The organism is Pedobacter zeaxanthinifaciens, from assembly GCF_003313335.1.
GTDB lineage: Bacteria > Bacteroidota > Bacteroidia > Sphingobacteriales > Sphingobacteriaceae > Pedobacter > Pedobacter zeaxanthinifaciens.
Genome location: NZ_QMHP01000002.1, coordinates 230,685 through 346,027 on the forward strand (window position 1 = coordinate 230,685; position 115,343 = coordinate 346,027).

Genomic DNA, 115,343 nt, shown 5'->3' on the forward strand with positions numbered 1-115,343 from the left:
GTTTTTCCATTCCGGTAAACGCATTCATCCTATGAAAACCGAACATTACGCCGTCATCCACACTTGTTTGGTTAAAAAACTCATTAGGCAAGGTAAAGGCGGTTTCCGGAGCATTCCATGTGGTAGTAAGCATATAATGCTTGCCATATAAAGAACCACCAGTGCCATAATTGACGTCTGGGTTTTCAATTTTTCTACCATCGCTGTAATAAATTCCTTTTCGGTGTCCGGCGGTAAAAACAGTATCAATGTACTGCTTAAATTTATAGGGGATACCAAACCACCAAACTGGTGTATGGTAAATGATTACATCTGCCCAAACAAATTTTTCTACTTCCTCCAGTAAATCATAAGTTTGGTTAATATCAGTGTATTTCAATTCGAAACCATTTGTTTCAGTAAAGAAATCTTTATCCCAGTTGCTAATGGTTTGATTAAATTTTCCTCCCGAGTGGGCGAAATGCTGACCGCCATTAATTACAAATATCTTTTCCATATACTTTCAAAAATCTGATACAAAATTCTGAAAGCAGCAGGTTTTTCACCTGTGATTTGGGTCACAAAAATAGATTTGTATTTAGTGCTGGGTTATTTAAAATTCCTGCCATCATGAAACGCTTTTTCGCCCATTGTAGCTGGAATGTTTCTGGTTTTTGCTCCGTGCAGTTGTTGCAATAAGCCATTGTAGTTGTGGCAGCGTTGCACTACAATATGCACTACTTCGCCTTCGCGTTGCACTTTTCCTTCTACCATTAATAGCTTGGCTCCTAAAATTTCTTTCCTAAAATCATTGAATAATTTTGGATAAACCACCAAATTGGCTACGCCTGTTTCATCTTCAATGGTGATAAAACAAATACCACTTGCTGTTCCGGGTCTTTGTCTTACTAAAATTAAACCAGCTACTTTCAAGCGTTGACCATCTTTAAATTGATTGGCATCCTTAGTGCTCAAAATATGCAGCGCTTCTAATTGGTTGCGTATAAAACTCACAGGATGTGCTTTTAACGACAAGCCCGTATGAGCATAATCATGCACTACATGTTCTGATTTTGGCATCAGAGGCAATTCAATTTGTGCCTCGTAGCTGCTATTATCGGCCTTGCCCTCAAACAGCGCAATTGGCCTATCGTGTAGCGCACTAATTTGCCAAAGCGCACTGCGCCTATCCATACCCATGCTCCTAAAAGCATCGGCATCGGCTAGTTTTTCTAAAGTGCTTTGGGCAATGCCAATATCTCTCAGCTTTGCTAAACTTTGGTAGCCATTCTCCCGATGAGCAACCAACAAGTTCATTTCTGGCTCTGACAAGCCTTTTGCCTGTCTGAAACCGAGTCTGATGGCATAAAATTCGCCAACTTTATCCTCCAATATGTTATCCCATTCTGAATAATTTACATCAATAGGTAATACCGTTACGCCGTGGTTTTTGGCATCAATTACAATTTGTGCTGGTTGGTAAAATCCCATTGGCATGCTGTTGAGTAGGGCAGCAGCAAATACATCGGGGTAAAAACATTTCAAATAGCAAGAAACATACACCAGTAAAGCGAAACTGGCCGCATGACTTTCGGGGAAACCATAGCCGCCAAAACCTTCAATTTGTTTAAAAAGGCGTAAAGCAAATTCTGGTTCATAACCTCTCTGATGCATGCCATCTAGCAGCTTTTTCTTGAAATCGGTAACCTTGCCAACTGCTTTAAAAGTCGCCATACTTCTTCTCAGTTCATCAGCCTCTGTAGGTGTAAAGCCGGCGGCAACAATGGCTACTTCCATGGCCTGCTCCTGAAAAAGTGGTACCCCATAGGTTTTCCCCAAAATATCTTTCAATTCATCCTTAGGGAAATAAGGTGTCTCTTCGCCGTTTCTTCTTTTCAAATAAGGATGTACCATGTTGCCCTGTATTGGTCCGGGCCTTACAATGGCTACTTCAATTACTAAATCATAAAATGTTCTTGGTTTTAGGCGAGGCAACATTGACATTTGCGCCCTGCTTTCAATTTGGAAAACACCTAAAGTATCAGCTTTGCTGATCATTTCATATACCTTCGGATTTTCTTGAGGTACATTGGCTAAAGTATAAGCTTTATGGTAGTGCTTTTGAGTTAAAGCAAATGCTTTGCGTATGCAAGTGAGCATTCCCAGGGCCAGTACATCCACCTTTAAAAAGCCCAATGCTTCAATATCGTCCTTGTTCCACTCAATGCAAGTACGGTTTTCCATGCGGGCGTTAAGTGTAGGGCATAGGTCGGTAAGTTTGCCCTGGGTAATGATGAAACCACCGGTGTGCTGGCCCAACTGCCTAGGGAAACCAACCATTTGCATCGTGAGTTCCAAGGTTTTTTTCAGCAGGGGATCATCGGGATTAAGTCCATAAGCAATCAGCCGCTCACGGTCAAAACCATCTTCGTAATGGCTGCCTACCGTGGCAGATAAAATATTCAAAGTGTCTACCGATAAACCCATGGCCTTGCCCACATCACGTACTGCGCCTTTGCTGTGCAGTTGGGTTACGGTGGCCACAATAGCTGCTCTGTCACGTCCGTACTTGTCATAAATGTACTGCATCACTTCTTCCCGGCGTTCGTGTTCAAAATCCACATCAATATCAGGGGGTTCGTTACGGGCATCAGACATGAAACGGGCAAAAAGCAAGTTGATTTCCATGGGGTCTACCGAGGTAATACCCAAACAATAGCAAATTACCGAATTGGCTGCAGAGCCTCTGCCTTGACATAAAATATCACGACTGCGAGCAAAACGAACAAAATCATGTACAGTTAAAAAGTAGGAAGCATAATTTTTCCGACCTACAAAATCTAACTCATAGTGAAGGCTATTGGTTACTTTTTCAGGAATGCCATTAGGGAATTTTTCCTTAGCACCTTGCCACGTTAAGTAAACCAATTCTTCCTGTGGTGTTCTGCCTTCGCTGGTCAGCTCTTCTGGATATACATACTTTAATTCATCTAGCGAAAACTGGCATTTTTCAGCAATAATGCTGGTGTTTTCAATAGCTTGTGGATACAGCCTAAACAGCCGGTGCATTTCCTCAATAGGCTTAAGATGGCGTTCGGCATTTTCATGTAATTTGTAGCCAGCAGTGTAAATGGTGCATTTTTCTCTCACACAAGTGAGGATATCTTGTAGCTGCCTTCGCTCTTTTTCGTGGTAGTGCACATTGTTGGTTGCTACCAAAGGGATTTGTAGTTGCTTGCTTAGCTGTGCTAATTGATGCATGCGTTTTTGATCCAAGCCGGTATAAGTTCGGTTAATAGCGAGGTACAAGTTTGCCTTTAAAACCTTTTTGTAGTGCTGTAGCTGTGTTTTAAAATCAGCTTCGAAATCAAAGTTGGGTGTCAGCTTTTTGGGAGCTATCGCGATAAATAGGATGTCTTCTTGATGTGCCCAAACGTCTTCCTGATATAAGTGGCATTTCCCTTTTTCGGCCCTGCTGTTGCCTAAGCTTAGCAAAGCCGATAAATTACTGTAACCATTTTTATTGATGGGGTAAGCTAAAAGCGATGGTCCATCCAACAGGTCAAGTCGGCAGGCCGGAATTAGCTTGATATTAGGATATTTTCTGGCTACAACATGTGCCCTTACAATGCCTGCCAAGGTATTTCTATCGGTAATTGCAATTTTAGCATAGCCTAATTGTGCCGCTTTTTGTACCAGTTCTTCTGGATGCGAGGCTCCTCTTAAAAAGCTGAAATTGCTGGTGACCTGTAATTCTGTATAAAGCATAGGCTTAAGCAAAAAATCCGTGAATAAACCATTGTGCAGGTACTTTGCTATCGTAGTGGCCTAACCTAAATAACCAATAGCGCTGCCCTTTTTCATCTTCTACGCAGTAATAATCCCTATGTTTACCATCATTGGTCCACCATTCTTGTTCAATACGCTCAGGTCCGTCAGCTTTAATAATACGGTGTATTTGCCCTTTGTAGGTAAAGTTCATGGGCGGATAATCGGGGATGGGAGCTGTAACCTTTATAGTTTCAGGCTGATTTAATAGTACCGTTGGCCTAGGTTTGTGTACAGGCCAATCGGTTTGCGGTTGTAGTGTCAAATCGGCCACTGCCTTAATGCTGTTTTCAGGCCAGTGGTGTTCTTGGGGTAAATATCGCCTTATGGCATTTTTGCCTGCTTTAATGCTGATCCTGTCAAGCAGTTCAGCAATTTCTGTAAAATTGGTATGTGTATTGGTATGCCACAGTGCTTCCTGATGTTGGGTTAAAGGCTCTACTTTTAATACCTCCATTACAAAAAGTTCGATGCCCAAATCAGGTTCAATTTGCTTAATTTTAAGTTCGAATAATTTAAAAAGATGCTTGATATGGATGGAAGGCTGGTTAGTGCCAATTTTAATTTGCTGTAATTTGCCATCAAGGCGATAGGCGTTAAGTGTAGCATTTCGTATTCCCAAACCTTCTTGTTTTAAGCGTTCGCAAATGATCTCCAATAAATTTTCAATGGCAATTTCAATGCCTTTAGCGGTTTGTATGGGCTCTAGGCATTGCAGTCTTTCCCTATACGGGTTAGGCTCTTCAATAGCATTAAAAGCTTCTTGTTGTTGTCCCATTGCTTGCCCCATACGCAGGTTAAGCTCATTTCCAAATCGCCTGCGTAATGTAGTGGGAGCTATGTGTGCAAAACTAGCGATGTGGTGAAAACCCAATTTTGATAGGCGCTGTAAAATGGGGTCTTGCAAGCGCAATGCCTTAGGTGGTAAGTTGAGCAAGGCTTGCATTTGTTGTCCTGAGGCTGCAATTTGCTGTGTGCTAAAATGTGAAAGCGCCCAGGCGGCACCAATAGTATCAGCAATAGCAATATGGAAATGGTATTCTTTTTCCAGTCGCGAGCTAATTTCCTCCAAATATAATGCTTCATTTTTCCATAAATGTGTGCATCCCGAAACATCCAAAAATAAACCATCTGGTTCATCTAATGCCACGCTTGGACTATACCTAATGAACCACTCTGCGAGTTTTTTTAGCAGTTTTTGCTGGCGCTGAGGCTGGTGTTTAAAAGCTTGTAGTGCTGGAAATGTAATCCGGGCATCAGCTAAGGGCATGTTTGGTCGTAAGCCTAATTTTTTAGCTTCGTGACTTACATTTACAATCATTTGCTTGTTGCGTTCATGTGCCACTAAAGCATAGGCTTGTGTTTTTAGCTCTTTTTGCTTAATTGCCATCTGGTCACAAACCAAATGTGGGAACCATATAGAAACATATCGCTTTTTCATGAGCCAATGGCTTGTGATAAAAATGGTGCTGAGTTGTTTTGCTCGTTAACATAAAACTGTTGGTTGCGCCAAGCTACTGTAAAATTTGCGGTGCTACCATTGCGTACTTTTAGCAGTTCTACTTGCCAATTAGCAAAACCTACTCCTGGAATATTTTCTGTGTTTTCGCTTGCTTGTGGTGTAATTTTCCAACGGGCAGCACAAGCGGTAGCGGTAATGTTTTCAGGTTGTGTGCGTAAAATAAAACCCGTTACCTTGCTTTTTTCAACGGTGAGTTGCAAGCGTTGAGATTGTGCAAAATTAATTCCTTCTACTTCGCTAATTACGCCACTTAAGCTTTTGCATTTCAAAGCTTCTTCAGTAGCCCATAAAATATCTTTAGGTTTTACTAGGTTAATGAAAATAATATGATGTGGCGGAATGCCGAAAAAAGTTAAGCCAGGAGTAAATAATTGTTTTTGCTTGCCGATCCATACGTAAATGCCATTTTGTTGTTGCAGTTTAGATAGTAGCCCGAAAATGAAAGCACTGGTACATGCCGTGTTTTCGGGTGCTGTACTTATAAATTCATGTATGGTTCCTGTAGGGAAAACCTGGTTAGGGAAATGTTGTTCAATAGGAGCAAACCCTATTTTTGAATTTTGCTGTTTGGAGTTGGTTTTGAAGCCTTCCAAATCCAAAATTTGTCGCTGTAGGCGTTGTATGATGAGTTTTTGGGCTAATTTTTCCATCTTTAAATACTAAAATATTTAGTAAAATTAGTAAAAATTTTAGTATTTTGATATTTTGGATTATGCTTTTTTCAGTTTTTAAAATCACTATAGTATAAAAGTGTGAGTCATAGATCCATGAATAATGCTATAGTTAATTTTAGCCCCTGAAAATTCACCTATTTAGAGTTTTGTCATCACATCTTCAAAAAAACTTAGAACAATTTCAAAACCTCGCTGTTTAGATATTAAAATCAGATCAATTAACAATTTACTTACTTAAACATCAAAGGTTATGGGAAATTTATTATACGTAATTGCAGTGATATTAGTAATCATTTGGGCAATTAGTTTTTTAGGAGGTTATTACACTGGCGGTATTATTCACGCTTTACTTGTAATTGCAATTGTGGCTATCTTATTAAGAGTAATTAGAGGGGCTGCGTAAAAAGAAAATTTGTAGTTAGTTAATAAATGGAGCTCGATAGGTTTAGGTCGCCTATCGGGCTTTTTTTATATTGGTGGGATGCTGTGCTCAACACTGGCTATTTTCTGAGAAACTGTTTAAATTTCAGTTAAACTTTTTTACTTGTCAGTCTGAGCTTGTCTTGTTAAAAAATGTTTCGACAAGCTCAACATAACACCTGTATGTTAATCAACAGAAATTTAAACAGTTTCTGATTATTTTAAAATAAATCATCTAGCTGTTGCAATTTTAAAAATATCGCTTTATATTTGCACCTCTTATTAAAAACTCTAGTTAAGATATTATATAGTTATGAAAAGAACATTCCAACCTTCGCAAAGAAAGAGAAGAAACAAACATGGCTTCCGCGAAAGAATGGCTACAGCAAACGGTAGAAGAGTTTTAGCTTCTCGCCGTTCAAAAGGAAGAAAAAGATTGACAGTTTCTGACGAGCGTCGTCATAAAGCATAATTTTTGATTGCCACCTTTTAGGTGAAGGCAGATCAATTCACTTTCTGCAGTTTAGCAATCAAAAAAAATGAATAAATTTTTTAAAGAAGAGCGTTTATGTAGCAAAAAGTCGTTAGACTTGCTATTCAAAAAAGGCTCTTCTTTTTTATTATATCCTTACAGGGCTACTTTTTTATTCGATGCCCAGCCAAGTCGGTTTCCTGCACAAGTGGTAATTAACGTAGCTAAAAAACGTTATAAGCGTGCTCATGATCGTAATTTGATTAAACGCCGTACCCGTGAAGCCTATCGTTTGCAAAAGCAATCCATGTTATACGAAAAACTGGAAGGTAACAATAAATTGTTGCTTTTGGGCTTGCAGTATGTAGGCAAGGAAATCCATTCCTATTCTTTTTTGGAAAAAAAACTGGGCCAAGTGCTTCAAAAATTGTTGACGCAAATTCATCATGAAAATAGTTAAACTTTTATTTTCTTGGTTGTTTTTGGGCATCATTAAGTTGTACCAAATCTTACTTTCGCCGCTGCTAGGGGCCAGTTGCAGGTATACACCAACTTGCTCGCAATACGGGGTTGAGGCTATTAAAAAACACGGTCCGTTCAAAGGCGGATGGTTAACACTCAAACGTATTGGCCGTTGCCATCCTTGGGGAGGACATGGGCATGATCCTGTACCATGATTAGGTGTCAGGTATTAGGTGTCAGGTGTCAGGTGTCAGTGGTTAGGTGTCAGGTATTGGTGGTTGGATGCAATTTTACATTCATTCAATTTCAATTAACCATTAACCATTAACCATTAACCATTAATAATTAACAATTAGCCAATATCCGATTAATCAATATTCGACGTATATTTGCGGCTAATGGGAACGATACTTCAGATAGAAACAGCAACATCAGTTTGTTCGGTGGCTTTGTCAGTAGATGGAAAAACAATTGCGATAAAAGAAGAGAAAGCGCAAAATATCCATGCCTCTAGCTTAACGTTATTTATTGAGGAAGTCATAAAATCAGCCGGTATTAATTATGCTGATTTAGATGCTATTGCAGTAAGCAAAGGCCCAGGCTCGTATACAGGCCTGCGTATTGGAGTTTCAACAGCAAAGGGCTTGTGTTTTGCTTTGGATAAACCGCTAATTGCTATTAACACCCTAAAAATGATGGCAAGTGGTTACCTAGATCAGCATCCAAACTTTGGCGGTTTAATTTGCCCAATGATTGATGCCCGTAGGATGGAAGTTTTTACCGCCGTTTTTGACCACGATTTAGCAGAAGTGCAACATACACACGCAAAAATTATTGACGAAAAAAGTTTTGCCCCTGAACTGCAAAACCATTTTGTTGCCTTTATTGGTGATGGTGCTGAAAAATGCAGAACTACTTTAGATCATCCAAATGGGCATTTTTATAGCCAGAATTTTAATAGTGCCGCACTGATGAGCGAGCTTGCATTTGAGTGCTACCTGTCAAAATCTTTTGAAGATGTAGCCTATTTTGAGCCTTTTTACTTGAAAGATTTTGTACTTACTACACCCAAAAAGAAAGTATAGTTTTATAAGGTTAGCGAAATATAGAGTAAGCTCATTATAAGCTTTAAACCTTATTTCTTTTTCTTGAAAATGCCGAAAATTTTGCTGAAAAAGCTTTTGCGGTCTTTGTCGTCAATGCCAGGCATCCAGCTCATATTCATTGGGTGCTCTACTACATAACCTATTTTAAAAGCCATTCCCAAATAAACCGAGCCTCGGTTGTAGCCTGTTTCAACCGCCGTGTTATTGTTGATAATGTCTTTGCTAGCGTAATAAGTTTGTATTAAATCGTTGGTTCCCAAAAACATTTCAAAATTTGGGGTTTGATACATGCCCTGTATTCCTAACCTGAAATTTTTATCGGTGTTGTAACTGGGAATTGCACTAAAGGAGATATTCCCCGTTTTAATTGTATTTACAAAAGCAGCTTCTCCAAACTTGTCGAATATATTTTTTGTGATGATGAGGTTAGGTGTATATGGTCCAAACGTTTTTGAAATCAAGAAATCAGCTCTGCTGTTAATGGGAGTGATGAAACGCTTACGTTCGGTGTTTTCTTTGGCCAAGCTCTCCAGGGTCCTTTGTAGTTTTGCGTCTTGCTGCTCATTTGCGTTGCCCACTAGCTGTACATTGGTTTTGTCGATATCGAAATATCCGGTGTAAGAAGTTTTTCCCCACCTGATGAAGCCTAAATCCTTTAAATTAGCCATTAAAAAGATGCCTGATTTAGTAGTGTAAGTAGTACCTAAACTAATTGCAGCGCCAAAGTTTCTGAAGGGCAAAGTGTTTTTGAAATTGAAAACTCCTTCTTCCGGATAGTTTAAACGATACGTGGCGGCCATGGCAATATCCATGCTGTTGTTTTGTCCGCTTATGCTTACCGATGATTTATTTGCGTTAAATTCTGCATATCCAATTCCACTTAGCAAGCTTACCTTGGTGCCTAGCGCCCAGCGTTTGTTATAATTTTCTCTATAAGTGAAGCTAATTTGATGATAAGATTGTAGGCGGCCGTTATTGTTGAAAATATTAATTTTAGGTATGGTGACAAACTTGCTAAAGGTATCATAAAAAAGACCTTTGCTAATGTTCTCGTCGTAGTCAATGGTGGTTTCAGATTTTATTTGCCAAGAAAATCCCATCTCACTATGAAATTTATGGTATTTAAATAACCTGATATTCATCAAATAGATATTTACATTTTCACGCAGCGTTTGAGGATTTTCAAATTCGCCAACACGATTTTGGCTGTAGCCCTGTTTTATTAAATTTCTAATGGCTAAGTTGGAGTTGCCCTTACTCAAGCTGCTGATATCTAAATAAGGGATTAAAAAATTGGAAGCAAACTGTCGCGAAGAATCTAACACAAAAGATTTTTGAGCTGGATTTTCAAATGAATCAAACAGTGTTTTGGTATTGAAAAGCGCATATTGTTGCGAGTAGGCACTAAATGAACTAATGATCAAGATTAGTGTAACAAGGCGTGCTCTCATAAACGCAATTATTAAATTAATATTTCAGGCTATCTATTGTATTTGTTGTTTGGTTTTTAAGCAATAATACGTTGCTCAAAAATTTGCCATTGTCTGCAGATAGCTGATAACCAAAGGCATTGTAGTCCTTAACGCCGTTTTTCGACTGATATTGTTTGTAGTACGGCGCCCTTAAATTTTTGCTGAAAATATCGCTGCTGTTATCTCTATTGATATAAAAAGCGATGGTGGCCGAGCTAGAAATTTGATCCTTAAAGTAAGTGTAATCGTTGGTTGAAACCAATAACTTGTTGCCGCGGTAGCTGTTTAAAAACACCTGCAGCGTGCTTGCATAATTAGCCACTACAAAGTGATTGTCGATGATGGTGAAAAATGGGCGTTCAAATTTTTTGAAAGGTTCACCAAAAAAGTTCCCCAATAAATGTGGTTCTTTAAAAATCCTAATTTCTGGAGCGTATTCAGTACTTAAATCTAATAAAAACTGTTCTAGCTTATCACCATTTTTAATATCAACTACGCCAATTTTCTCTCCGGTTTTAAGTTGTAAAACTGCCAGTTGTTTGTTAAAGTAAACTGGAAAGCTCTGCTCAATCTTAATGCGGTACTGCTCGTTAATTTCTTGATGCTGCTTGTTGATTTTATCTTCTTCTTTATTTTCTTTCTGAAGATTTTTTAACGCTTTGCTCCATTTTTCGTAATCTTCTATTGTAAACAAAGTATAGTTGGCAGTTTGTTCAGGAAAGCACTGGTCTATACTCACTTTTTGCTCTTTTTGATCAGCAAATAGCTTAAAGAAATTGGTTTCGCTGTTTACTTCGGTATAGCCATTAAGTAATAGCTTGTCGCTGCCAAAGTTGTAGCTCAATGCAGCATAGGCATTCTGTTTGTTGAATAAACTGAGCTCGCCGGTTAACGTCGAATTAAGGATGTTTTTTAATAGCGAAGGTAGCTGTCCATAGTTAACGTAGATGTTGGCAAGTGTGTTTTTGGCAAATCTGCTGTTCTTCTTAATGTAATCTGCAAAATCGCTTTCAGTGTTTTTAGCAGCGTTAATTTGCGTTATGCCCTGCTTTGAGTTTGAAATGAAGATCGCTTGGTTTTTCAAGCTAAGGTAGCATTTAGCGGTGTCTCCAAATTTTAACTCATAATAATTGCCCTCTTTTTTGATTTCGGCCTTCAGGTTTTTAAGGCTAGCTTCATTAACATCCATATTTTGAAGCTGCACCGCTATCGCAAAATCAACTGTATTATTTTGCCCAGGTAAAAACCCAAGAATCACTTTTTTGCCTTCTATCCAGTTATTTATACCACTGTTGTCTACTATTGCTGATTTTAAAGTTTTAAGCAATTGGCTTTTTTCGGTTCCTAATAGTTCGGTAGTAACTTCTTGTTTACTTAAAATATCATAAAAACCTTTATCGTTTTCGAAGGTGAAAATTACAGGAGCGCTATTAACAACGGTGTAAAGTGCATGGTCGTTGTTGTTGCTATCTTTCATTAAGGTGGAAAAATAAAGATAGGCCATGCCTGCTACGCCAAGGATCAATAATGCTAATGTGATATAGATTTTTCTCATAACTAAACTCATGCAAATTTAATTTAATTTTGCTATTACAGAGATTGTGGAGCCATTTTGTTAATTTAGCGACATATATTGCCGCTTTACTATGAACAAAAGAATAATTTTAACTGCCGCTGTTTTTGGAGCTTTAGCTGTTATTTTTGGTGCATTTGGCGCCCACGGTTTAAAAAATATACTATCATCCTATCAATTAGATATTTGGCAAAAAGGCGTTGATTATCAGTTTTATCACACCTTTGCTATCCTTTATCTTTCCACCTTTGCTCGTTACAAAAACAAACTAATAGGGTTATCGTTCTTGTTTTTTTGTTTAGGTATTTTCCTGTTTTCGGGATCGCTTTATCTCCTGGCGGTTAAGGATGCCTATCACCTAAACTTTGCAAGTTATTTAGGCCCAATTACACCTATTGGCGGTTTATTCTTCATTTTGGGGTGGGTATTTCTTTTTTTAGCCGCTTTTAGAGATAAATAATGCAGTTTTTAGCATCGGATTTTACAGAAAGAGAAACCTTATTTGTAGAGGTAGTTTTGCCATTATCGTTGGCTATCAACTATACCTACAGGGTGCCTTTTGAATTAAACGAAGCCATCGCTATCGGAAAACGTGTGGTGGTACAGTTTGGTAAGCATAAAATTTATACTGCCTTAGTAAAAAGTATCGGTAAAAATCCTCCCGAGCATTACCAAGCAAAATATATTATTGATGTTGTAGATGAACATCCGGTAGTTAATCCAAAGCAATTTGAGTTTTGGGACTGGATAACCTCTTATTACCTGTGCAACGAAGGCGATGTAATGTCGGCCGCTTTGCCTACTGGTTTAAAGCTCGCTAGCGAAACTGTACTTTTATTGAAAGAAGAATTGCCTAGTGAGTTGCAGTTAACTGAAAAGGAACAACTGATTTTTGAAGTGCTGCAAAAACAACATCGCATTAGTATAGATGAGGTTGCAGGATTACTTGGGCAAAAAACCGTTTATCCGCTAGTCAATTCGCTAATAGCGAAAGAAGTAATTGTTGCCGCTGAGGAAGTAGTAGATAAGTATAAACCTTTGTTGAAACCTTTCGTTAGGCTAAACGAATTTTATAGGGAAGATGAAAATTTAAGGCAACTGTTTTCGCAATTGGAAAAGGCACCAAAACAACTGGATGCACTTTTAGCTTACCTAAAATTGAGCAGGGGAACTGGTTTTATTTCGCGGACACAGCTTGTTGAAGAAAGCGGGAGCGGCCAGTCATCACTTAAAAGCTTGATTGATAAAGGAGTTTTTGACTTGGAAATGAGATCGGTAAGCAGGTTAAGTGATGATGGCGAAGTGTTTGATGCTAATTTCAAATTAAGCGAGCAACAAGAAAGGGCTTTAAACGAAATCAAACAGCTGTTTGTAGCAAAAGATGTGGTATTGCTACATGGAGTAACCGCATCGGGAAAAACACAGCTCTATATCAAACTGATAGAAGATGCCATTGCCAAAGGGGGGCAGGTGCTGTTTTTATTGCCAGAAATTGCCCTAACTACGCAAATTGTAGAAAGGCTCAAATTTTATTTTGGGAATAAGATTGGCGTTTATCATTCTAAATTTAATGATAATGAGCGGGTTGAAATATGGAATAAGGTATCAAGCGGAGCTTATCAAATTGTATTAGGAGCCCGTTCGGCAGTGTTATTGCCTTTTGTGCAATTGAATTTAGTAGTAGTTGATGAAGAACACGAAAATTCTTACAAGCAATACGATCCAGCACCACGTTACCAAGCTAGGGATGCAGCTATATTTTTAGCTCATTTGCATAAAGCTAAAGTGGTGCTAGGTTCGGCAACGCCATCGTTAGAAAGCTACTATAATGCTAAAACCGATAAGTATGGATTGGTGGAATTGAGTGAGCGTTTTGGTGGCGTACAACTTCCAATGCAACAGGTGGTAAGTATTGCAGAAGAAACCAAGAGAAAGAAAATGACTTCGTATTTTACGAGTGTTTTGATAGATGATATTGTGGAAGCGTTAGAGAAGAAGGAGCAGATCATCCTTTTTCAAAACCGTAGGGGATATGCCACTATTCTGTTGTGCGCTACCTGCGGCTATGCGCCTAAATGCGTCAACTGCGATGTAAGTTTAACGTATCACAAATCCAGTGGAAAGCTGCATTGCCATTATTGTGGTTATTACCAAAGCAGTATTAATGTTTGCCCTGCTTGTGGTTCAGTACATGTGGAGCAAAAGGGCTTTGGTACGGAGCGTATTGAGGAGGAACTGAGTTTACTTTTTCCGGACGCGAAAATTGCCCGTTTGGATTTGGATAGCACCCGTTCTAAAAATGGGATGCAACAAATCATCAGAGATTTTCAGGAGAAAAAAGCTGATATCCTTATTGGTACGCAGATGGTGGCTAAAGGTCTGGATTTTGAAAATGTAAGCTTAATTGGTGTAATCAATGCAGATACCTTGCTCAACTATCCTGATTTTAGGGCTTTTGAAAGAAGTTATCAGCTGTTGGCACAGGTTGCTGGTAGGGCAGGCCGCCGAGATAAACAGGGCAAGGTTTGTATTCAGGCTTACGCCGATGACCACCGCATTATACAGCAGGTAGTTAATAATGATTACGAGCAAATGTATGCTGATGAACTAGAAGAGCGTCGTCAGTTTAATTATCCTCCGTTCTCAAGGTTGATTTTCATTAATGTGAAGCACAAGGATGCCGATGTGCTTAATTTAGCAGCGCAAACGCTAGCCGCAAATTTAAGAGGCCAATTAGGGAAGCGTGTATTAGGGCCTGAGCAACCGCTGGTTTCTAGGGTCAGAAATTACTATATCAAGCAAATTATCCTTAAGATAGAAAGAACTGCGGCCATACAAAAAGTAAAGACAGTATTGGTTGATACCATTAGAGATTTCAATTCGCAAAAAGATTTTAGGAGCGTTATTACGCAGATAGACGTAGATCCATATTAGTTTTTGCGCACTAAATGTAACTGTAAGCCCACTGATACCGGGTTAAGCAGCGCTTCGAATTTGTAGTATTTTGCAAATGTTCTAGTTTCTGCTGCATCTCCCAAAACGGTTTCCTGACGTTCGTAAAAGTAAAAGAAGTCCAAACTCGATTCGGTAAATAAACTAAGCTGTTTGCTGATATTTACTTTCAATCCTAAAACTGGAGTAACTGTTCCGCCATTTTTAGAGGTAATCAATGAATATGGTTTTTTTAAGCTGCTGCTGTTAACTTGTTTCACCGTTCCTTTAAAGCTTGTAGATCTAAATCCGAAGTCTGTTGCGAAGTATGGTTGTATAATCGAGTAGTTGAAGTTTTTCTCAAAACCTATTTTAACCGAAAAATCATTCAAATTGCCTACTGCCGATTCGCAAGTTTCACATTGGTTGTTAAACGAATAATCTCTTTTGTAAAGGTAATAGCCGCTAATTCTAAAAGCCATTTGATTGTCGTTCAATTTCAACATGCCACCGCTTAACCATACGTTGGTAAAGTCATCTGTATTGGTTTGTTGCGCTATTTTTGGCAACTGCATTAAGCTATATCCTCTAATACCAATACTATAATTGTAGTTGCCTTCAACTTGAGCAAAAACATTAGCGTTAAATAATAATATTGCGATAACAAGTAAAAATCTATTCATGCATATGGTATTGATGTGGCAAAAATATAAAATATTTGATAGCATAATGCTTTTAGTGATAATACTATAACTATTTATTCTTTAAAGTTATAATCAATAACACAGTTGAATAGTTATTGTGTTGGTAAATTTTAGTAATTATCATTTGGTTAAATACCTATTTTAAGCCTATTTTTGACGGAAATGGCTTATAAGTTTGTAGATAATTATCGGGAAAAAGGTGCAAGAAAAAAACTTGTAGAAACTTTAAAGGAGCGGGGCATTTCTGATGCCAAAGTGTTGAGGGCAATAGGTAAAGTGCCACGTCATTTTTTCTTTGATGAAACTTTTTGGAATCAGGCCTACCGAGATATTGCTTTTCCAATTGGCGATGGGCAAACCATTTCGCAGCCTTATACCGTAGCGTATCAAACTGAGCTTTTGCACATACAAAAAGGCGATAAGGTGCTTGAAATTGGTACTGGCTCGGGGTATCAAACTTGTGTGTTAATGGAGCTTGGTGCCGAGGTGTTCACCATCGAGCGCCAGGAGAATTTATACAGCAGGACGATCAAAGTGCTGCCTGGGATGGGATATCATGCCCATTTTTTTCTAGGAGATGGTTCAAAGGGCATTGCCGAACATGCGCCCTATCATAAAATTATTGTAACTGCTGGTGCACCATTTGTACCAGAAATTTTATTGAAGCAGCTCAAAATTGGCGGTATTTTGGTAATCCCAGTAGGAGATGAAAAATCCCAAAAAATGATTACCGTAATTAGGGTGAGCGAAAACGAGTACGATAGGATAGAACTTGATACCTTTAGGTTTGTTCCGCTAGTTGGCGATCAGGCTTGGTAGTTTATAGTGATCAGGAATCAGGGGTCAGGAATTAGGAATCAGGAATCAGGGGTCAGGAATCAGGGGTCAGTTTTCGGTTAAGTTGCTAGTAACGCCCTAAACCCTTTAATACTGACTACTGACTACTGACTACTGACTACTGACTACTGACTACTGACTACTGACCACTAACCACTAACCACTAACCACTAAAACCTTAAGGATACAACAAATACTTCTTCCTCATTTCTTTGTATTTGCTTAAGCCAGGTTCCCAGCTAGCTCTAATTTCGGCTTCGCTTTTACCATCAATAACTTGCTGCCTAAAATCGGCTACGCCAATTAATTTTTCAATTGTTCCCATTTCTTTACTTAGTTTGGTGTTAAAGAAATCTTCTTTTTTGGGCGATTTTTGATAAAGTTCAATCAGCCATTGGATGTTGATTTGACGTGTCTTTCTAAAAATCGACGTATCGTAATTTCTAAGGTCAATTCCGTAGCAAACCTCATCTTTAAATATTGGTGTTTCGGCCATTCCTTTAATGCCAGTAGGCGTAAACGAAAAGCTATAAATGCCCTTGTAGTACGGTGCGCCTAACACTGTGAAAGGAAATTGGGTGCCTCTACCATGATTTACGTAAACGCCTTCAAACAAACAAGTGCTTGGGTATAGCAGAATAGATTGTGGCGTATTTAAGTTTGGTGATGGATTTACAGGCAACTCATAAGGCATGTCATGGTTATAGTTGGCATTTTTAACAATGGTGATTTTGCATTTCAACCCGTCTTTTAACCAGCCTTCGCCATTAAGCATTTGAGCATATTCACCTACTGTTAAGCCGTGTGCTACGGGAATAGGTTGCATTCCAATTCCAGATTTAAATTTCGGATCCAAAATTGGCCCGTCAATCACAAAACCATTTGGATTTGGTCTGTCAAAAATCATCACTTCCTTGCCGTTTGCAGCGCAAGCTTCCATTACGCGTTGTAACGTGTTAATGTAAGTGTAAAAACGTACGCCCACATCTTGAATGTCAAAAATCATCACATCAATATCGGCAAGGTTTTCTTTACTTGGTGTGCTTTGTTTGCCATATAATGATACTACTTTGATGCCCGTTTTGGCATCTACTTCATTATCTACATGTACACCAGCGCTGGCGTTGCCTCTAAAGCCATGTTCTGGTCCAAATATTTTTACTATTTTAACGCCCAGTTTCAACAAACTGTCAACCGTGGTTGTTTTTCCAATTACTGATGTAGGATTAACGACCATCCCTACACGTTTTCCTTTTAGCATTGGAAGGTATAGGGCAGTTTGTTCAGCACCTGTTTTAAATGCTATGTTGCTTTGTTTTGAACTGACGGTTGTTTTTGATTTCTGCGTTTTTTTGCTGTTTTGTCCGCAGGCGGTGAAAGTAAAAACAATTAGGAAGATTTTTAAAAATAGGGTTGATTTGTTCATTATCAGGTTTTTTTGATATTAATGGACTAATACAGTTTTGAATTAGCACTTTTGCTAAGTTACAATTTATTGCAAAAAGTTGAATGTAGAATATTTTATATCTAATAGAATCTCTTTAAAAGCCGAAAGGACTTTTTCAAAGCTGATTGTTCGCATCGCCATTATTGGTGTAATGCTAAGCCTATCGGTCATGATTTTGTCGTTGGCAATCATCAGGGGGTTTAAAACCGAAATACAAGATAAAGTCCGCGGATTTGTCGGGGATATTCAAATTTTTAGGTACGATTTAAATGGATCTTTCGAAAAATCACCTTTCATACCGAATGATACCACAATAAATAACCTCAAAAGAAATAAGCAATTAGTAGCTTTTTATCCTTTTGCAACCAAGCCTGCTATTATTGTAGCAAATGGTCAGGTTGAGGGTGTGAATTATAAAGGGGTAGATAAAACTTATGATTGGGCCTATCTGAAAAAGCATTTGATAAGTGGTAAAGTAATTGACTTTACTGACAGCACAAAAGCGGCGCAACAAATTTTGATTCCGGAATATATTGCCAAAAGATTAATGCTCAAAATAGGGGATAGCTTTGTGATGCATTTTGTCCAAAATCCTCCTCGGAAAAGAAAGCTCACAATAGTTGGTATCTACAGTATTGGGATTGAAAATTTAGATAAAACCTTTGTAATAGGCGATCTTTCTCTAATTAGAAGATTAAATAATTGGCAGCCACAGGAAACGGGCGGTATAGAGGTTAAAATTAAAGATTTCAACCAATTGAAAACGGTTGCTGACGAAGTTTATAACGGTTTGGAATTGAAACTTCGATCTCGATCTGTTGAGGAGAGTACGCCTGAAATTTTTACTTGGCTTTTGCTGCTAGATGTGAATACGCAAGTTTTAATTATCCTTATGCTGATAGTTGGCGTAATTAACATGGTAACAGCGCTGCTCATCATGATATTAGAGAGAACCAATATGATTGGTATGTTAAAGGCTATGGGCATGCGTAACTGGAGTATGATGAAAATTTTCCTTTATAACGCCATGTATTTGGTAGGCATAGGTTTGGTTTTAGGGAACCTGCTTGGTTTGGGAATCTGTTATTTTCAACAGTATACGCACTTATTTAAGCTTCAGCAAAGCAACTACTATTTGGATTATGTGCCAATAGAAGTGCATTTTTCTGACGTTCTGCTGCTCAATTTGGCTACTATACTTATTTGTACACTCGTATTAATTTTACCTTCTATGTTGGTAAGTAGGATTAGTCCGTTAAAAGCGATAAGATTTAAATAGTACCTTAAGGCGTTAATTTCTTTGCTCGTTAATCAGTTGCTGTAAAACACCGAATTTTAAATCATAAGTGGAGAGTTTAATTTGCTTTAACTGTAAAGCGCTGAGTACATAATCAGTAATCATAGTGGCCATTACAATCATATCAACTCTTAATGGAATTAAATTTGGAATTTGAGTACGTTCTAAATGACTAGATGCTATTAGCTGCGATGCAAGTGAATGATATGCTGTCTTATCGATAGTTGCTGTAGCAATATTGCTGATGTTTAAATCTGGCTGTAAAATGGCAGCGTAGGTTTCGAAAGCTCCTGCCGAACCTATTAAAGTTTCTGCACCGAATTGTTCTCCATAGTTAAGTAATTCTCCTAAAGTATCAGCTAAATGAGCGTTTATTTTCGCTTGGTCGGCAACTTGGATAGGGTCCGACTTGAAGAATTTTTGCATTAACCGGGCTGCACCAATATCAAAACTTCTTTTCCAGTTTAAGCCATTTTCATCACAAAATATAAATTCGGTACTGCCACCACCAATATCCATGATCAATGATTTCCCGTTTATTGCTCCGCTATATTTCACCCCGAGATAAATCAATTGGGCTTCTTGTTCACCATCAATCACGTCTATCTCTATTCCGGTATTTAATTTCACCTGTTGGATAAACGACTGGCCATTTGAAGCACTCCTTACACCAGAAGTAGCCACAGCACGTAACTTGTCAATATCGTATTCGTTAAGCTTTGCCTTGAAATCAGCCAAACAAGCTAAGCCTCTTTCAAAAGCAGCTGGAATAATCTTGTTTTCTTTGGTGATATCTTCACCCAATTTAACGGGCTGATTAGCTTTGTAAAGGATTTTCATCTCACCGTTTAGCGTTTCCGCAATGATAAGGTGAAAAGTATTTGTGCCTAAATCAATGGCTGCAATTTTCATTAGCGATTATTTATTTTCCTAATTAGGATGAATTTTAGCCAACGTTACAAGTTGCAGTATGCAATACCTTAAAGTTACAAGAATTAGCAATAAAGCATAATTCATTTGCCTTTTGATGTAAAGCATTTGCTAAGTCTTTTTGCGCTGGATTATCAATGGTCACCACAGGGTGCAAATGCACTTCTACAAATCTACCGCTACCTTTTTCGTCAGTTTCTAAAGTACCTGTCGCATTATCGTTATAAGTTAAAACATTTATTTGATGTAAACCGCACACGTAAAGATACGACATCATGTGGCAAGACATTAAGCTGCTCAAAAGCAAATCCTCTGGGTTATGTAAACTTGGATCGCCTTTAAAAGCTTTGGCGGCCGACACATGTAAGTCTGATTTGCCCTCAAAGCTAATTGTATGATTTTTTATATATCGTTTTACGGAATGCTTATCGCTTTGCCAATTAAGCACCGATTTGAATAAATGGGTAAGTCGCATTTAATTGATCGCTATACAGAAGATGTTCAAGAAGTTTTCCAGCTCCGAGTGATAGCACGTAAAAAAAGACTTACAAAGTTTTTGAAACTTCGTAAGTCTTTAATGGAAGCTTTTGAATCTTCGCTTCTTAATTATTATAAGTAAACCATTTGAACATTTCTTTGAAAGTGGTTTTCTTTCCGTACATCAAAATACCAACGCGGTAAATACGTCCGGCAATCCATACGGTAGCAATAAAGCCGCCAACTAATACGGCCATAGACAAAGCTAACTCCCAAGCAGGAACGCCATACGGAATACGCACTACCATGGCAATTGGTGATGTAAATGGAATTACCGAAAGCCAAAAAGCGGTACTGCCATAAGGGTCGTTAGTCACTACGCTTAATGATAGGGCGTAACCTAACAGCAATGGCAACATCACCGGCATCATAAATTGCTGTGTTTCAGTTTCGCTATCCACTGCCGAGCCAATTGCGGCATAAAGTGCGCTGTAAAACAGGTATCCGCCAAGGAAAAAGAAAATAAATACGGCAACAATTTTAGTGACATCTAAGCCAGCCAAACTTTTTTGAATATCGCCGATAGGCCCTACAGGTGCAGCGGTTACGGTAGTTTGTCCGCTGGTAATTTGACTTTGAGCTTGTGTTGAAGCGGCAATTTCCTTCACTTGATCTTTGCTTACAAAAACGCTTACAGCTACGGTGCTGATGGTTAAAGTTAATACGATCCACAGCATAAATTGTGTTAGCCCCACCAAAGCAATTCCAATGATTTTGCCCATCATCAACTGAAAAGGTTTTACGGAAGAAATCATCACCTCGATAATACGGCTTGTTTTTTCTTCGATTACCCCACGCATTACCTGGATGCCATACATCATGATGAACATGAACATGAGGATACCTGCGGTGAAGGCGATGAACGTACTTGCGCCTGCACTTGATTCTTCTTCAGCTCCAGTATCTGCTATTTTCTTGTTAGAAATATCTACTTCGGTTTTCAGTTTGTCCAAATCGCTTTGCGAAATACCCGACTGCTTCAATTTTTGGGTTTTGATCAGTTCTTCAATATCTCCAGAAATACGCTTGTTTAACGACATGCCGGCCTGTTTAGCGCCAAAAAGTTCTACGCCTTCAGGCTGCTCCAAACTAAATTCAGGTAAGTATAAAATGTAGTCGTAATCAGATTTTTTCAGCGCTTTTTTAGCCTCATCTAAACTGCTATCTAAATAAGTATAAGTGATGTTCTTATCTGTTTGCAGTTTTTCGGTAAGGGTTTTGTTATTGCTAACCACAGCAACATTATCGTGGGTGTCTTTTATTCCTTTATAGGTAAAATAGCCCATTAAGCCATAAACTCCGGCAATAAGTAAGGGCGTTAAAAAAGTCATGATGATGAAACTTTTTTTCTTTACTCGAGACAGGTATTCTCTTTGGATGATTAGTAAAATTTTATTCATGGTTTTGCCCTTTCACTTTTTCAATAAATATATCGTTCATGGTTGGTATCACTTCATCTAAACGGTGAATACTCACGTGTGGAAGTAATTGTGCCAATGCTTCATTTGCAGTTCTGTTATCCTTCAACTGCAATTTTGCTACGGTTTGGTTTTTTACTCGTTCTACTTGCTTCACTTCATAAATTTCATTGGAAGTGATAGGGTAGTCGCCCTCAAAATTAATCCAATAGGTATTGCTGCGGTAGCTCGCTTTGATGTCTTCCACAGCGCCATCTAAAATTTTATGTGATTTGTTGATGAGTGCAATATTGTCGCAAAGTTCCTCAACGCTTTCCATTCTGTGCGTGGAGAAAATAAAGGTTGCACCATTGTTATTCAACTCCAAAATTTCCTGTTTAATGATGTCGGCATTCACCGGGTCAAATCCAGAAAATGGTTCATCTAGGATAATCAATTCAGGTTGGTGCAAAACAGTGGCCACAAACTGCACCTTTTGTTGCATACCTTTACTCAAATCCTCAACTTTTTTGTTCCACCAGTCTTTCATTTCCAGCTTCTCAAACCAGTATCTAATTCGTTTGGTTGCTTCGGCACTATGCAGTCCTTTTAATTTAGAAAGATAAAGCACCTGCTCGCCAATTTCCATTTTTTTGTACAAACCACGTTCTTCCGGCAGATAACCAATTTGAGAAATATGTTTAGGACTTAGTCGTTCGCCATTGAAAAATACTTCGCCGCTATCGGGCGCTGTAATTTGTGTAATAATCCTAATGAGGGAAGTTTTACCGGCACCATTTGGCCCCAATAAACCGAAGATTTTTCCTTTCTCCACTTCCAAGCTCACATCATCTAAGGCTCGGTGGGTGGCATACTGCTTTACAATATTTTTTGCGCTTAACATATGTGTTGTTTAGTTTCTGTTAATTAGATGTCAAAAATGCTATTTTGTTACTTAAAAAGGGTGTTTACAGAAATATATTTTTTTGTTTGAATACTATAAGTTATTAAATTCGTTTCTATAACAAAATAGTTACAAATAGTTTGCTGATCCCGCTGATTATCGATACATCTTACAATTTTATCGATGCTCGTTTTAATTTTTGATTTACACAAAACTACCTTAATAATTAAACTTTAAAATCATGGATAGAAAAGAATTCTTATCACTAATGGGAGCAAGCGCAGCAACTATTATGTTTGCTGGTTGTTTAGCTGGCTGCAAAAAAAGCAGCGATTCCTCATCAACGGATGGCCCTTCAAACGTAGATTTTACGCTTGATTTAAGCCAGTCTGCTAATGCTGCACTCAACAATAATGGCGGCTACGTGTATCACGGCGGAGTTATTGTAGCACGCACTTCTACTGGCAGTTTCGTTGCGGTATCGCAAACCTGTACACACGAAAGTTATAATGTGGTTTTCCAATCGGCCAATAACAGGTTTTACTGCGCCAACCACGGCGCTACGTTTTCAACTGCTGGTGCGGTAACTAATGGGCCGGCAAGTAAAGCATTGAAACAATACAATACCGCCTTAACAGGAACTAGTTTACGCGTTTACTCTTAATTAATAGTCACTATGAAACTTCTTTTGAGTTTTTTACTGATCATTGGGCTGGCTCCGGTGGCAAAATGGCAAACAGATTTAGATGTGGCAAAGCAAAATGCCAAACAGGAAAATAAGTTGATACTGGTGAATTTTGCGGGTTCTGATTGGTGCGGCCCTTGTATCAGGCTAAAGGAGGAAGTTTTTGATACACAAGCGTTCGTAGATTATGCCGATAAAAATTTGGTTTTGCTTAGGGCGGATTTTCCTAGGTTAAAGAAAAATAAATTGCCGGCAGATCAAGTGAAAAAAAATGAAGAGTTGGCAGATGTTTACAATAAAGATGGCCAGTTCCCTTTAACGGTTTTGATTGACGCGAATGGTAAGGTAGTAAAAAAATGGATTGGCTTTCAGGATCAGGGTGTAGATAAATTTATTGCAGAAATAAATGATGCTGTTAAAGGAAAGTAAGTTGGGCGAACAGGATAAAGTGCACACCGAAGTAGTAAAATTGATGGGAAACCGTTTTGAATTTACTACTGCAAGTGTACCTGAAGCTGTTGCCGAGGTAGCTATCGCAAAAGCTATTGCCGAAGTACAGCGAATAGAACGCCTGTTTACGACGTTTAGTGCTGATAGCCAAGTGAACCAAATTAACGCTAACGCTGGTGTAAAACCTGTGAAAGTGGATGGTGAGGTTTTGGCACTGATACAACGCTCCTTACGCATAGCTGAACTTACCGATGGCGCATTTGACATCACTTACGGAGGTTTGGATAAAAACCTTTGGAATTTCAATCAGCAAATGACCCAATTACCAGATAAAGAAACGGCAAAAAATGCGGTAGCAAATATCAATTATCGCAACGTAATTATAAATGAGGCCGATAGCACTGTTTACCTTAAAAATGAAGGCATGCGCATTGGATTTGGTGGCATTGGCAAGGGTTATGCGGCCGACAGGGCAAAGGCAGTGATGTTAGCTAATGGAATTAATAACGGAATCATTAACGCTGCCGGCGATTTGATTACTTGGGGTACACAACCAACGGGTAAATCGTGGACAGCGGGTATAGCGGATCCGTTTTTTAAAGATAAACCTTTTTCATGGTTAGATATCAGCAATATGGCTATTGCAACTTCTGGAACTTATGAAAAATTTGCAATGATTGATGGTAAAAAATATTCGCATACCATTGACCCAAAAACAGGTTACCCAACAAGTGGCATTGCCAGCGTAACTATGATTTGCCCTATTGCTGAATTGGCTGATGCAATGACCACACCCGTAATGGTGATGGGCGTTGAAGTGGGCTTAAATTTAATCAACCAAATGAAAAACATGGCCTGTATCATTATCGATGAGCAAGGCAAAATACACACCAGCAAAAATATTTCACTCAGATGAAAAAACTATCTATCATTGCTGCTATCTCTCTATTGGGGATGGCGCTAACTAGCTGCTCAGCGGTTAAGTCCTATCAAAAGGCGAAGCTTAACGATGCTGATATGGAGCTTTCAGCCAGACAGGCACAAAAATTCGAACAAAATTTCCAACTTTATCGCGAGGGTTCTTCTGGTGCCAATGGAGGCAAAAGCGGTGGTGGTTGTGGTTGTAACTAAACAAATTTACTGACATGAAAAAGTTTATCCCATTGGTGGTTGTGGCCATGCATTTTGCACTGGCTGCAAGTTTTGCGCAAACAAAGGTCGACACCTCCGCTTATCGATCAAGAAAGTTAAAAGTAGATGAAGTAAATTTAGTATCGGGTTATTACCAGCAAGATGGAAACAATTCAGCGGTAACTGGTGGGGTAGGTACAGAGCATCTTACGGATTTAGCTAATACGATTAATATTAAATTGTCACGTTACGGCCGAAATCCTAACATCAAACATCATTTTGGTTTTGAATTGGGGGTAGATACCTATACCTCTGCATCATCTGATAAAATAGATCCAAGTACCATTTCTTCTGCATCTTCTTCTGATGTAAGAATTTACCCATCACTTTCTTGGGGTATTGAAAATGAAGCGAAAAGAACCAGGTTTGACATTACGGCATCTGCATCTACAGAATATGATTACCAATCTTTCGGTGGTGCCATCGGTTTTACTAAAAGTTCTGCAGATAAAAATTTAGAGTTTAATATCAAAGCACAAGCTTTTTTAGATACTTGGAAAGTGATTTTGCCCATTGAGTTGCGAAACTCTCCACAGGATAATCACCAAAGCAGTCCCAGGAATTCGTTTAGTGTTTTTATGTCTTTGAGCAAAATCATCAATAAGAATTTTCAAATGGTATTTGCCACTGAACCGGGATATCAAGAGGGGCTTTTAGCTACAAAGTACCAGCGAGTTTATTTTACTGATAATACACTTAAATCTGAAAATTTACCTGGTAGTCGATATAAGCTACCCCTTAGTGTGAGAGCTAATTATTTCTTTGGCGACAAGTTTATTGTGCGTTCGTTCTATCGTTTTTATACCGATAATTGGGGCATTCGTGGGCATAGCGCTGAACTTGAACTACCAATAAAAATTACACCGTTTTTCTCGCTTAGTCCGTTTTATAGGTTTTATGCGCAAAATCAATCGCAGTATTTTGCACCATTTAGGCAGCATACTTTAGCGCAAACTTATTTTACAAGCGATTACGATTTATCAAAATTTGATAGCAACTTTTTTGGGGCGGGTTTAAGGTTTGCTCCACCTAAAGGAATTTTCAATGTAAGCAGAATTAAAACTGCCGAAATTAGATACGGCTATTATAAGCGAACTAACGGCTTAAATGCCAATATTTTGAGCCTAGCGGTAGGCTTTAAGTAAATATAAAACACCTGAAATAGCGCATAGCTGTTTCAGGTGTTTTTTTGCTTGTTATTTTTTACCAAACAATCTCTTAAAGTAATCAATTACCGAAGTTTTTTGCTTTTTTGGGTTTTCGGGACCAATTAAAAAACCGTATGGCTGTAAATTTGGATGATGATCGCAGATGATTTTTACCATTCCTATTAATGGTATAGCGAGTATCATGCCGGCAATTCCCCAAATCATCTCCCCTAAAACAATAGCCATAATGGTAAAAAGCGGGTTGATATTTACCTGTTCGCCAACTACCAAAGGCTCCAAAATGTAGGTTTGGATGAACTGCACTACAAAATAAGTGAGCAGTACCCAAATAATTTTATTGTTACCATTCCCTTGCGCTACCACAGCCAAAACCGTAATGCTTGTTCCGGTTAAATTTCCTACAAAGGGGATGATTTCAAGCAAGCCGCATAGCACCGCAAAGAAAATTGCATTTTCTACGCCAACTAGGCTAAAGCCAATACCATACATCACCCATAGTAAACCAATCATTGCGGCTAGTCCGCTCAGGTATTTTTGTGAAACCTTTCCTGCCTTATGTACTACCAAGTCGGTTTCTGCTTTTTCATCTCTAGCCACTAACTTTAGGATGAATTTTTTGATGTGCGTCCTGTAAAGTAAAAACAAGTACATGTACACTAAAACTAGCACTGCATTTACCGCTAGGCTCATTATTGAGGAAGCAAATACAAGCAACATACTTCCGGCTCCTTCCCCTTGTCCGCTAATGATTTCCTTTTGCTGTTTCTTATCGATGCCTACCGTTTGATTGATCCAATCTCTCAAATTATTGAATAAAGCATAAAGCCTTGATTTCATTTCATCAATGTTTTCTGCCAAGCTTGAAAGTTGTATGGAAAGCAATAATGCTATTAAACCAATACAAAATACAAATATTAACATGCAAAGGAGAGCGGAAACTGCCCGACTGATATTTTTACTTTCGAAATAGTTACATAACCTGATAAAAAGCATTGCCAGCACAGCTGATAATACCACAGGGATTAAAAACGGACCTGCAAAGTAAAGGCCAGCAAAGCCAAATGAAAATAGCAGTAATACGTAAACGCTTTGTTGAAGTTTTTCCATCAGCAAGATAACATCAAATAATGTAATAATGTTCTAGCGATGCAGATGCAATAGTTCCTTTAGCTCTTTTGCATTTTGTATGGCGCTTGATCCCCAAGTATTGTTGAAGTAAACGAAGACTTGCTTGCTTGTAGATGGAATTTGGGCGATAAATTGTTGAATTGCATCGATGCTATATTTAGATTTATAAAGCACAGGGTTGCCGTGGAAGCGGTAATAAACTGTTTGAAGGTTCGCAATTAGCTCAATAGGCAGGTTTTTAGGATGGTCCTGCCCTGAAAATACAATTCCGGCTTTAGTGAGTTGCTGGTAGATATGGTCATCCCACCACGAAGCATGTCTAAATTCAACCACGGGTTGCGGGATTTTTTGAAGTAGGTTTACAAGTAGTTCCAACCTTTCTTCTGTATAGCTAAATAGCGGTGGAAATTGAAATAGGATGCAGGCCAGTTTTTCTTTAATGGCATTATTGCTAATCTCAACAAATTGATTTAAGTCGTCGGTGCAGTTTTTTAATTGCTTGTAATGTGTAATTAGCCTGGGTGCTTTTAATGTAAAAAGGAAATCCTCAGGGCTATCGTTATACCATTTACCTAACGATTTTTCAGTAGGCATTTTGTAAAAGGTAGCATTGATTTCTATCGTATTGAAATTTTCGCAGTAAAACTTGAACCAGTCTTTCTGCGGCAGTCCCGTTGGATAGAATATTTCTTTCCATTCTCTATAGTAGAAACCAGAACATCCAATACGCCATTCCATGCTATTTTAACAGTTGATTAACGGTTTAGTTTGTTGGTTTTTTTAGTACTTCGGAATGGTTTAGCGCTAACTCATTTTCTCTTTTTTACGGAGAGGGTTAGGGAGACGATGAGCAAACCTGAGCTTTATCGAAAGCATGCCTAGCTATAAAAGCTCTATGCCGCGGGGCATCTTCTTTATCCTTGATGATAAAGAAGCAACCTGAGCTTCAGCGAAAGCATGCCTACCTATAAAAATCACAACAACATAGGCATAACATCAAGGCTTGCACCTTTTCTTGGATTAAGCTACCAAATATCCTGATGGCGCAAGAAAAAGGCGTTTTCCATTCTGTTGCCTTTCGCTCACGCTGCATTCTTGCTTGATACCGCAAGGTTAGGGTTTGTGCAATGGCTATTTTGGTGCTTACTCCGTCGAAAACCTGCTATGCCATTTTAGTGCTTAGGAATGGTCTGTTCTAATAATGTCTTCCTGCAATGTCGTTGCTATTTTGTCATCTCGAGTTTATCGAGAGATCTAGTTTTCACTTATCAATACGTCTACACAGGTTATACGGCATGGCGTCTTAATGATTGTTGATGAGAGAGAAAAGCAAGTAAATCAAATTTTTATGTAATCATAAAATAGTATTCTCATAGTACTCTATCCCTACTTGAACCCTACCTTTGATATACCTTTGACCTAGGCGATTAATTTAGCATCCTAATGACCGCAAATTTTTAATAAGTAGTTTTGGGATGTCAAATTAATTTGTTGAAATTAGTATATGTGCCAGAAGTGATTTTAGTATTGCAGCTTTTCACCGATATTAAGAATAATCTCTACCATTTGTAAAATTCGAAGCCTTCATTTATATTGCGTTATCTAAATCTATCTAAGCTCGATCCTGCCCGTTAAAATTCTAACATTTTACATTAAAGTTTCGCAAAGCCGATGGTATTTAGGTAGATATGCGTAATAGAGTTGCGTTTATTTGAGAGTTATATGCCATTTTACTGAACGACTGTAAACAGAGGAAATGAAACAACTAATTAACATATTGACAATCTTACTTTCTTGTATCATTACAGTTTCTTGTGAACAGACGATAAAAAGTGAAAAAGTAAACAAAACCGAAAAAAAAATAGTTGAAAATAATTACTCAAAAATTATTTCTGACTCAACTAACAAACTGACTAATAAAATTGAAAAATTTGAAGTTCAATATAGAGTTTGGGGTTGTGCTTGTCCACAATGGATAAAAACCAAAGACACGATTAAACAAAATGAGGAAAAAACAAAATATATTGACTTTCATTTTTATCTTCAACCAGCTGATAAGTCATTAGAATTACCAATTTATTTTGACGCTTTTAGACATTTTGTAAAAGTTGAGGGACAATTTTATGAAAATAAAGATTATCCACAAGGAACAATAGAAATGGAAGAACCAATGCCAAAAGCAAAAGTTTTTAGATACACAAAATATGAAATAATTGACAATCCAAACTTTAAACCTGAAAGTAAAATTGAAACTTTGACATTGACATATAACGCAATTTCTTGCACTTGTGCACAATGGAGCGAAAAAAAATATGCTGACAATCCTGAAAAGCGAGTTTATTATTGGTTAGAACCAGCAAATGACAAATTGATTAAAGCTGACGAATTGTTTAACGGTGAGAATTTACCAATAATAATAAAAGTAACAGGTCAAATTATTACAGAAAAAGGATTTCCTAAAAGAAGATTAGTAAAAGTCGGTGAAGATAAAGCAGGAAAAGTATTTAGATACACAAAAATTGAAATTATTAAAAAATAAAAGAAAAAAAACGGCATATAACAAGGTATTGCCAAAAGCGGGGCTGAAGTACTAAACCCAACATTTGTGCATTTAAAAAACTTTTGTACTCTAGCCGAGTGGAAGTGCATTTAAAACCCCGCCTTCGGCAATACCGAAACCGTTAGCATGCATTTTGAAAAATGCCTGTATATAACACGGGTTTTACATAATCGGGCTGACGTGAAAACATATAACGTCTTTACCGCTGATGAATTAAAAGATAAATTGCACCACATTACAAAACACAACTTATAATAATACGAAATTCCAAACTACTACTGAAAAATATGAAAAACCACTATACTATGAAAAGACCGCTATTGACAACATTTTTAGTTATATTTTGTTTAATTCAATCATTTGGACAAATCAGCTTTGGCCTTAAAGCTGGACTTAATCTCGGTGATATAAAAAATATTGGTTTGACAGATCATAGCACAAGGCTAGGGTTAAATGGTGGACTATTTACGGAAATAGAAATTAGTGAAAAATTTATTACCCGACAGGAACTTCTCTATTCAATCAAAGGGTGTAAATTTCCGTCAACAGAATTTAATGGCGGTGGAACTTTAAGTCTTAATTATTTTTCTATTCCACTTTTAGGAGGATTTCGTCCTAACGACAAATTTACAATTCTATTGGGTCCTGAATTTGGTTTTCTGATGAGCGCAAATTCAAAGTTTGACGGGAGTAACCATGACGTATCAAAGAACTTTAGAAAATTTGATTTGGCAATGAACTTAGGATCGTCTTTCAACCTCAAAAATGGTTTGGGTTTTGAGCTCCGTTATAGTCACGGGTTCGAAAAGTTAGTTGATGTTTCCATCACAGATCAATCTGGTAATGAGATTGGAAATGACAAGGTAGGCAGTAATAGAGTTTTTCAAATAGGAGTGTTTTACAAGTTAATTAAAAGTAGAAAACCCTAACTCTTTAGGTTTTACTTTGCGAATAACAAACAGAAACCAAATTAATGTCTGCATTCGGAGAATTTATTATCTATATTGTTTATTTTACGCTTGGCTTCGCTTGTATAATATCTATGAACGAATAGGTATCTAACTTGTTATACACACATTAAACCAAAATACAAATGACGCTTAGAATGAAACACATCATTTTTGATGAATAAATAACCTTTGACTATAGAAAAGCCCAAAAAATATTTAGTATGCTACTCTTAATTAACGCCATGTCAACCACATCGGTAAGCCAAAGACAGTATTTAATTCATATGAAAAAGTTCACCATTTTATTGTTTTTCATGTTTACGCTTCTAATGAATATTACAGCCTGCCGAAAAAAGTACAAACCTCAGAATAGGAACCCTCATTTCCGTAAGCAGTTTGTACAGGCTTTGAAATTACAGCTTGTGAACATAGATAGTGCTTATCGGTACGGTGATACAAAAATTTTTAACGATACCATTATAGGGATTGACGTGTCTAAGACCAAGGGCTCACGTGTTCAAAATCCAGATAAAGCTATCTATTTTATACAGTCGTTGAAAGGAAATATGAAAAAGATGGAATATCGTGCCGATATTACTGTGCCTGTTGAACTTGATGCCCTACGCAACGGTAATATCTATTTTGGCGCTTATGGGAACAGTTATGCGATGAGCATTGGTAAAGATGGACTAAAAGAATATTTTAAAAATATCAGGATACGCTTTTTTATGCCAACAAGGTAATGTTGTACAAGAACAATGCTGTTATAGTAAGTATGAACGGTGTATTTTTATTTGATCTTGGTAGCCAAAAACTTTTGAGAAAATACAAGTATAAAGACGAAATAGGAAACTTTGGTGCTTTTATAGACGGTGATGACCTGTTTTTTAACGAAGTAATAACCAAGATTATGCCCGATAGCTCTCAAAAAGAAACACTAATATTAAACCGTATGGATTTAAAGGATTTGACCTATAAGTGGAAAGCTAAAATATCCGGTTCCTACGTATCTCATTTTAACGATGATAAATTTTTGCTGTACGGAAAGAAGTGCTACACAGTAGCCAGAAACAATGGTAAAATTACCGAAATTTCTAACCGAAAAATGATCTTCAAAAAGGATAGTGTATATGGCATACGGTATGTACACACACTAGACACTACCCTTCACAAAGAAGGGTATGAACTTGTAAACCCGGGATTTGTAGTCTTAGATTCTTTAAATAAGGAGCTGTATTCTTTTAAGAATTGCCGTTATATGACTGAGCGTGGAGAGTTTATCATCTTACGGACAAATGATAATCTTTATTACCTTTTAGTAAACAAACGAAGTGGTAAAATCTCGCATAAGATTAATAATAATGATTCTCGGGAAGACAAAATTAAATTTTTAGGCAAGTATATTTTAATTGACGGTATCTACTTATATAAATAGAGTTATGGCAAATACATATTATCCAGCACTTTCGAGCATTTTATCGGTAGATTATCTACCTGAGGAACTCAATTTTATATCAAGTAATTTAAATGAATTGCTCAACAACGTGCATTTTAAGGATCTTATGGTAGAAAAACCACTCTAGTGCAACGGTACTTGTGTTCAATTGTTATATAGGCCCAAGCGGACGCTTGCGCCATAGGGGGTAGAGTATTAATTTATGGATGGAATAAAATTTTTTGAGTTTCTTAAAACGGGAAATAACCTAAACGGTGTCATACTTAATGATCCGAAGGATAAAATATCCGAGCTTTTAGGCGAACCAATTGAACTAATAGGTGATAGGGAATGTGGTTTTTTTCAGTATAAGAATGGCGTTAGAATTGGTTATTTCGGTAATGAAATCGATGAGTTGGCAATAAGTTTTGTGGGTCGAGGGGATATTTTTTATAGTGTCAAATTAGATAATACTTATGAAATAACAAATCATACACAAATTCATGAGTTTATATTTTTTTTAAACAATAATAATTTAAGCTGGAAAAGTTTTGACGAGAAGAGTAAAATGGCTTTTAGTATTATTCTTAAAAGTGGAGTTTATGTAGTTTTTGATTTGGAAACAGGTTGCTTATATAAGATAGGTAAATCGAGACTTTAACGCACTCCTAAAGCAAGTGTTTACTTTGTAGAGCTCACTTTGTTCGGTTAGCGTAGCGGTGCTTGTGCTTAATTGTCATATAGGGCCCAAATGGACACTTGTGCCAGAGCGGTTAGCTCAATAATTAAAGGATTGGGCTAGATGATGCCATTTGTAGCGATATCTACTTTGCCAACGTATAGGTGCTATACTCAAAATAGAATTATGAAGAAGTTTTTATTTGCCCTAACCTTTATTTTTGCCATTAATTTAGCCTGCAAAAAAATTGACGACCCCAATCCAATATGTGCCTGTTCGCCTGTGCAGTTGCCAACCTTAACCTTAGTATTGAAAAATGCTAACCAATTGGATTTATTGAATCCTAACAATCAGGGAGCTTACTTGTCAAAGGATATTAAACTCTTTTATTTAGATGCCGCTCAGGCGGAAAAGAACGTAAATTTTTACCTAAGAACACCATTTTCTTATGGTAGCAAGATGTTTAACTTTTATCAATTGCATTCTTCGGATATTTTAAAAATGGCTGCTGAAAATAGTACACAAGTTTTTACGCTGCAAGTAGGTGCCAAGCAATTCAAGCTAAAAATAACGCTAGATGATAAATTGAAATATAAAGTTAACCAACTATGGGTTAATGATGTATCGGTGCCTATGGAAACGGGAGAGGTGAGCTCTTTCGTGCCAAATATGTTTTACATCAGCACTCAATAAAAAAAGTCCCGAATAATTCGGGACTTTTCAACTAGTAAATAATTAATTAGTAAAACCTCTAAACTAATTAATTCCATCCGCCACCTAACGCTTGATAAATTTTTACCATCGCATTAAGTTGCTGTTTCTTTGTTTCTATCAACTCCAGTTTAGCTTCTAAAGCATCTCGTTGAGTCATCAACACCTCTAAATAGTCGGCCCTCGCCGATTTAAATAGGTCATTTGATATATTGATAGATTGGTTAAGTGCTTGCACCTGTTTATCTTTTAAATCGTAAGTTTTTTTCAGATTACCAATGCTAGCCATTTGATTAGCCACTTCTATGTACGCATTTAAAATAGTTCTTTCATATTGATAAACTGCTTGTGTTTGCTTGGCGTTGGCTGCGAAATAGCTTGCTTTAATAGCGTTCTTGTTAATTAAGGGCGCAGCAATATCGCCCGCTATCGAATACAGCATAGATTCTGGAAATTTAACTAGGTAGGAAGGGTTAAAGGCTTGAAAACCTAAGGCACCAGTAATACCAAACGAAGGATAAAACTGTGCTTTAGCCGCTTTAACATCTAACTTCGAAGCAATTAAATCCAGCTCCGCTTGTTTAATATCTGGTCGGTTAGCCAACAACTGTGAAGGAATGCCCACAGGAAACTGATCCGCTACACTATCAAAACTGTTTACATTTCTAGCAATATGCTGCGGATATCTTCCTAGTAGAAAGTTGATCTTGTTTTCGGTTTCAGTAATTTGTTGCGCAATTTGATATTCCAAGCTTTTTGAACTTAGCACCTCGGCCTCAAATTTACGCACAGCTAATTCTGTTACCCTGGCCGCTTCCTTTTGTAGCTTCACTACTTCCAAGGCATTGCTTTGCAATGCTATGTTTTTGCGGACCATTGCCAATTGATTATCCAATGCCAAAAGTTCGTAGTAAGAGTTTGCAATTTCTGCTACCAAGTTAGTTACAACAAAGTTTTTGCCTTCAACTGATGACAGGTAACGAGTGTAAGCGGCTTTCTTAGCATTACGTAATTTGTGCCAAACATCAACTTCCCAATTAGCATACAGTCCCGCCATAAAATCGGGTACGGGATCTGGCATTTCTTTTCCAGGTTCTATTTCAGTGGTGGCATCACCTGCTCCCTGGCTAGTGTACCGTCCTACTTTTTCAAGTCCAGCGCCTGCTCTTATACCAACTGAAGGCAGCAATTCACCTTTTCTTGCCCTAACTTCACTTCTAGCTATTTCAATTTCCTGTAGGGTGATATTTAACTCCTGATTATTTTGCAAAGCAGTATCAATCAGGTTAGTCAGATATTGATCTTTAAAATAGTCTTTCCATTTAATTGCTGCCAAGTTAGTAGTATCGCTTCCACTATTGGCATAAGTATTGGGTGTGCTTTTGTTCTCGTTTTTTTGAACAATGGCTGGTATTTTACAGCTTGAATATGCCATGTATAACAGTGCAAATCCCCATATTTTATATTGATTTCTTTTATACATTGCCTTCAATTTCTTCGGTTAACGGATGTTCTTCTTCAATTTTAATCAGTTTGCGTTTGCTGGCGATGGTACCGAACACATAATACAGCCCTGGGATGATAATTACACCAAATACAGTTCCAAGGAGCATACCTCCAGCAGCTGCTGAACCAATTGTTCTGTTGCCAATTGCACCGGGACCAGTGGCAAAAACTAAAGGAATTAAACCTGCGATGAACGCAAATGAGGTCATTAAAATAGGGCGGAACCTTACCACTGCACCTTCCATGGCGGCAGCAAGTATTGTTTTTCCTTCCGCATGTTTTAGGGAGGCAAATTCCACAATTAATACGGCATTTTTACCCAATAAACCAATGAGCATTACCATAGATACTTGGGCGTAGATGTTATTTTCTAATCCAAACAACTTAAGGAAAAGGAAAGCGCCGAAGATACCCACCGGCAATGAAAATATTACCGCCAAAGGTAAGATGAAACTTTCGTACTGTGCAGAAAGCACCAAATAAACGAAACCTAAACAGATGATAAAAATGTAAACAGCTTCATTGCCTCTACTGCTTTCATCTTTGGAGATACCTGCCCAGTCGATACCGTAACCCCTTGGCAAGGTTTTCTTAGCCACCTCTTCTACAGCTTTTAGCGCTTCGCCAGAGCTGTAGCCATTTGCTGCTGATCCGTTTACTTCGGCAGAGTTGTACATGTTATGGCGAGTAATTTCCGACAAGCCATATACTTTTTGCATGGTCATGAATGCCGAGAAAGGCACCATTTCATCCTTTTCGTTTTTAACGTAAAGTTTCATCACATCTGCAGGTAAGGCCCTGTATTGTGGTAACGATTGAACAATTACCTTGTACTGTCTACCGAATTTGATGAAGTTGGTTTCATAGTTACTACCAATTAAATCAGATAAAGTTTCCAATGCTTTTTCAGGAGTAACACCTTTTTGCTGTGCTTTATCGTTATCAATATTTAACATGTATTGCGGGAAACTGGCGCTGTAGAAAGTAAATACCGATTGCAGCTCAGGGCGTTTGTTCAATTCCTTAACAAAGTCCTTGCTCACTTTTTCCATCTCTACATAGTTGTTCCTACCTGCTTTATCCAATAAACGAAGCTCGAAACCTCCAGCTGCACCATAGCCTGGCACCGCAGGTGGTTGGAAAAACTCCACCATAGCACCTGGAATATCTTTCGATTTTTCTTCCAGTTCTTTGATGATATCCTGTGCACTATTTTTACGATCTTTCCAATCTTTTAGGTTGATTAGACAGGTACCCGAGTTGGATCCAGTTCCTTCGGTAAGCACCTCGTATCCGGCTAATGCCGAAACAGATTTTACCCCTTCAATTTCCTCGCAAATTTTTTCCAACCTTTCTGAAATTTGGTTGGTTCTTTCCAAAGTTGATCCTGGAGGCGTTTGAATAATCGCATAAATCATCCCTTGGTCTTCATTAGGAATAAAACCAGATGGAACTGAACTGCTTAAAAAATAAGTAGCTACGCAGAAAATACCAAGCACACCAAATATCGCTACACGGCGAGTAACCACCTTCGTCATTACTTTTTGGTAACGGCCAGTTAATCTGTAAAACCAGTTGTTAAATGCATTTAATCCTTTATCAATAATTGATTTTTTATGTTGATGATTAGCACTATGTTTCTTCAACATAATGGCACATAAAGCTGGTGTTAAAGTTAAGGCTACAATACCGGATAGGATAATTGACGTAGCCATGGTGATGGAGAACTGGCGGTAAAAAACACCAACAGGACCCGACATAAATGCCACTGGAATGAATACCGAAGCCATCAAAAAGGTAATTGCCACAATAGCACCACCAATTTCGCTAATAGCTAACTGCGTTGCTTTCAATACAGACAATCGCTTATCAGCTTCCATCTTGGCGTGGACGGCCTCAATTACCACAATGGCATCATCAACCACAATGCCAATAGCAAGTACCAAAGCAAATAACGTGATAAGGTTTAGCGTAATGCCGAAAAACTGCATGAATACGAATGAACCGATCAGCGATACAGGAACAGCAATTGCTGGAATTAAGGTAGAACGCCAATCGCCAAGGAAGATGAAAACTACCAAGCCTACCAAAATGAAAGCTTCCACCAAGGTATGTACTACTTTTTCGATAGAGGCATCTAAGAATTTGGATACGTCGTAGCTGATCTCATAATCCATGCCTTTAGGGAAAGAAGTCGCTTTGATTTCTTCCATCCGCTTCTTTACATCTTCAATTACTTGTTGTGCATTACTGCCATAAGATTGCTTTAATACAATAGCCGCTGAAGGTTTACCATTGATGTGCGAATACAAATCGTACATGGAACTGCCAAATTCTACATCGGCAACATCTTTTAAACGTAGGATTTCGCCGTTCGCACTTGCTCTTAGGATGATATTACGGTAGCCATCTTCGTTGGTAAAACGCCCTGGGTATTTCAATACATACTCGAACGATTCGGAACGTTTACCCGAACTTTCACCGGTTTTACCTGGTGATGCCTCTAAACTTTGGTTGTTTAATGCTTCCAATACTTCCTCTGAAGAGATTTTGTAGGTCAGCATTTTATCGGGCTTTAACCAAATACGCATTGCATATTCGCGGTTACCCAAAATGTCGGCAAAGCCTACGCCATCCACACGTTTTAGCTCTGGTAGTAAGTTAATATCCGCATAGTTGTACAAGAAATTTTCGTTCATGTGCGGATCTTTACTGAACACGTTAACATACATTAGCATGTTAGGCTGTTCACGACTAATCTTTATCCCTTCTCTAATTACCAAAGGAGGAAGCTTATTAGTAACAGCAGCAACACGATTTTGTACGTTTAAGGTAGCTTGGTCTGGGTTGGTACCTAAGTTAAATACGATTTGGATAGAACACTCGCCATCATTACCAGCATCCGAAGTCATATATTTCATTCCCGGAATACCGTTAAGGGCTCTTTCCAGTGGAATTACTACGGCTTTAATTAAAAGTTCATTGTTGGCACCTGGATATTCGGCTACTACGTTTACCATAGGAGGCGATATATTAGGAAGTTGAGTTACGGGTAGGCCAATAAGTGCCAATACCCCTATGAATACGATAACCAGCGATATCACTATCGACAACACTGGTCGTTTGATAAATTTGCTAAACATAATTTTTAAGGAAAATGGCTACTACTCTGCTTTTAATTGTAATTGGCTTAGCGCTTGTTTAGGTTCAATAAACTTGAAGTTGATTTTTTCATCGTCCTTCACTTTTTGAACGCCGTCAAACACAATTTTTTCGCCTTGTTGTAGGCCACTTGCAACTACGTAAAGGTCCGGAAGCTCACCACCAATTTTAATTTCCTTGGATTTAGCAACGCCTTTGCTGTCAATTACAAAAACATAAGTTTTATCCTGCAATTCGTAAGTAGCTTTTTGAGGGATGATTAATGCATTTTTCAAAGGAATAACCATTTGTACCTTTCCTGTTTCCCCATGGCGCAACAACTGATTTGGATTTGGGAATTTTGCTCTAAAAGCGATGTTTCCCGTTTCAGAATCGAATTCGCCTTCAATGGTTTCTACTTCGCCTTTGCTTCCCAAGGTTTCGCCATTGGCTAAAATGAGGCTAACGTTGGTGTTATTTTTAGATTTTGATTGCTGAAAATTAAGATACTCAGGCTCTGAAACATTAAAGTAAGCAAACATTTGACTATTGTCTGAAAGTGTGGTCAGCAACTCACCTTCATCAATTAAACTTCCTAGTTTTTTTGGTAGGCGGTCAATTTTGCCATCAAAAGGCGCTCTAATTTCAGTAAAAGATAGATGAAGCTTAGCTAATGACTCTTCGGCTTTTGCTTGAGCTAATTTGGCTTTGGCCATTGCCAGTTCATTTGGAGCTACTACATTTTTATCGGCCAATAATTTGGTGTTAGCTAATTCAATTTCCGACGCCTTTACCTCAGCCTGTGCTTTAAGCACTTCAGCTTCGTACATTTTAGGCATAATTTTGAAAAGTAACTGTCCTGCTTTTACGTTTTGGCCTTCATCTACGTAAATATTTTGCAAAAATCCTTTTTCTTGAGCCCTAATTTCGATGTTACGGACAGAGCGGATTTGCGATACGTATTCTTTAGTGAAAGAGGTGTCCAGCGTTAACGGACTTGTGGCAGTGTAGTTGGTTTTTTCTTCTTTTTCTTCTTCTTTTTTACCGGAGCAACTGCAATAAAATAGGACGGAGGCACATACACCTACGAGCATTAGATTTTTCTTCATTGTGTTATTATTATTTACCTAGTTGTTAAAAATTAAAGAAAACTTACTATTGAGATTTTGCAGTGGTTTTCTTTGTTGCGGTCAAAAATAATTTCACAACCATGAAGTTTTAATGAAGAAAAATGAACCTAATCTTCATAAATGGAGAAATAAATAAAAAATGTTGATTGTATTACTAAAGTGTATGAAAAAATGAGTTCGAAATACCTTAAAAACAAAAAAATCCCGCATTAAGCGGGATTTTTATCATTCGAAATATTCTTTCATCTTATCGAAAAAGCTTTTGTCGCTTTTGCCGGGCTGCGGCTTAAAGTTTGCCGACTCCCTCAGTTTTTCCAATAAGGCTCTTTCTTCACTATTTAATGCCTTTGGTGTCCAAATATTGACGTGTATAATTTGATCACCGCGGTGGTATGAGTTTACCTCTGGAATGCCTTTGCCTTTTAAACGGAGTAGTTTTCCACTTTGAGTACCAGGTTCAATTTTAATTTTCGCTTTACCGTCAATGGTTGGTACCTCTACGCTTGCGCCAAGTGCAGCATCAGGAATGCTTACATGTAAATCGTAAACCACGTTGTTTCCTTCACGTTTTAATGTTTCGTGAGGAACTTCTTCAATCAAAATAATTAAATCGCCGGGAATACCACCGTTAGGGGCAGCATTACCTTTGCCAGCCATGCTCAATTGCATACCTTCGCTTACACCCGCAGGGATATTGATTGAGATGGTTTCTTCGCCTCTAACCGTGCCATCGCCGTGGCAAACGTTACATTTAGAAGTAATTTGTTGGCCACTACCATGGCAGGTTGGACAAGTTGCCGTAGTTTGCATTTGTCCTAAAATAGTATTAGTGACCCTACGTACCGAACCGCTACCACCACAAGTTTTACATGTGCTTACCGAACCTTTATCTTTTGCGCCACTGCCATCACAAGTTTTACAAACTACTTGTTTGTTCACTTTGATTTTTTTCTCAGCACCGTTGGCAATCTCATCAAGTGTTAGCTTTACTTTGATACGGAGATTTGATCCTTTAGCTACCCTACGGCCGCCTCTTGATTGTCCGCCGCCGCCAAAAAAACTATCAAACGGACTGCCGCCGCCACCAAAAATATCTCCAAACTGACTGAAGATATCTTCCATGTTCATGCCGCCACCGCCATAGCCGCCGCTAGCTGCTCCGCCTACACCTGCATGTCCAAATTGATCATAGCGCTGTTTTTTTTCAGGGCTACTTAACACCTCATAGGCTTCGGCAGCTTCCTTAAATTTGTCTTCAGCAGATTTATCATCAGGATTTTTATCCGGGTGATATTTGATTGCCAACTTACGGTAAGCCTTTTTTATCTCTTCCGCCGATGCGCTTTTGGAAACGCCAAGCACGTCGTAATAATCTCTTTTGCTCATTTTATATAATGCGATAATAAGTGAATTAGCGAATTAGCTAATTTTCACATTATCAAATTTTATGCTCCTACTACTACTTTCGCAAAACGCACTACTTTGTCGTTAAGCGTGTAACCTTTTTCTAACTCATCAATTACTTTTCCTTTTTGTTCTTCCGTTGGAGAAGGAATCTGAGTAATTGCTTCGTGAATATCTGTGTTGAACTCCGTATTGATGCTTTGAATTTCTTTTAAACCTTTCTGAGTTAAAATGCTTTTCAATTTAGTTTGCACCAATACAATACCTTCGCGAACAGGGGCTACATCGGTAGCATTTTCTGTAGCTTTAAGGGCACGTTCAAAATCATCTAACACAGGTAAAAGAGAAACCACTACATCTTTACCAGCTGTTTGTAGCAACTCTACACGTTCTTTTTGCGTACGGCGTTTAAAATTGTCGAACTCAGCAAACAGGCGTAGGTATTTATCATTCAACTCTGCTACTTCATTTTTTAACTTTTCCTCTGCCGATAGCTCCTCTTTAGCCTCAGCGGTTTCAGTTGCATTTTGCTCTTCTGTATTTTCAGCAGGTGTATTTTCTAAAGTTTCGTCAGTTACGTTAGTATCCATCACAGGTTCTTCTTCCTTTTTCTTCTTGTTAAACATGTGTAATAGTTTTTTTGGTCTGAACAAAAGTTTTGCCAACGCTAATAAAACAGCCATGCTGTCAGTTTTGGGTTAAGTTCAACTAACAGAATGGCTGTAAAATAAAATTTTGTCAGAAATTTGTACGCTTAATATGGCGATGTATTTTTAATGGTTTATTTGTTAAGCAATCTGCACATCTTCATGAATCAATCCGTTTTCGCATTTAATGATACGAGAAGGGAAAGTTCTAATGATATGATAATCGTGTGTAGCCATTAAAACGGCCGTTCCGCTTTGGCTAATTTGCTTTAATAGGAGTACAATTTCTTCTGATGTTTCTGGATCTAAGTTACCTGTAGGTTCATCAGCCAATATAATTTCCGGATTGTTCAATAAAGCTCTGGCAATTACAATACGCTGCTGCTCACCACCCGACATTTCGTGAGGCATTTTCTTTATTTTAGAGCGTAGACCAACTTTTTCCAATACGTCTTTAATACGTTCGCTAATCAAGTTTTTATCATTCCAGCCAGTAGCTTTTAAAACAAATTCTAAGTTTTGCTCAATGGTCCTATCACTCAATAACTGAAAATCCTGAAAAACAATACCTAGTTTTCTTCTCAAATAAGGAACTTCTTTATCAGATAAGGTTTTGAGGTTAAAATTGGCAACACTTCCTTCGCCATTTCCAATATGCAAATCGCCATAAAGGATTTTTAACAAACTACTTTTTCCGGAGCCAGTTGCGCCAATTAAAAATACAAATTCGCCTTTAGCAACGTTAAGATTTACATTTGATAGCACTAAATGTTTTTGTTGAAAAACATCGACATTATTGAGGTTGATTACATTTTCCATTTGCTCTTTCGTTCTAAAGTTCCAATTTAGTGACCTGTCCAAAAGGAAGATCATTAATGATATTCATAATTTTTTCCTGTTGATCACCAAAGCCCAACTTTTCTAATGATTTGTCTGGTCTATCTACCCTGAAATAGGCTAGCAGTGTAAACTTGTCATCTCTAAGTTGCACGTAATTGGGTATTTTGGCTATGCCTTTAACTTTGATAATATACATGAAGTCCAAAAATAGTGTTTATATTGGAAATTATGTAGTTGGATTCAATTTATAAGAAATTTAAGGTTGAGTTTCGCTATTGAATTTGTATAAAAATGGAGATAATTTATTTTTTAGAAAAGGGTAGTTTATATCAGTGGTTTTGAACTTAGGAGGTCGTAACAAGGCTGAAATTGTAGTTAGGACAATTGGGATTACCACGACGCATCCAACTACTCCAGCTCCTATTGCAAGCCAAACGTTGTCGATACTCAACGCATAGATAATATTTCCAGTAATTGCACCGACAGCGACTGCTCCAAAAATAGCATTAGATCTGTTTTTTTCAACAACTATCTTCGATATTTTGTGGTAGGGTATTATCATATCGTTTATACGACCATTTTTAGTGAAAATTGGACCAAATACTAAAGCCGTATCTGTAACTTCTAACAGTGGCGCAGCGTATGCAACATTAATTTGCTTACCTTTTTTATTAATCGTTTTATGATAAGCTTTAGTGATAAATTCCGGTTTTTTAGGTGTTTGTGCGAAAGATGAAGTACACAAAAAAGTTAATGTGAGAAATAATACTACTTTATAGTTTTTCATAATTTGATAGATTTAGCAGAACTAATATAATCACAAATCATGAAATTTTTAATAAAACGATTAACCAAATAATCGATAAAACAATCCAGCCATATTAAAATTTCCCCTAATCCCTAATCCCTAATCCCTAATCCCTAATCCCTAATCCCTAATCCCATTTAAAAACTGAATAGTATCCACATTATCTGCATAATCCCAAAGTTTTGGATGCTGACTTTGACCAAAACCGAGTGCAGTTAAATTATGCAAAGCAATATTTCCTGCAACACACTGTATATGCTCTCGTTGTTGGTTAAGTTTTTCTTCAACTTCTTCCAACGTATCAAAAGTTTCGTAATAAAGTACAGCCAGAGGCGATGCTAGACCTTCATCTTCTTTCAATAACAAAAAGCCGTTGTCGAAATGTTTTTGTTGGTTTACTAAATAAATTGATTTATTGTAATCGTAATTATTATTGTATTTAAAATGGTTGATGATAGGTTGGAAATCTTCCAAAGGCTCAAAAAAAGATTTGATATCGTAGTTCTTTGGAATAAAAATCTTCGAAATACTGCGACATCCCATTCCAAAGTAATCCAAAATGTCATGACCTAGTTGCTTAATTTCTTCTTCGCTTTCGTTGCCAGTTAAAACAGCTACACTATTTCTATTTTTTCTAATGATATTTGGCACCTTGCCGAAATAATATTCGAAGTACCTGGAGGTGTTGTTACTTCCCGTTGCAATAACTGCATCGAAATTTTTCAGTTGCTCAATAAATATAATCCTGCTTTTAAGTGCTGGCAGTAATTCAACCAATTGGTTCAGTACAAATGGTAATAATTTATTATCTGATGACGATAATTTGATTTGCGCTATGTTACCGGTTGCTAAAACACACATTACATCGTGAAAACCTACTAACGGAATATTTCCTGCCAGTATTAAACCAATGTTTTTTGGATTTGGATTAACTTCGATATTCCTGAACCAATGCTCTAAATCTTGCTCATTTAGCATTGCTGCCAATGCTTTAACCGCTTTGTTTACTTCTTCCAAGGTAAACCAAGCATTGGCATTGCTAGCCGAATAGATCGTGGCTTGAAAAGCTTCATTAGGTTGAGCCATGAATTTTCCTAAGGATTTAAAGGCGGAAATTAATTGTGCTTTATCAAGTGATGACATATTTAGAACTATTTTAAACGGATTATGTATTATATTTGCGATGCAAAGTTAAACTTAGCATTTAGAATTAGACGAAAACATGGCAATTAAAATAACAGACGAGTGTATAAACTGTGGGGCATGTGAGCCAGAATGCCCTAATAACGCAATTTACGATGCAGGTACCGCATGGAGATTTTCTGACGGCACCAATTTAGATGGCATTATTGATTTCGGTGGTAAAGAAATAGATGCTGAGGCTGCACAAGATGCAATTTCAGATGAAGTTTACTATATCGTATCCGATAAATGTACTGAATGTAAAGGTTTTCATGATGAGCCACAGTGTGCGGCGGTTTGCCCGGTTGACTGTTGTGTAGACGATGAAGACGTACGTGAAACAGAAGAAGAATTGTTGGCTAAAAAAGCTTGGTTGCACCAAGAAAATTAAGTCTGAATATTCAAATTATTTGATATAGGAGATGCTTAACGTATCTCCTTTTTTATTTTCAATGCTTTTCATCTGCTACCTCATTTGTTTTCCTTTTAACCAGCGTAGCTCCTAAGCTGGCGGTAACTACTAAAATGATGGACACCCATTCTTTTGCCGCGAGGTGTTCGCTCAAAAATATGATTCCGCAAATTGCAGCCACGGCAGGTTCCAAGCTCATTAAAATGCTAAAGGTTTTTGCTGGGATGTGCTTAAGTGCACTCATTTCAAGTGTGTAAGGTATAGCGCTAGATAGCAGTGCTATCGCTAAGCCTAATCCAAGTAATTTGAAATTGAGCTGTGCAAAACTTCCATCGGCTAATGCAAAAGGAATAACCACGCAGCTGGCTACCGCCATTCCAATGCTAACAGCCTGGCCGCCATCTATAACTTTGGACACCTTGCCGCCGATAACAATGTAGGCCGCCCAAAATGTTCCTGCAAGTAAGGCTAAGCCCGTACCCAACAAGTCAAGCTTGCTATCAACGCTCCAAGGTGCAATTAAAAATATTCCAGCAGCTGCAAGTATCGCCCATAAAAAATCTAATGCTTTTCTTGAGCTCGATATCGCTAACACCAAAGGGCCTAAAAACTCTAAAGTAACAGCTAATCCCAAGGGAATCCGAGATAGAGAAAGGTAGAAGCTGAGGTTCATGGCTCCAAGGGCAATCCCATAGGGAACGATGAGTTTCCATTGGTGTGCAGAAATTTTATTAAGTTGAGGCCGATAGGCGAGCAATAAAATGATAGCAGATAAAACAATACGCAGCGTTGCTGTACCCGTAGCACCCATAAATGGAAATATCCCTTTTGCAATTGCTGCACCGCCCTGTACACTTACAATGGCTAACAGTACGGCTGGTACTGGAGGGATATTTTTGAGTTTCATCGTTTTTCTTTTGTGCAAAGCTAATTTGTTTGCTGCAATATTGTTCTTTTAGTTTAAATGTTTTATTGTAGCCAATGTAATTATGCCATGAATCAGATTATAAGAAAATTAACGATGGAAGAGAATTATTTTAACCACTTTGATATCTAAATTTGAACCTATCTCCAAACAGACCCTCTTTGAACAATTTTAGAGTTTCTATTAAAGCATCTCGACAATTTGAATGTTGTTTCCGCAAGTGTCGTTAAAAACGGCAATTTTTACGGTTCCCATTGCGGTTGGTTTTACGCTAAATTCAACCCCAAGGTCTATGAGCCTTTCATAGTCTCGTTGTACGTCATCTGAATTGAATTGTGTGTAAGGAATACCCGCTTCAAAAAGTGCCTGTTGATAAATTTTAGATGGCTCAAAATGATTTGGTGCAGGTTCCAATAATATTTCAACCCCTTCTTGGTCTTCTTTGCTTACAACAGTTAACCAACGGCTGTGCTCACTTAACGGAACATCCACTTTTTTTACAAAACCTAATTTTTCAGTGTAGAATTGTAATGCTTTTTCTTGATCTTGAACAGGAATACTGGTTACTTTTACTTTCATTTTTTGATGTTTTAAAATTTATTTTTCAAAATTCTAAAAAGAAAATTTGTCAAACTTTGTAAAAGTTGCTCTTTTTTGAAATTCAGTAGGCGTTAGTCCAACACGGCATTTGAACAATGTGCTAAATGAACTCGGAGTGTCAAACCCTACTTCAAAACATGTGTCAGTTATAGTTCTCCCTTTTTTTAGAAACTCTTTTGCCTTTTCAATGCGTTTTCCAATAATATATTGCTTCGGCGTTTGTCCGTAATACTTTTTAAATAATCTAAGCAAATGGAACTTAGAGGTGAAACGAACATCAGAAAGTAAGTCAAGCTTCAAATCTTTATCAAAGTGATTGTCTATATATTTTCGTGTACCTATAACTGCATTAAGCTGTCCTTCGTTAGCATAATATTCGTTCATCACTTTGCCTGCTTGCTTAAAATAATATGTACTTTCTTCAATCATATTTTATCTACAATTACTAACTGCTTAAGGCCTGTATTTGATGGTAGCAGAACCACAAAAGTCAATATGATTTAATAAATAAACAAGAAGAATAATTTTTAATAGCTCATTTCAGGAGTTCTGTTAAGGTTAATACACTAATTTTTAAAAAATATGAAGCAGGCAACGTTTGGATTACAAGATAAATTCCTGTTTGTCGCAATAACGCTAAGCTATAAAATCAATCCAAATAACCTTAACTAAGAAATTCGAGATACTGATTGCACTTTAAAAAAACATCAAGGTTGATCAATTTTCCTTATTCACATACTTTTGCTAGTTTTGATGCTTAGATTATAGAGGTAAAAAAGGCTTTTATATTCAAAAATGGCTTATAAAATTTGAGGCAAGTTCAGAGTTATTAAATTGAAACCAAAGTCCTATTTCATAAACCTGAATTTTGTCGCCACATTTGTCGCCAACCTTGATTTAGAGGTTGTAAATATACCCTAGAATAACTTTAAACGTAGATAAAACATGAATTATTGGCTAGTCAAATCAGAACCTTTTAAATACAGCTGGGAGAAATTTAACCAAGATGGCAGGACGTTTTGGGACGGAGTGCGTAATTACCAAGCTCGTAATAATTTAAAAGCAATGAAAGAAGGCGATTTAGTGCTGTTTTACCACAGTAATGAAGGCAAAAATGTGGTAGGAGTGGCTAAGGTAGTGAAAGAGTTTTATCAAGATCCTACCACTGATGATACGAACTGGGTGGTTGTTGATTTAGCTCCGGTAGAAACTTTGAAAAATCCAGTGAGTTTAGAGCAGATCAAAGCGGAAGAATCATTAAAGGATATATCTTTGGTGCGACAAGGTCGATTATCTGTAATGCCTTTAAAAGCTACAGAATTTGATAAAATTTTGGAAATGGGCAGCTAACTCAAGCTTAGTCTGTTACATTCTTAAAACTAAGAGTTGTTTTGGCATTTCTATTGCTTTGGTAGCTAACAAATTACCAAACAACAAAAATGAAAATTTTATTCACGCTTTTGATAGCTGGGTTTCCACTGCTATTATGCGCCCAATTGAGCAATATTGGCGATTATGAGGTGAAAGTATCCTCTAAAAATTACAAGACAGTAAAGGGTCATCTGAAAAAAGTAAATGCCGAAGGCATTGCAGTTGAAGACTATAAAGGAAACTATATCATTTTTAGGACAGCTGATATCGAAAAAATCAAAGTTAAAAAAAGGGGGGTTGGTTTTTTTGAAGCAGTTGGTGGTGGCGCTTTGTTTGGACTAGGTTTAGGTGGCGCCATTTGGTCGTTAGATAAAAGTGGCGAAAATGCTGGCGACATGGCAAAACTTACTGTTTTACTAACGGCAACCGGAGCGGCAACCGGCACTGTAGTGGGAACGGTATCTACTTTAACTAGGGGAAAATTAACATTGAGGGTCAACGGCGATACGCAGTACTTTATACAGCATTATCACCTCCTAAAAAAATACGTGAACAATTTTGAGCCAATTCAGCACCTTAGCGCAAATTAAAGTGCTTCATAGTTGGCTGGTGTTTCTAACTCTTTCTTTTTGGTAGCCATCAAGCCTATGCTCATTACCAAACTAGAGCCCAATACCACTAGAAATAGGAAAGGTGTGCCAATCTCCATCAGTTTCAAATGTTGCGGTAAATTGTAATAAATCAAAATGCTGATCAAGCCCCTTGGCGTTACAAATCCTTCTGGAACAGTATTTTCTCGTTTAAAAAAGTACAAGTAGGCGAAGCGAATCACGTAAATGCTTCCTAAAATAATCAGTCCGTTGGCAATTAAAATGAAGTTATTCAGCTGGTAGATATTCATCGTAAAACCGAAAATCACGAAGAAAAATGTCCTGATGATAAAGGCCGTTTCTGCTGATAGCTGATGGAGCTGCGTTAAATCATTGGATAAGTTTTTATAAATGAATACCGAACGGAACCAAGCATGTTTAATGGCCTCGGCATTGTTTAGGAACAAACCAAAAGATAAAATCAATATCAGTGCCGATAAGTGAAAAGATTGGCCAATGGCATACATCAAAATGAGTATCGATATGATCAAAAAGAACTTGATGTGATGCTTTAATCGGCCCATTAAATACAAAAGCGTAATGCAGGCAACTACTGAAAGAATTAAAATGAGTATGGTGTTAATAGCCAATTGACCGAAGGAGCCAACGGTAATTTGTTGATTTGAAACCGCAAAATTGAATAAAATAATGCCTAGAATATCGGAGAAAGAACTTTCGTAGATGATAAATTCCTTGCTCTTTTTGTTGATGTTGGCAACCGATGGAATAGCGATGGCCGAACTAATGACGCTAAACGGTATGGCATTCATGAAACACACGTACAGCTCGGCACCTGTAATTTGATGAATGATGAAGGTAATGACGGCTACGGTAATAATTAAAATGATAAAAGCGGATAAAAAAGCGCCCTTAATTATCTTATTCTTTTCCTTGGCATATTTTAGTTCCAGCGAGCCTTCAAATACAATTAAGATTAAACCAACCGTACCTAGGGTAGGAAGTATTTGTAGGAAATTATAGGTGTGAATCTGCAGTTTATCAACCAAAAGCCTTAAACCAATACCTAAAACTAAAAGCAATAATACCGATGGCAGCTTGGTTTTACTGGCTACCAAATCAAATAAGTATGAAAATATTACTAGTCCACTTAAGATAATTAGTACGGTATAGGTGCTCATACTTATTGTGCTTTAGGTTAAAACTATTTAATTTTTTGCAAATAAGGCTTTCAGCTCAAGGGCGTCATTAGGTTGCATTTTTCCGGCTAACACTAGTCTCAATTGTCGGCGTCGTAAAGCTCCTTCGTAAAGTTCAATTTCTTCAGGAGTTTCTGGCTTCAACTCTGGCACCGGAATAGTTCTGGCACTTTGGTCAACCGCTACAAAAGTGTAATAAGCCTCATTTGATTTAGCTCTAGTGCCCGATGGAATGTTTTCCGCCCAAACATCAAGTCTAACTTCAACCGAGGTGTTAAATGCCCGCGTCACTTTCGCTTCGATGGTAATTACATCGCCCAATTTAATTGGCTGTTTAAATGAAACATTATCTACCGAAGCAGTTACTACAATTCTATTGCAATGTTTTTGTGCCGAAATCGCTGCTGCGATATCCATCCAGTGCAATAATCTACCGCCCATCAAATTATTTAACGTGTTGGTATCATTGGGCAACACTAGTTCGTTCATTACAGTAAACGATTCTTTCGGGCTTTTAACATTCAAACTCATGGCCGCTAAATTACTCAAAATACGCAGTTGTTGTATTAATTTTATGTAAAACCTATTGGCCTTAGCCGCCTAAATTACCTCTTTATATAGCCATTTGCTTGCGCTATTGAAACAAGGTTTGGTAGTTTTAGTTTCATTTTTTTGTACCTAGTAAAACATTAGTGTCGCCTTTGTTGTTGCAAACGTAAAATCATCTATATGCAAAATCAAACACTCATCCAGTACTTCCACTGGTATTATAACGAGGGGCAAGCACTTTGGGTTAAAGTTAAAAATGAAGCTGAAAACTTAGGACAATTGGGCTTTACAAAAGTATGGCTTCCACCGGCCTATAAAGCAAGCGCAGGCGGATATTCGGTTGGGTACGACGCTTATGATTTGTTCGATTTGGGGGAGTTTGACCAAAAAGGATCAGTGCCTACCAAGTATGGAAGCAAAGCCGAGTTTTTAGAAGCCGTTAACGCTTTACGTGACAATGGAGTTGGTACCTTGGCCGACGTGGTATTTAACCATAAAGCTGGAGCTGATGAACTAGAGCAGGTTAAGGTGCGCAAGGTGGATCCGGAAAATAGGAACGAGTTCATATCCGACGAGTTTGAAATTCAGGCGTGGACCAAATTTACCTTTCCAGGTAGGGGCGATACTTATTCCAGTTTCATTTGGGATCACCAATGTTTTAGTGGCGTAGATTGGGCCGAAGATACCCAGGAAGATGCCATATTTTCTATACAAAACCAATACGGCGATAAATGGGAAGAGGTAGTTTCCGAAGAGCATGGCAATTACGATTACCTGATGTATGCTGATATTGATTTTAGAAATCCAGCAGTGCGGGAAGAATTGAAGTATTGGGGCAAGTGGATGCATGAAACTTGTGGCTTAGCAGGGTTTAGACTAGATGCTGTAAAACACATTTCTCATCACTTTTTTAACGAATGGATTGATTTTATGCAGAGCAATGCCGGCGACGAGTTATTCATTGTAGGCGAAAACTGGGAAATCAATAGTGCAGAGGAATTACAAAGTTATATCGATAGGACAGAAGGACGGATGCAGCTTTTTGATTCCTTACTGCATTTAAATTTTCACGAAGCCGCTAAACAGGGTAATCAGTTTGATTTGCAGACCATTTTTGATAATACCTTGGTGCAATTAAGTCCGAATTTGGCAGTAACCTTAGTGGATAATCACGATACACAACCGTTGCAGGCATTGGAATCTTACGTTGATTATTGGTTCCGACCAATTGCTTACAGCATCATTTTATTGCGTGAACAAGGGATTCCTTGCGTTTTTTATCCAGATGTTTATGGTGCTAAATATGAAGAAGATGGACAGCCGATTGAATTGAACCATGTTGAAGAACTTCCTGAGTTGCTAAGACTAAGAAAGGAGAAAGCGTACGGTTTACAGCGTGATTACTTTGATCATCCGAATTGCGTTGGTTTTACTAGAGAAGGTGATACGGAACACGACAACTCAGGTTTGGCAGTTGTAATTAGTAATGGAGATGAAGGCTTTAAACGTATGGAAGTAGGTGAACATTTTGCTGGGCAAATTTTTATTGATGCCATGCAAAAGCGCACTGAAGAAGTAGAGATAGGCGCCGATGGCTTTGCAGATTTTTATTGTGCCGCAGGTAGTGTAAGCGTTTGGGTGTTGAAATAATATGAACAGACTTACGAAGTTTCAAAAACTTCGTAAGTCTGTTATCAACTATTACATCATTCTAGAAAAAAGTGCATTAGTTTCAAAAACTTCGTAAGTATGTTAAAAATGTAGCTATCTTTTTACGCTGCTGATATTGCTAAATCCTACCAGTTCATCATATCTGGAGCCTGGCCTTCTATGGTAAGCAAAAATCTGGTAACTATTTTCTGTTTCGAAATACGAATTCTCAAATACTGTTTCGTTCAGCTTTCCATTTTCATCAACCCAAACATATTTAAAATCATATAAGCCTTGCTTAAGCTTAATGTTGCCGTAAAATCTTCTTCTAGATGATTCAAAAGTCAGTTTGTTATCTTCTGTTAACGCATAATTGTTGAACCTTCCAAAAACATAAACATTACCTTTGGGCGTAGGCGGTGGGGCTGCCAATGTGAACAAAATGTAGGCATAATCGCTATCGGTTATGTTATCTCTGCCATCGTTATTTCTGATGAAGAAATTCCCATTTTCGTCAAATTGGTTGCTGTATCTGTTATTGGTATTGGGTAAATCTATAGACAAAATTACGTTTTGGGTACTGTCTCTGTAGATATCGGCTACGTGCTCCGCTTTGTACCTGAAACTTCTGGTATCGAATTTTCTAAATTCATATCCTCCCCAAAAATGATTGGTATTGATATCATTATAAACTAAAGAACCTGGTTTAACAAAGGAAGGCTTGGTATTTACAATGGCAGTTTGCGGAATGAAATTTTGCATCACAACGGCTTTAAGCTCCTGAAAAGGATTGTTAATAGGCATTTGATGAAATAAAGTGAAGTTGACCTTCTGCTTCTCATTTCTATCAGCAACCTCAGTGGCAGGTACCACTTCTGCTCCAATGTTAATCGTGTTGTTCAATACATAAAATCGTTGAGTAATAATGATTTTATCCGGATTGTTGTCCTCATAAACTTTCAGAATGTAATTTCCGCCAATTTTCACTTTCATTTGGTCGTTAGGAAAATTAAGCTGATAGTGGGTAAACTTCACTAACGTGTTAAAAGAATACCTGTAATTGAAAATGATATCCTGTTGCACACCTTCCAAGTAATCCAAAATATTTAATCTCGAAGATTTCCAATCCCAAGTGCAATGTTCTATCGTGTAACCATAGTTATGCTGCCCACCACGTAAATCATCAAATCCAAAAGTGATGGTTTCGTTGCTTTTTAAGTTAATTACCGGTATGGATTGCTCTTTACTGCTATTGTAGCATTCTACAGTTTTAATGAAAGATTGATATGTTTTGTTTTGATATTCTTCTTGAGCATGCAGATGGTTGATGCCCAAAGTAAAAAATAGCAATAGCGAAATATATTTTATCATGTTTAAATATATCAAAATATTACCAACACGCCGTTTGGCAATTCAAATTGTTGACTTGAAGTTAACGTAATCGTGAAAGGTTAATTATGAAGCAGTAAAGCTATCCATGATTTTCATCGTTTCTAAAGCAACTTCAGCCGAGCAGGGATTGGTGTCTTCGCCTCTAAAATAGGCCACTACTTTTTCAATCATAGGTTGCTCCACATGTTGTAAAGGTTCAAAGTCAATTGTTTCCGTTGCGCCATCAACATCCAATTTAATGCTTTGACCAAATACTGCGAAGCTTATTTTGCCTTTTGAACCTATAATTTCACAGCAATCGGCTGTTTCATTTTTGGGTACAGCAAAACACCAGGTTCCGCTAAACGTAATGCCTTTTTCGAAAAGAATTTGCCCAGTTACCAAATCGTCAACCGGGGAAGCATGGTCTTTTTTGCTGGCAATTCCCTGAAATTTCAGTGCTTTTCCAAAGTAATACAGCATCAAATCCAGTTGGTGTGGCGCCAAATCGTGAAATAAACCACCTCCAGAAATAGCTGGATTGATGCGCCAGTTTTCCTCCGAATTAGCAATTACGTTGCTTGCCGCAGGTTGCAGCATTTTTAATGTTACAAAACGTACATCGCCAATAGCTTTTTCTTCCAGTAAAGATTTGATTTTTAGGAACAACGGTTGCGCCCTTCGGTAATGTGCTACCACCAATTTTACGCCGGTGTTTTTTGCGGCTTCAGCCATTCGCAATGCTGCGGCGCCATCCAATGCCATTGGTTTTTCTACGTAAACAGGTTTTCCAGCACTCAACGCAGCAATGGTATATTCCTCGTGCTGTAGCGGGGGAGTAGCAATGTAAATGGCATTTACTTCCGGGTCATTGATCAGGTCTGCGGCATTGCTATACCATTTTGGAACGCCGTGTCGTTTTGCGTAGTCTTCCGCCTTTGCGGCATCCCTGCGCATTACCGCCACTAGTTTAGAATTTGCAATTTTATTGAATGCAGGTCCGCTTTTTACTTCCGTAACATCGCCACAACCAATAATGCCCCATTTAATTTCGTTCATGTTTTTTTGCTTTTCCGTGAATGTTATCAGCGCTGTATAGCAATCTTAAAGCAATTATGTATCACGTTATAATACTGATTTCTGATGGAGCTATTGGCAACGACTAAAAACGCTTATCCTTCCAACTCCATAATTTCAGCAGCTAATTCTTCCCAAGTATTTTGGGCCGAATCCAACAATGCTTTTTCTGCTACATATTTTTTATTGGCAGCTTCTAATTTTTTAGGATCGCTATAAATTTCTTCTTTAGCCAATTCCGCTTCGCATTGCTTAACGCTAGCTTCAAAAACGCCTATTTCCTCCTCAATTCGTTTCAACCTATCGTTCAGCTTTTTTAACTGCTGTTGTACGTTGGCTGGTGCTGGTGTTTTAACTACTGGTTTTTTTTCTTCTTGTTTTACTGGTATGGCCTTTGGTACTGGTTTCACCCGTTTAGAGTCCCACTCTTCAAACTCAGCATAAGTTCCAGGATATTCTTTGATTTTTTCTTCCTCAATAAACCAAATTTTGTTGGCAACGTTATCCAAAAAGTACCTATCGTGTGATACGGTAATGAATGTACCTTCGTATTGTTGCAGTGCTTGTATCAAAATATTCACCGACTGGATATCCAAGTGGTTGGTAGGCTCATCTAAAATCAGGAAATTGCTATCAGCAGTAAGTGATTTTGCCAACGCCACTCTCGATTTTTCTCCTCCAGAAAGCACTTTAATTTTCTTAAACACGTCATCGCCAGTAAACAGGAAGCAACCTAAAATTCCACGTAGTTCGGTATCTGTGTGCTTTGGTGCAAAAGCTTGAAGCTCTTCTAAAATGGTATTGTCTAAATGTAACGACTCCAATTGGTGCTGAGCGAAAAAAGTTGCTGTTACGTTATGTCCCGTTTCGCAAGAGCCCTCGTAGTTTTCAGTTCCGGCAATGATACGCAGCAAGGTAGATTTTCCTTTACCATTGGCACCAATCAATGCAATTTTATCGCCTTTTTCAATTACTGCCTCGGCATCTTTTAAAATTTTAACGTTAGGATAGTTTTTAGTTACATGCTCCAAACGTACCACATGCCTTCCCGAAGGTTTAGAAAATTTAAAGCTGAAATTTACCGTTGGGTTGTCATCATCCACATCTTCTACACGTTCCAATCTGTCCAACGCTTTGATACGGCTTTGCGCCATTTTCGCTTTGCTGGCTTTAGCTTTAAAACGTTCAATTAAACGCTCTTCCTGCTTAATTTTAGCCTGCTGATTTTTAAACTCACCGCGTTGTATCTCGGATCTAAGTTCTTTTTCTTCTAGGTAAAAGGTATAATTCCCTGCATAAAGCGTAAGTTTTCCTTTACGGCTTTCAACAGTTTTGTTGGTGATTTTATCTAAAAAGTACTTATCATGCGATACAATTACAATAGCACCTTCAAATCCAGCTAAATAAGTTTCCAGCCATTTAATTGACGGTAAGTCCATGTGGTTGGTAGGCTCATCTAGCAATAAAATATCAGGATCTTGCAAAAGAATTTTAGCCAACATTACACGCATGCGCCACCCGCCCGAAAAAGTATTTAACGGCCTGCGTTGATCTTCCGCACTAAAACCTAAACCAGCCAGTACCTCATTTGCTCTGTACTCAATGTTATAGCCATCCAAAGCATCAAATTCATGTTGCTTTTCGGCCAATTTATTCAGTGTTTCTTCGCTATAATCGGTTTCTATTACCTTTAGCAGCTCTTCAATTTCCTTATGCAGTTTGTTCTGACGATCAAAAGCTTCCATTGCCACCTGCAAAATAGGATTGTGGCTATCGTAAGACAATAAATCTTGGTTCAGGTAGCCTAAACGCAGGTCTTTTGCCATCGAAATAGTACCCGAGTTAGGCGTGTACTCGCCAACAATTAACCTCAATAGTGTTGATTTTCCTGCACCATTGGCACCAATCAATCCCACTTTATCGCCCGGTTTAATGTGCCAATCGGCATCCTCGTATAAGGCTCTTGAGCCAATTAAAAAACTAAGGTTATTTATAGAAATCATTATGCCGCAAAGATAGCAATTGATTTACGATATACGATTTTAGATTTACGATTGAGGTTGAATAGCAAGATTATTTGAAAAGCAATAGCAGTAGTACTTATCGGAAGCCAGTCCCGCTTTCCGTTGCAATCTTTTTGTTTCGTTCTTTTGTGACTCGCCAAACTTACGAAGTTTCGAAAACTTCGTAAGTTTAATTCCTATGCTCAGCATGACAGCAATAACAAAAAGTATTTTCACTTTAATCGGGTTTATTGAACTTAAGCCTGTGCACAAAAGCGCTAACCATACTTACAAAGTTTCAACAATCTTTTTGTTTCGTTCTTTTGTCATTCCGAGGAACGAGGAATCTATAGAGATTCTTCGCCATGCTCAGCATGACAGCAATAACAAAAGGTATTTCACTTTAATCGGGTTTATTGAACTTAAGCCTGTGCACAAAAGCGCTAACCATACTTGCAAAGTTTCAAACAATCTTTTTGTTTCTTTCTTTTGTCATTCCGAGGAACGGGGAATCTATAGAGATTCTTCGCTTTATTGAACTTAAGCCTGCACACAAAAGCGCTAGCCATACTTACAACGTTCCAAACAATCTTTTTGTTGCGTTCTTTTGTCATTCCGAGGAACGAGGAATATACAGAAATTCTTCGCTATGCACAGCGTGAGAGCAATAACAAAAAGTATTTCCACTCTAATCGGGTTTATTGAACTTAAGCCTGTGCACAAAAGCGCTAACCATACTTACAAAGTTTCAAAAATGTCGTAAGCTTACGCCGTTATTCCGGAAATTCAACTTTAAAACCAATACCACGTACTGAGTCAAACTTGATCCTATCATCCTCCTTAAAATACTTGCGTAATCTGGTCATAAAAACATCCAAACTTCTACCTAAAAAGTAATCATTTTCGCCCCATAACTTTTCTAGAATTTCCTTCCTGCTCAATACTTTATGATTGTTTTGCGTAATTAAAAGCAGTAATTCAGTTTCCTTTTCGGTAATGGTATAGGTTTGTTCACCAAAAGTCAACTGATATTGTGCTGGTATAAAGAAATAGTTGCCAATGGGTATCACAGCAGCTGTGGCTTCCTGCTGGTTTCTACGAAGGATGTTCTTCACCCGAAGCAGCAGTTCTTCTGGCTCACAAGGTTTGGTAACGTAGTCTTCCGCACCAAGCTTCAATCCCAAAATTTTATCAATACTTTGTGCTTTTGCCGTTAAAAACAGAAAGGGAATTGGTGCTCTGCTCTTGATGATTTTTGAAAGTTCAAATCCATCCATTTGTGGCATCATCACATCAATAATTGCCAAGTGTAACTTAGCCAAATTATCCATGCTTTCTACAACTTCCAAAGGATTGCTAAACCACGTTACCTCAAAGCCAGATACTTCGAGATATTGCTTAATCACTAAACCCAAATCAAGGTCATCTTCCACTAGTAAAATACGGCTAGGCATGAGGCAAATTAATGTTAAAAGTTACACCGTTTGTAGCGTTTGTGCTTACATCAATGCTACCTAAATATTTATCTACCGTTTGTTTAACTATGTGCAATCCCAATCCTAGCCCACTAATTTGTAGGTTTTCTGACCTGCTAACACGATAATACTTATCAAAAATATAAGCTTGTGCATCTTTCGGAATGCCAATTCCATTATCGGCCACTTGTATATTGATTTGGCTCGAAAAATCTAGTTTTACATCAATATGGTTCGCTCGATATTTAACCGCATTCTCAATCAAATTATTCAGTAATTGTTCAAAATCGTGTTTGGACAGCTGCGTGTTTGCTTTAAATGCAAAATCAAAATCCATAACCACACCGTTAAATCTTTTTAAAGTCTGATCAATATATGCTTTAATCGCAGCTTCGTCAATTAATTCGCTATCTACCTCAGGGTTTCTAACAGCACATGCTACCTTTTCCAATCGTTGAATTTGACGTTCAAACAACTGCTTGTTATCGCTAGCGGGCATTCCTGCCAAACTGAACTTTAGCGTAGCAATTGGCGTGCTTAACTCATGCGAAATGGAATCAATAGACGTATAAAGCTGTGCTAATTTGGATTGCTGTAGTTTTAAATTTTTAGTAGTGCGCCAAAACAAATAGGTAAGCAAAGCAATGATTGCCAAGCTTACCAACGACAGCGGCAGTATTTTTTTAAAAACTAAGGCACTAAGGTTAATCAACTCTACCGAAATCCTTGATCTGATAATGTAATGATAATGGGCATCAACCTTTAACTCCGTATCTCGCTCTGTAAAATTAGAATTCCACTTGCCTTCGCTAAATACAAAGCCGGCACTTACTGGCGCTTTTGTTTTGAACAAAATTAAGGGGTGCTTTTTTGAAAGTAATTCTAATTTTCGGTTCTCATCGTAAACGGAATAAATTTCGCTGCGCAATGCTATTTTAAAATTGGTGCTTGCTGTTTTTTTATCTAAAATCGAATCTACTTCCTTCTCATAGAAGTTCTTAAAAGTGAACCATTGTTTTCGCTCATCAAGCTTTTGGTTCATAAATAGTTGGTTAGATGAGAGTTTTTTCAGGCTCAAAATCAGGGAGTCTTCGCTAGCATCTGTTTCGTATTTTTCCAGTTGTTTCACTACATCATCTGCAATGATTTTTACTTGCTTGTTTAGCTCTTTTTCTTCGAGAAGATAGGAGTTGTACACATAATAGCTCTGTAATGCAATAAGCACTAAAAAACAGCTCAGAAAAAGTAAAGTGGTACCGATTCCTTTATTCATTATCCAAAAATACAAAGTCAATTCAAATCGTCACAGCATTAACGCTTCATTAACTTTTCATTAACCAAGCTTGCCAAGTTTTAGAAACAGTTTTGCAGCAGGATAATTGAATTATGAAGAAATATATCTTTTTACTGGTTGCAGTGCCATTTTTTGCTTCGGCACAAAACCCAACAGATACTTTAAGCAAGTCAAAAAAGGACAGTGCCATCGTTCTTAATGCAGTTAACGTGAATTATAAGAAGCCAATGTTAAAGCGTAAGGCTGATCGGTTGGAGTTCAATATCGACCAAACTCCATTACAAAATCTCAACGGTTGGGATATCCTTAAAAATACGCCAAGTGTGGTGGTTAAAAATGATGAGCTTTCAGTACGTGGCAATGCGCAAATTTTGGTGACTATTAATGATAAAAAGGTGATGATGAGCCAAGAGCAGCTCAAACAATTGCTAGAAAATACGGAGGGAAGTAGCATCCAATCGGTAGAAGTAATTACCAATCCACCAGCTAAATACGAAGCTCAAGGAGGCGCTGTAATCAACATCAAGATGAAGCAAAATAAATTGGCGGGTTACAAAGGGCGTTTATCTGGTCGCTACCACCAGTCTATTTATGCCAAAGGTAGGCTAGGGTTGATGCAATCCTTCAATACGGATAAATGGCAAATTAGTGGCGATTATAACTTTGTATCGGGTAAATATGTGCGGAAAAACTTTGATGTGGTTACTTTTGATGACAGTCAAACCCGTTGGGAAAGTGATATGGTACGTAAAACCGAAGCACCGGTACAACATGCTTATAACTTCGCCTCGCAGTACAATATTGATTCACTACAAAATATTCAGTTTGGTTTTGATGGTAACTTTAACCCTTCTTCTTTAGGTAACTACTTGGTTCCAACAAACATCTACAATACGGTTAGTAATCAATTGCAGTCTAACTACCTTACATCAAATTACCGAAAACAACGTTACGGCGGCTTTAATGCCTACTTTGCTTACGATAAAAAATTCGGAGCTAGCAACCTCACCTGGTCCAACAATTTTAGCAGTAACCACCACCGCGAAAATCAAGAAGTGGGAACTTATTTTAGATTCATCAACGAACCAGAACGCTATAATCGCTTTGCTAGTAATAGTTTGCAGCAAATTAAACTCTACGCATCACAACTTGATTATCGGTTTAATAAAGATAAACTCAATTTCGAAAGCGGTGCCAAATACAGTTTTGTAAGTAATCAAAATGATTTGAGCTTTTTCGATGGCAATCAGCAAAATTTAGTACTCGATCCCAATAGGAGTAATTTATTTAAATACCGTGAACAAATTTTTGCAGCTTATCTTTCGGCTAATTATCAATGGGATAAATGGGAAGCAAAAATGGGTCTGCGCTCCGAAACTACTTTGATTCGCACCATTTCTAATCAGCCTTTTGTGCAGAATAAAACCAACAGAACCAATCTATTTCCCACCCTTTATTTGATGTATAACGTTACTAAAGATCAGCAATTAGGTTTTTCTTACGGCAAACGGATTGCTAGGCCAAATTACGATTTCCTAAATCCTTCAAAATCATATTATAACTTTTACTCCTATTTTCAGGGCGATGCCAACCTAAAAGCCACCATTATTCACAATTTGAGCTTAACCTACACACTTAAGGATTGGAATTTTGAAGTTTATCACAGCCACAGGGTAAATCCGTCAATGGAAATTTCGGTACAAAATCCTGCTACCTTCGAAACGGTTTATAACTACACCAACATCGAAAAAAGTAACAACTGGGGTGCTAATTTTTCAAAAGGTGTATCAGTAAGTAAAAATTGGAAATTGAATTTATACGCCATGGGCGAGTATAATGATGATTATTTCATAGGCGTTGACCAAAACTTATACAAAAACAAAAATTTCTTTTACTACGGCAACATCTCCAGTCAAATAATTTTAGATAAAGCAAAAACCTGGGATTTGAATTTGTCCTATGTTTATAATTCTAAATCTATCCAAGGATCATTTAACATCACTTCTTCCCAAAACACTAATATCGTACTTAACAAAAAGCTATTTGCCAAACAGTTCGAAATAGGTTTAGTATTAAATGATATATTTAAAACCGATAACAGCATAGTTTCAGCAAGGTACGCTAACCAAAATCAATACTTTACCGATTATAGAGATACCCAATATTTCATGATTAACTTGAAATATAACTTTGGCAACCAAAAAGTAAAGGATGCCAAAGCTAGAGCTAAAACTGCAGAGCAAGGTAGGATGTAGGGCAGTATCGGGTTATTGAGTTCGATATTAGAATTAGACATTTGCCAACTATCACATGAGTAAGCAAGCTGCGCTTTTAACTTTTATCGAACTCACTTAGTTGACTACCTTTTTAGTAATTCATCTTTAGTCTTGAAATTTAGATAGCTGAATGATAGCCAAGTCCTACTTTTTTGATCTTGCAAAAAGCGTCGTATCCTCCCGTCAAGTCTTCGGTTAAATTCATCTTTAGCTTGTTTAATAGCCAAATTCTTTAAATCGTTTTCACTTAATTCAACTGGAACTGCTAATGTATCTGCATTTGAAGAGGTTCTTGCTGTTTCTACGGTAGGTAGCATTGTCCTGTAATCATCTTTTTGTGTGCGTTTGGCCACTTCATCAATTAAAACCGCTCTTTTTTCTCGTAAAATTGGAAGTGTCTTATCTGAGAAACTCATCAAGTGGTCAACATCAATAACTATTTTCTCTGCTTTTGAGAAATTGTAATTCACAATTAAAACATCCCAATTAACGAAACTAAAAAGTAAAAGTAATGCGTACCAAACTTTAGCGTTAACGCGATATAAATAGAAAACCGTTTTCTGTTTGGCTACTTTGATATAAACAGTACTCAACCCCACTAAGCACAATAACGCAAATACAATTACACCAATCCGTTTATAGGTTAAGCCATGATAAAAAATGTAATCGTAATCTCTATGCAGAACAGAGGCAACCAAAAATATATTTTGTGCTATCCATATGAAAGCCAGTAATTTGATCCATTTATTTCGATTATAAAAATTTAGGTTCCCACTGAAGAAATAAACAATAATAATCATTGCTATAACGATACTGACTATAAGTACGTTGGTTCCATCATGCAGCTCTGTCGAGAAATCTCGGATGACAACAGTTTGATCTGACAGCCACAGATTAACAATATCAATGCTGTTTAAAAGTAGCAACAGCAAATTAAGCGCAGCTAGGGAAATGATGCCTATAATATTTTCAGTTTTGAGCCCCAACACCTTATTTGCCTGATTCCCAGCTAGCAATATTCTAAAATCTCGCAAAAATTCTGATATCTGTCGGTTTCGTCTTTTCCTTATCAGGTCGTCTGTTGCGGTTACTTCAATTTCAGCAAGCTCTTTATTCCGTAAACTAATCAACAACGCTGCAGTAATCAAAATGCCAATTAAAATCATGAAACATTTAGCAAAGCTGATGTCTACAAACAGAAAGTTAAAGATGTTGCTAAATAAAACGTTGATTTTGTGCGTAATTGCAAAAACATATTTCGCAAAAATGGCGTTGGCATTTGCATACAATGAACAAAATATCATCACAAGCAAAATTGGAATAATTACAAACTTAAGTAACTTGGTAAATGGCTTGAAGTTAATTTTGCCCACTTTGGTAGCCTGTAATTTCGTAAGAATACCGTACGGTCCGCTGATTAATTGAAAAACCCCGAGCACAATTGAAGTAACTGTAGATTTAACTAAAGGGAAGTGCGTTTGACCAACAAACACTAGCAGAGTTAACACCCAAGTAACAATCGCTAAATCTGAGTTGTTGTAAACCATATAGCAGGCCATGGCTAAGTGGCATAGCGCTGCCAAAACTTGACTTTTGCTTACTGGCAACTGTTTATTAGCAAAGGTAACTAGCAGTATAAAAATTGAATACAGCAGCAAGTTCAGCCCAAAAAGTTCGTTCCAAAATAAGAGCTGAAATATGAAGCCTCCAGCAAGCATGATATAAAGTTGAAAATCTATTTTTTGTTTCATTATAAAATAAGTTTAATGATTTAGAGCTAGCAAAATCCAAGCATACAAAATGGCCACAGGGATGTTGAAGAGCAGTAATAGAGCGGTTTTAATGAGCGCAGGGCGATGATGGGGCGAAGCGATAGTTAGATGTAGAAATAAAATGAAAAGGATAATGCTATTAACGATGAATGCTATGATGACGTAGAATAAACCAATAATCATTATCAAATCAGAAACGTTGAGGTTGGCAATAACAAACAGAATTGTGCCTATTATAAGTGATAACCTCGCTGATTTTTTAGCAATTGATGTAATTGACATTTTTGTAAAGTGCTTTGAATTTCAAAGTTAAATATTAAAAAAAAGGTAGCTTTTAACTACCAGCAAATGGCGTCCCGAACAAACCTACCGCAAGTTCAGCCCAAGTAAGCAATAGGAGTAATACAATTGCACCAGTTATGATTAATCGCCATTTGGTAGATGTTACTTTCCGAGCCACTAGTTCAATTGCCAATCCGGTTAGGCTAAGCAACATACCCATTACAACAAAATCAAAAAGGTTCCAGTCGACTTCCTTGGTGAACTGCATCGCTACAGCAGGAATTAATAAAATGAAGGCGATAATGCCAAATGTAACGGTTAAGCGTTGTTTACTTGTGGTTTTTAAGTTGTTCATTGTTTCCATAATTGTTTATTCTAAAATTAATATAAAGTACTTTGTTTTTCAAAGTTAAAATTCAAAAAAAATTAAATGCCTTTGATCATCTTTTCTAAAGCATCTAAATGGCCTTTAAAAGCCTGTTTACCAAGCTCGGTAATGGTGTAAGTAGTACTGGTTTTTCTGCCAACAAAAGCTTTGTGCATTTTAATATATTCAGCTTGTTCTAAGGTGTTCAAATGGGAGGCAAGGTTACCATCGGTTAGTTCTAACAGCTGTTTCAAGTCGTTAAAACTTACGCTTTCGTTCACAATAAGCACCGACATTACGCCCAGCCTTATCCTGCTGTCGAAAATCTTATTTAGTGCTTGTATTGGATTTTTCATGTGTATATCTACCCTTTAAATTGAAAGAAACTGGAACAATAACGCTGCGTTTAATTTCCTGCCCCTTTCTCATATTTAAAATACATGATGCAGCCATAAAAAATATGCAGCACGCCAAAGCCAATGGCCCAAAAGTATAGGCTCAAACCAACGTTAAACATGGCAATAAGTCCCAAAATAATTTCGCAGATACCTAAAAACCTAATATCAGAATAAGTGTATTTGCTAGCATTAATCAACGCCAGTCCGTAAAATATCAAGGTACTTGAAGGAATTAGGCTTAAGGCATTGTTATGGGTAAAAAGCAAAGCGATAACAAACACACCGCCGCTTATCAAAGGAATGGCTAAATTAATTAACAAGTTTTTAGCGGTACTATCCCAAATGGGCAGGTTCTTTTTTCTGCTTTGCCTGTAAGTAAAAAAGGCGCCGCCAACAAGCGCAGTAAAAAGTACTAAAACCCCAATTTTTAGCAATTCAAACTCAATACTCAAATCGGCATCAACACCGTAGCCATAACCACTTGCCGCGTAAGTTTTGAGTGCTTCATGAGCAAAGTAAGCGCCAACTAAAGCCGTTAATCCGGCAAAAATACCCGATAACCCACTCAAAGAAATGAATTTTGATGAGCGGTTCATGATATTTCTAATATCATTTAACGTATCTAACTGTTCTTGCTGGTTCATTTTTTAAAAGTGCTTTGTGATTCAAAGTTATTAATCAATTTTTGATTTGCAAATTTTTATGATAAATCTTTTGATATTTTTAAATGGATCGTTTTACGCCATGATGATAAACAGAAGTTTGGATTTTTACTCAACCCTTTGCTTTGTAAAGTTGTTGTTTAGCTACGCAAGCTTTTATCAATTAAACAATTTAACATACATTTGCTACATGTTACAAGCCAAAGGGATCAAAAAAGCATACGGAAATCTTCCCATTTTAAAAGGGGTTGATTTTGATGTTGCTGAAGGAGAAATTGTAAGTATCATCGGAGCTTCGGGTGCTGGTAAAAGTACGCTTTTACATATTTTAGGCACCTTGGATCGTCCTGATGCAGGTGCGGTAATACTGAAAAATACTGATGTAAGTAAGCTATCTGGACAAGCCTTAAGTGTTTTTAGGAACTTGAATATTGGCTTTGTATTTCAATTTCATCACCTTTTGCCCGAGTTCAATGCTTTGGAAAATATCTGTATTCCAGCTTTTATTGCTAAAAAAAGTAAAAAAGATGCAGAAAAAAGAGCCTACGAACTTTTGGATTTATTTGGTCTGAAGGAGCGGGCGCTTCACAAGCCAAGTGAACTTTCAGGTGGCGAACAGCAACGTATTTCTGTGGCCAGGGCCTTAATAAATCATCCGGCAATTGTTTTGGCAGATGAGCCTTCTGGAAACCTTGATTCTACTAATGCCAACGCACTACATCAGTTATTTATTAATCTGCGTGATAATTTCAAACAAACTTTTGTGATTGTGACACACAATACTGATTTAGCACAAATTAGCGATAGGGTGGTGACCATGAAAGATGGCCTAATTGTTTAATCTTCGAAACTGATGGATTTTTGGGTGAATGCGATAGTATTCTCCCGGTCGGTTAACCTAACATACAAATCATCAATCAATCTTATTATAAATTGAAAATATTAATAACAGGGGCAAAAACAGCAACGGCTTTAAAATTGAGTAAAGCATTTAACCAATTTGAAATTCTATTGGGAGATTATGGCGATTTACCCCAAATAACTACCAATTCTTATGCGCTGGTTGATTTGGGAACATGGAATGAAGAAGTGCTAGCACACAATTTATTGACCAAATGTTTAGATTATGGTGTAGATATGCTTCTTCCTTTGTACGAATCGGAAATTGCTGCGGTTGCTAAATCTCTAGTATTGTTTGATGAGTTTAATGTGGAAGTATTGCTTAACGAACATCATCATTTAACCCAGTCTACCTCTAAAGATTGGGCAATTTTTCGTAAAGGTCAATTGCTTTTTAGCTCGGTGCCTCAACTTAATGCCAGCCAATATCCTACATTAAATGGTGCATATTATCTCAACGACGAGAAAAAGGAGACCGCTATAATAGCTATCGCTAATCCAGTTAAATAAATAATACATTAAAAAAACATCATCAAATTCTCATGTCTTTCGATAAATATCTTAAAGCAAAAAAGGCTTTAATCATCACTTTAGATGATGCCATTTACCCAGAAAAAGATTATTTGTTGCAGGTGTATTACCTTTTTTCAGAGTTTATGGCTTATACCGAGCAGTTTGATGCAAAGTTAATGCTAGATTTTATGAAAGCGGAATTTGAGCTGCATGGAAATAAAGATATCTTTTTAAAAACTGCTGCAAAATTTGGCATAGCAAATAAATACGAACACAACTTTGACCTACTACACGAAACTGCCCGATTGCCACTAAAGCTTCTGATGTATCAAAATGTACTTTCGCTGTTGCAAGAAGTAGTTGTTGAACGTAATAAGATCATCTTACTTGCTGATGGTAACCCGGCCGTTGCCATTAATAAGATCAAACAATTAGAGTGGCATGGATTGGGCGAGTACCTAGAGGTTTATTTCACCGCAGAGTATCAGTTTTCGATAGACAAAACCTTGGCTGCTATTTTCGCTTCAAAAAATATTGAACCACAGGAAGTAACGTTAATATTGTCAGAAAACCAATTTGATCAAAAACTCGTAAATTTAGATATAGATTGTTTTTCTGTAACAGAAATATTGTGAAAAATATTTCGTTAATTAGTACGCTTATTAATTATTGAAAATGAAGATGAAGTACGCCTTGATGCTCTTTACTGCATCAACCATAGCACTCGGTGCTTGTAAAAAAAGTAGCACTCAGCCTACGCCAACACCTACACCAGTAACTCCGGTTACGCCAACCAATGCCACTAGGCAACAACTTACATTAGACTCTATTTTTCTTTACGCAAAAGAAATTTACTATTGGAATGATAAGTTGCCAACCTATGAAGTATTTAATCCAAGACAATACACTACAGGAAGTTCAGATGTAGCAAACTATAATGCTGCATTGCTCAATGTGGCCAAGTACTCCAATCCTTACGAGTGGACTACCGGCGCAACTTCACCAAAGTTTTCTTACATTTTTGATAAAACCAACAAAAATCCAACGGCTGTAATTAATCCAGTATCGTCGGTTGATTTGGAAGGTAACGGCAACGATTTAGGTATTAGGTTTGGTTTGTATGGCAGTACAAACGATTACGTAATTTATGTAACAGCTGTTTATCAAAATTCGCCTGCTGAAAAGTTAGGTTTTGTTAGGGGAGATGTAGTGAAAAAAATTAACGGAGTAAGCTATGGTACAAACTATAATGCAGAAGTAACTCCTTTAAACAACGCGTTAAATGGAACTAGCATCGTTTTAGAAGGATTTAAGAGTGATGGCGTTACGCCTTATAACTTAACGGTAACTAAAGCGGTATTCAAAAGTAATCCAATTTATAAAACTAGGGTAATTACTGCAGGTGCCAAAAAAATCGGCTATTTAGCTTATGCCCGTTTTTCAAATGCGGATAATTCAAATGCTGCTTTGGAAAGTGCTTTCGCAAGTTTCGCTACTAGCGGCGTTACTGATTTGGTAATTGATTTAAGATACAATGGTGGTGGTTATGTAAGCACTGCTGAAAATTTAATCAATTTAATTGCTCCTTCTACCGTTAGTGGTGTAATGTTCAGCGAGTATTTCAACGCAACAATGCAAGCGGGAAATGCTAGGATATTAGCTAACCAACCCCTGTTAGATGGTGCTGGTAAAATTAGATATGGTAGCAACGGAGCCATGTTGACTTATGCCAACGTTAATTACTCGGTTGCTGGTAATACCACTAGTTTTGCAAAGAAAGGTACTTTAGGTAGTGTTCAAAACATTGTGTTTATCGTTTCAGGAAGTACAGCTTCTGCGAGTGAATTGGTGATCAATAGTCTTAAGCCTCACATGAACGTGAAATTAGTTGGTCGCACAAGTTATGGTAAGCCAATTGGCTTTTTCCCTGTAACTTTAGAGAATAAATATGATGTTTACTTCTCGTTGTTCGAAACTAAAAACTCTGCTGGCCAGGGTGGTTATTATTCAGGTATGGTTCCTGACTTTGATTTGCCTGAAGTTCCTTCTGGTACGGTGATGTATGATTTCGGTAATGTTAACGATAATTACTTAAAGCAAGCCATTGCAGTGCTAGCTCCTGGTGCTACCGTAACTAACGAAAGATCAGTGCAATCAACCAAAGTAAGTGCGGTTAATTCAGTGTCTTCATCAAACATGATTAATGCTGAATTTGCTGATAAAGAATTTAAAGGAATGGTTGAAAATCGTTTTAAATTGAAAAATTAAAATGAGATTAAAATAAGATTAAGGCCGCATTAGCGGCCTTTTTTGATATTAAATTTTTACAAAATACTGTATAAAAACTGGCTTTCAATTTTGTTAATCTTTTAAAAAATCGTTAAGCTTGTTTAAACAAAAATATAATACTTATGATTGGGGACTTAATTGAAAAAGAGGAGATAAATACATACGAGTTTTTGCCAGCGGACTTACAACCTTCTGAGGATATCTTAAATAAATTATCGTATGCACAACGTTTAGGTAATGAGTTTAAATCTAAAGCTTACATTGCCTTTAACACTAAGGATGGTATTAAAAAAGTAAGTACCACGGTTTGGTCGGTAACTGAAAAATACCTGCAGTTAAAGAATAATGTTCACGTGCCTATCAGGTCAATAGTTGATATAGACTTCTAACAAAAAAATCCCAGTTTTCACTGGGATTTTTTTTATTGTTTCTTCATTTGAAGATTTTCTTTAAAAATACTTTGAATGTCTCGCTGCTTATCAATATTGATAATGACTTCTTGTATAGCGCCAACTGCATTCGTATAAAAAGTCTGGTTAATGTTTTTAAACTCGTCAGTTGCTTTGTGGTAATCTTTATGATCTTCTACACCAAAATACAGAAATGGAATGTTCTTAGCGTTAAAGGCACCTTGATCACTTTGATTGGTCCAGTCATCATGGCCTAGCTTAGGATCATCATGGCCCAAAAGTAATTTGATATTTGGATTAGTAGTGGTAATGTATTGTTTTAACTGCGGATATTTGAATGTTCCAACTACATAAAGCTCACCTTTGTCGTTGTGGCTAATCATATCCATGTTGATATTCAGCTTGATTTTATCCAAGGCAACGGGCGGGTTTGCAACAAATGCTTTAGCGCCCTGTAATCCCATCTCCTCCGCATCAAATAAGGCAAAAATAATCGTGTTGTTAGGCTGATGATCCTTGAAATACTTTGCATAGCTTAATAAAGCACCAACACCCGAAGCATTATCATCAGCTCCATTGTACACTTCATCTTTGATAATGCCAACATGATCATAGTGCGCTGAAACAACAATGACATCGTCAGACTTCCCTTTTACGTAGGCAATTAAGTTTACTCCCTTAGTAACACTGTTTCTTCCCTTAATTTCAAAATTTTGCTCATACGCACCTAATGAGGGATGAGCCGCTACACCAATTTCTTTCAATCGTTTTACTAAGTAAGCCCTTGATAATTCACTGCCTTTTGTGCCTGATTTTCGACCTTCGTACTCATCTGAAGATAAAATTTCAACATCTTTTAGTAGCTGTGTATTGGCTGTTTTTGCCTCTTTTACCGATCCACACCCTAATTGTATGGCTAAAGGTAAAATCAATAATAATCGTTTCATATTCTTTATTTATGCTTTAAAGTTAGAAATATCTACGAAAAAAGTTTTGTTTTTGTAAAATCTTACTGAGCGATTTTGCCTTTGCAAATAACTGACTAAATTGCCTGTTCAAAATTTCTTAAAATGGAATATAGAAGACTAGGAAAATCGGGCTTGCAAGTAAGCAGCCTTTCATTTGGTAGTTGGTTAACTTTTGGTAACCAAATTAGTGATAAAGTTGCAGACGAGCTGATGGGCGTTGCTTATGATGCTGGGGTTAACTTCTTTGACAATGCCGAAGGATATGCCGAAGGAAAATCAGAAATAGTGATGGGCAACATCATCAAAAATCAAAAATGGGAACGAGATACTTTTGTGGTTTCAAGTAAAGTTTTTTTCGGGGCAGAAAGAAAAGGTCCTAACCAAATTGGTTTATCGCGTAAGCACATTATTGAAGCTTGTAATGCTGCGCTGAAGCGTTTACAGGTTGACTATTTAGATTTATATTTTTGCCATCGCCCTGATAAAAACACACCTATTGAGGAAACTGTTTTTGCAATGAACACCCTACTACAGCAGGGTAAAATTTTATACTGGGGTACTTCGGAATGGAGCGCCGCTGAAATTATGGAAGCTATTGCCATTGCGAAACAGCATCACTTAATTGGCCCTACCATGGAGCAGCCTCAATACAACTTATTTGAGCGTGATAAGCTCGAAAATGAGTTTTTACACTTGTTCAATAACCACGGTTTGGGTACAACCATTTGGTCACCTTTAGCTTCAGGTATTTTATCTGGTAAATACACCAACAGTGGGGTAGAAGGTACCCGTTTAGGTATGAAAGGTTTGGAATGGCTTAAAGATCGTACGTTGGCTGCAGATAGGATGGAGAAAGCTAACGCATTGCAGCAGTTGGCTAACGAACTGAACGTTTCACTAGCTAAGCTATCAATTGCTTGGTGTTTGAAAAATCCAAATGTAAGTACGGTTATCCTAGGTGCATCAAAAGTTCCTCAATTGCAAGAAAACCTTGAAGTGTTAGAGGTGTTGCCAATTTTAACATCGGAGGTGATGGACAAAATTGAAGCAATTGTGAAAACCAAACCAGTATTGCCACAGTTTTAGTATAAAAATTAGAGGAAGTCGATAAATCGAACTTCCTCTTTTTCAACCCCCACACAATTAATTTTATTTTGCTGTACAGTTTAAAGCAGTCTTCGCCATTGATAAATCTGCGCTAGATTTTGATCCTGCTAAGTTCAATTTAAGCTCACTGTTACTGATTGAAGTGATCGTGAAAGTGTTGGTGTAGTTGCCGGTAGTAACACTTAATGTTTTTCCATCTTCACTAATGCTGTAAGTTCCATTTCCAAAGTCCCAAGTTTCACTTACAGTACCATCACTTTTAAACTCCCAATAGTCTGCAGCCGTAAAACAGGTATAAGCGCTGCTAGATCCAGAATTTTTGTAAGATTGGTAATACCATTTGCCACTTACCAGCAACTCCAGGTTCTTCTCTTTTTCCGTTTTTTCATCATCTTTTTTGCACGATGTGAACGTTGCTGCAGTGCCGATCATTAACATCAGCATAAATAGTACTTTTTTCATTTGATTTTTGTAATTATTGATTATTGATTATTGATTATTGATTATTGATTATTGATTATTGATTTTCTCCTAACTGCGCTTAGCAATTGTTACACTAAAAATCCCAAAGCCACTTGTCATTATCTTTTGAAACTGAGCGACTGGTTGACGACGAACTTCAGGAAGCCTAACACGAACTTTAAATAATGCATAGATTTAGTTGTTTGGTTGTCAGCAAAGTTGATTTTAATATTCAGAGATAATCTGTGTAAGTTTACTAAAGCCTAGTATTGGTTAACGAAAGATGATTGTGCTAAAAACCCATCTATTTAATACTTTATAAGCGTTTGTTAATGCTTATGTAGGTTTTGTAAACTATATTCGTTATTTGTGTAGGTGTGTTGCTTACATTTGAATCATAATGATAACACGGTTAAAAGCCCTCTTATTTTTTTGCTTCGCTTTTGTTTATGGCTTATATGGCCAGGACCCTTATCATTATATTATTGATAAAACAAGCGGCCTGCCCTCTAACAGCGTTTACGATATTTTTCAGGACAAGACGGGTTACATTTGGTTTGCTACCGATGAAGGACTGTGCAGATACGATGGTACAAAATACACGTCCTTTTCTGGTGATACGCAGACATCCAAAGCTGGCTCTTGCATTGCTCAAGATCGGTTTGGTAGAATTTGGTACAGTAATTTTGATGGCTATCTGTATTATATTGAAGCGGGTAAACTCAACGCACTGTATAACAAAAAGCCACGAGGTTATTTTAAATACGGCATTGATGATAATTATCTGTATATCGTGGCCGAAAACGGAGTTGCTGTTTACAACATCAAAACACTTCAGTTTGTAAAATGTATTGCAATAAATGATAGCTCCATATCATCAGCTAGTTTAATTGATAATAGGTTTTACGTTGTAGGCGATTTTTTGTATGAAATTTCAGATGGACAATTAATTAGAAAGTTACCTTTTGTAAGTAGAGTTAAGGGCAATAGTGTGTTTCCTGTAATCATACAAAAAAATGTCGAGGGACTAATTTTCATATCAAAGAATACTAATACACATCAGGTCTTGAAATCAGATGGCGAATTTGTCAGGTTTCAGCGTCCAAGCGAAATTAACTTTGTTCAAAATACCGCCCTAACTGCCGATGGTTTATGGCTTTGTAATCCGAAAGGAGCTTATTTAGTAGATAAGCTGGGACGTTACAAAAGCTATTTCAGCCATTATAATATCTCTAGCGTATTCAAGGATAGTAGCAACAATTACTGGTTTGCTACGGTAAATAAAGGAGTGCTCCTGGTCCCTGATTTCACAAATAGGCTTGTAGAAATGAAATCTCGTCCGGTAAAAGTTCGTTTGGATAAGGATTTACTGTATATCTCCACAGAGGATGATGCAATCTATCAAATGGATTTGAAAGGCAATTCGGCAAAGTTGATTTATCGTGGAGATAGCAACCATGCAATCAATCAGTTATTTATTGATCCGCAAACTGGTAACATCATTTTTTCTTCAAATACTTTCAATGTGCTTTCTAAGCAAAGAAAAAATTTAATTAATGCACGTATTGCCATTAAGGAGGTTGATAAAGTAGATGACAAGTACTTCAGTTTTGCCGCAAGTGGTTCGTTTGGATTATTCAAAGTAGGTAACAAATCATTTCAAAGCAATTGGGATTCGCTATATAATGCCCAGGAAAACAATATTCATAACTTTTCCCAAGCGGCGTTAATGTCTAACGTAAACGCTAAATCTACATCCTACAATGCAGCACACAAAGTAATTTATTACGCTACTAACCTAGGTTTGTATTATGTAAGTTTAAATGCTACCGGAGAAATCAGCTATAAAAGCGAAGTACTCTACATTAAAAACTTGATCAGTTATCGTGACATTACATTTGCGCTTTCTACTAACGGTAAATTATATCAAATATCAGGTGATCAAAGGATCGTTCCGGTTACGCTTTCAGATAAGTATGTGATCAAAGGCGCCCACCGTATCAGTAAATCTAATTCCTTGATGATTATTTATGCTAACTCAGGACTTTACTGTTACGATATGGAAAGCAAATTATTAAGTAGGTTATCTAATTCCTATCAAGATTTTGATGTTACAGACGTAGTTGAAACGGGTGGTCACTTAGTAATGGCAACATCGAAAGGCATGCTTATCGAAAACAAAAAAGGCCCTAAAAGCACTTATCTAAGTAAGTTTTTAATTGAAGATGTAATTGTCAACAATCAAGCGGTAGCTAAAACTCAGCTAAACCAATTGTCGTACCAGCAGCGCAACATAGAAATCGATTATGCGCTTTTAGCCTTTACACCCAAAGAAAAATCAGATATTTTTTACAAATTAAATGATGATAAATGGTTGCCGCTTGCTTCACAAAGTGGAAGTTTAAAGTTAAGTTCGCTTTCACCAGGCACTTATAAGGTATTATTTAAAGTGGATGGTTTAGAAGTTGAAAAGGTAAGTTTCAACATCAATAAACCCTTGTGGCTTTCCTTTTGGTTTGTTTCATCGCTTTGCGTGCTATTGGTTATTGCTGGGTACTTAACCTATAAATTTAAGATAGAACAAAACGACAAGCGCAATCAGCTGAAATTAGACAGAATTAGTCTCGAGAACAATTTGAACCAATCTAAGCTAAAAGCCATCAAGTCTCAGATGAATCCTCATTTTTTTTATAATGCTTTAAACACCATCCAGTCCTTTGTTTTGGCAAACGAGAAAAAACAGGCGGTTAACTATTTGTCTAAATTCGCCAACCTCACCCGCACTATTTTGGAAATGTCGGAAAAGGAAGAGGTTTCATTGGCAGAGGAAATTAGAACCATTGGATTTTATCTGGATATTGAAAAAGCTAGGTTTGACAATGATTTTGACTATCAAATTGTTGAATTGGGTCTTGGAAATAAGGAAGAACTTAAAATCCCATCGATGTTATTGCAGCCGTACTTAGAGAATGCGGTAAAACATGGCCTACTGCATAAAGCTGGGCCTAAAATGCTAAAAATTACTTTCGAAAATATGAATAATGAGCTTTTGGTAAGTATAGACGATAACGGTATCGGTAGGAAAAAAAGCATCGAACTAAACAAAATTAAACAGGGTACACATAAGTCTTTTGCTACTGAGGCTATCCAAAGCAGAATTGACCTGATTAACGAAAATAAAAAGCATCAAATTACCGTAGAATATGTGGATAAAATCGCTGCAAATGCGCAATCATTAGGCACAACGGTAATCATTAAATTTCCTCTAAGCTAGTTGATATATGGACGCAATAATAATAGATGATGAGAAAAGAGCAAGGATTAACTTGTCGCTGATACTGAAAGAGTATTGTCCGGAAGTAAATGTGGTTGCGGAATGTGAAAATTTATCTCAAGGGGTTAAAGCCATCCGCAAGTTAAAACCACTAATTGTTTTGCTTGATATAGAAATGCCGGGGCACAGCGGTTTAGAACTATTGGATTTTTTTGACGAGCATGAAATAAATTTCAGCATCATATTTACCACCGCCTATAATGAATATGCGGTTAAGGCATTTAAATTTTCAGCTGTTGATTATCTTTTAAAACCCATTATTCCTGACGAGTTGGCAAACGCCGTACAACGCATTAAAAAGCAGCAACTAAAGCTGCAGGATTATGTACTGTTAAAGGAAAACTTACATCAGGCCAGCTCAGGTAAAATTGCCATTCCATCGGGCACTTCGCTTATCTTTTTAGAGGCAACAAAAATCTTGTTTATAAAAGGCGAAGGAGCGTATTCGGAAATTACCATGTTGGATGGGAGCAAACATATGGTAAGTAGAAACCTAAAAAACTTCGAAGACGTACTTGCTGGTAATCAATCTTTTTTCAGGCCGCATAAATCATATATTGTCAATATCGATCACGTGGTTTCGTACAATAAAAGCGATGGGGGAAGTTTGTTTTTTAGCAATCATCAATCTGTTCCGATTTCGTCAGAAAAAGCTCAAATTATCCTGGAAAAGATAAAGCTAGTGAGAAGATAAATGAGACTTATGAAAGCATATTTAATCTATCATAAGTCTCATTAGAAGCTTTTTAGTAATAAGTTAGCCTTACTACGTTTGCTATTTTTTTGGCCAAGCGAATTACTTGGCGGGTGTAGCCATATTCGTTATCATACCAAGCGTAAAGTACTACAGATTTTCCATCCTTAGATAGGATGGTGGCTGGTCCGTCTACAATTGAGGCGTGGCTGTTACCAATTAAATCGGTGCTTACCAACTCATTTGATACAGAATATTCCAACTGCTCCGATAAATCGCCAAAAAGCGACGCATTTTTCAACACGCTTTCCATTTCCTCTTTGCTAGTTTGTACGTTTAATGAAAGATTTAAAATGGCTAAAGAAACGTTTGGTGTAGGAACACGTACCGCATTACCGGTTAACTTGCCCGCCAATTCAGGTAAAACCTTCGCCACAGCTTTGTCTGCGCCTGTTTCTGTAATTACCAAATTCAATGCCGCTGCTCTGCCTCTTCTGTATTTCTTGTGGTAATTATCTAGTAAGTTTTGGTCGTTGGTGTAAGAATGGACCGTTTCGATATGGCCTTTTTCTATGCCAAAATGCTGTTCTACTACTTTCAACACCGGGATAATTGCGTTTGTGGTACATGAAGCGTTCGAGAAAATATTTTCCTCTTTGAAGTCAAAATCACCGTCATTAATCCCTGTAACGATATTTGGAATGTCGCCTTTTGCTGGTGCCGTTAGCAATACTTTGCTCACACCTTTTGCTTGTAAGTGTTTAGATAAGCCATCTCTATCTCTGTACACACCGGTATTGTCTATAACCAAAGCATCATCAATTCCATACGCGGTGTAATCAGCTTCCTCCGGATTTTTAACAGCAATTAAGTAAATGGTTTGTCCATTAACAATAAGTGCGTTATTCTCGTGGTCTTCTACAATAGTGCCGTTAAAAGGGCCATGGATAGAATCGGTTCTTAACAATTCTGCTCTTTTGCTAAGCTCTTCTGGGCTGTAGCTACGTGTAACTATGGCACGCAAACGCAATTGTTCTCCCTTTCCCGCTTGTACAATTAGCTCCCTAGAGGCTATACGTCCAATACGTCCAAAGCCATACAAAATTACATCTTTTGGTTTTAGACTGATTTTATCTTTACCGATGTGGCTGCCCAGTTTACTGATGATAAAATCATGCATAGATGATTGCGTATTGCTTTCATCAAGCCATTCTGAGGCTAATCTTCCAATATCAATACGAGAAGGTGCAAGGCTTGATTTTGCAATGGTATTGGCAAGTTCTAAGGTTTCATAAATGGAGATATCTTTTCCGCTGATTTCTTTAGCATATTGATGGTAAGCAAGTATTTCGCTACTGCCTACATCAAATAAGGGTTTACGGAAAAGCACCAGTTCAATTGACCTATCAAACCATAAGTGGCCTACGCACTTGATTAGTTCAAGGGCTTTTTTTTCTTTTTCAATCCAGTTTTGAAACTCTGATTGATATTTATTAGACATACAAGAAAATTATTTTGGTTAGAAATGCTGCAAAAGTAAAAAAGATTGAGCGTGTACCCAATCTTTTTTAATATTATTTTCTTGTAAATTATTGTTTTACAATGTGTTGAACTTACACTAAGTAAGCGTTAACCTACTTAGCCTAAGTACGATTTCAAGATTTTGCTTCTTGATGTATGACGCAGGCGCTGTAAAGCTTTGTCCTTAATTTGACGTACACGTTCACGTGTTAAATTGAATTTTTCGCCAATTTCCTCTAATGAAAGTGGATGGTTAGTGCTTAAACCAAAAAACAACACGATGATTTCACGTTCTCTCTCGGTTAAAGTAGATAAAGAACGCTTAATTTCCTCTGAAAGCGACTCATTAATTAAGTTGCTATCTGTATTAGGCTCGTGGTTTTCTAACACATCTAACAAGGTATTTTCTTCACCTTGTACAAATGGCGCATCCATTGAAACATGGCGACCAGAGTTGCTTAAAGTATCAGAGATTTTATCAACTGTAGTTTCTAAGATGTCAGCTAACTCTTCAGGTGATGGCTCACGCTCATACTCTTGCTCTAGTTTAGAGAAAGCTTTACTGATTTTACTTAATGAACCTACTTGGTTTAATGGTAAACGTACAATACGGCTTTGCTCGGCAATAGCTTGCAAAATCGACTGACGAATCCACCATACGGCGTATGAAATGAATTTGAAACCTTTAGTCTCATCGAAACGTTTAGCAGCTTTAATTAAACCTAAGTTTCCTTCGTTAATTAAATCGCCTAGAGTTAAACCTTGATTTTGATATTGTTTTGCTACGGAAACAACGAAACGTAAATTCGTTTTCGTTAATCTTTCTAGAGCGGCTTGATCTCCCTCACGAATCTTACGAGCTAAAATTACTTCTTCTTCAGCTGTAATTAAATCTACTTTACCAATCTCATGCAAGTACTTATCTAACGACTGACTTTCACGGTTGGTAATGGATTGGGTTATTTTGAGTTGTCTCATTTATATGTATTGGTCCTCGTTGTGTTATTTCGATTCTGCAAAAGTAAGGTTTTTTTAGGCAGAATAGAAAGTTAAATTACTGAAAATGTTACGTTTTGTCACGTATTTTTGAACTATTTCTTCATAGCAAAAATCATTCCAAGTTGAATCTGTCAGGTGCTGTTCTAACCTTATTTTAATGTATTTATTTTATTGATTTTCAGTTATTTATATCTTATTTTTGACTCTTAATTTTAATGTTATTTCAAAATCAAGAAGAGATACTGGATCATATTGTCATGCTTTTTTTGTGGAAAGTGTAGCAATCTGTTGTCAGTTTGTTTTGTCACAGTTTTAATCTCACGCCGTAGCCCATAAAAAATATCCTAGTAATGGGGGTGGTAGTTCTATTTTCGAACCAGCTTACGGCGTATAAGTCGTTGGTGTTTGTTTCTGCATACAAACTAACGGCTTTTATTGCAGCCTTTGGATTACCCAAAACTTTAACCTCAGTGCTAAATCCTAAATGTGCTTTAAGTGCTGTAGACCACCAGTAGTAGCCATCTGGATATTGATTCGGATCAAACTCCTTATCGAAATTTCTACCTAAAGTATAAGAAACAAAAATAGTTGGATTGATTGGCTGCCACCTTAGGTTTTCATTGATTTTGATTTCAAACGGCCTGTAGGCGAACTTTGGGGTTAGGATGTTAATTGGCCCACCTTTGCTTTTTGGTACAAATCCGTAATGAAGACTTACTGTAGTTTTTTCATTCAAAAAGTAATAGCCAACGCCACCACTGAAATAGCCAATGCTACCACCATATTGTAAGTTAATATAGTCGGGGATGAGCTGTTTTACGAAAGTGTTTTTTTGTGCAAATGTGAAAAATGGGATGATTAAGAGGCTAAAAAGTAGTAGGGTAGGTTTCAATTTTTCCATTGTAAATGTCAAGAACGGTGTAAGCTTTATTAACGATAGCATTGGTAATAATAAAAGGAATGTTGCTTCCATTCGGACGGTAGGTCCTGTCAGGAGAATGCTGATGTGCATGGACGGAAGCCAAAAATCCCGGTGTATTGATGGCCAGCTGTTCGTAAACCGGCCTCAATTTTGGGTCAAAGTCTGCATCATCAGGCGGAATGTGCGAAAAAGCAACGATGTTTTTCACGTCAGCTTCGAGTTTCAGGTTAGCGCTCAGCCAATTCATATCTGGCACTAAACCATTAAAATTATACTCTCTGCTGTTGGAGTCGAAGCAAACGAATTTTACATCGCCGTATTTAAAAGTAAAATTAAAATCGCCAAACATTCTTCTAAAAACAGAAGGTCCATTGGCTACCAAGTCGTGATTTCCCACAATTGAAATGAATGGGACTTTCAGCTTTGAGTAGATATTATAGACGCCCTCAAACTCTAATAATTGACCGAAGTCTGAGATGTCACCATTTAAAATAACGAAGTCAATATCGTTTCTAGCATTGATTTGGTCTACAAAAAGCGCTGCCTCTCGGTACTTTCTTTGTGTGTCACCCGAAACTGCAATTCGAATTCTTTCCCCTGCGTTTTTAGGTTTTAATTTCTCAATTTGAGTTTTGTTAACGTTTTGTGGAGTTTCGTCTCTAAATTTTTGATTCGGGCTAAATTCAACACCATTGCAACTAATTAAGGTAATGAAGCAAATGGATAGGTAAGCTGTAATTTTTTTCATCCACAGCTTAACGTTCGATCAGCTTAATTGTTTACAGAATTTCTTCCAAAGAGAAAGTATCTTTCAAGCGAACTCCTTTTTCGGTATGCTGCAAAGTACAGCAAGCATGAATTGGATCGTGCTCCAAATAAAGAATATAATCGTTAGTTGCAGCCTCTTCTAAAAATTCTTGTTTTTCTTTTAACGTTTGCAGAGGAAACATATCGTACGACATCACATAAGGCAAAGGAATGTGGCCGGTTGAAGGCAACAGATCAGCCATGTAAACAATCGTTTTATCCTTATATTGTAATTGAGGAAGCATCATTGCATCCGTATGCCCATAGGCAAATCTAATGTTGATTCCATCGTGAAAGTGTACATTTTGCTGTGTAGGTATAAATTTCAGCTGTCCGCTTTCCTGTATTGGCAGGATATTTTCTTTTAGAAAAGAAGCTTTTTCCCTAGCATTGGGATGAACTGCCCAATCCCAATGTTGCTGGTTGCTCCAATAGATGGCGTTTTCAAAAGCAGGAACTAATTTTTCACCTTTACGTTCAATGGAGCCACCACAATGGTCAAAATGTAAGTGGGTTAAAAATACATCGGTAATGTCGTTTCTATGAAATCCATGGGCAGCTAAAGATTTGTCTAAGGTATCATCACCATGTAAATAGTAATGTCCGAAAAACTTCTCATCTTGCTTGTTGCCTAAGCCGTTGTCAATCAGGATTAGTCTGCCACCATCTTCAATAAGCAAGCAGCGCATAGCCCACGAGCACATATTGTTTTCATCTGCAGGGTTGCTTTTTTGCCATATCGATTTAGGCACAACGCCAAACATTGCACCGCCATCTAATTTGAAATTGCCTGTATTAATGGTGTATAGTTTCATGATGAGCCCCCAAACCTCGCCAAAGGAGAGGTTTAATGATATTGTTTAGTTTAAATTGACACAATGTATAAAAATATAAAACCTTAAGCTTACGCCAAAGGTTTTTTACTAAGATTTATGCATGACTCTCTTTTTCCCTCCCCTTTGGGGAGGATAGGAGGGGCTTTATAAGTGTATCACTTCTCCGTAAGCATCAGCGGCGGCTTCCATAATAGCCTCGCTCATGGTAGGGTGTGGATGTACAGATTTGATCATCTCATGGCCAGTAGTTTCTAATTTTCTAGCCACTACAATTTCGGCAATCATTTCTGTTACGTTTGCGCCAATCATGTGTGCACCTAATAATTCGCCGTATTTTGCATCGAAAATTAATTTAACAAAACCATCTTTTGCTCCAGCAGCACTTGCTTTACCAGAAGCTGAGAATGGGAATTTTCCGATTTTTAGTTCATAGCCAGCTGCTTTTGCTGCTTTCTCAGTGTAACCAACAGAAGCAATTTCTGGCGAGCAGTAGGTACAGCCAGGGATGTTGTTGTAATCCAAAGGCTCTACATGCATTCCAGCAATTTTTTCTACGCAAATGATGCCTTCGGCAGATGCAACGTGAGCAAGTGCTTGACCAGGAACAACATCGCCTATGGCATAGTAGCCTTTAACTGATGTGTTGTAGTATTCATCTACTACGATTTTACCTTTGTCGGTTTTAATGCCAACTTCTTCTAAACCAATATTTTCGATATTAGCTACAACTCCCGCTGCAGAAAGTACGATATCGCACTCAATAGTTTGTACGCCGCTAGCAGTTTTTACCTGCACCTTGCAGCCTTCGCCCGATGTGTCAACAGCTTCAACGCTTGAAGAAGTCATGATATCAATGCCAGTTTTTTTCAAACTACGTAGCAATTGTTTCGATACATCTTCGTCTTCTACAGGAACAATGTTCTCCATAAATTCAACGATGGTTACCTTAGTACCCATTGTAGCGTAAAAGTATGCAAACTCAACGCCAATAGCACCTGAACCAACAACCACCATTGATTTTGGTTGCTGAGGTAAAACCATTGCCTGGCGGTAGCCAATTACTTTTTTGCCATCTTGTTTTAAGTTAGGCAACTCTCTTGAACGAGCGCCAGTGGCAATTACAATATTTTTTGCAGTTAGTTCTTTTTGTGAACCATCAGCGCCTTTAACTTCAACTTTGTTGCCCGGCTTAACTTTGCCAGCACCCATAATTACGTCAATTTTGTTCTTTTTCATCAAGAACTGAACGCCTTTACTCATTCCATCAGCAACGCCGCGACTACGTTTTACAACAGCTTCAAAATCAGCTTTTGCTTCTGCAGTAGTGATTCCATAATCAGCTGCGTGGTTAATGTATTCGAAAACTTGTGCACTTTTTAGTAAGGCTTTAGTAGGGATACAGCCCCAGTTAAGGCATATACCACCTAGTGATTCGCGTTCCACGATGGCAACTTTCATTCCAAGCTGGGAAGCTCTGATGGCAGTAACGTATCCGCCTGGGCCGCTGCCTATAACAATTAAATCGTAGTTCATATTCTTGTTTAAAGGAAAATTAACGTAATAATTAGTGGGTCAAAATTAAAAAAAATGTTGATTAAACCATAAGAGCCATTATTAAGCAATTGTAATAAAGTAGTGCCATAGATGAAAATATCTTAAAATATAGCTACAGTATTTGCGAAAGTAGTATTCAAGATATTGGTTTAGTGAGTTTTAAACTTAATTTCTCTATTGTTAAGTGTGGAAAAGTTTTAAGATAGTTAATAATAATTTAACATTGAAATAGAGGCGTTAAGGAAATTAATATCTAGATTTGCAGCGGTATTTTTTAACATATCTTAACAAAACAATTAATTCATTAAAAAAGCATGAAAAAATCTTTACTATTGAAAATTGTATCGGTTATTCTTGTTGTAGTTGGTTTTGTGGGTTCAGTGAGCGCACAGGTTACTACATCATCTATGACGGGTACAATTAGGGATTCAAAAGAGACTTTGCCGGGTGCAAGTATTAAAGCTACGCACACGCCGACTGGGTCTGTTTACACAGTAATTACCAATAGCGCTGGTAGGTTCACCATTGGCAATATGCGTGTGGGCGGGCCTTATATCGTAGAAGTAAGCTTTGTAGGATTTAAAACACAAAAAATCGAAAACGTTTACCTTAAGTTAGGCGAAAGCTTTAATCTAGAAGTGAAATTAGATGATAATTCTTCTGTATTAAGCGAAGTAGTGGTAATGGGTAAAAACGATCCGATTATGAACTCTAAGAAAAATGGAGCTTCAACTATTATTTCTAGAGCTAAAATTGAGGACCTTCCAACGATTACTAGAAGTGTTAATGATTTGACTCGTTTAACGCCGCAAGCTAACGGTTCTTCAATTGGTGGTGGTTCGTATCGTGCCAATAACTTCACTGTTGACGGTGCTAACTTTAACAATCAATTCGGTATCGGTCAAAATATTCCAGCAAATGGTTCACCGATTTCTATCGACGCGTTAGAAGAAATTTCGGTTAACGTAACTCCTTTCGACGTTCGTCAAACTGGTTTCACTGGAGCTTCTATCAATGCGGTAACTCGTTCTGGAAAGAACACTTTTTTTGGAAACGCACTTTATACATTCCGTTCTGAGAAACAGCAAGGTGTACGTGTTGGGGATAATACCATATCTAACATACAGCAATTAGATGAAAAACAATATGGTTTCAGTCTAGGTGGTCCAATCATTAAAAACAAATTATTTTTCTTCGTTAATACAGAACTTAAGAAAACTATTGAGCCTGGACCAACAAAAGTAGCCTCTACAAACGGAGTTGAAAATGCTACTTTAAATATTGCAAGACCAACCGCTGCATTTATGGATCAGGTGAGTACTTATTTGGCAAATACTTATGGCTACCAGACCGGACCTTATCAAGGTTATTCAAATAAGAGTAACAATGACAAATTTTTTGCTCGTTTAGACTGGAATATCAACAATGAGCACAAATTTAACATCAGATATTCTCAAGTGAAAAGTAAATCACCTGTAGGTTTAAATCAATCTACAACAGGTTCTGGATTTTCAGCTACTGATACCCGTACGTCGATATATGCAATGAGCTACGAAAATTCGAATTATTTTCAAGAAGCTAACCTTTATGCAGGTACTGCCGAGTTGAACTCTAATTTCGGTAAATTCAATAACTCTCTAAGAGCTTCATTCGCTCATCAAAATGACCCACGTTCTTCAGCGGGTGCTGAGTTTCCATTAGTTGATATCTTAGATGGTGGCGCTAGAAATGCGGCATCTACTTTAGTTTCATTTGGTTATGAGCCATTTACTTTTGGAAACTTAAGGGACGTTATGACTTATACTGTAAATGATGATTTAACTTTTGCTTTGGGTAAACATAATTTCACAGTAGGTGCTCAAGCAGAATGGAGTAAGGTTAAAAACGGATTCCAACGTTTTGGAACAGGTTATTATGTTTATAGAAACTGGACAGATTTTACCAGCGGTGCTAAGCCAATTAACTTTGCATTAACATACCCGTTAACTGCCGATGGTTCGCAAGCATTTCCTAGCTTCCAATTCTTCCAGTTATCTGCTTATGGTCAAGATGAAATTTCAGTAAGCGATAAATTGAAGGTTACTTTAGGATTAAGATTAGAACTTCCTTCTTATCCAGATGTTTCTGAGGTGAAAACTCACCCATTAGTTGCTGCTGCAACATTTAATGGTGGTCAGAAAGTTGATACAGGCGTATTACCTGATACGAAAGTGATGTTTTCTCCACGTGTAGGTTTTAACTATGATATCTTAGGTGATAGAAGTTTACAACTTCGTGGTGGATCAGGAATCTTTACCGGTCGTATTCCTTTTGTTTGGTTAGTTGCACAATCAGGTGATGCTGGTATGTTACAATTTACTCAAACTGTTAGTGGTCAAACTGATCCTAACATGCCAAGTTTTAATCCGAACTATAAAGCTTTATATCCTTCAACTTTACCAGCGGCAGGCACTTCAATTCCTGGGAACATTTCAGTAATGTCTCCTGATTTGAAATTCCCTCAACAATGGAAATCGAGTTTAGGTTTAGATGCTAAGTTGCCATTCGGATTTATTGGAACGGTAGAGATGATTTATGGTAAAGATATTAATGCAGTAATTGCAAGAAATGCAAACTTTGTTAATCCATCTCCGCTAAACGTTTCTGGTTATCCTGATAACAGAATGATTTATCCGACAACATCTGCTACAAGTGTAGGCTCAGCTAGATATATCAATAGATTGTCTAACGGTCAGATTAGCGCAACCGGTACCGGTGCTTTAGATGTGGCGGTTATGGATAATGTAAAAGGTGGAGAGTATTTTTCTAGCAGTTTCCAGTTGACAAAACCTTTCGCTAACAAGTGGGAAGTTTCTGCAGCTTATACTTATAGCTACGCTAAAAATTTTGGTGATCAAAGCGGTGACCAAATCTTAAACTTATTCAGCTTGCCTTATCAGTCTAGCGGAAATCCTAACGATCCATCGTTATCTTATACGTCAAACGTTATTCCTCACAGAGTTGTTGGAAGCATCTCTCACAAATCAGAGTGGATTAAAGGGTTGCAAACAGGTATGACTTTATTTTATCAAGGTGGTTCACAAGGTAGATATTCTTACTTCTACTCAAATGATTTCAATAGGGATAACTTAAATAACGACTTAATGTACATTCCTAAAGATCCATCTGAAATCACTTTCGTTAACAACACAGTTGGAACGGTAACTTTCACTCCTCAACAACAATCGGACGCATTTTTCCAATTGATTGAGAGCGATAAGTATTTGAAATCTAGAAAAGGAATGTATGCAGAGAGAAATGGTGCTGTTTCTCCTTGGAGACATCAGTTTGACTTCAGATTTACTCAAGAGTTGTATGCTGGTAAAGTTGCTGGAAACAAAAATTCATTGAGTTTCTATTTTGATATTTTCAACGTAGGTAACTTAATTAATGCTAAATGGGGTGCTTACACTATTAATAACAATTCTCCTTTGCAAGTTTCTAATAATACCGCTTATACTCCTGGAGGTACAACAAAACCAACTTTTAGATTGAATACAATCAATGGTCAGTTGATTTCAGAGTCTAACAGAATTAACACAAGTATTTCATCAACATATTACATGCAGTTTGGTTTGAGATATAGCTTCAACTAAGTTGTAAAATAGACAATACAAAACTGAAATCCCCAAGCACCACGCTTGGGGATTTTTTTGTTTATACCTAACTTAGATAAAACCCTAACACAAAACAATGGATCAAAAGATTATTAACCTATACGATTCCTATACCCACAGCCAAATCAGTCGGAAGGAGTTTATGAAAAAGTTGGCGATACTAACTGGCAGTACTGCGCTAGCTTTAACTGTTTTGCCGAGTTTGGAAAGCAATTACGCCAATGCCGCTACGGTACACGATGGCGAAGTTGATGCAGAAGAAATCACCTTTCCGGGCGTTGAGGGAAATATGAAGGGGCTGCTAGCCATGCCAAAGGCGAATAAGAAAAAATTAGGCGCTGTTGTGGTAATACACGAAAATAGGGGACTTACCCCACACATTAAAGATGTAACTAAGCGAGTGGCATTGGCTGGTTTCGTTGCTTTAGGTGTTGATGCGCTTTCTCCATTTGGTGGCACACCGGAAGATGAAAATAAAGGAAGAGAATTAATTGGTAAACTTGATGCAGAAAAGAATTTGGGTAATTACCTGAAAGCGCTATACTTTTTAAGGGCCTATCCTTTAAGTAATGGTAAAACTGGTGTAGTTGGTTTTTGTTGGGGCGGCGGCATGGCTAATAAGTTGGCAGTTGCAGATCCGATGTTGAATGCGGCTGTGGCTTATTATGGTGCACAGGCTAAGGCAGAAGAGGTGCCTAATATTAAAGCAAGTTTAATGCTGCATTACGGTGGTTTAGATGAGCGCATCAATGCTGGTATTCCGGCTTATGAGGCTGCTTTAAAAGCTAACAATAAAGACTATCAGTTATTTGTTTATGACGGAGTTAACCACGCTTTTAACAATGATACTTCGCCAACGAGATATAACGAGGCTGCCGCAAAATTAGCTTGGCAACGTACTATTGATTTGTTCAAAAAGAAGTTGGGGTAAGCTACTTTGTCATTCCGAGGTACGAGGAATCTGTTAAATTAACGTGAGTTCGGAATAAGAGGATTATGCTATTTGCTAGCGATAGCGCTTCAAATCTTCGTTCAGCTAATTTTCGGTCTCTTATTTTTCGGGTTGCACTAATAAGCCAAAGCACTTTCTTTGAAAGAAAAATAAGCAACCGAGAGTTTTTGTTACTTTTTGCGGTCAAAAAGTAAGAGCCCAGCGGCGGCGAGCTAAAAGAACACGTTCAATGTAAATTTTTCAAGAGTTGTAAAAGTCCTTAACCCGAACTCAAGTTAAATTAACAAATAGGTTCCTCGTAGCTCAGAATGAAAACTCTAGAAGTTAATTATAAACGAATTCGCCGAATTCGCTTTTTATCGTTACCTGTTTTTTATCGCTTGTCTCGACACGACCAATAATTTTTGCGTCAATATGGAAGCTTTGTGAAATTTTAATAATGTCCTCAGCAATTTCTTCAGGGACGTAAAGTTCCATACGATGACCCATGTTGAACACTTTGTACATCTCTTCCCAAGCGGTACCAGATTGCTCTTGAATCAATTGGAATAGCGGAGGTATTGGAAACAGATTGTCTTTAATTACATGTACATCGTCATTAACGAAATGTAATACCTTTGTTTGTGCGCCACCGCTGCAATGTACAATTCCATCAATTTGTTCACGGTATTTGTCTAGAATTTGTTTGATTACAGGTGCGTATGTACGTGTAGGTGATAAAACCAATTTACCGGCTGTTACGCTTTCGTTTTCATTAATTTGAACTAAATCAGTCAGCTGCTTGCCGCCAGAAAACACCAAGTCAAAAGGTACACCTGGGTCAAAACTTTCAGGGTATTTCGTAGCAATTGATTTTTCAAATACATCATGGCGAGCAGAAGTTAATCCATTTGAGCCCATGCCGCCGTTATATTCGCTTTCATAAGTAGCTTTTCCAAATGAAGCTAAACCTACAACTACGTTGCCTGCCTTAATATTATCGTTGCTAATCACATGGCTCCTCTTCATGCGGCAGGTAACGGTACTATCTACAATGATTGTACGTACTAAATCGCCTACATCCGCGGTTTCGCCTCCTGTAGAATAAATGGAGATGCCTAGTGATCTTAATTCGGCTAAAATTTCTTCGGTGCCGTTAATTATTGCAGCAATTACTTCGCCAGGAACCAAGTTTTTATTGCGGCCAATGGTTGATGATAGTAAAATTTGGTCTGTAGCACCAACACAAATCAAATCATCGATGTTCATAATGATGGCATCTTGTGCAATACCTTTCCAAACGGAGAGGTCACCAGTTTCTTTCCAATAGGTATAAGCCAATGATGATTTGGTACCGGCGCCATCGGCATGCATGATATTGCAATAATCAGCGTCGTTACCTAAAACGTCAGGAATAATTTTACAAAATGCTTTTGGAAAGATGCCTTTATCGATGTTTTTGATGGCTGCGTGTACATCTTCTTTTGATGCTGATACGCCACGCTGGTTATACCTATTGTCGCTCATAATTGTCTGCAAAGATAGGTTATTAAGGTAAAAGGTGGAAGGTAAAAGGTAAAAGGTTTTGAAAACTTGAGTGATTGTTTTTGTTGTTGGAAAGCTGTGAGGTTTAAATGTTGGAAAGTTGGCGGGAATTTAAACTTTTAGTAGAGGAATTGCCTTGGGTTTAAGGATTTAAAAGTTGTAATGTTGAACGTTGTTAGACGGTTCAAAGTTGACGAATGAATGGTTTTTGCGTACCCCATTGTAATAATGATATTTAGGCATATTAAATACAACTCCAGAGGGTAAAATTATCATTGAGATTATACGTGCGATAATAAAACCCAAAGGGGGGTGATATGATTTGTGTTTTTGTTTTTTGGTAGATAGTAGCAATGAATTTTGTAAAATAAACCTTATTGCAGCGATATACTTTTGTGAAAGCGCAGCGAAACAAAAGATTTAGCGGAAAGAAGGACTAGCTTTGATGGAAATACGGGTTTTGCTTTTCTAAATAATGTAGTAAAATTACGGATGCTTCGACACGCTCAGCATGATCGCCTAGTTGGTGGAGTTTACAAACAAAAAAGGTGCAAAGTAAACCTTGCACCTTTAATAATGAAAATTTGCTGCTTATTTTAAGAATAACAATTCTCTGAATTTAGGCAATGGCCATACGCTATCATCAACAATTTGTTCTAATTTGTCAACGTGGTAACGGATGGTGTCGAAATGAGACTTAACTTTCTCATCATAACCAATTGCTTTTTCACGAGTATCTTCGATTTTGTTTACTTCTTTACGCTCTTCCAACATCGTATCGATAGTGTTTTTAACGATAGAAAGGTGGCTTGATAGTTTTTCGATGATTGCCAATGGCGTAGCGATTACATCTTTGCTTAAACCAAGATCTTTTAATCCTTTTGCATTTTCAATTAATGAATTTTGATATGCGATAACTGCAGGAATAACTTGACTATTTGCTACATCGCCCATTACACGAGCTTCAATTTGAAGCTTTTTGTAGAAGTTCTCTAACAAAATTTCGTGGCGAGCATGTAATTCGCGTTTGCTGAATACGTTAGTTTTAGTGAAAAGTTCAGTTGTTTTTTCGCTTACGTAGGCATCAAGCGCTTTAGGTGTAGTTTTAATGTTTGATAAACCGCGTTTTTCTGCTTCTTCAGCCCACTCGTCGCTATAGCCATTACCTTCAAAACGGATCGCTTTAGATTCTTTGATGTAACGTTTGATTACAGTCATTAAAGCAACATCTTTTTTGTCGCCTTTTTTGATCAATTTATCTACATCAACTTTAAATTTCGTCAATTGGTCAGCAACAATTGCGTTTAACACCGTCATTGGTGCCGATGAGTTGGCAGAAGAACCTACTGCTCTTAACTCGAACTTGTTGCCTGTAAATGCAAATGGCGAAGTACGGTTACGATCGGTATTGTCTAACAAAATTTGTGGGATTTTAGGGATGCCCAACCAAAGAGAGTTGTCTTCTTTTAGTTTTTTGCTCAAGCGAGAGTGCTCGATTTCATCTAAAATCTCGTCTAATTGCTGACCTAAGAAAATAGAGATGATTGCAGGAGGAGCCTCGTTAGCACCTAAACGGTGATCGTTGCTTACTGATGCAATACTTGCTCTCAATAAATCTGCATGCTCGTGAACAGCTTTGATGGTGTTAACGAAGAAAGTCAAGAACATCAAATTGTTTTTAGGTGTTTTGCCTGGTGCCAAAAGGTTTTTACCAGTATCGGTAATTAACGACCAGTTGTTGTGTTTACCAGAACCGTTGATGCCAGCATAAGGTTTTTCATGCAATAACACTTTAAAGTTGTGACGACGAGCAACTTTTTCCATCAAATCCATTAATAATTGGTTGTGATCGATAGCTAAGTTGATTTCCTCGTAAATAGGAGCACACTCAAATTGAGATGGAGCTACCTCGTTATGGCGAGTTTTTAGTGGAATACCTAATTTAATTGCTTCGTTTTCGAAATCAACCATGTAAGCAAATACACGCTCAGGAATAGAACCAAAGTAATGATCTTCCAATTGCTGTCCTTTTGCAGACATGTGGCCAAACAAAGCACGGCCAGTTAGCACTAAATCAGGACGAGCGTTAAACAAAGCTAGGTCAACTAAGAAATATTCTTGCTCGATACCTAAAGATGCATTTACTTTAGATACACTTTTATCGAAATATTGGCAAACCTCTACTGCAGCTTTATCAATTGCCGATAGGGCCTTTAACAAAGGAGCTTTATAGTCAAGCGCTTCGCCGGTGTAAGCAACAAATACAGTTGGAATACAAAGTGTTTTACCAGCAGAGTTTTCCATAATGAAAGCAGGAGAAGAAGGATCCCAAGCAGTGTAACCACGAGCTTCGAAAGTGTTGCGGATACCACCATTAGGGAAACTTGAAGCATCAGGCTCTTGTTGTACCAAAGCACTTCCGGCAAATTTCTCAATGGCACCATCACCACTAGGCTCAAAGAAAGAATCGTGTTTTTCGGCAGTTGTACCAGTTAAAGGCTGAAACCAGTGAGTGTAGTGCGTTACACCTTTGCTCATTGCCCAAGCTTTCATAGCGGCTGCAATTTGATTTGCATCGTCTTGGTTAATCAATTCGCCTTGGTTGATAGAAGAAATTAATTTTTCAAAAACATCTTTAGAAAGATATTCTTTCATTTTTTTCTTGTCGAAAACATTCGAGCCGTAGAAATCAGAAATTTTAGTAGATGGTGCTTTTATTTCAGGGATTTCTCTGTTTTGAGCCTCTTTTAGTGCTATGGTTCTTAAGCTTTTCATTGATTTGTTTAAATTTTTATCCAAAAATATGATTTTTTGTGATTTTTAGTAAAATTTTTATCTAAAATTTGATAAAAAATATTTTTTGATGATAAAATTTCAATTTGAAGTGCTGTTTTGTTGTTTTTTATAAAAAAATATATTTTTTATTTTCCTTATGGATTTTTGTGAAGTATCGCATCATAGCTAAAAAACAAAAGCTATGTTCAATAATTCATCAAATTTGTACGATAGTAAGTGGCTTGCTCTCGTATTCGCCAACCGAAACCAAAATTACGGTGCTTACCAATTAAGAAAAGAATCATCAAACAACACGATGAAGGCATTTTTTATCGCAGCTCCATTATTTGTAGGCGTTTTTTTTGCCCCATCTGTTATTGCAGCACTTAAAAGTCCAGACCAGGTAATAAATGACCCAATAGTGAAGGTGGTGGAATTTGATCAAGTGCATGAGATGAAAAAAAAGGAGGAACCTGAAAAGGCCGAGGCAGAACCTCAGAAACAGGAAGCGCCGAAATCTATCCAAGCACAGGCAAAAACTGTTGCGTTACCGAGTAATATAACGGTGGTAAAAGATGAGCTTGTTAGTACACTACCACCTAAAGCAACAGATTTAGATGAGGCAGTAATAGCCAGTACCACAGTGGAGGGAATTGGCACCAAAGGCAATGCTGATATAGGAACAGGTGGCGTTACCGGAGGCGAAGGTATAGGCGTTGGAGGAAATGGTACAAGTGGAAATGATGTAAAGGATTTGGCTGGTGTAGATGTTTATCCAGAGTTTCCGGGAGGAATGGAAGCTTGGTCTAAATATATTCAACGAAATTTACGTTATCCTAGCATGGCACAAGAGGAGGGGATAGGAGGTAAAGTTTTTTTAAGCTTTGTTGTAGAGAAAGACGGTACGATCACCGACGTGAAAGTAGTGAAGGGCATTGGCTATGGTTGTGATGAGGAAGCTACACGTGTGATTAAAAAATCGCCGCGTTGGAAAGCCGGTATGCAAAATAACCTGCCAGTTAGAGTGAGATATAACATTCCAATTAATTATACCATAAGTAACTAGTTTTAGATTAATGTTGATTTGTGAGCGTGTATGTAAAAGCGATTGAAGAAATTCGGTCGCTTTTTTTCTTAAACTTCTAAATTAATGTAGTTTTATAGACAAATAAATAAAACTGATGCTTAAGCTGCTGAGCCGAAATGAATGGGTTTTAAAAATTGAGAGACAAAGAAAGCTTTTATTTAATGAACAGCCAGAAGTTGTAAATGCTTTAGTGCGTAAACATGGCTGTACTGCAGCTTACCTAGTTTTTGAGAAAAAAGGTAAGGTTGCCATAAGTTTCCTCGCTCTAGTTAAATCGAAACGGATTATAAGTCCAATTCATTTCTTCTATTCAGCATTGTGGGTAGATCCAGCATTAGGAGATACAAAATACTGTGAATATGTTTCTGATTTTCTAAGAAAGCTTAAATTGAGCTTTAGTAGTGTAGATATTAGAATCCCACCGACTATATCCGACGTTCGGCCTTTTCTATGGGCTGGCTTTGATATAGACAATAGATTTACTTACATCAAAGGATTAAATGAGCTTGAATATGCTAAAGATGTAAATAAAAACATTGAAAAGCTCTCTGGTAATTCTGTGTATGTGTTTAAAGAAGAGCTGCTTACCAAAGAAATCTTAGATGTTAACCTACAGATATTTGTTGATCTTAAATTATATTCTAAAAAGTCGATTACCGAAATAAGTGACTTAATAACCCAATTGTCTGGTACTAGCTACCTAACTTGTTTCAGTTGCTATGCAGAGAATCGACTTGTGGTATCGCATATATTATTTATCGATAAGGAAAATAGGATAGCATATACAATCCTTAAAAATAAGGTTCATACAGCGCAAGTTGCCTCTTTGCACTCCGTTTTGTACCATCATCTTTTTATGAACCTAAAATCTCAAGGTTTTGAATATGTTGATCTGCTGGGAGCGGATATGGAGTCTATCTCATTATTCAAATCTAGGTTCAAAGCCAATTTGCGAACGGCAAATGTTGCTAAATATAGCAGAAAGAGAACTATAATCGACGCAATTCGAAAACGGATAGTTTATGCTTTAAAAAGAATCGTTGTAGCTACCGGAATTTAGCCAATATAACGATTGTACCACATTTGAAACTGTAGTAGCAACCATAATTTACGGGCATCGGTATTATTTGGATTATTGTAAAATCTGTTTTTTATTTTGAAAACTTCAATGATGTCGAAAAATCTGTGTTTATCTAAATTTTCTGGAGATAAATATTGCTCTAAATAGGGCTTGTAAATGCCGTTAAGCCATTCTACCAAAGGTATGCTAAATCCTTTCTTAGGACGATCCATTAGTCTTTGCGGAATATATTTTTGACTCACTTTTTTTAGCAAATACTTCAACTGATTATCCTTTATAAACCATTTGTCATCTAGCTTTTCAGTAAAATGTACCAAGTCAGTTTTTAAAAGTGCATCTCTATTGTCAATTCCAAAATGCATGGTAATTCTGTCTGATTTCAATAGCAAATCATTAGGTAGGTAGTTGTTTAAATCAAAATCAAGGAGGGATTTAATGGTTTCTCCACTTACCTTCTTTTGAGCCGATACCACTTCTCGTTTTAGCAACTGATTAATTTCTATTGAAGAATAGTAATCTGTTAGCGCTTGGTAGGTTCCAGTTAGGCTATCGGCAAATAGCACATCTCTAAGTTTGTTTTTTCTAGTTTTTGAGAGATTAATTAACGTTTTTTTAAATATTTTGGGCATGTTTTTGGATTTCCTGTAAAGCCAAATAGCCCTTTGGTAGTTTTTATAACCTGCAAACAGTTCATCTCCACCCTCTGCACCCAGTACCACTTTAATGTCTTCTTTAGCAATTTTGCTAGCTAAAAATGCCAAAGGAACTGCACCGCTATCGCCCATAGGCTCATCGAAAATATCGGGTAAACGCTCTAGCATTTCAATAGCGCCAGCATTATTGATGTAGTATTCGCTATGGTTGGTATGCAGATAATTGGCAATTTCCTTTGCGGCAGGCGCCTCGTCAAATTTCTTATTTTCGAAACCCAAGGTAAAAGTACGCAGTTTCTTCGCCTGATTTTTTTGCAAAATGGCAGCAACAGTGGCGCTGTCGTATCCTCCACTTAGCATTACACCAACATTCACATCCGCCACGTTACGTCTTAATATCGATTCCGTTAGCAAATCATCAAGCTTTTCTACTATTTGGGTTTCATTTTCTAAAATTCCTTCAAACTCAATGTTATTTGTTTCAAATTGATGCTCCAAAAAGTTGCCACTATTTAGGTCGATGATAAAATAATGTTGTTTTTTAAAGGAATAAATTTGCTGAAAGATAGTTTCGCTGCCAATAAAATATCCGTTTTTGAGATACTGCTCAAGCGCTTTAATATTAGTTTCTCTAGCTATCGGATACTGTAGTAAAGCCTTTAACTCCGAACCAAATACAAAGAAATTTTTGTCTTTATAGTAGTATAACGGCTTCACGCCCATCGAATCTCTGGCTAAAAAAAGTTGCTTTTTTGTGCGATCTAAAATAGCAAAGGCAAATGCGCCATCTATTTTTTCAAATAATTGATGTCCCCATTTTTTATAGCATTCAATTAATACTTCGGTATCAGAAAGCGTATTAAAGGCAACACCGTATTTAATTAAAGACGCTCGCAAATCTAGGTAATTGTATATGGTGCCATTAAATGTAATGGTGTAATTTCCGCATAGCGATGTAAAAGGCTGAATGCCGGATGTTGAGGTGTCAATGGTTGCCAGGCGCTCATTAGCTAGGCCAACATTATACCGTTCATGCTTTTCGTATATATGCCCGTAACCATCGCCGCCGCGGTGGCGTAGCGTTGTCGAAGCCGCAATCAAAATCTCCTCACCAATGGTATTTTGATAATCAATAAACCCAGTAATTCCGCACATTATCTCATCAGGTAAATTTTACCAGTATTTTGTTTAAAGAAGCTATCTGTTGATGTTTTTCGGTGCTTAATTTCCGATTTGTCGTTGTTTTCTACAATCACTTTGTAAAAGTAAACACCGTTGGCTAAACGGTCGCCATACATGTCTGTTCCATCCCAAGTAAAATCCGAAATATTATTGCCGATTTTGATGTTTCCAAGTTCTTCTTTGAAAATTTCCCTCACAATTTTTCCACTAATCGTCATAATTTGCACCTTTATTTTATCCGGTACTTTATCACCTGTTAAGGTAAAAACAAATTTCATTTTGGTAGTAAACGGATTTGGATAAGGGTAGAAATGTGTAATCGCAGATTCGTTTATAACTTCAAAATCAATGGTGTAATTATTTGATGCATTGATATTGCCACTTGCATCTTTAGCTTCAACCATTAACGTGTAAATGCCATCTTCTAATTTAGCAGGTTTATACGCTACAGAGGCTTTGTTATTGTTATTTGAACTGGCCGGAGTAAAATTTAATAATCCACTGCTAAAAGCTACACGTTTGTAGTTGCCCGTTTCAGACTTTAAGTAAATGTTCATTACAGTGGTATCCTTTAGTAAGATGTATGAATTTTCATCACTTAAATTGATCATGATATTTGGTTGAGGCGCAACTATTTCACCATTCATGATATGTTTACCATCAAAAGCAACATCAACTATTGGTTCTTTATTGTCTTTAATTACGCTAAAATTCTGTTGGATGAAATTATTAAAACTATAGCTATCGTTATTGTTAATTGGTTTAAAATCTAATTTTAGCATGTTACTACCTACCAAACCAAGAGTAGGCACTTTAAAGCTAAAAGTGGCATTTGCACCAGCAGCCAACTCTTCAATTTTTCCAACTTTGATGTTTACCGTACTTCGATCTGGTTTTGTTAAGGTATAAAATACATGTACAGAATCCGATTTATATTTAGAAAGATTTTGAAAACCAATGTCCCATTTTACACTATCACCTTCTTGGATTTTATCTTTATAAAAACTGTATTTCAACTCCGGGTTGATACTTGCTTCAGGAACTTCGTCGTAAATGAATCTCCACTTCAGCAATTGTGGTGGTGTTCTATCTATTTCATCAGCAAAGTTAGCTTTAATAGCCATTTGGGGATAAGTTTTTGCATCGTAGGTACTCAAATCTACGGTGTTTGAGCTTAAGCCCGTTTGCAGTATTTGCATGGAACCATCTGTCCTGTAGCCAATCAAATCAAAAGAAGTTTGGTCGTTGGTACTTTTAGCTACATCATAGCTTGCACTGTACCATTTTGTAGAAGGGCCGGCTTTTTCAGTAACGTAGCTACCGCTAGTTAGGGGGTAAGGGTAGCTTTTATCAAATCTTATGACTTGTTGTCTAGCCGGCTGACTGCTCCCCAAATCTGAGGTTCTTTCAATTGCTTGTCCAGGCGCCATACCTTTTTCTCCCCAAAACATATAAGGTTCTCCAGCAGGTATATTGCCAATATTTACAACGCCAACTTTTAAAAATGCGTCTTTTGCGGCTTGAGGTAAAGCCGATAAATTAATGCCATATCCGTTATAGCCAATTACGTAGTAGCCATTTGGTACTTTATTGATATAGCTAATCAAACTATCAACTTCTGCCGGAATATTAGTATTGAAATAGAACTGTCCGGAGTAATAATCTGGCTGTCCCAAACCATCGTTGTTTAAGAAGTTAAACTGCGACGGATATTTGAAGGATATCATTGTAGAAGGATTTAAAGACAGGATGGTGAACCCTGTAAAGTTATCGCCGTTAAATCCTAATGCACCGCCTGGGTTAGCTCGGTAGCGCCTTTCTTCGGTTAATGGTCCTTCATCGCCCCTGGTTTGAATTACCGTGTAAAATGCGGTTTTGGCAAACTCTAACAACTTACTCGTATTGTTAAATTCCAAGCTAGTAAATGTACCGTTTTGATACTGTTGGTAGTGTGACTGATTCCAGCCATCAGGGCTGTTTTGAACGTAAGTAAAGGAACTTTCACGCCAAGCGCCACCTTTATCCATATCTACATTTAAACGCACCCTCCAATAATACACCTGATTGTCTTTGGTTAAAAGCGTAGGCTTCCATTTTGGCATGAAACCAGCCGTAACGTTAGTAGTTTTTAGCCACGCACTATTAAACGTTTTTACAGTATCAATCTCGAAAATGTAGCTGGCGTCTTTAATTAACAAATCGTTTGATTGTGCAACAAGTTCTACATCCAATTTGGGAACAATAGCATATTGTTTAGGGTAAATGATATTGACCCCATTGGAGGCAAAGAAATACTCAAACGTAGCTGTGTTGTTTGTTTTAGCAAGTTCATCAATTTGATTTTCAGGATCTAAGGTTACGGTGAATCTATTTACGCCAGCGGAGCTAATGTCATTGTTTTGAACCTGAAAGTAAAGCGTATCTGTATTGTAAACTGGTTTTGTAAAAGTTTGCGTAGGCAATGTTACCAAAGTGTTATTTGGCAATGTTCGTGTTATCGCAACCTTTAAAGGCTGATTTACGGCCTTTGCAATATTCTTCACAATTACTCCGATCGAGAAAGAACTGCTAAGTGCTGTGGTATTTGATGGAAAAATGAATAAATCTTGGCTAGTGATGGCAAAATCAGGCTTGGCTGGCGTATAAAACTTAACCGCAGGGTCGCCTTGAAAAGTATATTGCGTAGTGTGCATTACATTAATCAAGTCGTTAACGTTTTGATACTGACCTTTGGCAAGCCGAAGCGCCTCAGCTATGGAAACGCCAAAATTGGTAGTAAAAGCTTTTTGATAAAAAATGGAGCTGAAATTTGATAAATAACTTGCCACTCCCTCGCTAGAAGTTCCTATCCACCCAATAGCACCTTTTGAAGGATAAAAAATGTGTTTTTCGCCTAATGAAGGCGCTGTGATATAGGTATTTCCAGTAGTACAACCGTTTACTAGATACGTTAAGAGCTGATTGCTATTATCTAACTCTTGCGGGTTGCCAAAATCAATTTCTGTGGCTTGATGTGCGCCATGCCCTAAGAAAGAAAGTAGAGCAGCGCCTTTGTTAATCTCTCCTATAATCTGCTGTTTTTGGTTAGCGCTTACAGGTAGCGTTACATTTTTACTGAAATTCACTGTATCTGCGCCAAAAGGCTCCTCTTTAGCCATATTAAACATGTTAGTTTGGTAGCCTGCCCATGATAAATTTTCTGAGAGATTGTTTCCTCCACTAACATGTATGAATTTTTTACGCCAGATTTCGTTAGGATATTGTTCGTAACGTTTCAGTTTATCTAGGTAAATTTCTACTTCTTGATTTGTTTTGGCGCCAACACGTCCCGTAGCAATTGCCGGAGCTAAACTGGTATTGTTTATTCTGGCAGTTAGCAAATCATCCGAAGGAGGCGAGCCAAACGTCGGAACTAAATCGTCGTTAATGCCGCCAGTTCCTCTAATCAAACTATTTTCCATGCCTTTGCCCAACAGTAAAAGGTATTGAGGCTTTGTAGCGGCAAACTGCAGCAAATATTTAGCAAAGTTTTTTATCGCCAGTGGATGATGAATACCATAATAGAATTGGTCATAAAGCTGCTCTGTAGTAATTAAATACGATTTGTAACTACCTTGGTTTCGGTATGCCGCGTAATTTTGTGCACTATTTAAAAGAGATTTATGGGTAATGATTAAAAAGTTTTTATCAAACGTGCTTGGCGAAAAATTGATCATCTCTACCTTAGTCAAGGCAGGGGTTTCAAAGCTGTTACCATCGTAGAGAAAAAGATTTCTATTTTCTGTGTTAGCAGATAGTACAAAATCTGCAGTACTTCCGGCAACTTCACCTGTTATGCGCTGGTTGGAGGTCATATCCCATATCATTGGTTGCGCTTTATTGTTGTTGGAGAAGCTTAAAAGCCTGTTCTGCGCACTTCCATTTATACTAAAATTGAGATTGCTACTTCCTGATAAATTTAAAGTACGAGGGTAGGTTATTTTTGCATAAGCAACAGCTTGATAGTCTGTTTGTGCGCCAATATCATTAACGGCTTCATAAATTACCTGTGTATTTTGACTTAGTTCATTTGCCCCGATTAGAAAGCTGGTTTTAGCAAAACCATAACCTTTAAATAAAGTGTCTTTTTTGATGAAATTATTGGCGCCATTGCCAATGCTGATACGCAAATGGTGGTTATTACCTTGAGGATTTGTAGATTGTGCATCAGATCTTCCTGCCACATAGGTTTCAAACTTGATGGTTGGTGCACCTGTGCCAGTGAAGAGATTTGGAGTAGGGAGCGTTCGCACTTGTTGCCCCCAAGTGTAGGTATTGCCCATAAACCCTTCAGCCTCCTGATAGTCGGATAGGCTCATGTGGGCTATAATGTATCGACCTTGATAAAATGCTTCTGGATAAATGCCTAAACTCTCTTGTAAAATGTAATTTTCGGCTGTTAAACCAGTTTTAGGCGCTTGAAAAGTTTGTACCCTTTTGCCAGGTGTTGATGCTGTGAAAGTGAGAAAGTAAGCTGCGGTATCTGTAAATAAACTGTAGTAACTATGCGGCTGGGCAGTTGTTGAAACATAAAGGTCTTTATCCAAACTCCCGTCGTTAGGTTCACCGTAAAAGTCAATAAAATCACTACTGTCGAAGCGATTATCAGCCTCGCCTTGGATATATATTGCTACTTCTTTTCCATTTTTAAACAGTTGGAAGTTTTTTGGATTGATGGTACCTAATGAGGGTATTTGCTGATTTAAAGCAGCGTAATTTAATCGATAAATGCCTTTTTGAGCTACCTTAATTTTAAAGTATTGCTGACTTGGATTTATCCAATCATTTCCATAAGGTGTTTGGGCAAAAACACCTAAAAAACAACAAGTGATAACAACAGATAAGAATATGCGCAACATAAGCTCAAACATACAAATAATTCCAATTATATTGTTGTGTTACAATTCACTATAGTCGATATATTTTTCTACTTTTAAGTCCTTATGGCGATAGATCAGAAGAAAACTGTTTTATTTCTTCCAGCGTGGTATCCAAACCGGACTCACTTGTCCGTTGGCTCTTTTGTTAGAAGCCATGCCGAGGCTATCAATACAAAATTAAAGGTAGATGTGTTGCTTGTTTTTGGTGACGAAAGTTTAGAAAAGCTTTTCGATTTTCAACAAACAAACGTGAATGGGATCGATACCTATATCCAATACTTTAAAAAGCCAAAATCTACTGGAGCTATTGCACAATTTGTGAAGGCATCATTGTATGTTATTGGTCAGTTTTATGGGTATTTTCTTTATCGTAAGCAGCAGCCTAAGCCGGCATTTTTCCATGTACACGTACTAACTCGAGCCGCAATTTTGCCGTTGGTGTTAAATTTTTTTAGCAAAACAACATATTATATCACCGAGCATTGGTCTAGATATTTACCAGCAGATAATAGCTATCAAGGTTGGTTGAGGAAACTCGTTACTAAGCAAGTGGTAAAGAAAGCAAGCGGAATAACTGCAGTTTCCGAGAATTTAAAGCTAAATATGCTGAGACATGGTTTAGCACATCCTAATTTTAAAGTGATATCAAATGTTACTAAGCCGATTTTTTTTAATGGTTATAGATCCAAGGAAAGTTTGCCGATACAATTTGTTCATGTTTCAAACTTTGCAGCTTGTAAAAATGTGAAAGGCATTTTGGAAGCCGTGCAGTTGTTAAACAGTAAAGGATGCTCTTTTTCCTTAAAAATGGTAGGTAGTGGAGAAGAATACGAAGCAGCGAAAATAATTACGGAGCAACTGGGGCTTACAAACGTCACTTTTACCGGATTTATTTATGGAACTGCTGTTGTTGAGGCAATGACCAATGCAAGCGCAATCATTCTATTTAGCGACTACGAAAATCAACCAGTGGTAATTACCGAGGCACTTAGCTTGGGCGTTCCGGTTATTGCCACCAGCGTTGGTGGTATTCCGGAAATGATTAACCAAAGCAACGGTATTTTGATAGCGGCAAATGATGTTGAGGCTTTAGCCGCCGCTATGTTAGCTGTGGCTTCAGGTGAAATTAAATTTGATAGCGAAGTGATAAAAGCCGATGCTTTACAAAAGTTTCATCCTTCGGTGGTGGCAAATCAATTTTTAGATTTTTACCGACTAGGAGGAGCGGAGATTTAAAACAAAACAAGCCCCGATTTCTCGAGGCTTGTTTTGTTATTTTTGGTGTTTTTCAATCCATTTTCTAGCATTTACAAAAGCTTCCATCCAAGGTGAAACTTCATCTTTTCTTCCTGCTGGATAGTTTGCCCAATGCCATTGGAATAGCGAGCGTTCAATGTGTGGCATCATCACTAAATGTCTACCTGTTTCATCACAAAGCATTGCCGTGTTGAAGCCAGAACCATTTGGATTAGCAGGGTATTGCTCATAGCCATATTTAGCTACCACGTTGTAGCTGGTTTCTTCGTAAGGAAATTGGAATTTGCCTTCGCCATGCGACACCCACACGCCTAACGTACTGCCGGCTAAAGTGGATAACATCACCGAATTATTTTCTTGAATCTTTAACGATGTAAAAATACTTTCGTGTTTATGGCTATCGTTATGCAACATTTTAGGCTTTGCTTCATGGTTTTTGTTGATTAAACCAAGTTCAACGAAAAGTTGGCAGCCATTGCAAATACCTACAGATAAGGTATCTTCTCTGTTGAAGAAATTCTCCAATGCAACATGAGCTTTCTCGTTATACAAGAATGCACCTGCCCAACCTTTTGCCGATCCTAAAACATCAGAATTAGAGAAACCACCAACGGCACCAATGAATTGGATATCTTCTAAAGTTTCTCTGCCCGAAATCAAATCCGTCATGTGAACATCTTTCACATCAAAACCTGCTAAATACATCGCGTTAGCTACTTCACGCTCAGAGTTACTTCCTTTTTCACGTAAAATCGCTGCTTTTGGACGAGGTTTGCTCTCATCAATAACTGGCTTTTTACCATCAAATTGAGTAGGGAAGTTGAATTTTAACGGTTGATTTTTATAATTATCGAAACGTTCTTTTGCTTTTACTTCACCGCTTTGTTTCCTATCTAATAGGTAAGAGGTTTTGTACCACACATCACGCAGATGATTGATATCAAAAGCGTAATTAGCTCCGTTGTTAGTTACGTTCAATGTAGCAGTGCTATTTACAGAACCTATTTTTTGAAATGCAACAGCTTGCTCATTTAAAATAGCTTCCACGCTTTCATCCGCTTGGAAAACTAGTGCAATATTTTCTGCAAATAATACTTTCAAAACGTCAGTTTCGCCTAAGCCAGATAAATCAATATCTGCACCTAAATTTTGATCTGCAAAGCATAATTCTAAAAGCGTTGTAATTAAACCACCGCTGCCAATATCGTGTCCAGCTTTAATTTTTCCAGCTTTAATTAATTCTTGCACAGCATTAAAAGCAGCGCTGAATTTAGCAGCATCTTTTATATCGGGAGTTTCGTTGCCAATTTTGTTTAAAACTTGAGCAAAGGACGAACCACCTAATTTGTAAGTGTCATCACTCAAATTGATGTAGTAAATGTTTCCGCCATCTTTTTGTAAAACTGGCTCTACCACCTGAGTAATGTCGCTACAGTTACCAGCGGCTGAAATAATTACAGTTCCAGGCGCAATTACATCACCATCTTTGTATTTCTGCTTCATCGAAAGCGAATCTTTACCCGTTGGGATATTGATTCCTAATTCGATAGCAAAGTTTGAACACGCTTGAACGGCTTCGTATAAACGGGCATCTTCACCTTCGTTTTTACAAGCCCACATCCAGTTGGCAGAAAGAGAAACACTTTTCAATCCGTCTTTTAACGGAGCCCAAACAATATTCGATAAAGATTCTGCAATAGCAACCCTACTTCCGGCACCAGCATCAATCAAAGCAGAAACTGGGGCATGGCCCACCGAAGTAGCAATACCTTCTTTACCTTGGAAATCAAGTGCCATTACGCCGACGTTGTTCAACGGTAATTGCAAAGGGCCTGCACATTGTTGTTTTGCCACACGACCACCAACACATCTATCAACTTTGTTTGTTAACCAATCTTTACAGGCTACTGCCTCTAGTTGAAGCACCTGTTCTAAATACTCGTCTATTTTGTTTTGATCGTAAGTAACAGCTTCATAATTACGGTTAACGGTTTTGTCTTCCATAATCATTTTTGGCGAGCTGCCGAACATGTCGCTCAATGCCAAATCCATTGGTTTGGCGCCCGTAGTTGCCGATTCGAACGTAAAACGATGATCGCCAGTAACCTTTCCCACCGTGTACATTGGAGAGCGCTCTCGGTCAGCAATTTTTTGCAAAGTCTTCAAATGCTCGTCGCCAATAACTAAGCCCATGCGCTCCTGAGACTCGTTTCCAATAATTTCTTTGGCAGATAGGGTAGGATCGCCAACTGGTAGTTTATCCAAATCGATCTTGCCGCCCGTAGCTTCTACCAACTCAGAAAGGCAGTTTAAGTGACCACCAGCACCATGATCATGGATAGATACAATTGGGTTATTATCGCTCTCCACCATAGCACGAACTGCATTTGCAGCACGTTTTTGCATCTCTGGATTGGAACGTTGAATTGCGTTTAGCTCAATTCCAGAACCATGTTGGCCAGTGTCCGCTGAAGAAACAGCAGCACCACCCATTCCAATTCTATAGTTTTCGCCGCCTAAAACCACAATATTATCGCCGGTTTTTGGCTCCTGTTTTTTAGCTTGCTCCAATTTGCCATAGCCTATACCACCAGCAAGCATAATCACTTTGTCAAAACCTAATTTTCTCGGTGTCACACTTAGCTTGTCGAGGTGTTCGTCGTGTTCAAAAGTTAGCACTGAACCAGTGATTAGGGGTTGACCAAACTTGTTTCCAAAGTCAGAAGCTCCATTTGAAGCTTTGATTAAAATATCCATTGGCGTTTGGTACAACCATTTGCGTTCTTCCACGCCTTTTTCCCAAGGACGATTTTCCTCCAAACGGGAAAGCGCAGTCATATAAACTGCTGTTCCTGCTAAAGGTAATGAACCTTGTCCACCCGCTAGGCGGTCTCTAATTTCGCCCCCAGAACCTGTTGCTGCACCATTAAAAGGCTCAACCGTAGTTGGGAAGTTATGTGTTTCTGCTTTTAGGGAAATTACTGAATCAAAATCTTTGGTTTCGTAAAACGATGGTTCATCTGGTTTTGAAGGTGCAAATTGCTGCACTTTTGGCCCCTTTACGAAAGCAACATTATCTTTATAGGCAGAAACGATATCATTCGGATGTGTTTCTGAGGTTTTCTTAATTAATTTAAAGAGCGAAGTTGGCTGCTCAACACCATCTATCACAAATTTGCCGTTGAAAATTTTATGGCGGCAATGCTCAGAGTTCACTTGTGAAAATCCAAAAACCTCTGAATCAGTAAGTGGTCGGCCTAATTTTTTTGATAAGCCTTCTAAATAATCAACTTCTTCGTCGCTAAGCGATAAACCTTCTTGCTTATTGTAAGCGGCAATGTCGGTGATATCTAAAATTGACTCCGGTTTAATGTTGATAGTGAAAATATCTTGCCCCAAGCCACTATACTTTTGAGAAAGCATGGGATCAAATGCAGTGAATCCCTCATCAACCTTTTTAAATTCCTCAATTCTGATGATGCCATCAAGCGTCATGTTTTGTGTAATTTCCACGGCGTTAGTACTCCAAGGAGTAATCATCGCAGCTCGTGGACCAACAAAAAAACCAGTTAAAGAACTTTCGGGGCTCAATGTCGCTCCGCCGAAAAGCCACTCTAATTTTTCTGTATCAGTTGGGGATAAAGTTTGATTGGTTTGTAAAACAAAAACCTCGTCAGATTGGCCTAAAAAGAAATGAATCATGCTTATTTTTTGAAGATGCAAATTTAGGTTTTTTTAGCCGAAAAAGGCAATGGTTTTTGGCTTTATTTGTTGTGTTTTTGGGATGTTGAAAATTGGAAAGTTGTAATGTTGGGAAGTTGATCGATATTTGGGCATCTTAATCGTACTTCGTCAATCTAAAGTTATAAATTCAAGGATGTTCAATCGTATCCATCATACTGCCATTATTTGCTCCAATTACGAGCTTTCAAAAGAATTTTATGTAAACACGCTAGGCTTAAAAGTAGTAGCAGAAGTTTTTAGGGAGGAAAGAAAATCGTGGAAATTGGATTTGGCAGTAAATGACCTTTACCAAATTGAATTGTTCTCTTTTGAAAATCCACCGGAAAGGCCATCTAGGCCTGAGGCTTGCGGCTTGCGTCATTTAGCTTTTGAGGTTGATGATGTTGAAAAAGTAGCTCAGGTTTTAAATGAAAGAGGGGTTGTGACTGAACCGATTAGGATTGACGAGTTTACGGGTAAGCAGTTCACTTTTTTTGCAGATCCAGACGGATTGCCTTTAGAAATTTATGGGCGTTAATAGGTTTATTTTGCAAGATCTTTGTGTTCTTTGCGCCTTTCCCGAATAATCGGAACAAGTTGTGGTTAAATTAACAGTATGAAAAACATCTTCCGTTTTAAGCAATTTGAGGTAAATCAAAGTGGCTGTGCCATGAAAATTAACACAGACGGAGTGTTATTAGGCGCTATTGCAGGTCATCAAAATCCTGTACGCATTTTGGATATTGGTACGGGTACTGGTGTAATTGCGTTAATGTTAGCGCAACGCTTTTCAAAGGCCAAGGTGCACGCCGTTGAAATTGATGAACAAGCATCGGCAACCGCGAGAGATAACTTTCGGAATTCAGTTTTTAGTGAACGATTGACTAATAATAATGTGCCAATTGAACAATATCAGCACGCCGAAAAATTCGATTTAATCGTAACCAATCCCCCGTTTTTTGTGAACGATTATAAAAATGCTGAACCGAAAAAGGAAATCGCCAGGCATGCTAGTAGGACTTTTTTTGATGATTTGCTGGCTAAGGTTAATGAGTTGTTGAGTGAAGCGGGTTGTTTTTGGTTTGTATTGCCTATTAAGCAAGCGGAGTATGTAGTTGCCAGAGGAGAAGAGCTAGGCTTATTTCCGCAACAAGTTGTTAAGCTTCGTTCTGATAATACCAAGTCTGAATTTAGAAGGATTGTTTGTTTGTGTAAGCATAAAGCTGATTTACAGGAAGCGGATTTTGTTATTTACGAAGGCGAGAAAGTGTATACAAAGGCTTATCGGGAGTTGTTAAAGGATTTCTTTTTAGCTTATTAAGGCCCTTTTTGCCTTTGGTATCTTCTTCGGTATTTGAAGTAGATCCCTCGAAACTCGGGATGACAAGGTGCTTTTTTATGAGCGTTTTATCGTCATTGCGAGGCACGAAGCAATCTTAAGGCTAAAGAGATTGCTTCGTGCCTCGCAATGACGTAGTGTGATTAGCACAGTTTATAGCGCTGCCTTTGTTAATTAAACGGGATTGCAGCGGCATCCTACTAGGTATTAGAAATAGATCCCTCGAAACTCGGGATGACAAGGTGCTTAGTATGAGCGTTTTATCGTAATTCGGGATGATAAGGTGTTTATTAAGAGCGTTTTATCGTCATTGCGAGGCACGAAGCAATCTTAAAGGCATCTAATAATAAAGCTTTGTTTCACACTTGGAAAGTTTTCAAGAGAAGAGGTATAGTGGAAAGCCCGGCTGGTTTTACCTAGCTGCATTGAAATTGCTTTTCAAAAAACAAACATCTAGGTTTGCAGTTGTTCCTAACACCTAACACCTAACACCTAACACCTAACACCTAAAATGAAGAAAATTGGTTTAATTTCAGACACTCACGGTTACCTTGATGATGCCGTTTTTAAATACTTTGACGACAGAGATGAGATTTGGCATGCGGGTGATTTTGGACCCGATGTTATTGCACCTTTAGCGGCTTTTAAGCCTTTGCTGGGTGTTTATGGCAATATTGATGGCGCTGATGTGAGAGCACAATTTCCAGAGCATTTGAAATTTAAGTGCGAGGAAGTAGATGTTTGGATTACACATATAGGTGGTTATCCGGGGAAATATGCGCCTCAAGTTAAAAAAGAAATTTACACTAAGTCGCCTCAACTTTTTATTTCTGGTCACTCGCACATTTTAAAGGTGATGTTTGACGAAAAAATACAATGTTTGCATATTAATCCCGGTGCGGCTGGAAAACACGGCTGGCATAAGAAAAGAACTTTGATTCGTTTTTGCATTTCCGATGAAAAAATCCATACCTTAGAGGCCATCGAATTAGGAGATAGATAACGTAAAAAGTACACTAAGTAAAATGATGTCGGGTATTAAAACATTAGGTCAGTTTATTATTGAAAAGCAGGCAGACTTTCCGTATGCCAAAGGAGAACTCTCTCGTTTATTAAGGGATATTGGTATCGCCGCAAAAATTGTAAACCGCGAAGTAAACAAAGCAGGTTTGGTTGATATTTTAGGCGATGCGGATACAATTAACATACAAGGGGAGGGGCAAAAAAAGCTTGATGTTTATGCTAACGATCAATTTATATCGGCATTAACGAGTGGTGGCGAGTGCTGTATTGTAGCTTCGGAAGAGGAAGATGATTTTGTACGCATTGATTCTCCAGTGTCCAAAAATGCCCGTTACATTGTATGTATTGACCCTTTGGATGGTTCCTCAAATATTGATATTAACGTTACCGTTGGTACAATTTTCTCCATTTATAGAAGGAAATCAACCGAAGGGCCAGCTACCCTAGATGACGTTTTGCAAAAGGGAACCGAGCAAGTAGCTGCCGGTTATATCATTTACGGCTCATCAACCATGTTGGTGTACACCACAGGAAAAGGTGTAAATGGCTTTACTTTGGATCCGTCTATTGGCGAGTTTTGTTTATCTCATCCCAATATGAAAATTCCTGAAGATGGCGTTATTTACTCCATTAATGAAGGTAACTATGTTCATTTTCCGGAAGGAGTGAAGAAATATATCAAATATGCGCAGGTAGAGGATAAGGCCACCAACCGTCCATATACTTCAAGGTATATTGGTGCAATGGCAGCCGATATACACCGTAGTTTAATTAAAGGTGGAATTTATATTTATCCAACTACTGCTGCCTCGCCGAAAGGTAAGTTAAGGCTGCTTTACGAATGTAACCCGATGGCTTTGATTATTGAGCAAGCTGGCGGCATTGCATCTGACGGTTTAAACCGGATTTTAGATATTGAACCGACTGAGTTGCACCAACGTGTGGCAATTTTTGTGGGCTCGCCAAAAATGGTACGAAAAGCAGAAGAATTTATGGCCGAATTTTCGCCGGTGGAAAAAATTACAGAAAAACTGGTAGAAACTAAATCTGCGTAATAAAACGAGTTGTTTTTTAGGAGCATATAATTTTTACAAAAATTGATGAGCCAATGTATTAACTTAGTATAAAAAGATATTAAGATAAATTTTATGAAATCAACAATTAAATCTATTACTTCAGTGATGTTTATGCTTGTGGTATCGTTTAGTGCCCTAGCACAACAAGCTAAACCAAAAGCTAGTCCTGCGGAAAGTGCAACTGGCAAGGTGAATGGTGCCAATATTACCATCAACTACGGAAGTCCATCAGTAAAAGGTCGTACCATTTGGGGTGGTTTGGAAGCTTATGATAAAGTTTGGAGAGCAGGTGCTAATGATGCTACCACATTTGAAACTGATAAAGACCTTAAAGTAGAAGGCAAAGCTTTGCCAGCAGGTAAATACAGCTTCTTTTTAATCCCAAGAGCTAATGGTACTTGGACAGCAATTTTCAATAAAGAACCTAAACAGTGGGGCGCATTTAAATACGATGAAAGTAAAGATGCCTTGAGGGTTGATGTAAAGGTAAAAGCACTTACGGAAACACAAGAGAAATTGGTTTACAAAATAACCGCCAAAGGTTTTTCAATGGATTGGGATAAAGTGTCTGTTCCGGTAAATATTAAATAACATTAATTCGGAAAAGTGCTACTTTCAAACATTGTCTATTTAAAATTTACTTTGTTTTCTTAGCTCGCTGCCGCTGAGCCCCTACTTTTTGACCGCAAAAAGTAGCAAAACTCTCGGTTGCCTATTTATTCAGCGCCATTTTGTTTTTAATGGTTTTCATGCGTGCTTCGCAGGTTTCTTTTAAAGGAAATGCTTTGGCTTATCGGTGCTACCCGAAAAATAGAAGACCGAAAATTAGTGTAACGGAGATTTGAGCGGCTATCGCTAGCAAATAGCTTATTTCTCTTGCGTCGAACTCAAGCTAAATTATAAGCTTTTGTTTTATGAAAAGGCTGACTTGGAAAATTTGGTTTTTCGAGTCAGCCTTTTTTATGCACTATTTGTTGACTAGCATTTCTTTTAAGGCTAGGCGTTGCCATTTCGAATTTCTATTGCGGGCATATCTAGGCAATAGTTTTATTTCGCTTCTGATCAATTGAAACTGTTCCTTCGCTTCCTGATTTTTACCTTCGGCTTTCAAAAACAGGCCGTAATAATATCTGGCTTCCAAAGAATGATGAACCCTGATGATTCGCTTAAATCCATTTTCGGCATTTTCGGTTTCACCTGCGCCAGCTAAAGCCCTAACGTAAAGCAACTCATCTTCTACAGTTTTAAGGCTGGTTGAACTTTTGCTCTGAAGTTTGTTAAAATATTGGATGCTTTCCTGATATTGCTCGTTTAAAAAATACTGGCGTGCCAACTGCATTAAAATTGCCGGGTCTTCGGCATAGTAGCCGTTTAGGCATTCTAAAGAAAGTGCAATGGCTTTATCATACTGCTGTTGTGCGGCATAAGCATTTGATAGACCAAGTTTGTTGGTAACACTGTCGGACATTTGTACTTTGCGCTCCCATTCCTTGATTTCATTATTTGGGAAGACAATTTTAGAAATACCTTTTGTATTAGTGCCGCGTCTCAGATCTGGCAAAAGTTCCATAAAGAAATAGGCGATGGCACCAATTAATGGAAGAAAAATCAATAAATAAATCCACTGATTTCGTCCGGTTTTAAGTGCGTGAATTACGCCAATTGCCTGAAAAACAATAACGATGTAGTAATAATCATTCCAGTAGGTAAACATAAAAGCTCATTTAGGTGAGCCTAAAGTACTAATTAAGGGCTAAGAAAAAAATGAATTATCGTTTTTTCTTTCGGCTTCAAATACGGTATCAACAGCTAAGTTGGCTTTGTCTTGAGAAGCGGCCACCGCCAATCTGTCGCAGCGTTCGTTTTCGGGATGTTGGTTGTGCCCTTTAATCCATTGAAATTTAACTTGGTGCAATTGGTGCTGCTGTAGATATTGCAACCACAAATCTTTGTTTTTCTTATCTTTAAATCCCTTTTTGTACCAACCAAAAACCCAACCTTTTTCTACTGCATCTACCACATATTTACTATCGGAATAAACAATTACTTGCTGACCAGGAGTTTTTAGCGCCTTTAGGGCCACAATTACGGCAAGTAACTCCATCCTGTTATTGGTAGTAAGCCTAAATCCTCCGCTTAGCTCTTTGTAATGTTTGCCAGAGCGTAAAATTACACCATATCCTCCCGGGCCAGGATTGCCACTTGCTGCACCGTCTGTAAAGATTTCGATCATATTCAATAGCAAAGCTAAGTTTTATGGTGGATTTTGCCGAACACTGTGGAAAGATTAAAAGGCAAAGCCCCGATAAAAATCGAGGCTTTGTACATTATTTCACCACTTTTAGCAATTCTGCAATGGCTACTTCCAATTGCTGATCTTTGCCTTTGTCTATCATTCCAGGCATATTTTTAACTTGGATATCAGGCTTTGTTTCATTGTTTTCTAACCATTCGCCAGCCTTGTTTTTAGCACTAATTGGAACTGATCCCCATCTAGTACCATCAGGTAGTGCTTCCCAGCCTGCAAAACTACAAGTTCCCGGTACTGGCATACCTACCGTTTTTCCGATGCCTAAATCTTTATAGCCACATGAAAAACAATGACCATCACTATAATTGGCTTCGTTAAACATGGCCAGTGTAGGCTTAGTCCACCTAAACGTGGGCTCAAAGCCAACAGAACGTTGTGCAGTTGCATAATCTAGGAATTTTTGTCCCGTAAAGAACATCGCCAAATCCGATACCAAATCGCCTCCACCATTGAAACGAGTATCTACAATTACCGCTTTTTTATCCGCATATTTTCCCATCATTTCCTCGTAAACACTACGATATGGGCCATCACTCATGCCAGGGATATGCACATAACCAAGTTGTCCCTTACTCAAGCTATCTACTTCTTCTTGGTTCTTTTTCACCCATCTTCTGTACAGTAGTTGATTTTCGGCGCCCAAGCTAATAGGCTTTACGGTCAGTTGCTGGCGCTCTTTTGTGCTAGGATCATAAATTTCCAGTAAAGTAAACTGATCTGCTTTTCTGTTCAAATATTTAGCTTGATCTTGATTAGCCTCAATTAACTGTCCATCAATTTTTTCGATAATCATCCCGGGTTTTACGTTAAACTTTGATCTGTCTAATGGTCCACCAGAAATAATTTCGTCGATTAAAATTCCATCACCTTGATGTTTATAACTTGCTATTATGCCCAAAGAGGCGGTTGCATCAGCATTTGGAATGCTACCGCTGTACCTTGCGCCGGAATGTGACACGTTAAGTTCGCCCAATAATTCCGATAGCATTTCGGCAAATTCATAACTGTTACCAATGTGTGGCACATACTTGGCGTACGCAGGTTTCAATGCATCCCAATCAGCGCCATGCATTGTTGGTGTATAAAACATGGCTTTATTGCGTAGCCAAACATGTTCAAACATCGCTGTTCTTTCTGCTTCGCCATCAAATTGTACTTCGCCTTCAATGTTGATTTGCTCACGTTTGTTATTATCTGGATTGATTTTTGAAATACGGCCGCCGCTGAGCAGATACAAGTTTTTCTGTGCTTTGTCCCAAGATAAAGCACCGCCCATTCCATCCAGTGGGATTTCCATTTTTGTTTCTTTAGTACGCAAATTGGTGCTCCATAAGTTACTGCCTTTTTCAAAACTAGCTAAGTAGTAAAGTTTTTCACCATCTTTAGAAAGTACGGCATCACTCAGTGACGAAGAGTGAATGGTTAAACGAGCTTTTCTGCTATCTAAGCCATCCCATTCAAAAACTACAGTAGAATCTGGTTTGGGAGCTGGTTTAGCTTTAGGATCTTTAGCTGCTGCTTTTGCCGCTTCATCTTTCGCTTTTTTCTCCGTCGCTTCCATATCTTTTAGCAAAGCGAAATCATCCTTACTGAGGTTGTAGCGTTCCCAAGCATCCTTGGTTAAAAATAGGCTATACACGTCTCTTTGAGATGAACCGCTGTTAGCATGGGCTTTCATACCATCACGGTTACTGAACCAAATTAACTGTTTGCCGCCATTAACCCATTTAGCACCGCCATCGCCGTAGCCGCTTTTAGTTAGGTTTCTCATGGCTTGTTTTCCAGAAGCGTCAAGTAATACAACCTCACCGTTTGACATAGTGGGACGGTACGTCGCTAACAACCATTTGCTATCAGGACTCCATGTAAAGTACTGGTCGCCATCTTGCATGTAGTACAGCTGATCAGGATTAAGCAAGGTCACGGTATTTTTATTGCCTATCTCCATCACTTTTAACGATCTTCTGTTTTCTATGTAGGCAATTTTTTTGCCATCCGGCGATAGGGCAGGCATATAATTGTCGTTGTCATTGCTTACCAACGGTTTTTCTTGCAGCAAAGTAGCAGCAAAAAAGTAAGGCTCCTCTTTACGTAGTTTTCTACTTTCGTAAATGCGCCATTTGCCGTTGCGTTCGCTGGCATAAACTACCGACTTCCCATCCGGAGCAAATTCTACAAAACGTTCTTGTTCAGGGGTATTGGTGATGCGTTTGGTCATTTTTCCATCTACAGAAGTTACAAAAACTTCGCCTCTGGCTATAAATGCAACTTCTTTGCCATCCGGCGATACCGACATTTCCCTAACACCTCCATTTACGCTCGCAAAACCGTCGTTGTTGGATTTTTCTTGGGTGTTGATTTTTACGTTGACTTTTTGCGGACTTGAACCAGGTTTTAAAGTATACAGTTCTCCGTCGTAACCGAAGGACAGTAAACCAGCATTGGAGGCGCTCAAAAATCTAACGGGAAATCCTTTAAACTTAGTGATTTGTTCGCTTTTTGCTTTTTCTTTTAAAGGCATTTTATGGATGTTGAAAGTGCCACTTTCTTCACTCAAATAGTAGATGCTTTGTTCGTTATCTGCAAAAATGGGATTTCGGTTTTCGCCATAAAAGCTGGTAAGTTGCGTGTGTTGATCTGTTTTTCTATCATAAAGCCAAATATTACGGGCAATAGATGATTGGTGGTGTTTTCTCCATTCATTTTCGCCGCCTTTTTTATCGTGATAAATCATTTTGGCGCCGTCTTTACTGCTTTGAACAGCTTCTGCAGGAATGGTGAAAATTTGATTGATGCGGCCGCCTACACTTGGAACACTGTACAATTCTGGTTGCGAACCTGTAGGAAACTGACGGTGCTTAAAGGCATCTTGACGCGACGCTCCAAATACCACTGAACGGTTATCTGCTGAAAAACTGAACGGAAACTCATCTGTAGAGTGGAAGGTTAATCGTTTGGCCGAACCTCCGTTGCTATCCATTACAAATACATCGAAATTCCCGTACCTGTCCGAAGCGAATGCAATTTGTTTTCCATCCTTGCTCCATTGTGGCATAAAATCATGAGCTTCGTGAAAGGTTAGCTGCTGGGCAGTACCGCCGGTTGCCGGTACGCGGTACAAATCGCCTTTGTAGGTAAATGCAATGCTTGTTCCATCTGGTGATATGGATGGATAGCGCATCCACTGAGGTTTTTCTTGGGCAAAAAGCTGGGTGCTCAACAAAAAGCTAAGTGACAAGGTCAGTGATTTTTTCATAAAATGATTAGGTTTATTTTAATGCTAAAATAACAGATAGTTTGCTGCAACTAAGTAACAATAATGATGTTTGTGCCCGAAAGCTAAAAAAAGTGATTTTGGCACATTTTTGAATTGCCACGGCTGTAATAATACATGGTATTGTTTGAGTAAAAGGTTTGGGTTAAACCTGGTTACACACATTACCACCCACTAAAGTAAAGACTTGTTTTGAAAAGCGTAATTGCCTATTGATTTGAATAAGAATCCGTTGGTTACGATTTTTGTAAGCTCATTTAAGTGCTGCTCATGATGAAGGTCGGTGCCGGCAAAGTCGTACCATTTTTTACTTAGCATATATTCAGCAAACAGACGAATATCTTTCCCATAATAGCCGCTTACCGATAATAAATTCAATTGAAAAAAAACATTACGTTCTTTTAAACGGCTAAGTCTATCATGGTTTTTATAATAATTGAGGTAACGTTCTGGATGCGCTAAGATTACTTTAAAGCCCTTTATCTGTAAATCAAAGATGATTTGCTCAAGGTTTCTAACTTCAGAAGCATAAGGGATTTCTATCAGCAAGTAGTTATCGGCAATGCACAGCAATTGGTCATTGGCCTTAAAATTATCGTCAACAAAATATTCCGCTGCGGCAGAGATTTTGTGGCTTGCTATTGCCAAAGTTTCAGCCGACTGAACTTTGTTTAAAGCGCTGGATATGGTTATCGGCGTGTTGGGATATAAATCTGGATAAATGTGAGGGGTGCAAATAAAGTTTTCCACCCCTAAATTTTTCAAGCTTTTAATGAAATTTAACGACTGCTGTAGATCTGCTGCTCCGTCGTCAATTTCTGGTAATAAATGGTTGTGAATATCAACACCTAGCCAATTGAGGTCATCTGTAATTTGCTTTTTTTTAAAGAAAGAAATCATTTTACATGAAGCTAAGTGTTTAAACTCAATTATCTATGCTGTACTCATTTTGTGCTGTTCTTATAACCTGGCATCAACTAAGCTGCGTTCAAGGCATGCTTTAGTGTCAAAAATCACGCATTGTTCGCTTGCTATCTGATTTAAATCCAAGCTTAAAAATGCCTTGTGTGCTACAGCAACAATGATCGCGTCGTATGATGCGGCGGTATCAATCTCGCTGATGATGTTAATGCCATATTCTCCCGAAACTTCTTCAGGGTCGGCAATGGGATCGTAAACATCTACATTTAAACCAAATTTTTTCAATTCAAAAAAGATATCTACAATTCTGGTGTTACGTACATCTGGACAATCTTCCTTAAAAGTGATACCCATAATAAGTGCTTTTGCACCTTTTATTCGCTGATCTTTTCCAATCATCAGCTTCACTACTTTTTCGGCCACAAAGTTTCCCATGTTGTCATTTACCCTTCGGCCAGAAAGTATCACCTGCGGATGATAACCCAAAGCTTGCGCTTTATGGGCAAGGTAGTAAGGGTCTACGCCTATACAATGTCCGCCAACCAGTCCTGGTTTATATTTAAGGAAATTCCACTTGGTGCCTGCTGCTTCAATCACGTCGTTGGTGTCAATATCCATACGGTCAAATATCAGCGCCAGTTCATTAACAAATGAGATATTAAGATCTCGCTGTGCGTTTTCAATAGCTTTTGATGCTTCGGCCACCTTAATGCTTGGCGCTTTATGTGTGCCAGCAGTAATAATTGAAGCGTAAAGCTCATCTACATAGTCGGCAATTTCCGGTGTAGAGCCAGAGGTAACTTTTTTGATTTTGGTAAGCGTGTTAACTTTGTCACCTGGGTTGATACGTTCTGGTGAGTAGCCGCAGAAAAAAT

Annotated in this window: 99 protein-coding genes (2 of these 99 cut by a window edge); 44 read left to right on the plus strand and 55 right to left on the minus strand. The window is 37.8% G+C overall.

Annotation, left to right across the window (positions count from 1 at the left end):
- The 4 genes from DUT68_RS03570 to DUT68_RS03585 all read right to left on the minus strand — a co-directional run.
- Positions 1–496, minus strand: partial view of an NAD(P)H-dependent oxidoreductase gene (locus tag DUT68_RS03570; protein WP_113635850.1) — the 5' portion only. The gene continues 119 nt to the left of window position 1, outside the view; only the first 496 of its 615 coding nucleotides appear in the window; the start codon lies at positions 494–496; its stop codon lies off the left edge, out of view.
- 92 nt (positions 497–588) lie between these two features.
- The gene (locus DUT68_RS03575; RefSeq protein ID WP_113635852.1) at positions 589–3,747 is read right to left on the minus strand and encodes an error-prone DNA polymerase; all 3,159 of its coding nucleotides are present in this window, start codon (positions 3,745–3,747) and stop codon (positions 589–591) included.
- Between the two features lie 4 nt (positions 3,748–3,751).
- Positions 3,752–5,248 carry a Y-family DNA polymerase gene (locus DUT68_RS03580; protein ID WP_113635854.1) on the minus strand — a complete coding sequence of 499 codons (1,497 nt, stop codon included), beginning with the start codon at positions 5,246–5,248 and terminating at the stop codon, positions 3,752–3,754.
- Positions 5,245–5,979 (minus strand): ImuA family protein, encoded by a 735-nt coding sequence (locus tag DUT68_RS03585; protein WP_113635856.1) that lies wholly within the window; start codon positions 5,977–5,979, stop codon positions 5,245–5,247. The genes DUT68_RS03580 and DUT68_RS03585 overlap by 4 nt, the downstream gene beginning before the upstream one ends.
- Before the next feature lie 274 nt (positions 5,980–6,253).
- On the opposite strand from DUT68_RS03585, the gene DUT68_RS03590 reads away from it, so the two are divergent.
- From DUT68_RS03590 to tsaB, 5 genes are all read left to right on the plus strand, one after another.
- Entirely contained in the window at positions 6,254–6,406 is a 153-nt protein-coding gene (locus DUT68_RS03590; protein ID WP_113635858.1) for a lmo0937 family membrane protein, read from the plus strand.
- Between the two features lie 330 nt (positions 6,407–6,736).
- Positions 6,737–6,895 (plus strand): 50S ribosomal protein L34, encoded by a 159-nt coding sequence (gene rpmH, locus DUT68_RS03595; protein WP_113635860.1) that lies wholly within the window; start codon positions 6,737–6,739, stop codon positions 6,893–6,895.
- A 67-nt stretch (positions 6,896–6,962) separates the two neighbouring features.
- Positions 6,963–7,355 carry a ribonuclease P protein component gene (locus DUT68_RS03600; protein WP_113635862.1) on the plus strand — a complete coding sequence of 131 codons (393 nt, stop codon included), beginning with the start codon at positions 6,963–6,965 and terminating at the stop codon, positions 7,353–7,355.
- A complete protein-coding gene (yidD, locus tag DUT68_RS03605) occupies positions 7,342–7,572 on the plus strand; it encodes a membrane protein insertion efficiency factor YidD (protein ID WP_113635864.1) in 231 nt (76 codons plus the stop codon). Before DUT68_RS03600 ends, yidD begins: the two co-directional genes overlap by 14 nt.
- Before the next feature lie 183 nt (positions 7,573–7,755).
- Complete coding sequence (gene tsaB / locus DUT68_RS03610) at positions 7,756–8,442, plus strand: tRNA (adenosine(37)-N6)-threonylcarbamoyltransferase complex dimerization subunit type 1 TsaB (protein WP_113635865.1); 687 nt, start codon at positions 7,756–7,758, stop codon at positions 8,440–8,442.
- 50 nt (positions 8,443–8,492) lie between these two features.
- Here the strand turns inward: tsaB and DUT68_RS03615 are convergent, their stop codons facing one another.
- Both DUT68_RS03615 and DUT68_RS03620 read right to left on the minus strand, forming a co-directional pair.
- On the minus strand, positions 8,493–9,914 hold the full coding sequence (locus DUT68_RS03615; RefSeq protein WP_113635866.1) for a DUF5723 family protein: 1,422 nt from the start codon (positions 9,912–9,914) through the stop codon (positions 8,493–8,495).
- 16 nt (positions 9,915–9,930) lie between these two features.
- Positions 9,931–11,502: a hypothetical protein gene (locus tag DUT68_RS03620; protein ID WP_157960760.1), complete on the minus strand. Its 1,572-nt coding sequence runs from the start codon at positions 11,500–11,502 to the stop codon at positions 9,931–9,933.
- A 79-nt stretch (positions 11,503–11,581) separates the two neighbouring features.
- Between DUT68_RS03620 and DUT68_RS03625 the strand changes: the two genes are divergently transcribed.
- Both DUT68_RS03625 and priA read left to right on the plus strand, forming a co-directional pair.
- The gene (locus tag DUT68_RS03625) at positions 11,582–11,968 is read left to right on the plus strand and encodes a DUF423 domain-containing protein (protein WP_113635868.1); all 387 of its coding nucleotides are present in this window, start codon (positions 11,582–11,584) and stop codon (positions 11,966–11,968) included.
- Complete coding sequence (gene priA / locus DUT68_RS03630; protein WP_113635869.1) at positions 11,968–14,442, plus strand: replication restart helicase PriA; 2,475 nt, start codon at positions 11,968–11,970, stop codon at positions 14,440–14,442. The genes DUT68_RS03625 and priA overlap by 1 nt, the downstream gene beginning before the upstream one ends.
- On the opposite strand, the gene DUT68_RS03635 is transcribed toward priA, so the two are convergent.
- Positions 14,439–15,122, minus strand: coding sequence for a hypothetical protein (locus tag DUT68_RS03635; RefSeq protein WP_113635870.1), 684 nt, complete (start codon positions 15,120–15,122; stop codon positions 14,439–14,441). The genes priA and DUT68_RS03635 overlap by 4 nt on opposite strands.
- A 183-nt stretch (positions 15,123–15,305) precedes the next feature.
- Between DUT68_RS03635 and DUT68_RS03640 the strand changes: the two genes are divergently transcribed.
- A complete protein-coding gene (locus DUT68_RS03640) occupies positions 15,306–15,962 on the plus strand; it encodes a protein-L-isoaspartate(D-aspartate) O-methyltransferase (protein ID WP_113635871.1) in 657 nt (218 codons plus the stop codon).
- 196 nt (positions 15,963–16,158) lie between these two features.
- On the opposite strand, the gene DUT68_RS03645 is transcribed toward DUT68_RS03640, so the two are convergent.
- Positions 16,159–17,406 carry an exo-beta-N-acetylmuramidase NamZ family protein gene (locus tag DUT68_RS03645; RefSeq protein WP_113635872.1) on the minus strand — a complete coding sequence of 416 codons (1,248 nt, stop codon included), beginning with the start codon at positions 17,404–17,406 and terminating at the stop codon, positions 16,159–16,161.
- A 79-nt stretch (positions 17,407–17,485) separates the two neighbouring features.
- Between DUT68_RS03645 and DUT68_RS03650 the strand changes: the two genes are divergently transcribed.
- Positions 17,486–18,706 (plus strand): ABC transporter permease, encoded by a 1,221-nt coding sequence (locus tag DUT68_RS03650; protein WP_113635873.1) that lies wholly within the window; start codon positions 17,486–17,488, stop codon positions 18,704–18,706.
- A gap of 12 nt (positions 18,707–18,718) precedes the next feature.
- On the opposite strand, the gene DUT68_RS03655 is transcribed toward DUT68_RS03650, so the two are convergent.
- The 4 genes from DUT68_RS03655 to DUT68_RS03670 all read right to left on the minus strand — a co-directional run bounded on the left by DUT68_RS03655 (position 18,719) and on the right by DUT68_RS03670 (position 22,492).
- Positions 18,719–19,636, minus strand: coding sequence for a Ppx/GppA phosphatase family protein (locus tag DUT68_RS03655; protein ID WP_113635874.1), 918 nt, complete (start codon positions 19,634–19,636; stop codon positions 18,719–18,721).
- A 34-nt stretch (positions 19,637–19,670) separates the two neighbouring features.
- Positions 19,671–20,015, minus strand: a complete 345-nt coding sequence (locus DUT68_RS03660; protein ID WP_198659529.1) for an OsmC family protein — start codon at positions 20,013–20,015, stop codon at positions 19,671–19,673.
- A 241-nt stretch (positions 20,016–20,256) separates the two neighbouring features.
- Entirely contained in the window at positions 20,257–21,591 is a 1,335-nt protein-coding gene (locus DUT68_RS03665; RefSeq protein WP_113635876.1) for an ABC transporter permease, read from the minus strand.
- A complete protein-coding gene (locus DUT68_RS03670; protein ID WP_113635877.1) occupies positions 21,584–22,492 on the minus strand; it encodes an ABC transporter ATP-binding protein in 909 nt (302 codons plus the stop codon). The genes DUT68_RS03665 and DUT68_RS03670 overlap by 8 nt, the downstream gene beginning before the upstream one ends.
- Before the next feature lie 241 nt (positions 22,493–22,733).
- Between DUT68_RS03670 and DUT68_RS03675 the strand changes: the two genes are divergently transcribed.
- From DUT68_RS03675 to DUT68_RS03695, 5 genes are read left to right on the plus strand one after another with little or no spacing between them, the layout of a single operon-like run.
- Positions 22,734–23,156, plus strand: a complete 423-nt coding sequence (locus DUT68_RS03675) for a QcrA and Rieske domain-containing protein (RefSeq protein ID WP_113635878.1) — start codon at positions 22,734–22,736, stop codon at positions 23,154–23,156.
- Positions 23,157–23,168: 12 nt separating this feature from the next.
- Entirely contained in the window at positions 23,169–23,606 is a 438-nt protein-coding gene (locus tag DUT68_RS03680) for a thioredoxin family protein (protein WP_113635879.1), read from the plus strand.
- A complete protein-coding gene (locus DUT68_RS03685; protein ID WP_237088251.1) occupies positions 23,584–24,543 on the plus strand; it encodes an FAD:protein FMN transferase in 960 nt (319 codons plus the stop codon). Before DUT68_RS03680 ends, DUT68_RS03685 begins: the two co-directional genes overlap by 23 nt.
- A complete protein-coding gene (locus DUT68_RS03690) occupies positions 24,540–24,758 on the plus strand; it encodes a DUF4266 domain-containing protein (RefSeq protein ID WP_113635880.1) in 219 nt (72 codons plus the stop codon). The genes DUT68_RS03685 and DUT68_RS03690 overlap by 4 nt, the downstream gene beginning before the upstream one ends.
- A gap of 14 nt (positions 24,759–24,772) precedes the next feature.
- Positions 24,773–25,963 carry a DUF3570 domain-containing protein gene (locus tag DUT68_RS03695; RefSeq protein ID WP_113635881.1) on the plus strand — a complete coding sequence of 397 codons (1,191 nt, stop codon included), beginning with the start codon at positions 24,773–24,775 and terminating at the stop codon, positions 25,961–25,963.
- 51 nt (positions 25,964–26,014) lie between these two features.
- Here DUT68_RS03695 and DUT68_RS03700 read toward each other — a convergent pair whose 3' ends face one another.
- Both DUT68_RS03700 and DUT68_RS03705 read right to left on the minus strand, forming a co-directional pair.
- Positions 26,015–27,094, minus strand: a complete 1,080-nt coding sequence (locus tag DUT68_RS03700; protein ID WP_113635882.1) for an AI-2E family transporter — start codon at positions 27,092–27,094, stop codon at positions 26,015–26,017.
- Between the two features lie 33 nt (positions 27,095–27,127).
- Positions 27,128–27,853, minus strand: coding sequence for a DUF72 domain-containing protein (locus tag DUT68_RS03705; RefSeq protein ID WP_113635883.1), 726 nt, complete (start codon positions 27,851–27,853; stop codon positions 27,128–27,130).
- Positions 27,854–28,871: 1,018 nt separating this feature from the next.
- Here DUT68_RS03705 and DUT68_RS03710 point away from each other — a divergent pair.
- The 7 genes from DUT68_RS03710 to DUT68_RS03735 all read left to right on the plus strand — a co-directional run bounded on the left by DUT68_RS03710 (position 28,872) and on the right by DUT68_RS03735 (position 33,432).
- The gene (locus DUT68_RS03710) at positions 28,872–29,654 is read left to right on the plus strand and encodes a hypothetical protein (protein WP_113635884.1); all 783 of its coding nucleotides are present in this window, start codon (positions 28,872–28,874) and stop codon (positions 29,652–29,654) included.
- A 326-nt stretch (positions 29,655–29,980) separates the two neighbouring features.
- Positions 29,981–30,604 (plus strand): porin family protein, encoded by a 624-nt coding sequence (locus DUT68_RS03715; protein WP_157960761.1) that lies wholly within the window; start codon positions 29,981–29,983, stop codon positions 30,602–30,604.
- 242 nt (positions 30,605–30,846) lie between these two features.
- Positions 30,847–31,368 (plus strand): hypothetical protein, encoded by a 522-nt coding sequence (locus DUT68_RS03720; protein ID WP_157960762.1) that lies wholly within the window; start codon positions 30,847–30,849, stop codon positions 31,366–31,368.
- A 32-nt stretch (positions 31,369–31,400) separates the two neighbouring features.
- On the plus strand, positions 31,401–32,060 hold the full coding sequence (locus DUT68_RS03725) for a hypothetical protein (RefSeq protein ID WP_198659530.1): 660 nt from the start codon (positions 31,401–31,403) through the stop codon (positions 32,058–32,060).
- 4 nt (positions 32,061–32,064) lie between these two features.
- The gene (locus DUT68_RS18275; protein ID WP_157960763.1) at positions 32,065–32,208 is read left to right on the plus strand and encodes a hypothetical protein; all 144 of its coding nucleotides are present in this window, start codon (positions 32,065–32,067) and stop codon (positions 32,206–32,208) included.
- Positions 32,209–32,283: 75 nt separating this feature from the next.
- Positions 32,284–32,721 carry a hypothetical protein gene (locus tag DUT68_RS03730; RefSeq protein WP_113635888.1) on the plus strand — a complete coding sequence of 146 codons (438 nt, stop codon included), beginning with the start codon at positions 32,284–32,286 and terminating at the stop codon, positions 32,719–32,721.
- A 204-nt stretch (positions 32,722–32,925) separates the two neighbouring features.
- On the plus strand, positions 32,926–33,432 hold the full coding sequence (locus DUT68_RS03735; protein ID WP_113635889.1) for a hypothetical protein: 507 nt from the start codon (positions 32,926–32,928) through the stop codon (positions 33,430–33,432).
- A 67-nt stretch (positions 33,433–33,499) separates the two neighbouring features.
- Here DUT68_RS03735 and DUT68_RS03740 read toward each other — a convergent pair whose 3' ends face one another.
- The 9 genes from DUT68_RS03740 to DUT68_RS03780 all read right to left on the minus strand — a co-directional run bounded on the left by DUT68_RS03740 (position 33,500) and on the right by DUT68_RS03780 (position 44,069).
- Positions 33,500–34,933 (minus strand): TolC family protein, encoded by a 1,434-nt coding sequence (locus DUT68_RS03740; protein ID WP_113635890.1) that lies wholly within the window; start codon positions 34,931–34,933, stop codon positions 33,500–33,502.
- Positions 34,926–38,099, minus strand: a complete 3,174-nt coding sequence (locus tag DUT68_RS03745) for an efflux RND transporter permease subunit (RefSeq protein ID WP_113635891.1) — start codon at positions 38,097–38,099, stop codon at positions 34,926–34,928. The genes DUT68_RS03740 and DUT68_RS03745 overlap by 8 nt, the downstream gene beginning before the upstream one ends.
- Before the next feature lie 21 nt (positions 38,100–38,120).
- On the minus strand, positions 38,121–39,206 hold the full coding sequence (locus DUT68_RS03750) for an efflux RND transporter periplasmic adaptor subunit (protein WP_113635892.1): 1,086 nt from the start codon (positions 39,204–39,206) through the stop codon (positions 38,121–38,123).
- A 246-nt stretch (positions 39,207–39,452) separates the two neighbouring features.
- Positions 39,453–40,613 (minus strand): molecular chaperone DnaJ, encoded by a 1,161-nt coding sequence (gene dnaJ, locus DUT68_RS03755; protein WP_113635893.1) that lies wholly within the window; start codon positions 40,611–40,613, stop codon positions 39,453–39,455.
- 59 nt (positions 40,614–40,672) lie between these two features.
- Positions 40,673–41,257 (minus strand): nucleotide exchange factor GrpE, encoded by a 585-nt coding sequence (locus DUT68_RS03760; protein WP_113636302.1) that lies wholly within the window; start codon positions 41,255–41,257, stop codon positions 40,673–40,675.
- Between the two features lie 162 nt (positions 41,258–41,419).
- Complete coding sequence (locus tag DUT68_RS03765; RefSeq protein ID WP_113635894.1) at positions 41,420–42,097, minus strand: cell division ATP-binding protein FtsE; 678 nt, start codon at positions 42,095–42,097, stop codon at positions 41,420–41,422.
- A 13-nt stretch (positions 42,098–42,110) separates the two neighbouring features.
- Entirely contained in the window at positions 42,111–42,314 is a 204-nt protein-coding gene (locus DUT68_RS03770; protein WP_113635895.1) for a fructose-6-phosphate aldolase, read from the minus strand.
- 60 nt (positions 42,315–42,374) lie between these two features.
- Positions 42,375–42,905, minus strand: a complete 531-nt coding sequence (locus DUT68_RS03775) for a hypothetical protein (RefSeq protein ID WP_113635896.1) — start codon at positions 42,903–42,905, stop codon at positions 42,375–42,377.
- Positions 42,906–43,046: 141 nt separating this feature from the next.
- Positions 43,047–44,069 (minus strand): acyl-CoA reductase, encoded by a 1,023-nt coding sequence (locus DUT68_RS03780; protein WP_113635897.1) that lies wholly within the window; start codon positions 44,067–44,069, stop codon positions 43,047–43,049.
- 79 nt (positions 44,070–44,148) lie between these two features.
- On the opposite strand from DUT68_RS03780, the gene DUT68_RS03785 reads away from it, so the two are divergent.
- The gene (locus DUT68_RS03785) at positions 44,149–44,499 is read left to right on the plus strand and encodes a 4Fe-4S dicluster domain-containing protein (protein WP_113635898.1); all 351 of its coding nucleotides are present in this window, start codon (positions 44,149–44,151) and stop codon (positions 44,497–44,499) included.
- Between the two features lie 58 nt (positions 44,500–44,557).
- Here DUT68_RS03785 and DUT68_RS03790 read toward each other — a convergent pair whose 3' ends face one another.
- The 3 genes from DUT68_RS03790 to DUT68_RS03800 form a co-directional block, all read right to left on the minus strand.
- Entirely contained in the window at positions 44,558–45,427 is an 870-nt protein-coding gene (locus DUT68_RS03790) for an EamA family transporter (RefSeq protein WP_113635899.1), read from the minus strand.
- A 201-nt stretch (positions 45,428–45,628) separates the two neighbouring features.
- The gene (locus DUT68_RS03795) at positions 45,629–46,024 is read right to left on the minus strand and encodes a VOC family protein (protein ID WP_113635900.1); all 396 of its coding nucleotides are present in this window, start codon (positions 46,022–46,024) and stop codon (positions 45,629–45,631) included.
- A 33-nt stretch (positions 46,025–46,057) separates the two neighbouring features.
- Positions 46,058–46,474 carry a helix-turn-helix domain-containing protein gene (locus tag DUT68_RS03800; protein ID WP_113635901.1) on the minus strand — a complete coding sequence of 139 codons (417 nt, stop codon included), beginning with the start codon at positions 46,472–46,474 and terminating at the stop codon, positions 46,058–46,060.
- A gap of 516 nt (positions 46,475–46,990) precedes the next feature.
- Here DUT68_RS03800 and DUT68_RS03805 point away from each other — a divergent pair.
- Together DUT68_RS03805 and DUT68_RS03810 are read left to right on the plus strand one after the other, a co-directional pair.
- The gene (locus tag DUT68_RS03805) at positions 46,991–47,395 is read left to right on the plus strand and encodes an EVE domain-containing protein (protein ID WP_113635902.1); all 405 of its coding nucleotides are present in this window, start codon (positions 46,991–46,993) and stop codon (positions 47,393–47,395) included.
- Positions 47,396–47,484: 89 nt separating this feature from the next.
- On the plus strand, positions 47,485–48,006 hold the full coding sequence (locus DUT68_RS03810; protein ID WP_113635903.1) for a hypothetical protein: 522 nt from the start codon (positions 47,485–47,487) through the stop codon (positions 48,004–48,006).
- Here DUT68_RS03810 and DUT68_RS03815 read toward each other — a convergent pair.
- Positions 48,003–49,205 carry a cation:proton antiporter gene (locus DUT68_RS03815; RefSeq protein ID WP_113635904.1) on the minus strand — a complete coding sequence of 401 codons (1,203 nt, stop codon included), beginning with the start codon at positions 49,203–49,205 and terminating at the stop codon, positions 48,003–48,005. The two genes, DUT68_RS03810 and DUT68_RS03815, sit on opposite strands and share 4 nt — an antisense overlap.
- A gap of 27 nt (positions 49,206–49,232) precedes the next feature.
- Entirely contained in the window at positions 49,233–49,754 is a 522-nt protein-coding gene (locus tag DUT68_RS03820; RefSeq protein ID WP_113635906.1) for an acyl-CoA thioesterase, read from the minus strand.
- Positions 49,755–49,952: 198 nt separating this feature from the next.
- Here DUT68_RS03820 and DUT68_RS03825 point away from each other — a divergent pair, with 198 nt between their 5' ends.
- The gene (locus DUT68_RS03825; protein ID WP_113635907.1) at positions 49,953–51,422 is read left to right on the plus strand and encodes an alpha-amylase; all 1,470 of its coding nucleotides are present in this window, start codon (positions 49,953–49,955) and stop codon (positions 51,420–51,422) included.
- A gap of 114 nt (positions 51,423–51,536) precedes the next feature.
- On the opposite strand, the gene DUT68_RS03830 is transcribed toward DUT68_RS03825, so the two are convergent.
- From DUT68_RS03830 to DUT68_RS03850, 5 genes are all read right to left on the minus strand, one after another.
- The gene (locus tag DUT68_RS03830) at positions 51,537–52,793 is read right to left on the minus strand and encodes a type IX secretion system plug protein (protein ID WP_113635909.1); all 1,257 of its coding nucleotides are present in this window, start codon (positions 52,791–52,793) and stop codon (positions 51,537–51,539) included.
- A gap of 84 nt (positions 52,794–52,877) precedes the next feature.
- Positions 52,878–53,852: a Gfo/Idh/MocA family protein gene (locus DUT68_RS03835; RefSeq protein WP_113635911.1), complete on the minus strand. Its 975-nt coding sequence runs from the start codon at positions 53,850–53,852 to the stop codon at positions 52,878–52,880.
- Positions 53,853–53,965: 113 nt separating this feature from the next.
- A complete protein-coding gene (locus DUT68_RS03840; RefSeq protein WP_113635912.1) occupies positions 53,966–55,873 on the minus strand; it encodes an ABC-F family ATP-binding cassette domain-containing protein in 1,908 nt (635 codons plus the stop codon).
- A gap of 773 nt (positions 55,874–56,646) precedes the next feature.
- Positions 56,647–57,327, minus strand: coding sequence for a response regulator transcription factor (locus DUT68_RS03845; protein WP_113635914.1), 681 nt, complete (start codon positions 57,325–57,327; stop codon positions 56,647–56,649).
- A complete protein-coding gene (locus DUT68_RS03850) occupies positions 57,320–58,621 on the minus strand; it encodes a sensor histidine kinase (protein ID WP_113635917.1) in 1,302 nt (433 codons plus the stop codon). Before DUT68_RS03850 ends, DUT68_RS03845 begins: the two co-directional genes overlap by 8 nt.
- Positions 58,622–58,734: 113 nt before the next feature.
- Between DUT68_RS03850 and DUT68_RS03855 the strand changes: the two genes are divergently transcribed.
- A complete protein-coding gene (locus DUT68_RS03855) occupies positions 58,735–60,897 on the plus strand; it encodes an outer membrane beta-barrel family protein (RefSeq protein ID WP_113635919.1) in 2,163 nt (720 codons plus the stop codon).
- A 104-nt stretch (positions 60,898–61,001) separates the two neighbouring features.
- Here the strand turns inward: DUT68_RS03855 and DUT68_RS03860 are convergent, their stop codons facing one another.
- From DUT68_RS03860 to DUT68_RS03880, 4 genes are all read right to left on the minus strand, one after another.
- Positions 61,002–62,669 carry a DUF4153 domain-containing protein gene (locus tag DUT68_RS03860; protein ID WP_113635921.1) on the minus strand — a complete coding sequence of 556 codons (1,668 nt, stop codon included), beginning with the start codon at positions 62,667–62,669 and terminating at the stop codon, positions 61,002–61,004.
- Between the two features lie 355 nt (positions 62,670–63,024).
- Positions 63,025–63,327: a hypothetical protein gene (locus DUT68_RS03870; RefSeq protein ID WP_113636304.1), complete on the minus strand. Its 303-nt coding sequence runs from the start codon at positions 63,325–63,327 to the stop codon at positions 63,025–63,027.
- A gap of 71 nt (positions 63,328–63,398) precedes the next feature.
- On the minus strand, positions 63,399–63,695 hold the full coding sequence (locus DUT68_RS03875; RefSeq protein ID WP_113635925.1) for a winged helix-turn-helix domain-containing protein: 297 nt from the start codon (positions 63,693–63,695) through the stop codon (positions 63,399–63,401).
- A 50-nt stretch (positions 63,696–63,745) separates the two neighbouring features.
- Entirely contained in the window at positions 63,746–64,381 is a 636-nt protein-coding gene (locus tag DUT68_RS03880; protein ID WP_113635927.1) for a hypothetical protein, read from the minus strand.
- 208 nt (positions 64,382–64,589) lie between these two features.
- Between DUT68_RS03880 and DUT68_RS03885 the strand changes: the two genes are divergently transcribed.
- The 5 genes from DUT68_RS03885 to DUT68_RS03905 all read left to right on the plus strand — a co-directional run bounded on the left by DUT68_RS03885 (position 64,590) and on the right by DUT68_RS03905 (position 68,490).
- The gene (locus DUT68_RS03885) at positions 64,590–65,240 is read left to right on the plus strand and encodes an ABC transporter ATP-binding protein (RefSeq protein WP_113636306.1); all 651 of its coding nucleotides are present in this window, start codon (positions 64,590–64,592) and stop codon (positions 65,238–65,240) included.
- A 92-nt stretch (positions 65,241–65,332) separates the two neighbouring features.
- Positions 65,333–65,809 (plus strand): ATP-grasp domain-containing protein, encoded by a 477-nt coding sequence (locus DUT68_RS03890; protein ID WP_113635928.1) that lies wholly within the window; start codon positions 65,333–65,335, stop codon positions 65,807–65,809.
- Between the two features lie 32 nt (positions 65,810–65,841).
- Positions 65,842–66,447 (plus strand): haloacid dehalogenase, encoded by a 606-nt coding sequence (locus DUT68_RS03895; protein ID WP_113635930.1) that lies wholly within the window; start codon positions 65,842–65,844, stop codon positions 66,445–66,447.
- A gap of 40 nt (positions 66,448–66,487) precedes the next feature.
- Positions 66,488–68,080, plus strand: coding sequence for a S41 family peptidase (locus DUT68_RS03900; RefSeq protein ID WP_113635931.1), 1,593 nt, complete (start codon positions 66,488–66,490; stop codon positions 68,078–68,080).
- A gap of 143 nt (positions 68,081–68,223) precedes the next feature.
- A complete protein-coding gene (locus DUT68_RS03905; RefSeq protein ID WP_113635933.1) occupies positions 68,224–68,490 on the plus strand; it encodes a hypothetical protein in 267 nt (88 codons plus the stop codon).
- Between the two features lie 32 nt (positions 68,491–68,522).
- Here DUT68_RS03905 and DUT68_RS03910 read toward each other — a convergent pair whose 3' ends face one another.
- Entirely contained in the window at positions 68,523–69,458 is a 936-nt protein-coding gene (locus DUT68_RS03910) for a M20/M25/M40 family metallo-hydrolase (protein ID WP_113635935.1), read from the minus strand.
- Positions 69,459–69,581: 123 nt separating this feature from the next.
- Here DUT68_RS03910 and DUT68_RS03915 point away from each other — a divergent pair, with 123 nt between their 5' ends.
- Positions 69,582–70,565, plus strand: a complete 984-nt coding sequence (locus tag DUT68_RS03915) for a potassium channel beta subunit family protein (protein ID WP_113635937.1) — start codon at positions 69,582–69,584, stop codon at positions 70,563–70,565.
- Between the two features lie 63 nt (positions 70,566–70,628).
- Here the strand turns inward: DUT68_RS03915 and DUT68_RS03920 are convergent, their stop codons facing one another.
- Positions 70,629–71,048: a lipocalin-like domain-containing protein gene (locus DUT68_RS03920; RefSeq protein ID WP_113635939.1), complete on the minus strand. Its 420-nt coding sequence runs from the start codon at positions 71,046–71,048 to the stop codon at positions 70,629–70,631.
- Positions 71,049–71,448: 400 nt separating this feature from the next.
- On the opposite strand from DUT68_RS03920, the gene DUT68_RS03925 reads away from it, so the two are divergent.
- Both DUT68_RS03925 and DUT68_RS03930 read left to right on the plus strand, forming a co-directional pair.
- Positions 71,449–74,322 (plus strand): sensor histidine kinase, encoded by a 2,874-nt coding sequence (locus tag DUT68_RS03925; RefSeq protein WP_113635941.1) that lies wholly within the window; start codon positions 71,449–71,451, stop codon positions 74,320–74,322.
- Between the two features lie 7 nt (positions 74,323–74,329).
- The gene (locus DUT68_RS03930; protein WP_113635943.1) at positions 74,330–75,076 is read left to right on the plus strand and encodes a LytR/AlgR family response regulator transcription factor; all 747 of its coding nucleotides are present in this window, start codon (positions 74,330–74,332) and stop codon (positions 75,074–75,076) included.
- A gap of 52 nt (positions 75,077–75,128) precedes the next feature.
- Here the strand turns inward: DUT68_RS03930 and DUT68_RS03935 are convergent, their stop codons facing one another.
- From DUT68_RS03935 to lpdA, 6 genes are all read right to left on the minus strand, one after another.
- Entirely contained in the window at positions 75,129–76,577 is a 1,449-nt protein-coding gene (locus DUT68_RS03935) for a glyceraldehyde-3-phosphate dehydrogenase (protein ID WP_113635945.1), read from the minus strand.
- 137 nt (positions 76,578–76,714) lie between these two features.
- Positions 76,715–77,575 carry a sigma-70 family RNA polymerase sigma factor gene (locus DUT68_RS03940; RefSeq protein WP_055130013.1) on the minus strand — a complete coding sequence of 287 codons (861 nt, stop codon included), beginning with the start codon at positions 77,573–77,575 and terminating at the stop codon, positions 76,715–76,717.
- Between the two features lie 325 nt (positions 77,576–77,900).
- Positions 77,901–78,497, minus strand: coding sequence for a hypothetical protein (locus DUT68_RS03945; protein ID WP_113635947.1), 597 nt, complete (start codon positions 78,495–78,497; stop codon positions 77,901–77,903).
- Entirely contained in the window at positions 78,463–79,266 is an 804-nt protein-coding gene (locus DUT68_RS03950) for a metallophosphoesterase family protein (protein ID WP_113635949.1), read from the minus strand. The genes DUT68_RS03945 and DUT68_RS03950 overlap by 35 nt, the downstream gene beginning before the upstream one ends.
- Before the next feature lie 31 nt (positions 79,267–79,297).
- Positions 79,298–80,140 (minus strand): MBL fold metallo-hydrolase, encoded by an 843-nt coding sequence (locus DUT68_RS03955; protein ID WP_113635951.1) that lies wholly within the window; start codon positions 80,138–80,140, stop codon positions 79,298–79,300.
- 165 nt (positions 80,141–80,305) lie between these two features.
- Complete coding sequence (gene lpdA, locus DUT68_RS03960; RefSeq protein ID WP_113635953.1) at positions 80,306–81,694, minus strand: dihydrolipoyl dehydrogenase; 1,389 nt, start codon at positions 81,692–81,694, stop codon at positions 80,306–80,308.
- Positions 81,695–82,029: 335 nt separating this feature from the next.
- Between lpdA and DUT68_RS03965 the strand changes: the two genes are divergently transcribed.
- On the plus strand, positions 82,030–85,350 hold the full coding sequence (locus DUT68_RS03965; RefSeq protein ID WP_113635955.1) for a TonB-dependent receptor: 3,321 nt from the start codon (positions 82,030–82,032) through the stop codon (positions 85,348–85,350).
- 97 nt (positions 85,351–85,447) lie between these two features.
- Positions 85,448–86,302 carry a dienelactone hydrolase family protein gene (locus DUT68_RS03970; RefSeq protein ID WP_113635957.1) on the plus strand — a complete coding sequence of 285 codons (855 nt, stop codon included), beginning with the start codon at positions 85,448–85,450 and terminating at the stop codon, positions 86,300–86,302.
- A gap of 345 nt (positions 86,303–86,647) precedes the next feature.
- Here DUT68_RS03970 and DUT68_RS03975 read toward each other — a convergent pair whose 3' ends face one another.
- On the minus strand, positions 86,648–87,829 hold the full coding sequence (locus tag DUT68_RS03975) for an AIR synthase related protein (RefSeq protein ID WP_113635959.1): 1,182 nt from the start codon (positions 87,827–87,829) through the stop codon (positions 86,648–86,650).
- Positions 87,830–88,438: 609 nt separating this feature from the next.
- Complete coding sequence (locus tag DUT68_RS03980) at positions 88,439–90,622, minus strand: glutamine synthetase III family protein (protein ID WP_113635961.1); 2,184 nt, start codon at positions 90,620–90,622, stop codon at positions 88,439–88,441.
- A 202-nt stretch (positions 90,623–90,824) separates the two neighbouring features.
- On the opposite strand from DUT68_RS03980, the gene DUT68_RS03985 reads away from it, so the two are divergent.
- Both DUT68_RS03985 and DUT68_RS03990 read left to right on the plus strand, forming a co-directional pair.
- The gene (locus tag DUT68_RS03985) at positions 90,825–91,688 is read left to right on the plus strand and encodes an energy transducer TonB (protein WP_113635962.1); all 864 of its coding nucleotides are present in this window, start codon (positions 90,825–90,827) and stop codon (positions 91,686–91,688) included.
- 115 nt (positions 91,689–91,803) lie between these two features.
- Positions 91,804–92,769: a hypothetical protein gene (locus tag DUT68_RS03990; RefSeq protein ID WP_113635964.1), complete on the plus strand. Its 966-nt coding sequence runs from the start codon at positions 91,804–91,806 to the stop codon at positions 92,767–92,769.
- Here the strand turns inward: DUT68_RS03990 and asnB are convergent.
- Positions 92,766–94,598: an asparagine synthase (glutamine-hydrolyzing) gene (asnB, locus tag DUT68_RS03995; RefSeq protein WP_113635966.1), complete on the minus strand. Its 1,833-nt coding sequence runs from the start codon at positions 94,596–94,598 to the stop codon at positions 92,766–92,768. The genes DUT68_RS03990 and asnB overlap by 4 nt on opposite strands.
- Positions 94,598–99,523, minus strand: a complete 4,926-nt coding sequence (gene porU2 / locus DUT68_RS04000) for a putative type IX secretion system sortase PorU2 (protein WP_214608396.1) — start codon at positions 99,521–99,523, stop codon at positions 94,598–94,600. The genes asnB and porU2 overlap by 1 nt, the downstream gene beginning before the upstream one ends.
- Positions 99,524–99,607: 84 nt before the next feature.
- On the opposite strand from porU2, the gene DUT68_RS04005 reads away from it, so the two are divergent.
- On the plus strand, positions 99,608–100,780 hold the full coding sequence (locus DUT68_RS04005) for a glycosyltransferase (protein ID WP_113635969.1): 1,173 nt from the start codon (positions 99,608–99,610) through the stop codon (positions 100,778–100,780).
- Between the two features lie 36 nt (positions 100,781–100,816).
- Here the strand turns inward: DUT68_RS04005 and purL are convergent, their stop codons facing one another.
- Entirely contained in the window at positions 100,817–104,503 is a 3,687-nt protein-coding gene (purL, locus tag DUT68_RS04010; protein ID WP_113635971.1) for a phosphoribosylformylglycinamidine synthase, read from the minus strand.
- A 175-nt stretch (positions 104,504–104,678) separates the two neighbouring features.
- On the opposite strand from purL, the gene gloA2 reads away from it, so the two are divergent.
- The 5 genes from gloA2 to DUT68_RS04035 all read left to right on the plus strand — a co-directional run bounded on the left by gloA2 (position 104,679) and on the right by DUT68_RS04035 (position 108,553).
- Positions 104,679–105,062, plus strand: a complete 384-nt coding sequence (gloA2, locus tag DUT68_RS04015; RefSeq protein WP_113635973.1) for an SMU1112c/YaeR family gloxylase I-like metalloprotein — start codon at positions 104,679–104,681, stop codon at positions 105,060–105,062.
- 78 nt (positions 105,063–105,140) lie between these two features.
- Positions 105,141–105,845, plus strand: coding sequence for a tRNA1(Val) (adenine(37)-N6)-methyltransferase (locus DUT68_RS04020; RefSeq protein ID WP_113635975.1), 705 nt, complete (start codon positions 105,141–105,143; stop codon positions 105,843–105,845).
- A gap of 529 nt (positions 105,846–106,374) precedes the next feature.
- Entirely contained in the window at positions 106,375–106,866 is a 492-nt protein-coding gene (locus tag DUT68_RS04025; protein WP_113635977.1) for a metallophosphoesterase family protein, read from the plus strand.
- 25 nt (positions 106,867–106,891) lie between these two features.
- Complete coding sequence (gene fbp, locus DUT68_RS04030) at positions 106,892–107,941, plus strand: class 1 fructose-bisphosphatase (RefSeq protein WP_113635979.1); 1,050 nt, start codon at positions 106,892–106,894, stop codon at positions 107,939–107,941.
- Between the two features lie 93 nt (positions 107,942–108,034).
- Positions 108,035–108,553 carry a DUF2911 domain-containing protein gene (locus tag DUT68_RS04035; protein WP_113635980.1) on the plus strand — a complete coding sequence of 173 codons (519 nt, stop codon included), beginning with the start codon at positions 108,035–108,037 and terminating at the stop codon, positions 108,551–108,553.
- 376 nt (positions 108,554–108,929) lie between these two features.
- Here the strand turns inward: DUT68_RS04035 and DUT68_RS04040 are convergent, their stop codons facing one another.
- The 5 genes from DUT68_RS04040 to DUT68_RS04060 all read right to left on the minus strand — a co-directional run.
- A complete protein-coding gene (locus DUT68_RS04040) occupies positions 108,930–109,676 on the minus strand; it encodes a hypothetical protein (RefSeq protein WP_113635982.1) in 747 nt (248 codons plus the stop codon).
- 39 nt (positions 109,677–109,715) lie between these two features.
- Positions 109,716–110,195: a ribonuclease HI gene (gene rnhA / locus DUT68_RS04045; RefSeq protein WP_113635984.1), complete on the minus strand. Its 480-nt coding sequence runs from the start codon at positions 110,193–110,195 to the stop codon at positions 109,716–109,718.
- A gap of 94 nt (positions 110,196–110,289) precedes the next feature.
- Complete coding sequence (locus tag DUT68_RS04050; RefSeq protein WP_113635985.1) at positions 110,290–113,529, minus strand: S41 family peptidase; 3,240 nt, start codon at positions 113,527–113,529, stop codon at positions 110,290–110,292.
- Between the two features lie 192 nt (positions 113,530–113,721).
- The gene (locus DUT68_RS04055) at positions 113,722–114,447 is read right to left on the minus strand and encodes a tyrosine-protein phosphatase (RefSeq protein ID WP_113635988.1); all 726 of its coding nucleotides are present in this window, start codon (positions 114,445–114,447) and stop codon (positions 113,722–113,724) included.
- A 60-nt stretch (positions 114,448–114,507) separates the two neighbouring features.
- A protein-coding gene (locus DUT68_RS04060; RefSeq protein WP_113635990.1) for a nucleotide sugar dehydrogenase crosses the window boundary here: on the minus strand, positions 114,508–115,343 show its 3' portion. The gene runs 460 nt beyond the window's last position; the window shows 836 of its 1,296 coding nt (coding positions 461–1,296); its start codon lies beyond the right edge, outside the window — the gene reads right to left on this strand; it ends in the stop codon at positions 114,508–114,510.

Bases quoted from the DNA above. Each gene is read 5' to 3' on its own strand.
- DUT68_RS03575 (WP_113635852.1), bottom strand. From the start codon at position 3,747: ATGCTTTATACAGAATTACAGGTCACCAGCAATTTCAGCTTTTTAAGA.
- DUT68_RS03580 (WP_113635854.1), bottom strand. From the start codon at position 5,248: ATGAAAAAGCGATATGTTTCTATATGGTTCCCACATTTGGTTTGTGAC.
- DUT68_RS03585 (WP_113635856.1), bottom strand. From the start codon at position 5,979: ATGGAAAAATTAGCCCAAAAACTCATCATACAACGCCTACAGCGACAA.
- DUT68_RS03590 (WP_113635858.1), top strand. From the start codon at position 6,254: ATGGGAAATTTATTATACGTAATTGCAGTGATATTAGTAATCATTTGG.
- rpmH (WP_113635860.1), top strand. From the start codon at position 6,737: ATGAAAAGAACATTCCAACCTTCGCAAAGAAAGAGAAGAAACAAACAT.
- DUT68_RS03600 (WP_113635862.1), top strand. From the start codon at position 6,963: ATGAATAAATTTTTTAAAGAAGAGCGTTTATGTAGCAAAAAGTCGTTA.
- yidD (WP_113635864.1), top strand. From the start codon at position 7,342: ATGAAAATAGTTAAACTTTTATTTTCTTGGTTGTTTTTGGGCATCATT.
- tsaB (WP_113635865.1), top strand. From the start codon at position 7,756: ATGGGAACGATACTTCAGATAGAAACAGCAACATCAGTTTGTTCGGTG.
- DUT68_RS03615 (WP_113635866.1), bottom strand. From the start codon at position 9,914: ATGAGAGCACGCCTTGTTACACTAATCTTGATCATTAGTTCATTTAGT.
- DUT68_RS03620 (WP_157960760.1), bottom strand. From the start codon at position 11,502: ATGAGTTTAGTTATGAGAAAAATCTATATCACATTAGCATTATTGATC.
- DUT68_RS03625 (WP_113635868.1), top strand. From the start codon at position 11,582: ATGAACAAAAGAATAATTTTAACTGCCGCTGTTTTTGGAGCTTTAGCT.
- priA (WP_113635869.1), top strand. From the start codon at position 11,968: ATGCAGTTTTTAGCATCGGATTTTACAGAAAGAGAAACCTTATTTGTA.
- DUT68_RS03635 (WP_113635870.1), bottom strand. From the start codon at position 15,122: ATGAATAGATTTTTACTTGTTATCGCAATATTATTATTTAACGCTAAT.
- DUT68_RS03640 (WP_113635871.1), top strand. From the start codon at position 15,306: ATGGCTTATAAGTTTGTAGATAATTATCGGGAAAAAGGTGCAAGAAAA.
- DUT68_RS03645 (WP_113635872.1), bottom strand. From the start codon at position 17,406: ATGAACAAATCAACCCTATTTTTAAAAATCTTCCTAATTGTTTTTACT.
- DUT68_RS03655 (WP_113635874.1), bottom strand. From the start codon at position 19,636: ATGAAAATTGCAGCCATTGATTTAGGCACAAATACTTTTCACCTTATC.
- DUT68_RS03665 (WP_113635876.1), bottom strand. From the start codon at position 21,591: ATGAATAAAATTTTACTAATCATCCAAAGAGAATACCTGTCTCGAGTA.
- DUT68_RS03670 (WP_113635877.1), bottom strand. From the start codon at position 22,492: ATGTTAAGCGCAAAAAATATTGTAAAGCAGTATGCCACCCACCGAGCC.
- DUT68_RS03675 (WP_113635878.1), top strand. From the start codon at position 22,734: ATGGATAGAAAAGAATTCTTATCACTAATGGGAGCAAGCGCAGCAACT.
- DUT68_RS03680 (WP_113635879.1), top strand. From the start codon at position 23,169: ATGAAACTTCTTTTGAGTTTTTTACTGATCATTGGGCTGGCTCCGGTG.
- DUT68_RS03685 (WP_237088251.1), top strand. From the start codon at position 23,584: ATGATGCTGTTAAAGGAAAGTAAGTTGGGCGAACAGGATAAAGTGCAC.
- DUT68_RS03690 (WP_113635880.1), top strand. From the start codon at position 24,540: ATGAAAAAACTATCTATCATTGCTGCTATCTCTCTATTGGGGATGGCG.
- DUT68_RS03695 (WP_113635881.1), top strand. From the start codon at position 24,773: ATGAAAAAGTTTATCCCATTGGTGGTTGTGGCCATGCATTTTGCACTG.
- DUT68_RS03700 (WP_113635882.1), bottom strand. From the start codon at position 27,094: ATGGAAAAACTTCAACAAAGCGTTTACGTATTACTGCTATTTTCATTT.
- DUT68_RS03705 (WP_113635883.1), bottom strand. From the start codon at position 27,853: ATGGAATGGCGTATTGGATGTTCTGGTTTCTACTATAGAGAATGGAAA.
- DUT68_RS03710 (WP_113635884.1), top strand. From the start codon at position 28,872: ATGAAACAACTAATTAACATATTGACAATCTTACTTTCTTGTATCATT.
- DUT68_RS03715 (WP_157960761.1), top strand. From the start codon at position 29,981: ATGAAAAGACCGCTATTGACAACATTTTTAGTTATATTTTGTTTAATT.
- DUT68_RS03720 (WP_157960762.1), top strand. From the start codon at position 30,847: ATGCTACTCTTAATTAACGCCATGTCAACCACATCGGTAAGCCAAAGA.
- DUT68_RS03725 (WP_198659530.1), top strand. From the start codon at position 31,401: ATGAACGGTGTATTTTTATTTGATCTTGGTAGCCAAAAACTTTTGAGA.
- DUT68_RS18275 (WP_157960763.1), top strand. From the start codon at position 32,065: ATGGCAAATACATATTATCCAGCACTTTCGAGCATTTTATCGGTAGAT.
- DUT68_RS03730 (WP_113635888.1), top strand. From the start codon at position 32,284: ATGGATGGAATAAAATTTTTTGAGTTTCTTAAAACGGGAAATAACCTA.
- DUT68_RS03735 (WP_113635889.1), top strand. From the start codon at position 32,926: ATGAAGAAGTTTTTATTTGCCCTAACCTTTATTTTTGCCATTAATTTA.
- DUT68_RS03740 (WP_113635890.1), bottom strand. From the start codon at position 34,933: ATGTATAAAAGAAATCAATATAAAATATGGGGATTTGCACTGTTATAC.
- DUT68_RS03745 (WP_113635891.1), bottom strand. From the start codon at position 38,099: ATGTTTAGCAAATTTATCAAACGACCAGTGTTGTCGATAGTGATATCG.
- DUT68_RS03750 (WP_113635892.1), bottom strand. From the start codon at position 39,206: ATGAAGAAAAATCTAATGCTCGTAGGTGTATGTGCCTCCGTCCTATTT.
- dnaJ (WP_113635893.1), bottom strand. From the start codon at position 40,613: ATGAGCAAAAGAGATTATTACGACGTGCTTGGCGTTTCCAAAAGCGCA.
- DUT68_RS03760 (WP_113636302.1), bottom strand. From the start codon at position 41,257: ATGTTTAACAAGAAGAAAAAGGAAGAAGAACCTGTGATGGATACTAAC.
- DUT68_RS03765 (WP_113635894.1), bottom strand. From the start codon at position 42,097: ATGGAAAATGTAATCAACCTCAATAATGTCGATGTTTTTCAACAAAAA.
- DUT68_RS03770 (WP_113635895.1), bottom strand. From the start codon at position 42,314: ATGTATATTATCAAAGTTAAAGGCATAGCCAAAATACCCAATTACGTG.
- DUT68_RS03775 (WP_113635896.1), bottom strand. From the start codon at position 42,905: ATGAAAAACTATAAAGTAGTATTATTTCTCACATTAACTTTTTTGTGT.
- DUT68_RS03780 (WP_113635897.1), bottom strand. From the start codon at position 44,069: ATGTCATCACTTGATAAAGCACAATTAATTTCCGCCTTTAAATCCTTA.
- DUT68_RS03785 (WP_113635898.1), top strand. From the start codon at position 44,149: ATGGCAATTAAAATAACAGACGAGTGTATAAACTGTGGGGCATGTGAG.
- DUT68_RS03790 (WP_113635899.1), bottom strand. From the start codon at position 45,427: ATGAAACTCAAAAATATCCCTCCAGTACCAGCCGTACTGTTAGCCATT.
- DUT68_RS03795 (WP_113635900.1), bottom strand. From the start codon at position 46,024: ATGAAAGTAAAAGTAACCAGTATTCCTGTTCAAGATCAAGAAAAAGCA.
- DUT68_RS03800 (WP_113635901.1), bottom strand. From the start codon at position 46,474: ATGATTGAAGAAAGTACATATTATTTTAAGCAAGCAGGCAAAGTGATG.
- DUT68_RS03805 (WP_113635902.1), top strand. From the start codon at position 46,991: ATGAATTATTGGCTAGTCAAATCAGAACCTTTTAAATACAGCTGGGAG.
- DUT68_RS03810 (WP_113635903.1), top strand. From the start codon at position 47,485: ATGAAAATTTTATTCACGCTTTTGATAGCTGGGTTTCCACTGCTATTA.
- DUT68_RS03815 (WP_113635904.1), bottom strand. From the start codon at position 49,205: ATGAGCACCTATACCGTACTAATTATCTTAAGTGGACTAGTAATATTT.
- DUT68_RS03820 (WP_113635906.1), bottom strand. From the start codon at position 49,754: ATGAGTTTGAATGTTAAAAGCCCGAAAGAATCGTTTACTGTAATGAAC.
- DUT68_RS03825 (WP_113635907.1), top strand. From the start codon at position 49,953: ATGCAAAATCAAACACTCATCCAGTACTTCCACTGGTATTATAACGAG.
- DUT68_RS03830 (WP_113635909.1), bottom strand. From the start codon at position 52,793: ATGATAAAATATATTTCGCTATTGCTATTTTTTACTTTGGGCATCAAC.
- DUT68_RS03835 (WP_113635911.1), bottom strand. From the start codon at position 53,852: ATGAACGAAATTAAATGGGGCATTATTGGTTGTGGCGATGTTACGGAA.
- DUT68_RS03840 (WP_113635912.1), bottom strand. From the start codon at position 55,873: ATGATTTCTATAAATAACCTTAGTTTTTTAATTGGCTCAAGAGCCTTA.
- DUT68_RS03845 (WP_113635914.1), bottom strand. From the start codon at position 57,327: ATGCCTAGCCGTATTTTACTAGTGGAAGATGACCTTGATTTGGGTTTA.
- DUT68_RS03850 (WP_113635917.1), bottom strand. From the start codon at position 58,621: ATGAATAAAGGAATCGGTACCACTTTACTTTTTCTGAGCTGTTTTTTA.
- DUT68_RS03855 (WP_113635919.1), top strand. From the start codon at position 58,735: ATGAAGAAATATATCTTTTTACTGGTTGCAGTGCCATTTTTTGCTTCG.
- DUT68_RS03860 (WP_113635921.1), bottom strand. From the start codon at position 62,669: ATGAAACAAAAAATAGATTTTCAACTTTATATCATGCTTGCTGGAGGC.
- DUT68_RS03870 (WP_113636304.1), bottom strand. From the start codon at position 63,327: ATGAACAACTTAAAAACCACAAGTAAACAACGCTTAACCGTTACATTT.
- DUT68_RS03875 (WP_113635925.1), bottom strand. From the start codon at position 63,695: ATGAAAAATCCAATACAAGCACTAAATAAGATTTTCGACAGCAGGATA.
- DUT68_RS03880 (WP_113635927.1), bottom strand. From the start codon at position 64,381: ATGAACCAGCAAGAACAGTTAGATACGTTAAATGATATTAGAAATATC.
- DUT68_RS03885 (WP_113636306.1), top strand. From the start codon at position 64,590: ATGTTACAAGCCAAAGGGATCAAAAAAGCATACGGAAATCTTCCCATT.
- DUT68_RS03895 (WP_113635930.1), top strand. From the start codon at position 65,842: ATGTCTTTCGATAAATATCTTAAAGCAAAAAAGGCTTTAATCATCACT.
- DUT68_RS03900 (WP_113635931.1), top strand. From the start codon at position 66,488: ATGAAGATGAAGTACGCCTTGATGCTCTTTACTGCATCAACCATAGCA.
- DUT68_RS03905 (WP_113635933.1), top strand. From the start codon at position 68,224: ATGATTGGGGACTTAATTGAAAAAGAGGAGATAAATACATACGAGTTT.
- DUT68_RS03910 (WP_113635935.1), bottom strand. From the start codon at position 69,458: ATGAAACGATTATTATTGATTTTACCTTTAGCCATACAATTAGGGTGT.
- DUT68_RS03915 (WP_113635937.1), top strand. From the start codon at position 69,582: ATGGAATATAGAAGACTAGGAAAATCGGGCTTGCAAGTAAGCAGCCTT.
- DUT68_RS03920 (WP_113635939.1), bottom strand. From the start codon at position 71,048: ATGAAAAAAGTACTATTTATGCTGATGTTAATGATCGGCACTGCAGCA.
- DUT68_RS03925 (WP_113635941.1), top strand. From the start codon at position 71,449: ATGATAACACGGTTAAAAGCCCTCTTATTTTTTTGCTTCGCTTTTGTT.
- DUT68_RS03930 (WP_113635943.1), top strand. From the start codon at position 74,330: ATGGACGCAATAATAATAGATGATGAGAAAAGAGCAAGGATTAACTTG.
- DUT68_RS03935 (WP_113635945.1), bottom strand. From the start codon at position 76,577: ATGTCTAATAAATATCAATCAGAGTTTCAAAACTGGATTGAAAAAGAA.
- DUT68_RS03940 (WP_055130013.1), bottom strand. From the start codon at position 77,575: ATGAGACAACTCAAAATAACCCAATCCATTACCAACCGTGAAAGTCAG.
- DUT68_RS03945 (WP_113635947.1), bottom strand. From the start codon at position 78,497: ATGGAAAAATTGAAACCTACCCTACTACTTTTTAGCCTCTTAATCATC.
- DUT68_RS03950 (WP_113635949.1), bottom strand. From the start codon at position 79,266: ATGAAAAAAATTACAGCTTACCTATCCATTTGCTTCATTACCTTAATT.
- DUT68_RS03955 (WP_113635951.1), bottom strand. From the start codon at position 80,140: ATGAAACTATACACCATTAATACAGGCAATTTCAAATTAGATGGCGGT.
- lpdA (WP_113635953.1), bottom strand. From the start codon at position 81,694: ATGAACTACGATTTAATTGTTATAGGCAGCGGCCCAGGCGGATACGTT.
- DUT68_RS03965 (WP_113635955.1), top strand. From the start codon at position 82,030: ATGAAAAAATCTTTACTATTGAAAATTGTATCGGTTATTCTTGTTGTA.
- DUT68_RS03970 (WP_113635957.1), top strand. From the start codon at position 85,448: ATGGATCAAAAGATTATTAACCTATACGATTCCTATACCCACAGCCAA.
- DUT68_RS03975 (WP_113635959.1), bottom strand. From the start codon at position 87,829: ATGAGCGACAATAGGTATAACCAGCGTGGCGTATCAGCATCAAAAGAA.
- DUT68_RS03980 (WP_113635961.1), bottom strand. From the start codon at position 90,622: ATGAAAAGCTTAAGAACCATAGCACTAAAAGAGGCTCAAAACAGAGAA.
- DUT68_RS03985 (WP_113635962.1), top strand. From the start codon at position 90,825: ATGTTCAATAATTCATCAAATTTGTACGATAGTAAGTGGCTTGCTCTC.
- DUT68_RS03990 (WP_113635964.1), top strand. From the start codon at position 91,804: ATGCTTAAGCTGCTGAGCCGAAATGAATGGGTTTTAAAAATTGAGAGA.
- asnB (WP_113635966.1), bottom strand. From the start codon at position 94,598: ATGTGCGGAATTACTGGGTTTATTGATTATCAAAATACCATTGGTGAG.
- porU2 (WP_214608396.1), bottom strand. From the start codon at position 99,523: ATGTTGCGCATATTCTTATCTGTTGTTATCACTTGTTGTTTTTTAGGT.
- DUT68_RS04005 (WP_113635969.1), top strand. From the start codon at position 99,608: ATGGCGATAGATCAGAAGAAAACTGTTTTATTTCTTCCAGCGTGGTAT.
- purL (WP_113635971.1), bottom strand. From the start codon at position 104,503: ATGATTCATTTCTTTTTAGGCCAATCTGACGAGGTTTTTGTTTTACAA.
- gloA2 (WP_113635973.1), top strand. From the start codon at position 104,679: ATGTTCAATCGTATCCATCATACTGCCATTATTTGCTCCAATTACGAG.
- DUT68_RS04020 (WP_113635975.1), top strand. From the start codon at position 105,141: ATGAAAAACATCTTCCGTTTTAAGCAATTTGAGGTAAATCAAAGTGGC.
- DUT68_RS04025 (WP_113635977.1), top strand. From the start codon at position 106,375: ATGAAGAAAATTGGTTTAATTTCAGACACTCACGGTTACCTTGATGAT.
- fbp (WP_113635979.1), top strand. From the start codon at position 106,892: ATGTCGGGTATTAAAACATTAGGTCAGTTTATTATTGAAAAGCAGGCA.
- DUT68_RS04035 (WP_113635980.1), top strand. From the start codon at position 108,035: ATGAAATCAACAATTAAATCTATTACTTCAGTGATGTTTATGCTTGTG.
- DUT68_RS04040 (WP_113635982.1), bottom strand. From the start codon at position 109,676: ATGTTTACCTACTGGAATGATTATTACTACATCGTTATTGTTTTTCAG.
- rnhA (WP_113635984.1), bottom strand. From the start codon at position 110,195: ATGATCGAAATCTTTACAGACGGTGCAGCAAGTGGCAATCCTGGCCCG.
- DUT68_RS04050 (WP_113635985.1), bottom strand. From the start codon at position 113,529: ATGAAAAAATCACTGACCTTGTCACTTAGCTTTTTGTTGAGCACCCAG.
- DUT68_RS04055 (WP_113635988.1), bottom strand. From the start codon at position 114,447: ATGATTTCTTTCTTTAAAAAAAAGCAAATTACAGATGACCTCAATTGG.